Origin of the sequence: Sporosarcina gallistercoris (assembly GCF_014836415.1) — a bacterium.
Classification (GTDB): Bacteria; Bacillota; Bacilli; order Bacillales_A; family Planococcaceae; genus Sporosarcina; species Sporosarcina gallistercoris.
This window is the reverse complement of the sequence record NZ_JACSQY010000008.1, coordinates 1-115,343: the sequence shown is the minus strand read 5'-3', so window position 1 is coordinate 115,343 and position 115,343 is coordinate 1. Positions and strand designations below refer to the sequence as shown.

Genomic DNA, 115,343 nt, shown 5'->3' with positions numbered 1-115,343 from the left:
ACCCGTTTTGCAAGTAAAGTTACAATCATCCACCGTCGTGATGAGTTACGTGCACAGAAAATTCTTCAGCAACGCGCATTTGCGAATGATAAGATCGACTTCATCTGGAATACGACTGTTAAAGAAGTGCACGGAAAAGATGGGAAAATCGATTCAGTCACATTGGTGTCTACTGAAGATGGTTCTGAAAAAGAGTTCAAAGCCGAGGGTATGTTCATTTACATCGGACTTGATCCCATCACGGCACCGTTCAAGGATCTCGGTATTTTAGATGAGAATGGGTATATTAAAACGAACGAAGTGATGGAAACGGAAATTCCGGGGATTTTCGCAGCAGGGGATGTGCGTGAAAAACTATTGCGCCAAGTCGTTACAGCGACAGGCGACGGAAGTATCGCAGCGCAATCTTGTCAAAAGTATGTGGAAGAATTGACAGAATCACTTGAAACACAAGTGTGAGATGCAATTTTTTCTTAACCTATCTTTAACAATTTTGTAACGCTACTGAAATAGTGTTCGGTTATACTAAGAGTGTTGATTGACCCCCTATTTTAAAATAAACTTTTAAGCTGCCGGAGTGAACCATGCCGGCAGCTTCTTTTTGTGTCGTTTTTCAAAGAAATCGATTATACTTATTACATATGTGTACAAAGAGAAGTGAGGAACGCTTATGCAAAGAATTGTAAACCTGCTCGTCGTGAAAGACGGGAAAACCTTATTATTGAAGAAACCGCGCAGAGGCTGGTATGTAGCTCCTGGTGGAAAGATGGATGCAGGCGAGTCGATCATGGAAACCGCAGTTCGTGAATTCACGGAAGAAACGGGTGCTAAACCTGTGGATCCTCATCTTAAAGGTGTGTTCACCATGGTCATACGTAATGGTGAAGACGTTGTGGATGAATGGATGTTGTATACGTTTATCGCCCATGACCTCATAGGGACACCTCTCACTGAGACCATTGAAGGAGAACTTGGATGGCATCCGATTGAAGATTTGAATACACTTCCAATGGCTGAAGGCGATCGGACCAACTTGTTATTTGCGAGTTCACGCTCTGGTATTCAATACGGGACATTCACGTATACAGAGGAGTTTGAGCTTCTGGAAGAAAAAATTCAAATGTCTACGGAAGGTGATTGAACCGATGGAAATTGAAGCACATTCTGAGGAACTCGAACTGGTTATTATTACCGGCATGTCGGGTGCGGGTAAGTCCGTAGCGATGCAAAGTTTTGAGGACATGGGCTACTACTGTATTGATAATTTACCACCGGAACTGCTCGTGACTTTCCTCGATTTGATGATGAAATCTGCGGATAAAAAATCGAAAATCGCGGCTGTCATCGATACGCGCGGCGGCGGGCTATTTGACGCTCTGCTCGATGCGATTGATAATCTGACCCGTATGGACAATGTGACGACTCGTATCCTATTTCTTGAAGCGGATGATGAAACATTAGTGAGCCGTTATAAAGAAACACGGAGGTCCCACCCGCTCGCGAATGGACGACAACCATTAACGGGCATTCAAAAAGAACGAGGTCTGTTAAGTGATGTGAAAGGCCGTGCACGTTCGATTTTTAACACCTCTCGCATGAAACCGAAACAACTTAGGGACAAAATCATTGCAGAGTTCTCAGTAGGCGAAGGCGAAAATTTCACATTGAATTTCATATCATTCGGATTTAAACATGGAATGCCAATCGATGCAGATGTCGTATTTGACGTCCGTTTCCTGCCGAATCCTTATTATATAGAATCAATGCGTCCTCAGACGGGGCTGGATAAAGACGTATATGACTATGTGTTGAAGTGGGAAGATACGCAGACTTTGATTACAAAGCTATCCGATCTATTCCAGTTCCTGATTCCCCAATATAAAAACGAAGGTAAATCACAAGTGGTGATTGCGTTTGGCTGCACAGGTGGTCAGCACCGTTCAGTCACCCTTGCGGAATACTTCGGGAATCAGTTTAAAGATGACTACACAACGTACGTAACACATCAGCATATCGAAAAAAGAAAGGGTTGACGCTATGACACCATCCAATAGCCGCAAGAAGATTGTGGTGTTTGGAGGCGGTACAGGGTTGTCGACATTACTTCGTGGGTTGAAGAAGTACCCAGTCGATTTAACTGCAGTGGTTACAGTTGCGGATGATGGTGGGAGTTCAGGGAGGTTGTTGGATCAGTATGATATCCCGCCTCCCGGTGATGTCCGAAAGGTGATGGCAGCGCTTTCAGATGTTGAACCTCTCATCGAGCAGCTTTTCCAGTATCGTTTCACAACGCAAGACGATCTACACGGACATTCACTTGGGAATCTGATGCTTGCCGCCATGACAGATATTACAGGTGATTTTGCCAGCGCTGTCAAGAAAACAGGACAGGTACTGAATATTAAAGGGAAAGTACTTCCGGCAGCCAACCAACGCATCAAACTGCATGCGGAATTGGATGACGGAACGATTGTGACAGGGGAATCTAAAATTCCCATGTATGCACGTAAAATACGTCAAGTGTACTTATCGCCCCAAGATGCGAAACCTTTACCGGAGACATTAAATGCGATACGGCAGGCGGATTTGATCATCATCGGACCTGGAAGCTTGTATACGAGCATTTTACCGTCCTTGCTTGTTCAAGATATTCGGGAGGCCGTTCTTAAAAGTGAAGCAAGTAAAGTGTATGTAGGGAATTTAACAACACAAAAAGGGGAAACGTACCGTTATACGGCGTCCGAGCATGTCGCTGCGCTATATGATCATGTCGGAAAACCGTTTTTAGATGCCGTACTGCTGAATAAGACGGACATCATGCCGCTTTTAACGGAAGCAGGGCAGACGGTCACTTCATGGCCTGTAGAACGGGATCTTGAAGAATTGCAGAAGCTAGTACCCGAAATATGGCAAGAAGACATTGCACTCGCAGAAAATGAACGAGTATTGCACGATGCAGAGAAAGTAGCAGAATGGTTCGTGACGTACATAACAGACGAATCCAAAACAAAACAGACGTGATCGTCACCGAGAAAGGGGAGAGTTCATGTCTTTCGCATCAGAAACGAAAAAGGAATTGACACAAATCGAAGCGGATGATTGCTGTACAAAAGCGGAAGTTGCTGCTTTCATTCGAATGAATGGTGTCCTCTCATTTTCCAATAAGACCATTAGCTTGGACGTTCAAACAGAAAATGCAGCGATTGCAAGAAGACTCTATTCAAATTTGAAAAGACTTTACACGCACAAGGTCGAATTGCTCGTACGACGCAAAATGCGTTTGAAAAAGAATAACGTCTATATTTGCAGGATCCGGGAAGGGGCTCGCCAATTATTGGACGACCTCGATATTTTGACGAACACATTCCAATCCAACCAATCCATTTCGGAAGCGATCATACCTAATGAATGCTGCAAGCGAGCGTATTTGCGCGGAGCGTTCCTTGCAGGTGGTTCGGTGAATAATCCGGAGACCTCCTCTTATCACTTGGAAGTCTTCTCGATGTATGCCGAGCATTCGGATGCGCTTGTCGAGCTCATGAACGATTATCAGTTGAATGCCAAATCGATCGAACGTAAAAAAGGGTTCGTTGCCTATTTGAAAGAGGCCGAAAAGATTGCGGATTTCTTAAGCATTATCGGTGCACATGTTGCGCTCATGCGTTTTGAAGACATAAGGATTGTACGGGATATGCGAAATAGTGTAAATCGGCTGGTGAACTGTGAAACTGCGAATCTGAACAAGACCATCAGTGCAGCCCAGCGCCAAGTCGAAAATATTAAACTGATCCAATCGACCATCGGTTTGGAACAATTACCTGACAGGCTGCAAGAAATTGCACATTTACGTGTGGAATATCAAGATATCACATTGAAAGAGTTAGGTGAGATGGTGTCTGGGGGACCTGTAAGTAAATCGGGCGTGAATCACAGGTTGCGTAAAATCGATGAGATTGCCGAAAAAGTCAGAGTCGGCGGAATCACTTAAAAGGAAGGGACTGAAAGCAATGATAGAGAAAACCGCTGAAGTGAAGATTAAGCCTGGCTTGCAAGCAAGACAGGCGGCATTATTTGTGCAAGAGGCCAATCGCTATACTTCGGACTTATATGTTAAACGGGATGAGCGCCAAGTGAATGCAAAGAGTATAATGGGCGTCATGAGTTTAGCGATCGCACAAGGCAGCACAGTTACCTTGATCGCAGATGGCGGCGACGAAGAACAAGCTGCTGAAGCACTTGTCGCATTTGTGCAGGGGTTGAACTAACAAAAAAGACGCCCCGCAAATAACGGGACGCCACTGGTGATACTTGAAATTATTTACCTTCGGATTCTCTCATATCGCTGCGTGTAATGATATGGTCGATTAATCCATATTCTTTTGCACGTTCTGCGGTCATGAAGTTATCGCGATCCGTATCTTTTTCAATCACTTCGATCGGTTGACCTGTGCGCTCAGCAAGGATCTGGTTCAGTTTCTCGCGGATGAAGAGAATGTGCTTCGCTGCGATTTCAATTTCAGTCGCTTGACCTTGAGCGCCGCCAAGTGGCTGGTGAATCATAACTTCAGCGTTAGGAAGCGCATAGCGTTTTCCTTTTGTACCAGCTGCAAGTAGGAATGATCCCATTGAAGCGGCCATACCGATACAAATGGTTTGGATGTTCGGCTTGATGTATTGCATTGTATCGTAGATCGCCATACCTGCTGTGATGCTGCCGCCCGGGCTGTTGATATAGATGGAAATATCTTTGTCTGGATCTTCAGATTCAAGGAATAGTAATTGAGCGACGATCGAGTTTGCTACGTTGTCGTCAATTGCACTTCCAAGCATGATAATGCGGTCTTTTAGTAAGCGGGAGTAAATATCATACGCACGCTCCCCGCGATTCGTCTGTTCGATAACTGTAGGAATTAAGTTCATTTCAGTTCCTCCCTTTGATTGTTGAATATGTCGTATGTTAAAGCGGATGTCCGCCTAACCATGACTTTATCATACATAGTATGGTCAACTAAGGTCAAATATAACGCTTTACAAATATTTGTTGCTTTTGGATCGGCCAGCAAGTATACTATTACTTGTCCGCTGCAATGCAGACAAAAGCTGCCCTCGTGGTGCAATGGATAGCACGCAAGCCTCCGAAGCTTGAAATGTGGGTTCGACTCCCGCCGAGGGCATATAAGCACTTCTAAAATAATCACCGGATTGTATGAAAATCATGCAATCCGGTGATTTTTTGTTTGTAATGGGGAGTTTTAACAGGCGTTGGAGTTACAGTTTATCCATATAATCTGTTGTTAAGTGATCGTGTTCCAAAAAACTTTTCAGGAAATCGGATTGGTGATTAAGGATATTTGACAAGTGGAAAGAGCGGCCACTTCTAATCCAGGAGCATCGACTTTCACGATTCCTTCTCCGACTTCAAGGATAGTCGCGTTCTGAATGTTATTGAATGCTGGTCCAATAACGTCGATATCCGCCTCGGAAATGGAGGATAAATAACTTCCTATCGGATCCTCACAGCAAGCACACTCTCCAGTTCCTTCCTTTCGAGGTTCTAACGTGATGTCATTGATGATGTCAGCAGCATCATTTCTTCCTGAAACCCCTGTTACTTTGCATATAGGAACTACTACAACGTTACTACCTTGCGTGACGGTAACCAAATAGTTCGCTACTGATTGTAAGGTTACGTTACTTAAATTACCGGATGTCGAGTCGGTTGTTCCCAATGTCACAACTGTACCGCTTGGTATTTGCATTAATACGTTTTGCATAGGTGTTGTACAGCAATCACATAATGTGTCTTGCGTCGGTCCCGGAGGTCCAGGAGGTCCCTGTTCACCATCAGCGCCCGGAGGTCCTGGAGGTCCTGGAGGTCCTGGAGGTCCCGGTGGCCCCGGTGGCCCAGGTCGGCCAGGGACACAAATGCAACACGTACACGTATTACATTTACCATCATGCTGTTTGCAACCGTTACAGCTAGTGCAGCAACTGGTACTTCGACAATTTTTACAACAACATTTTTTCTGATTCATAAAAAATCCCTCCTTCTCATTTTTATTGTTGCACTACTATCTAATGCGAAGAATCAGTGCCCGCACATAGCAGTTGTCCGATTAAGAAGTATAGATTTTAAATGATAGGATCTTTAAATGAAAGATGCTGAGAATGCTCTTGGAAGTAGACGCTAAGATCGTGACTGAATTTATGTAGAAAATGCAGATGCCTACCGACAGTTAGTGAAGTCCTAAGGAATCGACTTCCTCCATATTGTAAAAAGCATCAACAAATAATTTAAATAGAGAATCCTTTTTTGTTTTCATACGTATACAAATAGACAAGTAACGTTTTGAGTTTCTGGGTTTCAGGGTAAACTTCTGAAAGTGTAGAAACACAGATATTTGAGGAGGCGGGGAATTTTGAAGAAGTTATTGGGACCGATAGCGGTCATAGTAGGTATTATTGTAGTGTTGGCATTGATTTTAGTACCAAGCTACAACAAATTCGTAACATCAGAAGAAAACGTAGACCAGGCGTATTCACAAATTGAAACGCAACTGCAGCGAAGAGTGGATTTAATCCCTAACTTAGTGAACACGGTAAAAGGGTTCGCGAAACAGGAGAAAGAAGTCATAGGTCAAGTTACAGAAGCCCGTTCAAAATTAGCAGGGGCAAACGGACCTGAAGAACAAGCTGCAGCGGACTCTGAACTTTCTGGTGCGCTTAGCCGATTGCTAGTCGTTGTAGAGAATTATCCAGAATTAAAAAGTAATGAAAACTTCAGACAGCTGATGGACGAATTAGCCGGAACTGAAAACAGACTGGCTGTAGCACGGAAGGATTACAATGGCGAGGTCGCTTCGTATAACAAACAAGTGAAGCGTTTCCCGGGCAAACTCGTTGCATCGATTTTCGGATTTGACGAAAAAGAATACTTCAAAGCGGAAGCCGGTGCGGATAAAGCGCCGGAAGTCGATTTTGAGGCTGATGAGTAATGAGAAAGACAGCTGCCCGAGTATTTGCCCTGCTTGGTATGCTTCTAGTAATGTTCGTGAGTGTTCAACCTGTAGTTCATGCTAATGTGGCTGTGGTACAAGATGAATCCGGTATTCTTTCCGAAAGTCAGATAGCCGAACTGAGTGACTATGGCGAGCGGCTGAAAAGTGCGACTGGTGCTGAATTTGCCGTATTGGTTGTGCCGTCCACGGAAGGAAGACCCATTGAAGAGTTTTCATTGAATAAGTTGCGTGAGTTCCAACTCGGCGATAAGAAAGAAAATAACGGAGCTCTTTTAGTGGTAACAACTGAAAAAGATGAATCGGAGAAAAGACACTTTCGTTTGGAAGTGGGATACGGTTTAGAAGGTGCTTTGCCTGATGGCAAGGTTGGCAGAATTATAGATGAAGTTGCTGGACCTTATCTGGAGGCCCAACAACCAGACCTAGCCATCATGGAAGCTTATAAAGCCTTCTACAACGAAATCGCAAAGGAGTACGGACTAGAAGGCTCTGAATTACCCGTTGCAACCTATGAAGGAGACAACGGTGATGGAGGTGGGCTCCCGATCGTCCCGATCATCGTCATCGGTTTCATTCTCATCCAGATTTTCTTTAACTCCGGAAGAGGCGGCGGTTCCGGCGGTTCTGGAGGTTCAGGTGGATCTCGAGGCAGACGAGGGGGCGGTATGGTCTTCTTCCCGGGATCGTTCGGAGGCAGTGGAGGCGGATTCGGCTCAGGCTCAGGCGGTTCTGGTGGTGGATTCGGAGGCTTTGGCGGCGGCGGTTCCGGCGGTGGCGGAGGCGCAGGACGTAGCTGGTAAGCGGAAAAAAACGATTTACGCGACGCTAGTTGTTGCGTAGATCGTTTTTTCCTTTTACACTGTTTTTAATGGAGGGATTCTCATGCATGTGAAATTTTATACGAAGCCAGGCTGTTCTCTATGTGACGAGGCTGAACAGATGATGCATCTCATTCAAGAAGATTATCCATTGACGTGGACGACAGTCAACATTGAAGAGGATGATGCGAAACATGAGCAATACGTATTTATGATTCCTGTTATCGAGAAGGATCATGAAGTCCTTTGCTCTGGAAGAATCGGTTATGCAGATCTTGCCTTACTTTTTGACTCAGAGGTTTAACATTTGAAATGTTCGGGAATAGTGTGTATAGTTGCATTATAAGTTAATCTGTTTTTTTGACTACAGTGGGACAAAATTTATCCAACGTGGTCAAAAACTGTCCTAACTCGAAAGGAGGAGTCTTTCTGAAACCGGCTATTGTTGAAGCACAGGAAAAGTTGGTCCCTGAAATGATGGCAACCTTGCAACAACGCTATCTCGTGCTGAAGCTCATCCAGACATCCGGACCAATCGGAAGACGACCTCTTGCTGACACTGCAGGATTGTCTGAACGTGAAACACGGTCAGTCGTGGAAGCCCTTCGAGATCAGCAACTGATACGTGTTGCGAAAGAGGGAGCGACCATCACTACTGACGGAGAAAGTGTATTGGAGAATCTTGGGCCATTAGTTGAGCTGCAATATGGCAAAAATGTGCTTGCAAAGCGTATTAAAAGTTATTTTTCCATTCAAGATGTGCACATTGTAAAAGGGGACAGTTCTGAACCAGGTGGCTCCAACGAATTACTTGGAACTGAAGCTGCATCTGTTTTTGCAAACCGCATTGGAAATGGACGTATCGTGGCCGTGACAGGTGGAAGTACAATGGCAGCTATTCCGAAACACTTGAGTTGTTACCCAGGTGCGGAGGATACAGTATTCATCCCTGCTAGAGGTGGAGTTGGAGATAATATAGGACAGCAAGCGAACGTGATTGCGGCTACCTTTGCACATGCGTGTAATGCTTCTTATAAATCGTTATATTATCCTGAATCTCTTAGTGAAGAAGCACATGCCATATTCCTAAGAGAACCGACTGCACGGAAAATGCTTGAGTTATATGAAACAGCGGATTGCTTGCTGCATGGTATTGGCGATGCGAAAAAAATGGCGGCAATGCGAGATTCTGATGAAGAAGAACAACAGTTACTCGATTCCAGAAGTGCAAAAGGTGAAGCTTTTGGGTATTACTTTAATGGAGCCGGTGAGACCGTTCACCATCTTCGAACGGTCGGGATTCAAACCGAACATCTGAAACGCATCCCGTTGGTATTAGCAGTAGCGGGGGGCTCTGAAAAAGCAGAAGCGATTCTTTCTTATTTGCGTGGAGCTACAAAGCAAACTGTTCTTATTACGGATGAAGGCGCTGCAAGGGAAATTGTGAACTTGCTCGCGAACGACTGACACAACCTGTTTACAATAGGTCTGCTTTGGAAAATCACCAAAGTATGCCATCTATATACAACAACTAAAACTTGGAGGGATTTTACATGACTGTAAAAATGGCGATTAATGGATTTGGACGAATTGGACGCATCGTAATGCGAGACACACTGGCGCACGAAGAACTTGAAGTGGTTGCAGTCAATGACTTGACGGATGCACCGATGCTCGCGCACTTATTGAAGTATGATTCAGTTCACGGAATTCTGGATGCGGAAATCACCTCTGATGAAAACCATATCATCGTGAACGGTAAGAAAATTCGTGTCTATGCTGAAAAAGATCCAGCTAACCTTCCATGGAAAGACCTTGGAGTCGACATCGTTGTTGAAAGTACTGGAGTATTCCGCGATGCTAAAGGCTTACAGAAACACATTGATGCCGGCGCGAAAAAAGTCATCTTGTCAGCTCCTGCTAAAGGCGATGTGAAAACACTCGTAATGGGTGTGAACGAACAAGAATACGATGCAGCAACTGATCACTACGTATCCAATGCATCATGTACGACAAACTGTTTAGCACCTGTCGTAAAAGTATTGAACGAAAAGTTCGGCGTTGAGCGTGGTATGATGACAACAATTCACTCGTATACAAACGATCAGCGAATTCTTGACCTTCCGCACGAAGACTATCGTCGTGCACGTGCTGCAGCGGAGTCAATGATTCCGACAACTACAGGTGCAGCATCTGCTGTAACTAAAGTAATCCCTGAATTGAAAGGGAAACTGGATGGAATGGCTGTACGTGTTCCAACACCTAACGTTTCACTCGTTGACTTCGTGGCTGAGTTGAAAAAAGATGTTACGGTTGAAGACGTGAACAGTGCGTTGAAAGAAGCATCAGAAAACGAACTCAAAGGCTACTTGTTCTACAGCGACCTTCCACTCGTTTCAAAAGACTATAATGGCAACCATGCTTCTTCTACAGTAGATGGTCTGTCAACGATGGTACTTGGAGACAACATGGTGAAAGTCATCAGCTGGTATGACAACGAACAAGGATATGCTGCTCGTTGTATCGATCTTGCGCTGTACATGAACGAAAAAGGACTATAAGAACAACATCCCTAAACACATAACGGGCACATAAAATCTGGCTTATCAGATTGTGACCGATTATACTTAATAGATGGGCAGGAGGAACGGCTTTGCCCGGTTCCTCCTTTTTTTTATCATAAACTTTTGTTGTGAAGGAGTGCTTGTTCGCATGAATGCCAAAATGACGATGAAAGACTTGGATCTAAAAGGGAAACGGGTTTTCTGCAGAGTGGATTTCAACGTACCTATGGAAGACGGGAAAGTTTCAGATGATACTAGAATCCGTGCTGCTATCCCTACAATCGAATACCTTTCCAAACAGGGAGCAAGAGTGATTCTTGCAAGTCACTTGGGGCGTCCTAAAGGTGAAGTGAAAGAAGATTCACGTTTAACGGAAGCTGGAAAACGCTTGGCGGAACTACTTGGCAAGCCCGTTCTGATATTGGACGAGTCTACAGGACCTGCAGTCGAGAAATCGGTTTCCGAATTAGCGGACGGAGACATTCTTTTGCTTGAAAACGTACGATTCCACGCAGGGGAAGAAAAGAACGATCCTGAACTTGCGAAACAATTTGCTGCACTTGCAGACGTTTTCGTCAATGACGCATTCGGAGCAGCACACCGCGCGCATGCAACAACGGCTGGAATTGCAGCGTATCTCCCAAGTGTCCAAGGGCTTCTTCTTGAGAAGGAACTCGATGTCCTCGGAAAAGCATTATCCGATCCGGACCGTCCTTTCACTGCAATCATTGGCGGTGCGAAAGTGAAAGACAAAATCGGTGTCATCGATCATTTGCTGGACAAAGTGGATAACCTATTGATCGGTGGGGGGTTATCGTATACATTCACTCGCGCTCAAGGTCATGAAACTGGCGATTCCCTCGTTGAAGAGGACAAAATCGAGCTGGCTCAGTCGTTCATCCAGAAAGCGAAAGAAAAAGGCGTCAACTTATACGTACCGATTGACGCTGTCGTTGCTGACTCGTTCTCGGAATCAGCAGCAACAAAAGTTGTAGATGTAAGTAATATTGAAAAAGGTTGGATGGGCCTCGATATCGGTCCTAAAACCGCTGAACTGTACGACAGTGTGATCCGGGCTTCAAAACTTGTGATTTGGAATGGACCGATGGGTGTGTTCGAAATGGCGCCATTTGCTGAAGGTACGAAGCGTGTCGCACAAGCGATGGCTGAAACCGAAGCATTTACAATCATTGGTGGCGGCGATTCTGCTGCTGCTGTAGAAAAGTTTGAAGTAGCTGAACAAATGGACCACATCTCAACAGGTGGCGGCGCGTCACTTGAGTTCATGGAAGGCAAAGAACTGCCGGGCGTTGCTGCATTGAAAGATCGTTCATAAGGAGGACTACTCATGAGAAAACCGATTATCGCAGGAAACTGGAAGATGTACAAAACAATGGATGAAGCTGTTGCCTTTGTGGAGGCGCTTGCTGGGAAGTTGAAGGAAAGTGACAAGACTGAAACTGTCATCTGTCCACCGGCACCGTATTTGGCTGCACTCGTAGAAAAGTCAAAAGGACTGCCGATCCGAATTGCTGCGCAAACGATGCATGAGGAAACTGAAGGCGCATTCACGGGTGAAATCAGCCCTGCAATGCTGAAAAGTATAGGTGTCGAATTGGTTGTGCTGGGGCACTCTGAACGTAGACAATACTATAACGAAACAGACGACTCCGTGAATCGTAAAGTGAAGTCAGCTTTCGAACATCAGCTCACACCGATCGTATGCGTCGGTGAGACTCTGGAACAACGTGAAAACAACGCGACATCTGCAATTGTCTCGGAACAAGTGAAGAAAGCGTTTGCGGGAGTGAGTGAAACAGACGCTGCTTCAGCAATCGTTGCCTATGAACCGGTGTGGGCGATTGGTACTGGACGTACAGCAACTGCTGAGGATGCGAACAAAGTGTGCGGGCAGATCCGCGAAGTCCTTGCAGAGCTGTATTCAGATTCTGTGGCACAAGCGATTCGTATACAGTACGGCGGCAGTGTAAAACCAGGTAACATTGAAGAACTCCTATCGATGAGCGATATCGATGGAGCATTAGTCGGTGGAGCAAGCCTCGATCCGGAATCGTTCGCCGCACTCGCGGAGGCCGGAGCGAATGCCTAAAGGTCCTGTTGGTTTAATCATTATGGACGGTTTTGGCCTGCGCTCAGAAACTTCCGGAAATGCTGTGGCGCATGCAAAGAAACCGAATTATGAGCGATTATGGAACGCTTATCCCCACTCCACGTTAACGGCGTGCGGGGAAGCGGTCGGATTGCCTGAAGGTCAAATGGGGAATTCCGAGGTCGGTCACTTGAACATCGGAGCAGGCCGTATTGTTTACCAAAGCCTTACACGGGTCAATAAGTCGATCCGGGAAAACGACTTTTTCCAAAACGAAGCGCTGCTCGCGGCTGTCCAACATGCAAAAGCGAATGACGGCGCACTGCATCTGATGGGGCTGCTATCTGATGGCGGTGTCCACAGTCACTATGAGCATTTGTTTGCATTGCTCAGACTCGCTGAAATGAATGGGCTCCGCAAGGTATATGTCCATGCGTTTCTGGACGGAAGAGATGTCGGACCTAAAACTGCGTTAACGTACATCGAACGGACAGAAGAAGTCATGAAATCGGTTGGGGTAGGACAGCTTGCCTCGATTTCCGGCCGCTATTATGCGATGGATCGCGATAATCGCTGGGAACGCATCCAGTTGGCGTACGATGTCATGGTCAATGGCATAGGTCCTGTCTATGCATCAGCCGAAGAGGGTGTCCAAGCTTCCTACGATGCGGGCGTGACTGACGAATTCGTTGTGCCGTTCATCGTTCAACAAGAGGGCCAGGCTCCTGTTCGGATTTCCGAGGGAGACTCCGCTATATTTTTCAATTTCCGACCTGACCGCGCGATTCAATTATCACGTGCGTTCACTCAAAATGGTTTTGACGGCTTTTCAGCGAAGCAATACACGGATTTGAAATTCGTTACATTTACGGATTACAGTGCTGAAGTCGCTTCTCAAGTTGTATTTGCAAGTCAAGATTTGAAAAACACGATTGGAGAAGTTCTTGCTCAGAACAATATCCGTCAGCTGCGAATCGCGGAAACCGAAAAATATCCTCACGTGACGTTCTTCATGAGCGGGGGACGAGAGGAAGAATTCGAAGGCGAGAAGAGAATTCTCATCCCTTCACCTAAAGTTGCGACGTATGATTTGAAACCTGAAATGAGTGCGTACGAAGTAACGGATGCGCTCATCAAAGAACTACAAGAGGACCAAATCGATGCGTTCATCCTCAACCTTGCCAATCCCGACATGGTCGGCCATAGCGGGCTGCTGGAACCGACTGTGAAAGCAGTCGAGACGACAGATGAATGTGTCGGTCGCATCCTGGATGTGCTGCTTGCTAAAGGTGGTGCCGCGATCATAACAGCGGACCACGGAAATGCAGACGAAGTGATGACAATCGAAGGTGCACCTATGACTGCGCATACGACGAATCCAGTGCCAGTGATCGTGACGAAAGACGGCGTGACACTAAGAGAAGGCGGTATTCTCGCTGATCTGGCGCCAACCATGTTAAAATTGCTAGGTATTGACCAGCCAGAAGAAATGACAGGAACGCCATTATTTTAACTAAAGGGAGAGATTTGCATGCCAATCATTACACTTGTCCAAGCTAGAGAAGTACTCGACTCACGAGGGAATCCAACAGTTGAAGTCGAAGTGTTCACAGAAAGCGGAGCATTTGGTCGGGCGATTGTACCATCAGGAGCGTCAACGGGAGAATACGAAGCCGTTGAACTGCGCGATGGCGACAAAGACCGCTACCTTGGAAAAGGCGTGCTAAAAGCTGTAGATCACGTCAACGAAGTCATTGCAGATGCGCTGGAAGAAAACTATTCAGTCCTCGACCAAGTCGTGATTGACAAAGCGCTGATCGAACTGGATGGTACAGATAACAAAGGCAAACTTGGAGCGAACGCGATTCTAGGTGTATCGATGGCAGTCGCTCATGCAGCAGCTGACTATTTGGATATTCCGTTGTATCAATACCTTGGCGGCGTCAACGCGAAGCAACTTCCTGTTCCGATGATGAACATTGTCAACGGCGGAGAGCACGCAGATAACAACGTCGATATCCAAGAATTCATGATCATGCCGGTTGGCGCTGAATCATTCCGCCATGCACTTCGTATGGGAGCGGAAATCTTCCACGGATTGAAAGCGGTTCTTCACGAAAAAGGATTGAACACTGCAGTAGGTGATGAAGGCGGATTCGCACCAAACCTATCATCGAACGAAGAAGCACTCTCTACGATTGTCGAAGCGATCGAAAAAGCAGGTTACAAAGCTGGCGAAGATATTATGCTGGCAATGGACGTTGCGGCTTCGGAAATCTTCAACAAAGAAGATGGCAAGTATCATCTATCTGGCGAAGGGATCGTAAAAACTTCTGAAGAGATGGTCGACTGGTACGAAGAGTTAGTCAACAAGTATCCAATCATTTCAATCGAAGATGGTTTGGACGAAAACGACTGGGCAGGCCACAAGCTCTTAACAGACCGCCTTGGCAAACGTGTACAACTTGTAGGCGATGACCTTTTCGTAACGAACACAGAAAAATTGTCACGCGGTATTCAAGAAGGCGTCGGGAACTCGATTCTTATTAAAGTGAACCAGATCGGTACACTCACTGAGACATTCGATGCAATCGAAATGGCGAAGCGTGCGGGCTACACAGCAGTCATCTCTCACCGTTCAGGCGAAACAGAAGATACAACAATTGCTGATCTTGCAGTCGCAACAAACGCTGGTCAAATCAAGACAGGTGCTCCTTCACGTACAGATCGCGTAGCGAAGTATAACCAATTGCTGCGCATCGATGACCAACTCGACGAAACAGCACAGTACCTTGGCAAACAAACATTTTATAACTTGAAGCAACAATAAGCAGAACTTAGAGACAACTGCTGCAATCAGCGGTTGTCTCGATTGCTAGAGTTTGGTAAACTGGTAAGGTACTTGAGTTCTGTTTCAGGAGGTGGAACATTATGCACGCGTTATTAATGACATTGCTCGTGATTGTCTCACTTTCACTAATTGTCGTTGTCTTACTGCAATCAGGGAAAAGTGCAGGCCTATCAGGAGCCATCTCCGGTGGTGCTGAACAGTTATTTGGTAAACAAAAGGCACGCGGTCTAGACCTAGTCTTGCAGCGCGTTACAATTGTACTTTCCGTGCTGTTCTTCGTACTGGCGATTGCGATCGTGAAAATATAAAAAGAAGCAATTTCCGCCTGGCCATCTGTACGGCCAGGCTTTTTTATTCAAAACTGGTTTGGTAATGATTGGAGGTAAGGTCGCGTGAAAGTTTCTCATGCAAAGCCTTTCTTTTTTGAACATGGAAAGCGGGCAGTGCTTTTGCTGCATGGATTTACAGGGACCTCTGCCGATGTACGAATGATCGGCCGATTCTTGGAGAAGAAAGGGTATACATCCCTCGCTCCGCATTATGAAGGGCATGGCGGTCCTGCAGAAGACCTGATTCAAACAGGTCCGGCTGACTGGTGGCCGGATGTCGTGGAAGCTTATGACCAACTAAAAGAAAAAGGCTATGAACAGATTGCTGTAGCCGGATTATCATTGGGTGGCGTATTTTCACTGAAATTAGGAGCAGAGCGGCCAGTGGTAGGCATTGTAACAATGAATGCCCCGATGTCGATGCGTTCTTTGGACCAGATGTATGAAGGGGTTCTCCACTACGCCCGTGAATATAAAAAGCTTGAAGGAAAAGACGAGGAAACCATCGAAGAAGAAGTAACCGCATTGCGTGGCAAGTCGATGCCATCGCTCGTCGATCTTCAAAAGCTGATCGAAAACGTGAGAGCTGAAGTGGATACGATCTACGCACCGCTGCTAGTGGTCCAGTCCACTCACGATGAAGTGATCGACACGAATTCAGGACAAATCATCTATGACAACGCAGAGTCGACAGACAAAAAGATTTCACACTACGAGAAATCGAAACATGTCATCACATTAGGGCCTGAGAAAAATGAACTTCACGAAGAGATATTCGAGTTTCTCGAATCGCTTGATTGGGAGGATTAATGAACCCCGAATCAGGCAATACTAACTAGACAAGGAGGGATGAGAGTTGGAAAACTTTGAAAAAGAATTGGAACAAAAAATTCTTTCAACGATGAAAGATGATTCTTATAAGCCCCTTACCGTACAAGAAATCCAGGAATTACTCGGTATGGAACAGGCAGCAGAATTTAAAGAGTTAGTGAAAATGCTCGTTCATTTAGAACAAAAAGGTCTCATCATCCGCTCGCGGACGAATCGTTATGGCGTTCCTGAACGGATGAATTTAGTACGCGGAAAATTCATCGGACATGCAAAAGGATTTGGTTTTGTAACACCGGAAACTGAAGGGATGGATGATATTTTCATCCCGCCGACTGAAGTCAATGGTGCAATGAATGGCGATATCGTTCTCGTACGTGTATCGAGCAGCTCTTTCGGAGATCGTCGTGAAGGGGCCATCATCCGGATTGCTGAACGTAAAACGACGAAAGTGGTCGGGACGTATCAAGACAACCGAGGGTTCGGATTTGTCATTCCAGACGACAAAAAGCTGCCGATGGATATCTTCATTGCAAAAGGGAATAACCTAGGAGCGATCGAAGGCCATAAAGTGGTAGCGGAAATCACGGAATTCCCTAGTGACATGAAATCTGCGACAGGAATGGTTGTCCAAATCCTCGGTCACAAAAACGATCCGGGTGTCGACATCCTGTCCATCATCCACAAACATGGAATCGAAATCGAGTTCCAGCCTGAAGTTCTTCAGCAGACGGACAAAATCCCTGCAGAAATCCAGGAAGCGGATCTTTTCAAACGCAGAGACTTGAGAGATGTATTGACGATTACAATCGATGGTGCAGATGCGAAAGACTTGGATGATGCAATTTCACTCGTGAAAAACACAGATGGCACACATACGCTATCCGTCCATATATCGGACGTGAGTTACTATGTCACAGAGAACACTCCACTGGATGCAGAAGCATACGATCGCGGAACAAGTGTCTACTTAACAGACCGCGTCATCCCGATGCTTCCACATAAGCTGTCGAACGGGATCTGTTCGTTACACCCTGATGTGGATCGCCTGACCCTGACATGTGAAATGACAATCGACGGGAACGGAAAAGTGACGCACCACGAAATCTACCCAAGTGTCATCAATTCCGATTACCGCATGACGTATCAGGACGTTTACCAAATTGTTGACCAATTGGATGAAGAGTTGCGTACGAAGTACTCGGAAATCGTTCCGATGTTAACGGATATGGCTGAGCTTGCGGCGACACTCCGTCAAAAGCGTGCAGACCGTGGTGCCATCGACTTCGACTTCAAAGAATCGAAAGTATTGGTGGATGAAGAAGGCTGGCCGAAAGAGATTAAAATCTTGGAACGCACTGTTGCTGAACGAATGATTGAAGAATTCATGCTGGCTGCGAACGAAACGGTCGCGGAACATTTCCATTGGATGCAAGTTCCGTTCATGTACCGGATTCACGAAGACCCGAAACCGGAGAAACTCCAACGATTATTCGAATTCCTTACAAACTTCGGTATCGTTGTAAAAGGTGCGGGCAACAAAGTGCATCCACGGGCATTGCAAGAAATCACAGAGTCCATTTCAGGTCTTCCTGAAGAGACGGTCATTTCAACGATGCTCTTACGCTCCATGCAACAGGCGAAGTATTATCAGGAAAGTCTCGGCCACTTCGGGTTATCCGCAGACTTCTATACACACTTCACATCACCGATCCGTCGTTACCCGGACTTGATTGTCCATCGTCTCATTCGGACGTATCTGTTTGAAAAAGACGTGTCCGGTAAAACAATTGCACATTGGGATGCGGAATTACCGGAAATCGCCCAGCATACATCTGATATGGAACGCCGTGCAGTCGATGCTGAACGGGACACGGATGCATTGAAGAAAGCGCAATTCATGTTGGACAAAATCGGCGAAGAATTCGAAGGCGTCATTTCTTCCGTCACGAATTTCGGTTTGTTCGTTGAGCTTGAGAACACGATCGAAGGACTCGTTCACGTCAGCTACATGACAGACGATTACTATCGTTTCGACGACCGTCAAATGATGATGATCGGGGAGCATACCGGCAAGCAATTCCGAATTGGGGATGAAGTCACAGTAAGAGTGACAGCTGTGAAACCGGAAGAATCTTCTATTGACTTTGAAATTGCGGATATGAAGAAGACGTTCCATAGATCCCGCAGAGAAACGCCGAAAGTCATCCATGCGAAAGGCAGGAATTCCGGAGATTCAAAGGGGAAAGGCTTTAAGAAACCTGATTCAGGTAAACCGAATCATTCTGGAAAGCCGGCTGCCAAAAAGTCTGGCGGAAGTGAAAAGAAGCGGTTTTACGAAGGTGTAGCAAAGAAAAAGAAACAAAAACCTAGAAAAAGAAAGTGAACCGGATTGCCAACTGGCCATTCGGTTTCACGGGAGGGTGAATGACGATGGCAAAAGGCAAAGGAAAAGTGTTAGCAGTCAATAAGAAAGCCAATTACGACTTTGCAATCGAAGAAACGATCGAAGCAGGGATTGTCCTGCAAGGAACGGAAATCAAGTCGATCCGTAACGGGAAAGTGCAGCTGAGAGACGCGTTCGTACTCATCCGGAACAACGAAGCCTGGATCTCCAATATGCACATCAGTCCTTATGAGCAAGGCAATCAGTTCAACCATGACCCGGTCCGCTCTCGTAAACTACTGATGCATCGAAAGCAGATCAGTTCGTTGATCGGACAGACGAAAGAAAAAGGGACTGCAATCGTTCCTTTGAAAATGTATATCAAAGACGGATTCGCGAAAGTCTTGATCGGTGTCGGTAAAGGGAAGAAGTTATACGACAAACGTCATGACTTGAAAGAAAAAGAAGCGAAACGGGATATGCAGCGCGCATTCAAAGACAAACAGCAATATTGATAAATGACAGTCGATGCGGTATACTGGTTACAGCAAGACAGTTCCGATAGTCTTAGCATCAGCAGGAGGCTGCTGATGACTCCAGACGACTCCCGGACATCCCTTTAACGGGGACGTTACGGATTCGACAGGGGTGGTCTAAGCGTGAGCTGCGCGTCGGAGGCTCGTCTCCGTCAGAAACGGACCTTAATAATAACAGGCAAAACAAACAACAACCTAGCATTCGCAGCGTAAGCTGTTGAATCTGCCTTGCAATACCATCGCCCATGTGGCATTGTAAGGCTCAACCTATAGTGGGATACGCTGGATGCTGCTTTTCGAGGCTCCCCAGAAGAGACTTCCGAAATAGCGCGCACGACGCCCTGTCTTCCGGCATACTGCAGCGCGAAACCAAATAGGAAAACTACACGCGTAGACGTTTACGTATTAGAGCCTCTGGACGTGGGTTCGACTCCCACCGTCTCCATAGAAATATGGTGAAACACCATCCCTTGGATGGTGTTTTTGTTTTGGGTTGAAAGATGCTCAGCCTCTCATAAATTGCGGAAAGTGATCATAAACCCTGGGAAGTGCTCATAAATCGCATAAGGCGCTCATAAGCTCTCTGCGAATATCTAGTACCGCCCGCGGAAGGATTAATACTCCCGAAATGACAAATTAGTAGCGACCAATTCATTGCTGCACCACTTCAAAACCAAGATTAATTGGTAGGCTGCGCTTTCGCTCCGCTTTTTTGTTAGAAAAGAAGAGAATTTAATACTGGTGCTAGGGACTGCCGTCTAACGGCGCTATCGTATTTTTTACAGTAACCTATAGCGCTGCCTGTGTAAGTCTTAAATCTATAACAAATATTTTTAGTGTTCGATTTGTTTTATGCACAATTCTTATTAAAGTATCTGTATATAGAACTTTCATTTTGTATGGTTATTACATACTGGGATAAATCTCAGAAGAATTTATTGGTAGAAAATATCTAGCTATACACTGCACGTTTAATGAAGTTGTTTAGAAGTTTGGAAGTGAAATGGATTATTCTGTTAGACGAAAAAATGATTACTACACAATGCAAAACCTTGAAGTGTGGAGACGGTGGGAGTCGAACCTATGTTTACAGGCTCTAAGCAATAACCATCTGTAATCTTTGGGCATCAAACTATCGTGAATGTTTAATCCATCATGTCTGCTGAAACAAACTTGATCGTGTACTACATGGGCATCATTTTCTCAAGACATTGCCAACTTCAGGAAAAGTATTGAGTTAACAACGAGGTAATAGTAAAGTAAGGGATAAGTAAAAAATGCGATGCAATGAGGTGATGTCCATGGGAGTAAAGCTCTTTTACCGTACGCTACGATATTTGGCGAGTGCCTTAAATCTATTAGTTGATGCGTATTGGGAAGAAAAAATCAAAGAAGAAGAATTAATAGTGGTGTGAATAGTATGTATGAACACAATGCGGACAAACTAATAAAAAATGATACCTTCACAAAAGTGGTTCAACAGCAGAGTGGCAAAAGACGTTTAGCTGTCGTTGAGCGGATTTTAAATATGAAATAAGCCAATAGCCTTGTGCAAAAGATTGTGTTGGATGACAATGAAAGAAAAGAGTGTGTCTTACACAGGCAGCTATCACTAATATAGAATTTTATGAGGAAAGGTTATGAATTTAATGATTAAGCAAAATAACGTCCTTTTTCCATCGAATATTAAACAGACCTATTTTCATAAGCTTGTACACTACTGTTTAACAAGGGAGGATTTTTAATGACAATTAAAGGTCTTACTCTTAAAGAAAGCATGAACAAAAATGTTCAAGCCATAATGCCACAAGAAGATGAGAAAGAGGAGTTTGAGAAAAAACTTATTTCTTATCTTGAAACCCTTCAAAATAAACAAAACGAATCTGAGGAACATCAAAAAAATCTTATTTCTGATTTTTTGAAGTCACTTCTTCCGAAGAATTTCATCAACACAAGCAATAGAATTGATCTCGCTATTTATAACGGCCAAGATAGTACAAGCTCACTTGGTGTCATCATAGAAACAAAACGTTTGAATAATGTTAATGAAATGATGAGAACTGATAATATCAATACTAAAGCGTTTCAAGAAGCTGTTTCATATTATCTTTATGAACGGATTGTTTCAAATAATTTAGAAATTAAAAAAATTATTATAACGAATGGTCTTTCTTGGTTTGTGATAGAAGCAAAAGAATTTGAAAAATATTTCTATAAGAATAAACAACTTCATGATATGTATAATAAATGGCGGAAAAATCAACTTTCAAGTCCTACAACGGATTTTCTTTATACAGAAGTTATTTATCCTGAAATTAACAAAGCTATTGAAAAAGGTATTGCGATAGCTCATTTTAATCTAAGAGATGCGCTCGCTTCAAGAAAACCATTTAAGCTTAAAAAAAGTAATCTCACTCAACTTTACCGTTTTTTCTCAGCTGAAAATCTTTTGAACAAAGAGATTTTTACTGATTCTAATAAACTGAATAAATCATTTTACGATGAGCTACTTTATATTATGGGTCTGGAAGAAGTAAAGGAAGGTACTTCAAAAGTAATCAAACGTTTGAAGCCTGAAAAACGGCAATATGCTTCGCTAGTAGAATCAATTATCAGCCGTTTGAATCAAAATGATGTGCATGTGGAAAAGCAACACGACAATGCTGTTCAACTAGCTGTAGTGTGGATCAACCGAATTTTATTCTTAAAACTTCTTGAATCCCAGCTTGTTACATTTAACGATGATGAAAAATTTAAGTTTTTGACCTACGATAAAATCAAAAATTATGGCGACTTAAGTGATCTCTTTTTTGGTATATTAGCAAAACGACACGAGCAACGTGATAAACGATTAGAAGAAAAATTTGGCTATATTCCATATTTGAATAGTTCACTTTTTGAAGAAACTGAACTAGAGCGTGGACGTGATGGAATTACGATTGACCGTTTGCGTGAAGAAGATATTCAGGTTTATAGTAAAACAGTTCTTAAAGGTGCTGGAGGTAAAAGAAAATCTGGCAGAATGGATTTTCATCAATATCTATTTGAATTTTTAAATTCCTTTGATTTTTCGACAACTATCACCCGTAAAGTAAATTCTCAAAATCAGCTAATTAATGCTTCTGTACTTGGGCTGATCTTTGAAAAAATTAACGGTTATGCTGACGGTTCATTTTTTACACCCGGCAAAATCACAATGTATATGTCACGTCGTGCACTTCGGTCTGCAGTTGTGGATAAAGTTAATCAAGAATTGGACTGGACTACTCAAACAATTGAAGATATTAAGTTCCAAATCACAAACATTGAAATAGCAAGAAAAGTAGGTCAGGCGATTGATAAACTTAAAATCTGTGACCCCGCGGTTGGTTCAGGTCATTTTCTTGTTTCAATGCTTAACGAAATTGTGGCATTAAAAAATGAACTTCGTTGTTTGTTTGATTATGATGGAAATATTCTCAATGACATTCATTGCTATGTTACTAATGATGAGCTTATTATTCAAGACTTCTCAGGGGATAACTTTTCTTACCGATTGGGAAATATTCCATCAACAAGGATTCAAAAAGCTTTATTCATTCAAAAGAAAAATATTATAGAAAACTGTTTGTTCGGTGTGGATATAAACCCTAACTCAGCGAATATCTGCCGTTTGCGTCTTTGGATTGAGTTGCTTAAAAATTCTTATTATGATGAATCCGGTGAGCTTGTGACCTTGCCAAATATTGATATTAATATTAAAGTCGGTGACAGTTTACTACATAAGTTTGACCTTGATTTTAGCTTTGATATGCGAAAGAAGGATTTCAAAGACTATTTGCAATTGGTTAAGGAGTATAAAAGCACCAATAATAAACACACAAAATCAGATATTTTTGGAAAAATCAACAAAATTAAAGCTTCATTTGATGATACTGCTACAAGTCCTGAACTTAAACGGTTGAATAAGCTTCAAAAAGAGCTTTTTAGTGTTGAACAAATAGAGCTTTTTGGCGATGAAGAAGTAGAAAAAAGATATGAGGAAGTCAGTAAGCAACTTTTAAAGGCAGAAAAAGACTTCAAAAAAGCTATGCAAAACCCTATGTACAAAAAGGGATTAGAGTGGCGTATGGAATTTCCAGAAATTCTTGACGAAGATGGTGATTTTGTAGGGTTTGATCTTGTTATCGGCAACCCACCATATATTTTTGCACGTAATCAATCTTTTAGCGAAGATATGAAGAAGTACTATTCTAAAACTTACAAAGTAAGTGAGTATCAGGCTAACACTTATACAATTTTTATTGAATTAGCCTATAAATTGATGAGAAAAGGCGGATCATTTAGTTATATTATCCCTAATAATTTCTTGACGATTCAGACTAACTCTAAAATTCGTGAGTTTATCACAAAGAAAACAAGTGATGTCGTATTGATTAACTCTTTAGATAAAATTTTTGCAGACGCTTCGGTTGATAATTGTATTATTTTCTTCAAAAAGAATGAACCAAACTGGATTGAAGTTTCAGAATTAAAAGCTGGTGAATTTAATACAATTGGAAAAGTGGGAGCTTCATTCTTTGGAGATAAACCTACATTTAGCTTTTCGATGGTTAAATATAACGATGCAATTAATGCTTATCGAAAAGTCGATGCTTGTTTGAAATTAGATAGGCAGGGAATAGCGACTGTTAAATCAGGTATAAAAGCTTATGAAACTGGAAAAGGATCTCCTAAAATGACAGGTCAAGATAAGAATAACCGTATTTATCATTCTACTGTTCAAATTGATAATTCATATAGGAAATATCTAGATGGAGAAAATGTAAGTCGATATAAATTAACTTGGAATGGCGAATGGATAAAGTATGGTGAAAATTTAGCTGCTCCAAGAGAATTAACAATATTTGACAAACCAAGAATTCTTGTTCGTCAAATTCCTACTAATAAGGTTTATGCAATAGAAGGAACTTTTATTGATGATAATTCAATTAATGATTTAAACTCAATCATTATCACTGATATAAAAGTAAATCCACTTTATCTTCTCGGTGTGATTAATTCAAAAATAATTACACTTTGGTTCATGATGAAGTTTGACAAGTTTCAACGACGTGTTTTTCCGCAGTTCAAAGTTAATGAACTTGGAGAATTTCCAATTCCTGATGGAACTGACAGTCAGCAAAATTCTATTGCTGAAACCGTCCAACAACTTATGGACGAAATGAAAAAAAATCCGAGAAATGAAGCCTTGTTTACAACTTTGAACACAAAAATTGATGAAGCGGTTATGGAACTTTTCGGACTTACAGAAGATGAAAAGAAAAGTGTTAGAGAGTTTGAGGTGTGATATGATGAAAAATAAAGCTTACACTTAAAGAACCTAACTTTGATTAAATCTGTGAGCTGATATATTCTTTAGCAGCCAAGAGAATTCCCTATAAATATAAACAATGGGTAGAAAAGAGAAATAATATAAAAACTACATACGAAAATTTTTATGCTGATAACCGCATTTTTTTTGGAATGTTTTGAATAATAATAAGATAGACGATAATCCTTATCTAATTACACCAAAAATATAACCTGTTTTATTGAATGAGCTTGAAATCAAGGTACCTGTGCATCAAACTTTCGTGTTTGTTTAAACATTCATGATTATTTCTCACGCAGGTACCTTTCACCAAGGATGCTTTTTGTTTCTCCAAAAAGAAGGACATTATTACTTTCTTGACGAACTAAATCCTGGGGAGGCATGATAACATGTGGTATATGGAAAAGAGTGATATCCATTGCTTGGTTTGTAATCACCAATTTAGACAGTCGGACGTTGAAGTAATAGAAGAATGGGAACTACCTATCTGCGATCCGTGCATTGAAGACATGTGCAGTTTCAAAGTTAAGTATGACGGGGACATTGATTTACTTGAATTCTTAACCCAAGAAATTAAAGGAGTTAAATGTCCAGGTTGCTTGGGATCAGCGATTGAATTAGACGGAATCACATATGGCAATCCGGTTTTGGGGCATGGGCGATGCATTGAGTGCAAAAAAGGTTGGAGCTTGGAAATACATATTAGTTTTGTTTAAGAATGCAAACAGCGCCCTATCCATTGTGGATATGGGCGCATTTATATTACATTTAAGGCAATCCTCCTCTAAGAATTAATGAATCAATAACACAGGACGTAAGAAGAATTTTAAAACTACATGTGTGTATACTCTATCTCAAGTTGTAGGATAATTCTACCTATTATAGTACAATAGACCATAGAAGAAGATAAAGAGAGATTCTAGGGGATGATTTAAATGTCGATGATGCAGCCATTACAAGTAAATGAAATTATAAACAATAAGCAAATTTGTGAAGTTTTTTTATGTGCACCACAGGGAGGAATGCGTAAATCTAAACGCACAAACACTTTAACACTGATTTCAGATAAGACAAAGCTATATGACGATCGAATTATAGATAATATATATCATTATACGGGAATGGGACAAGTTGGAGATCAGAAAATGCAAAGCCAGAATTTAACGTTAGCTGAATCAGAACGAAATGGAATTGAAATTCATTTCTTTGAAGTGCTGAAACCAAAAGAATATACATATCGAGGACAAGTAGAACTTGCAGGAGTACCATACCAAGAACATCAAATAGATCTAGAGGGGAATCAGCGTCTTGTATGGATATTTCCACTACGTTTAAAGGATAACCGTGCAAAGTTTACAAGTTTATCACAACCATCGAATGACATATATGCACTACAAAAAGAAATTAAGCAAGTAGAGAATCTACCGATAACCATTACTGAAAAAGAACGAATAATTAAAGGGCGAATCGGCCAAGGGAAATTTAAAGAGCGATTATTTGATCGAGAATGCAAATGTGCACTATGCGGAGCAATAGATCCGCGTCTGTTAATTGCGAGCCATATTAAGCCTTGGAGTGATTCTACAAATGAAGAAAGACTCGATGTTGATAATGGGTTATTACTGTGTCCGAATCATGATGCCCTGTTTGACAAGAAGTTAATTTCATTTGATAACCAAGGAAGCATTATGATTTCACAAACAGTAGATGAAACCGCAAAAATATTTTTAAATGTGAATGAGGACATGTCGATTAATCTAAGTGAAAAGCAGCTAAGATATATGGGGTTTCACTACAGACACAGGATTCAATAACATAAAGATTTAATAACTAGAGAAGACTGCGAGAACCATATCAATAGAGCGGCTTGATGAACGAGTTGTAAATAAAATCATAATACTTTTTTCAATTTAAGGAGTATGTAAAATTTGAACAGGAGTTGAATTGGCAAAATGAATTTAAAAGTCTTGGAAGCAGTATGGCTAGGTGCAGCAGTTAAAGCTTATGAAACATATCATAGTAAAACCAAGCCTGTTAAAAATGATATGTATTTTAGACAAGTAGATATTCAAAAAAAAGCACAAAAATTTACGGAAAGTGCAGTCCAACATGCACGAGTCAATCAATGGGCAAATGGGGATCATTCAGGAAGTCAGGCAAATTATTTACGTGAAGGGAAAGATAAAACTCGCCGACTCACGTTTAATGGTGAGTTTAAAGGTATTAAAGAACGTCCTCAATTGAATGAGAACGATGACATAGAAACTACGGTGGGGAAAGTGACAGTAAGTGATATTTATCGGTTTGTAGAAAATGAATACACGCAGTTATTCACAATCGATTTCTTTGCAATTTTTAACTACCTTGAACAGTACGCTAGTTTACCATATAAAAACCCTAACACTGCTTCAGGTGAAGAGAAAGAACAATTAGAATTGATGCGAGAACTAGGGGGAGTTGCGGTTACAGAGTTAAATAAGGTAGCTCTTCTATGTGGACAGAAATATGGACTGAAAAATAAAATTAAATCAAAATGGCTTACAGGTGGAAATGATCGTATACGCAGGTACTTCTGGGAACAGTTAAAACTTGAGCAATTCATGGACTTGCCTACAAGTCTATCGTTATTCGTAGAGGCGGCAAAAGATAACGATCATAAAGCACGTATACGGCTTGCAGTTGAACTGGATGAGAAAGTTGCTACACAAGAAGACTATGAAAGACATCATCAATTTTTAAATGAAACAACTATTTCCCCTGAGCTTTCCTATTACGTGAAAGAAAGTTCAACAAATCACAACTATCATGTATACAACGAAGAATCTTCAATAATAAAAGCGAAGTTAGAAAATAACACATATAAAAAAGTACAATTAACTTACGTCTTGAGCTACGAAGAAATTATTGAAAAACTAATGACAAATGAACAAATTTTACAAAAAGTGTTTGAAGGTGTAGAAAAGCTATTGCCATATTACCGATTAGCTGTTAGTGGAGCCACTGAAAAAGAAAATGATACAGAAATACATGATAGTGGAGAGGACGAGCATAAAGTGGATTATTCGAAAAATATGATTCTATATGGGCCTCCTGGTACAGGGAAAACATATAATACTGTGAATTATGCTGTGGCCATCATTGAAAATCGTTCTGTAGATTCAATATGTGAAGAAGATTACGAAAGGGTTTTAGAGCGCTATAATAATTATCGGAAATCAGGTCAAATTAATTTTACTACATTCCATCAATCGTACGGTTACGAAGAATTTATTGAAGGGATCAAGCCTACTTTAGATGAAGATCAAGAAGAACATCTTCAGTATAAGATAGAATCGGGTATTTTTAAGGTTTTTTGTGAGAATGCACAACAGCTCAAAGTTACGAATAATAACGAAGCATTAGAAATTGATTCACGTGTGTGGAAAGTATCACTTGGTGGAAGTGGTATGAATGAAGTGAAAGACGACTGCTTTAGAAATAATCGAGTTAGAATTGGATGGGATGAATTTGGTAAAGATCGAACCTGTGGCAAAGAAAGACCATCTAGTACAGTAGAAGATATTATGTATAGTTTTTATGATGATATGAGTATCGGAGACATCGTATTTTCTTTGGGTGACGAAAAACATATTGATGCAATTGGGATAATTACTGGTGAGCCTGAATGGCTAAGTGATAAAAGCCGCTACAAGCGTAGTCGTCCAGTAAAATGGATCGCTAAAAATGTTAAAGAGTATGTGTATGATTTAAACGGTAAGAAAAAATTAACGCAACGAACGGTTTATGAATTAAAAAGGATGTCTAATGCTAGTGTAAATGAGATCATTTTAAAGTATGCTCAACATGACCAAATCACTGTGGAAGAAAACCATAAGAACTTTGTCTTTATCATTGACGAAATCAACCGAGGTAATATATCGAAGATTTTGGGTGAGCTCATTACGTTAATTGAACCGACGAAACGGCTTGGGGCTCCAGAGCAAATGAAAGTTCATTTACCGTATTCAAAAATAGAATTCGGAGTACCACAAAATGTATATATATTAGGGACAATGAACACCGCTGACCGTTCGATTGCAATGATGGATACGGCACTCAGAAGACGTTTTCGTTTTATCGAGATGATGCCTAATGCGGATCTTCTAGATGGAATAAAAGTTGAAAATATCGATATTCAACATATGGTCCAAACGATAAACGAACGAATCGAAGTTCTATACGATCGGGAACACACTATAGGACATGCTTATTTCATGGGATTAAGGAATGATCCAACGATCGAAAACCTAGAGAGTATTTTTAAGAATGCGATTATTCCACTTCTGCAAGAATATTTCTTTGAGGACTATAGCAAAACACAACTTATTCTTGGAGATAATGCAAAAGCAGACGATTTGAAGTTTATTCTAGACACACACGTACATGCGAATACAGTCTTTAAGGCAAACCCTGACATTGATATCCCAGAAAAAAAATACTCAATTCAATTGGCGGCATTTAAGAAGCCTGCTAGTTATATTGAAATATACGAACAAATAAAATGAAGAAAAAATTGGTAGAGTTAAGGGAATATGAGGTTATCACAACCAATAAAGAAATGTGTAAACAGATAGGGGCAGTCCATTTAGACAAAGCTTCGTTTAGTCAATTAGAAAACCTAATCATAACTTACAATGAATCGAACGATGCTGATGCGATTGATTTTTTCTCTATATCATCACAGAGAAATGTAGGTAAAGTCATACGGGCAAAAAACTATGTCGGAGTGTTGCAATTGAATAATGGCGTACAACTGCAAATTCTTCCGAAAATTCATGGTGGAACACAAGATAATTCGAAAAAGACCTTTTTAAAAATGTTAAAGACATTAAGGGACTTTCCAAGCAAGACGTTCAATGAATCAAACGTAGATACCGAAAAAATGACCATCTTTGAGATATTCATTCGTTTGTATATTCAAGAAGTGCAGCGACTTGTCAAACGAGGATTAAAGTCATCTTATTATGGTACAGAAGACAATCTCAAAGTATATAAAGGAAAAATGGATTTTGCAAAACAAATTAAATATAATGCGGTTCATAAAGAACAATTCTATGTCCAATACGATGAATTCGGTTTGAACCGACCAGAAAATCGCTTGATTAAAACTACACTAGTAAAGTTGTCTAAAGAAACTGAACATCTTGAAAATATGAAGGAATTACGAAAGTTATTAGCAAACTTTGAACAAGTTGAGTCTAGCTCTACTATTGAAAAGGATTTCGCTCAAGTAAAAAGTGACCGAAGTTCCAAAGACTATGAGACTACAATAAATTGGTCTAAGTTTTTCTTGCGAAATCAAAGCTTCACAACCTTTGCAGGTACTTCAGTTGCACAAGCACTGTTATTTCCAATGGATCGAGTGTTTGAAGATTACGTGGGGCGGAATTTAAGAAGAATAATTCAACAGAATGATTGGACAATTTCTTTGCAAGATCGACAATACTATTTATTTGAGAAACAATTCTCTTTAAGGCCAGATATTGTATTACGAAATGAAATTGAACAGCGATCGATCATTATTGATACAAAGTGGAAGGTGTTGAAAAATTCACCGAGAAGTAACTACGGGATATCTCAGGCGGATATGTATCAAATGTATGCTTATGCGAAGAAATATGGAACTAACGAGATTTGGCTTCTTTATCCGACTAATGATGAGTTTAAGGGTAATGAGGAGATTTGTTTTACTAGTGATGATGGTGTGCAAGTGAAGGTGTTTTTTGTGGATTGTCACCGGATTAAGGAAAGTTTAGTGGAACTTATGGATAGATGGGGACTTGAAATCTAGTGGTTGCCAGTTACCTCTTACATCTTATCTCTAAGAAATTATATTAATGGATGTGGGACAATCTCAAAATAGCTTTTGGCTATAAGGTCTGCATTCTGCTGTGGGAAATCAAATAGTCAATTTACACGAGTAGACGTGTACATAATAGAGCCTCTAGACGTAGGGGTGAATCCCATCGTCTCCATACTTATTCATTATCACAGCAACTAAATTAAGGTACCTGTGCAGCAAACTTTCGTGTTTGTTTAAACATTCATGATTGTTGCTCACACAGGTACCTTTCACCATTAATTTGATTTAGCTATATTCGAAAGTTTAGCGGTTATGAAAGAGGTTTTAAAGAAACATAGAGAATTTTACAATGAATATTTCTGGTGAATTAATTTACAGATTCATTGAAATTGATGGGAAATAATTAGTTAAAGGAGAGAATGTGAATGCAAATATATTTTGAATCATGGATTAAAGAACAAGATATATCCGAAGATGCCGAGCTATTATTTGAAGAAGCTATAAAATGCTATAGAGTAGGGGCATATAGAGCATCTTTTTTAATGTCGTATTTAGGTTTTATGAAATCATTAAGGGATAGGTTGCTTAGGAGCGACAAGCCAGATTTAGTACATGAAGAAGATTGGAGAAAAACAAGAAACGATCTAAAGGATGACAAGATTTGGGAAGATACTGTATATAAAACTACCCAAGAAAAACAAGTACGACTATGTAAAGTCTATTTAATTAATAACGATTTAATTGAAGAAATTCCATATTGGAGAAAAAAAAGAAATGAATCCGCTCATGCGAAAGATACTATACTAGGGTACAGTCATGTGGAAACTTTCTGGCTATTCCTTCAGTCTAACCTTTCAAAGTTTGTTGTGAATGGTGGAGAAAAGGCTTTATTAGCTAAGATTGAAAAGCACTTTGATAAGAAATATACAGAGCCAGGCACAGATTTTTCATATCTTATTAATGAAATTCCGCTTGTCGTCAAGAAAGATGGAGTCTCCAATTTATTGAAAGTAATAAATGATGATTATGTAGAATTACAATTTTATGGAGATCGGCAAGGATATTTGTTTTGGAAATCTATAGCATACTCTTCAAATGATGATTTAAACAAATCATTTATAGAGTACATCACGTCAGATTCTGAAGTGTTTGTAGAATTTATGGAAGCATTCCCAGATAGACTTCTTTTGTGTACGCATAATTCAGAGTTAATTAGACTTTTTTGGAAAGAATTGATCTTTAAAAAAATTAGTTCTTACAGTGATTCTTTCTGGGAACTTAGTTTGATCCTATTAAGAAATGCATTAATACCAGATCCAGAAGTGGTTCAATTTGTTAGGAGACTTTCTGCAAGTATTAACTCTGGAAGACTCCCAAGTGAAGAACAAACAGTCTTGTTAAAAAGATATGGTATTTTCGAAGAAATAAAGGAGTCAATCTTTGTTAGCGGTATCTTAAATAAATTACATGTGGGTTATCAGAATGCAAATAACAGTGCAACAAAAATTATCTATTATTTGAGAAACATGTCTCTTGATATCGAAGTAGTGAGGGAATTAAATATACTGTTTAAGACTTATACTTTTGGAAGCCTTTTCGATTCTATTGAAAAATTTATGGGGGGAAATTCAGAATTCAAATATAGGTTCATTGAAATTGCGGAAAGCAATGGATTGGAGTTAGCCGAGTTCTTTAGTTTAGCAGTTACCGAGGATATTGATAAAGAATGATATCCAGGCATAGATGAACATAAATAAAGGAAGAAACAAATGTCCGAAATTATTTATAAACCAATTATGGAATCTGGAGTAAATGTTTCCGAAACATACTCTATTTGCATTGATAAGTGCATAAAGCTTGAAAACGGTGAAGAGCAAGGTGAACAGTTTGTTATGCGTTACAAAAAAGAATTGAAGGTAAATAAGAAAGATTTATGATGTAAAGAAACAGCTTGATTACAAAGTGGCTATTTAGCTTCACAATTCTCCTACCTACAAATTTTTCGTGATAACATCCATAGGGGGGATATCCTGTATCTAGGTCGCTTCATGTACGGATGTTTTCCTGAAACGGACTTAACTTTTGTGTCCAAGATATTGACATTGATCCAATTTTAGTTGAATGTATAATAAAAAACGCATGTCTCCGTAAGTAATTTATTCACTCCATAGTTAAAAAATGGTCAAACATTTTTAGATTACATTAAAAACCTTGTAAACACTGGTATTACAGCGTTTTATAAGTTTGTAGGTTCGACTCCCATCGTCTCCATAGTCATAGTTTTCACAGCAAAGTTTAAACAGTATGAGGTAACAAAACATAAAAAATTTTCCTTAAACAAAAGAAAGTAGATCTAAGCCCTAGGCTAGGAGATACTTTCTTTTCTTTTGGAGAAGAATTTCAGGACCGCTAGTTTAAAATATCATGAATTTTTCGTAATTATCTGTGTTCCATTTTATAGGCGATAAAAATTGACATCAACGTCAATGAGGAGTAAAATTCTTTAGCAGCCTTAAATAAGGCTACTGAAAAGCAACATTCTCCTTACTGTCAACGTCCTACTCTAAGTGAATATAAATCATGACTTCAAGTTAAAATAAGTATAAGGTTGGTGAAAACATGAAAAATCTGATCAATATAAAGGGTAATCCTCTAAACAAGTTTTTAGGAATCTTTTTAGTAGCTGTTCTGATGTTATGGGTTAAAACCTACATCACTCAACTCTCACAGTTCGAACTAGGTGTGGAAGGAGCGCTTCAGCATTTCCTTCTGTTTCTGAATCCACTAGGTTCGGCATTGCTGTTTCTAGGAATTTCGTTTTTATTTAAAGGAACAAGAAAATATACAGCACTCCTCATCGTGTACACGCTCATGTCGATTCTTCTATATGCCAATGTCGTGTATTACCGATTCTTTAGTGACTTCATTACATTACCTACGATTTACCAAACTCAGAACTTCGGAGACTTAGGCGGAAGTATTCTTACGCTGCTAAAACCTTTTGATATTCTGTTCTTTGTGGATGTAATGGTCATGTTTTACTTGCGATTTTCACGCAAAGTACAAAAGGACACCACTCGTTTCGGCTATAAGAAAGCAATATCGATCATAGCTGTCGCATTGGTGATTTCCATCGTCAACTTAGGTCTAGCGGAAGCGAGCCGTCCGCAACTTTTGACTCGCGGTTTTGATAGAAACTATATTGTAAAGTATCTAGGAATGTACAACTATTCGATTTATGACTCCGTGGAAACGATGAAAGCATCATCCCAGAGAGCGTTGGCGGATAGCAGTGATCTTACAGAAGTGATTAACTACACGCAATCCAACTACGCTGAGCCGAACCCACAGTACTTTGGTGCGGCAAAAGGAATGAACGTCATCTATTTGCATTTGGAATCGTTCCAGAACTTCCTGATCGACTACAAATTGAATGGTGAAGAAGTAACACCATTCCTGAATTCATTGTCAAAAGATCAGAACACCCTGTACTTCGATAATTTCTTCCATCAGACAGGACAAGGGAAAACTTCTGATGCGGAATTCATGCTGGAAAACTCACTATACGGGTTACCACAAGGATCTGCGTTCATCACAAAATCACAAAATACGTACCAAGCAGCTCCTGGTATCTTGAAGGATTATGGGTATACGTCCGCTGTATTCCACGGGAATAAGGGAAGTTTCTGGAACCGGAGTGAAGTGTATAAGTCATTCGGATTCGATCACTTCTATGATGCGAGTTATTATGACACCAGTTCTCCAGAAGACATGGCGGAATATGGGTTGCTGGATAAACCATTCTATGAGCAATCCAAGAGCTATTTAAGTTCACTGCCACAACCGTTCTATGCAAAATTCATCACAGTCGCAAACCACTTCCCGTATACGATGAATCAAGATTTAGTGACAATCGATAAAGCGGATACTGGAGATTCAAGTGTAGACGACTATTTCCAAACAGCGCGATATACAGATGAATCCATTGAGCAAGCCTTCAATCAGTTGAAAGAACAAGGCTTGTATGAGAACTCGATGATTGTTCTTTATGGCGACCATTATGGAATTTCGCATAATCATAACAAAGCGATGGCACAAGTCATGGGAGAAGAAATTACACCAGTTGCGGGTGCTAATTTACAACGTGTCCCATTGTTCATACATGTACCAGGGATGGAAGGGGAAGCCAAGCACACGTATGGCGGCCAAACAGACCTCCTTCCAACGTTGTTACATTTGCTGGGGATTGACACGAAAGACTATGTCCAATTCGGATCAGACTTATTATCTGAAGAGCATAACGAAATTGTGCCATTCAGAAATGGCGATTTCATCAGCCCGTCTGTCGATTCCATTAATGAGAAGTTTTATGACAACAAAACTGGTTTACCACTAGACGAGAGTCAAATGGAGCTTGCAAATAGTATCAAACAAGAAGTGAATCGTAAATTGGAGCTTTCTGATAAAGTCGTGAACGGGGACTTACTGAGATTCTATACACCAAAAGGATTCACTCCAGTCGATCGTACGCAGTTCAATTACACGAAAGAAGACGCTGTAGAAGCTGAGTAATGTATGCAAGTGTTGTTGGAATTCCTTTACAAAAAACATCATCCTCGGATGGTGTTTTTTTAGTGCAATGATTTCTCCAACTTTACCGAAAGCAATTGAGTTCATTTATGGTAACAATGCCGAATGGAAATAATAAAGTGTATGTCAGACATGGATCTAGGGGACTTAAGTACTGAGATGCCTTACATAAAAATTCGATTGCAGTCCACACTGTTTGGGAGGAGGCGAAATCGATTGCAAACCGATAAAAAGTACACAGTGGCGGGTACCGATATTGAGGAAGTAAAAAGACTGAATGCCAATTCCGGACTAACGTTCAATGAGTTGAATGCGTTAATTGCTAAAACGGGTGGTAAGGGATCCGCTCCGTATAGTGACACAGACCCTTCACAAGTCAAAAGTGAGATGAGAGGAGAGTAAAGAAAAATTGTGAAGTACCATCTATAAAAAATTCCAAATTACTGAGACAGGTGCATAAAAAATGGATCGGGCACTTAGCCTGATCCATTTTTTTACATATTATCTTATAAAATCTGTAAAATTATTGTTGCATTTTACCAGCAGTAAAGCCGCCATCAACTGCAAGTGTTACACCGCTAATTGAGCTTGCAAGGTCTGAACATAGGAATACGACAGCATTTGCTTGATCTTCTGCTGTAGACATTTTACCAGCTGGAAGTGACTTGAGTACACCTTCGTATTGTTCTGGTGATGTTTTTGCCCAATATTCAATTGCCGGTGTAATCGTTGCACCTGGTGCAATCGAGTTAATCGTAATGCCTTTTTGACCATATTCCAATGCAACGGATTTAGTTAAACCAGCGATTGCATGTTTAGAAGCTGTGTATGGAGCCATGTTTGGTGAACCTTCAATACCAGCACCTGATGCCGTATTGACGATTGCACCGCCGCCGTTTTTCATCATTGCATTGACTTGGTGCTTGATGCAGTAAAACGTACCGTACAGATTTACTTTCAACGTAATATCCCAGTCCTTGGAATCCATTTCTCCGATTGGTACAAGACCTTTGTTAATACCTGCATTGTTATGTGCAAAGTCCAGCTTACCAAAAGTTTCAACTGTTTTTTTGACAAGTGCGATCACTTGCTCCTCGTCACTTACATCACATTTGAAAAATGCTGCTTCGCCGCCGTTATCTTTGATGATTTGTACGGTTTCTAGGCCTGATTCTTCGCTGACGTCAGAAATCATTACTTTTGCGCCTGCTTTTGCTAATGCAACGGCAGATGCTCTGCCGATTCCTGAACCCGATGCTGTGACTAATCCTGCTTTACCTTCCATAATTCCTGTCATAAAAAACACTCCTTTTTTTAGATGCACCTATTAGTTTACACATAAATTTGCATTTCACAATCAATCGGTACTCACAAATGAAATAAAAAAATCATCAGTATTGTTTGTATTTTGATGTTAAATTACATACAGAGTAATCACTTAGAATCCTTTTGTTCAAATAGAAACTAGAGGTAAGTTTACATACAAAATGTCCCCGTTGCATGATGCTATTCGAACGCAAATGAAAAAGAGTCCGATTGTCGTAATACACACGCAAGACTTTTCAGTGGTTCACAACAAAAGACAAACTTTCAATGGAGGAGATCACATCTGCGTAATCTCTTTTTTTGTGTGGATAAATGGTTTTAAGGTTTGTTTAAGGTTCGTCTTTTAGTATGGAACTCATAGGGTGACAGTAAAAAGGAGCAGATACAAATGGCAATTGAAATCTTCAGTCGGAAAGAGCAAAAGTATTTAATCACTCACCGGCAATACGAAGAAATTCTGAAACGGATCGGACCCGAGATGCGAAACGATAAGAATGGGATCGATGGGAAATACTCGGTCACTAGCCTGTACTTTGATAATGCGGAGAAAAGCATTTATTTTGAAACGAAGAACAAGCTGAAGTACCGACAGAAATTGAGGTTGCGTGTATACGATGATGCGGATCTCAATAGCACCGCTTTCTTTGAAGTAAAGCAAAAACATAAGAAAGTCGTCAATAAAAGACGCATGCTTTTGCCGCTTAAGGAAGCGTACCGCTATTTACAGGAAGATGGGCAAGCAGGCTTGGATCACTATGAAACGTCCAATTCACAGGTCATGAAGGAAATTGATTATTTCCGTAAGTTCTATCGATTATGTCCTGAAATGGTTGTCTCCTATAGCCGTCATGCCTTGCACGGTATCCACGATTCAGAACTGCGCATTACATTCGATTTTGACTTACGATGCCGCAAAGAAGACCTTCATATCGAGAACGGTCCATACGGCGAGCATTTCATTGACCCGGATCTCGTTGTGCTGGAAGTGAAAGTGGATCATAGTGTTCCCCTTTGGCTAGCACGCATTTTACAGGAACTGCAATGTGAGCAGCGCAGTGCCTCAAAGTTTTGTACGAGTATGGAACTGCTGAGTGGAGATGTGTTACCGCGGGCAGGATATTTTGAACCGAGAGAATTGGAAAAACTACATACAGGAGGAATAGAAAATGGATCAGATCACGAATTTGTTTACATCTAATGGATTGGACGGTGTCGTGCCAAGCATGTGGATGAGTATTGCTGCGATGGCCCTTGCCGCGATTTTAAGTTTAGTTATCACGAAAGTGTACCAAATTACATTTACAGGTGAGCGTTATTCCCAAGCGTTCGTCCATACGATCATTATGATGAGTGTGGTCGTATCAGTCGTTATGAACGTGGTGAGCGGAAATGCCGGCGTCGCTTTTGGCTTGTTTGCCGTATTCTCCCTCATCCGTTTCAGGAGTGCAGTCACCAATGCTAAGGACATTGCCTACATCTTTTTCGGTCTATGTGTCGGGATGACGGCTGGACTGTTTCAGTTCTCTCTTGCTATCGCCTTGACGTTATTTGCCAGTCTCATTTTCTACATCCTGTACAAAGTGGACTATGGGAAAGGAAAGGATACACAAATTCTGAAAGTCACAGTACCCGAAAACTTGAATCACGAAAATTTGTTTGACGATATCTTGACTGAGAAGACCGAATCCTACCATCTCCGACAAGTCGAAACGACCAACTTAGGGACGATGATTCTCTATACATTTGCGATCCGAAGCAAACCGGAAACAAAAGATCAGGACTTGTTGAATGAAATCCGTGTGCGCAATGCGAACTTGAAGGTATCCCTATCCTATCTTGAGATGCGGGATTGAACTTGGCTGCCTCATTCGGAGAATGCACCTTTCGTCTAAAAATCTAGGCAGCAATCGCTTAGCTTTTAGGAAATACGTCAATTAAAAAACTAGGATGAAAAATGTGGCCTGTGATAGGGAAATTCATCACTGATACAACATAAAAAGATTACTGACACTCCGAAAAACATCATCTTCAGGTGGTGTTTTTTGTGATTTAGAAAAACGAGAGTTCAGCTCTATTAATTAAATAAGAGCATATCCACAAATATATTTTTCTCAATTAAAGTAAGCCCACTCCATTAAATAATCTAATATATCCACCAAAAATATAAATTCAAATAGTATTTGTGATTAATTGAAAAACATTGAGTATATCGATTTACCTAATTTTTTTAAAGTTAAGTCTTGACTAAAGTCATGGGTAGTAGTAATTTAATCTAGAGTTATGACCTGGATATATGGAGAGGACGATTGTGATGGTTGAGTATCATATTGAGAGGATTGAAGTGCATCACGGGCGTGACGGAATTTCGCTTGCTGAAGATTATAGGCAGCTCATTGCCAAATATGCCAAAGAAGGATGGCGATTTGTACAGCTGGTGAATCTTTCAGAGTTATCTCTGAGTGAGCGACGGGTCGATCTCATATTTGAAAGGGAACAAAGAAAAGGGAGTGGCATTATATGAATACGATTGCATTGAGATTATTGAAGACGGTTACTTTACTACTCGCAGGACTTTTTGGCTTATTTGTATTTGCAGGAAACTTGATGGACTATAATTCGAATTATGAGTTTGTCCATCATGTACTATCGATGGACACAACGTTCGAAGGGAATTCCTTGATGTGGCGTGCGTTTGAAAGTACGACTGTCCACACAATTGCTTACTGGGGACTAATCATCGCAGAAGGGATTTTTAGTACACTTGCGTTCATCGGCGTGTATCATATGTTGAAAAATATCAAGGCACCTGGACGGAAATTCAATCAGTCGAAGTCATTTGGCTACTATGCATTCATTCTTGGCTTTGCTATTTGGTTCTTCGGCTTCGTTGTTATTGGCAGCGAATGGTTTGCTATGTGGCAATCGCAAATCTGGAACGGTAAAGAGACTGCGATGGATATTACCTCCGTCTGGATCGGCTTCGCTATTCTACTCGCACTTAAAGATGAAGATTTAGATGCGTAATTAGGTGGAACCAGTCACTCACGAAGCTTTGAACGATGAGGTGTAGAACAAAGGAGAGAACCTTCGATCGAGAAATCTGTCGAAGGTTTTTATATGAAAAGTGATCACTTCAGACCTTGAAAACCATTTGAAAGTGACAAGAGTAAGATAATTAAACATCTAAATAAAAAAGCCGATAATACATTTGAACTAATACATGAAGAGGTGAAAAGGACTATGAAAAAAATGGGAGTTTTTCAAAGAAATTTAATATTGACCTTGGTCATCTCAATCTCTGTTCTTGTCATTGCCATTGTTTCTTTTAACTATATTCGAACGCAAGAGAGTTTAGAGGATGAGAAAGAGCAATCCGAAAAGCTGATTGAAGAAAATCTGCTAAGTGTGCTAGATGGATCGGATGTCTCGTATTCGATTATCGAACAATCGCTTTCAGGAAAAATGGAAGCCTTCACGCAGATTCTTCAAGAAGAATATAAAAAGAACCCGAAAATTGAAACGTGGGATCTGGAATCATTCAAGGAACGATTTGATGGATTTGATATTTTTATGATCAATGACCAATTCGTTGTAGAATATGCAACTAGAGAAGCGGATTTAGGTTTGGATTTGAAAGAGTTTGGCCTAAAAGATCTTTTGCAACAGCGAATGGATGCAGGAGTTTTTGTAGCGGATCGTCTGGAAATCAGCGAAGCAACAAAAGAGACGAATAAATTCAGCTACACACCGACTCCAGATAAGAAATATATGATTCAGATTGCCGCAACTGCGGATCAGTTTTCGGATTTGATCCAATCGATGGATTTAGAAAAAGTGACGTCTGATTTAAAAGAGAAGCATAAGTACGTGAAAGATATTGGTATCTATACGATCAACATCGAGGGCATACCTGCCTATTCGATGAATAAGAAAGACGATAAGGGAGAAGCGGCCCTTCTACCGGATTCTTTGTTAGATAAAGGTACAAAAGCAATTGCGTCTAATAAAGTGAGTGAAGTGAAAGACTTGAATGGGGAGTCGGGAACGGTATATAAAATGATTCCTCAAATCGATTTAGATTCCAATGATGAGAATACATATCGACAATCCCGATTGCTTGTGATAGCGTATGATGAAAACTATTACGGTAAGAGATTACAAACCAATAACATAACTGCAATCGCGATGGTGATTGTTTCAATCATTGTTTCTGTCTTATTATCCATCATAATTGGGCGCAGAGTATCCAGACCGATCCATGAGTTCAGTCAAGTGATCGATCAGACAGCTCAATTGAATTTCAAGAAGAATGAGCATGTCGATAAGTTGCTTACTCGAAAAGATGACTTTGGCGTATTGGCTGAACAGTATGAAGCGATGCTTGTATCGGTACGGGGGGCTTTTGAAAAAGTCATTGACTCTTCTGACCAACTCCTTGCGATGTCAAGTGAATTCACTGCCAGTGCGGATGAGACAAAAATCGCCTCCGTTCAAATTTCTGAATCTGTTCAAGAAATGGCTTATGAAACTGAAAACCAAACACAATCTGTCCAACATGCAGTTTCAGATATTGGAACTATCACAAAAGAAGTAGATCGCCTTTCTGAGAAAATCAGTAATGTGGATGAGCTTGTACAGCACACCGTTTCAGTCTCTACGAACGGCAATGCTCGTGTACAAGAGACAGAAAAGAATATGGAGCAAATTAATAACTATACAAGACAGTCAAAAGAAACTGTCATCGAACTGCACGAAAAGTCTTCTAAGATCGAAAACTTCTCAGACTTCATCACTTCTATTGCGGATCAGACGAATTTGTTGGCACTGAACGCGGCAATTGAATCTGCACGTGCGGGTGAGGCGGGAAAAGGGTTTGCAGTCGTTGCGGATGAAGTCCGGAAACTTGCGGTTGAATCGAGTAGCGCGGCAAATCATATACGACAGCTAATCAGTGAAATCAAACAAGATATTTCACAAACAGTCGACAGCATGACAGATGGTTATGAAGCCGTCAAAAATGGTTCTGCTCTCGTGAATGAAGCAGGAGAAGCATTCAGAAGTATTTTACAAGCGGTCCAGTCTGTCTCGGAGCAGACAACTGAAGCGACAACAATTTCTGCAGAAGTGGAAAATGTAATGAGAAATCTGTTGAAATCGATTGAGCAGATCTCTTCGTTGTACGAAAAGCTGTCATCCCACTCTGGAGAAATTGCAGCAACGACAGAAGAGCAAACTGCGACAGTTGAAGAAGTCGCTGCCGCTGCGAAGAACCTGTCCGACATCGCCGAAGATCTAAAAGGTGAAATCGGGAAGTTCACGGTGTGACTCGTAGTTGACCTCTGAGTCACGTTAGAAACAATCAATTGAAAACAGTAAGAAGGCAGCCAAGGATTCACTTGGCTGCCTTCTTTTTATACATTTTCCATAAGTAATATGTTGAGTCCTCATCACTCTGAAGGATGAAGAAATACTAGGATTTTACCTTCTTGAACGCCTTCAGAATAGCGTTCAGCTTCATCGTCAGGGAGTCCGATTTCCATGAGAGCATGCTTTAAGCCTCCAGCTCCCGTCCTGGCTCCTACGACTGCTCCGCCAATAGTTGAAATGATTGGTCCTGCAGCCAACAAGGCGCCCAGTCCGGGAACCACTACTGCGGAGATCCCTGCAATCACGCCCGCTATACCAATTGTTCCGCCAGTTAGAGCTCCAGCAATGGCTCCATCTTTAGTGGAAGGTTTTACTTCTTGTGTGATCTCAGGAAGTTTTTTTGTGTTTTTAGCAATCACTGAAATTTCATCAGTTGTGTAGCTTTGCTCTTTTAAGCGATCTACAACTTCAACCACTTGTTGTTCGTTTTCATATATGCCAATAACATGATTCTTCATTTCAAATTACCTCCTGTTTGCTTGAACCATGCAATCTATACCCGCTCTTTAGTTTTTCTAGACATATTTCAAGGCGAGTTGGATGTAAGAAAGTTCAATCTAGTGCTATATGTTCATGGTGTGGAAACAAAGGTATGATAGTATTTAAACTATAAAATAACTGAATAGGCAAACCTAAAGAAATTTAGGGACGCAAAGCTATAGGGACTAAGGTGCATCACTAAGTCAGCCAGTTGCCGAAGAGTACACACTACTTTTTGTTTAGTAAAGTTGACAAACTGCTACTAGTTTTTTTGACTTTATTTAATCCGAAGCTACTCTTTTTGAGTAGCTTTTTTGTGCGCTCAGTAGGAAAAATATTCATGAGGAGGAAAAGCATATGAAGATGATTGCGTTCGCCACAGCAGCAGCATTGGCTCTTAACGTAGTCTGTAGCCCGATTTCCGTTTTGGCAAATGAAGACCAGAAAGAAGGAGTTGCCACACCTGCTGCAACAGAAAGTAATCAAAGTTCAGGTGTTGCATCGGTACGTAAGTTCAACTTGTACGGAACTGCGAGTTTACCTATCTACGATGAAGTATTCAAAATGCCGGTCACGAATATAAAATCGATCACAAACAATGGAGGGAACTACTCAGGATCGCCCATAAAGCAGGCGATCGACGGTGATTTTAGTACACATTGGGAAACAGGGAAGCCGAATAGCAGTTCATTTACCAATGAGGTCGTCGTGAACTTTAACGAAACGACTGTTTTAAATCGAATTGTCTATGCTGCGCGCCAATCCACCGTAAAAGGGAAAGGGTTTGCACAAGGGTTTGAAATCTATGGTTCTCAGGCATCGGAAGGCGATGATTTCTCACTTGTTTCTACAGGGTCCTATAAAGGTTCAACTGGGGACATTGTTGAAATTCAGTTTGCCCCGACAGAATTGAAGAGAGTCAAATTTGTATTCACAAAAGCTGACCAAGACTGGGCGAGCGCATCAGAGTTTCAATTTTATAAGGAAGATTGGATATCTGAAGCAATGGATACCCTCTTTACAGATGCTTCGCTAAGTTCGGTTAACGAACAGTTTAATACGCTGGATGCATTACTTGAATTGGATGCCGAAGCAAAGGGACATCCGCTTTACACTCAATTTAAGGAAGATATCGAGAATGCAAAAGTTCTCATAAACAACGCTCAAATTGAAGCGACTCCAGCGATAACTAAGCAATTTGCTCATTATTCGAATGAAGCCTACTCCAGGTTGTTTAGAATGGACCGTCAAAACGTCAAAAGTATTCGTAACAACGGTGGTCACTATGCGAACTCTGTTTTAGAAAATGCATTTGACGGCAATCTCAATACATATTGGGAAACGAATAGAAGTAACACAAGTGACTTTTCAAACGAAGTCGAAGTCGAGTTTCATGATCGCGTCACGTTGAATCGACTGATGTATGGGGCGAGACCTTCTGACCGAAAGGGGTTCGCGGAAGAAGTTGAAATCTATGCTTCCAATACTTCTAAAGGGGACACGTATCAGCTAGTAGCAACAGGACAGCACAACATGGTAGCTGGATTAGTCGAAGTTAAATTTGCGCCAACCGAGTTTAAACGAGTTAAATTCAAATTCAAGAAATCGAACCAAAACTGGGCTACGTTATCGGAACTCGCTTTCTACCGGGAAGATCCGATAGAAGAGCAAGTCATCAATCTATTCACAGACGGTCTTATGAATGAATTGAAGCCGGAATTCACGTCGATGTATGCAATCCAGCAATTGGAGAATCAAGTTGAGAAGCATCCATTGAAAGAAGAGTTCCAACACTATGTAACGATGGCGAAAGACGTGCTCAACAACGCGAATGTCTCCAACGAGTCGATTGTAATTGCATCGCAGCGGGGGAACTCAAGCACAGAAGCAAGTAAGCATCAAATTGCCAGAACCTCGTTTTCACTAGACACGTTTGGCAGATATGTAGTGCCAGGTGAAACGGTCCAAGTCACAGTCGAAGCGGATGAAAAAGGCGTCATGCCAAATCTAGTACTTGGTCAGATAGCCGATGATAAAAATGGATGGGTGCGAAGATATGTGCTCAAACAAGGATTGAATCGAATAACGGTCCCTGCATTCGATAACATGAAACCTGCTGTTGCGTATGTGGAAAACAACGCGCTGCCAACTGAGCAAGCATTTGCTCCTAAAGTGAGGCTAGTGGGAGGTACAGCTTTTCCTGTGTACGTTCATGGAAAAACGGATCCTGCACAGTATGAAAAAGAACTAGAAAAATATGTAACTAAAATCAGTGTGAACGATAACGACTTTGCAAACGGAAAACCGGAAAATGTAGTGTACAACGTTTCCGAATTAGTATCCGAAAACAATACGATCTCTACAAGTGCAGCTGGCGCATTAAAGGGAATCCAAGAATTGAAAGGTACTGGGAAAACCGTATCAGACACGATGAAAGAATGGGAACTGATGTGGATGGAGTTTCAAAGAATCAGCGGAGCTGTAGAAGATGACCCAGATCCAAGGAATCAGTTCTTCAACGCAAAGTTTACCTCTCGCGTCTTCACAAAAGGGCCTTATGCCTGGTCAGATTGGGGATATACTGGTTATAACGGAGGGAATTCTCCAAGAAGAGACGATGGATTCTTCAAACAAATTGTGAAGCCATTTAGTGTGCCTGGAAATGACGGATGGGCTTATTTCCATGAATGGGGTCATAACATCAATAACTCCACGATGGAGCACACAGAGGTAACGAACAACATCTACTCAGTAATTATGAGGAAGAAATTCAATAACAGTACCGATGACCGTGTAGATTGGAATTCAATGTACAAAAGATTTTCAGGTGAAACCGTTCAGCATGGTTTTTGGACGTACTTAGGGGTGCTTGAGCAAGTCCAATATTATTACGGCGAAGATAGTTATGGAAAGGCTTCCCGAATTGCCCGGACAAACCCCGACGGTGTCATGAATGGTTTAGGAAGTAATTTGCAACGATTGGTTGTAGGACTATCATTAGCAACTGAGACCGACCTAACAGGATTTTTCGAAGACTGGGGATATGTGACAGCAACTCCAAAGATGAAAGAGAAAGTCGCTCATTTGTCAAAGCCTGATGTTAAGTTGGAGTACATGCATAGTTTAGGACGCAATTATGAAGGTGCGGGATTCTCGAAAGATGCAAAAGTCGTTGTTCAATCGATAAAAGCGAATCCAGATAAAAAAGAAATCAACTTGTCCTATGAGGTTGATACGGCAAATAAGGAAGCTGCTATGGGTTACGAAGTCCTTCGGAACGGCAAGGTAGTAGGCTACACGACAGGAACTTCATTCATTGATAAAAACGTGGATACAAGTATTCCTTATAGTTATGAAATCGTCGCTTATGACAGGAAGTTGACTCCTTTAAAGCCTGTGGAAATTCACTCTCAACAGCCAAACTTATCTGTTGAAGAACAAGTGACGTTAAAACTGCACCAAGTGTATGATCCAATGGATTACGTAAAAGCATCCTCGTTTTCAGGTCAAAACATTACACAAGACGTAGTGATCAAATCGAATACGGTTGATGTCACTGCAAAAGGATCTTATGAAATTGTTTACGAAGTGAAGAATGCAAATTTAACGGAAACAAAGACAACCAAGGTTGCTGTAACAAGTGACTATACGTATATTTCTGATATGAATGCTACATCCGTAAAAACGGATTGGAGTTCATTGCAAAAAGATAAGGCAATTTCCGGAGGACTCATCACATTAAGCAGACAAGGCAGCGATGCAGCGTATCCAAAAGGGATTGCGATTCATGCCAATTCCGAAGTCGTGTACGATATTGCTGGAAAAGGGTTGAACTTCTTTGAAAGTTATATCGGTATCGATCAATCTGTCAGAGGGCAGGCATCTTCCGCAACATTTGAGGTGTGGGTAGATGGTGAAAAGAAATTGGCTAGTCGTGTATTCAAATCGAGCACCGAGCATGAATTTGTGAAAGTTCCCGTCACAGGAGCTAAGGAAGTAAAGCTCATTACAACGGATGCGAAAGATAATGGGATTTCCTCGGACCATACCGTTTGGGCGGACGCAAAGTTTACAAAAAATTCTAGTGCGCCGACATTAAAGGTGGTTGAAGACCTCACATTCGTGAAATTGAACAGTGACTTTACGATTCTTGATGGTGTCGAGGCATATGATAAAGAAGATGGCAATTTAACCGATTCAGTCAAAGTAACGTCCAACAACTTCACTGTCAGTAAAACGGGCACATATCATGTAGTCTTCTCAGTTACGGATAGTGATGGGAATACCGTAACGAAGACGAAAGAAATCTACGTATATAGCGATGTTGCATACGCAAGTGATACAAATTGGAAATCCGCCCAAACTGCTTGGAGCACAGTGAAGAAGAATCAGGCTTCATCTGGAGGTCCGATTAAGGTGCTAGTCGATGGGGCGACGAAGGAATTTACTAAAGGAATCGGTACACATGCAAATTCGTCAGTTGTGTATGACCTTGCAGATAAAAACTATGATTACTTTGAGACTCTCGTTGGCATTGATCGAAACATTGCTGAAAATAACAATTCAAGTGTTACGTTCAAAGTGTTGGCGGATGGTCAAGAAGTCTATAGCAGCGGAGTCATGAAATACAATACGGAAGCAAAATTGGTAAGGGTTCCTTTGGCAGGGGTTAAGGAGTTAACGCTCATTGCAAATGACGCCAGTAATGGAAATGCATCAGACCATGCAAATTTTGCTATTGCTAAGTTCTATATTTCGAATGGGCTGCCCGAACTTACTATCCCTAATTCCGTAGCAACTAAAGTTGGTACTTCTATCGACTTGAGTGAACGCTATTCCGCAGTCGATGCTGAGGATGGTGATTTAACAGCTCAAGTAAAAGTGACCGGTAAAAATCAGGTGAATTTTGATCGTGCTGGTAAGTATGAAATGACGTACACGGTGACAGATCGTGATGGCAACGAAGTATCCAAGAAGCGTTCCGTATCCGTTGTGAATATGGAGGACTACAACTATCTATCTGATTTCGACTGGAAGTCTACACAAAACAGCTATAAAACACCTGTAAAGGATAGAGCGATCAGTGACCAACCATTGCGATTAACCGGGAAAGATGGAAGTGTGCAAGCTTATGAGAAAGGGATCGGTGCACATTCAAACTCAACCATCATTTATGATTTAACGGACAAAGCAGCTGATTACTTCACTTCATATGTTGGGGTTGATCGACAGATGGCTGGTTCAATCGGATCTGTGGCATTCCAAGTTTTTGTGGATGGCGTGAAACAATTTGATAGTGGGTTAATGCATTCTACAGATCCTCAGAAGTTCATTGAAGTAAAGACAGTGGGTGCAAAAGAACTGAAATTAGTCGTGACGGATGGCGGGAACGGAAATGGTTCAGACCATGCGACATGGGGAGGTGCGAAACTCCATTTTGCGAATGCTGAAAGAATCTTCACCCGAGATTTGGTGACTGCAGTTGAAGACGCGAAAGCCATCGATGCGGAGAAGTATACAATTGAAAGTATGGATGAACTCCAAAAACGTATTGCAAATGCAGAAGAACTTCTTGCAAATGCGCAACAGACACAAACGGAAATCGATCAGGCTCTTGATATGTTGTTACAGGCGAAGACCAATTTAGTGGAACTTGACTTCACTCAAGTCATCGCAGTGCCTGATAAATATCTCAGAACCCATATTCAGCAAAAACTAGGGATCACGGGTAACCTCACAATACGAGATCTGCATAAACTGACGAGTCTAGATGCTTCGAATGCGAGAATAAACAGTCTGGAAGGCTTGCAATACGCAAGAAACTTAGTTTCGCTAGATGTCTCAGGAAATGAAATCACGGATTTCTCGCCGCTGAAAAATCTGGGGAAATTAAAGACGATTCAAGCGCATCCTCAACTGGTTTCGGTAAACAGTTTGAAAGGTCCGGTATTTACCGTAGAGAATCTTGTTAAAGGATTAGATGGGCAATATATAAATCCTTATCAAGTAAGACTTAGAAACACTAGAACCAATCAAGTGCTACCTGTAGATGTAGATCAGTTCGAGCCGAATTTGAAGCAGTTTACAATAGATCTTTCACAAGAAGAGAAAGGCACGTATATGTTGGTGTTAGCTTATCAACTAAAAGAAGATGCGCTCATTCAATTGACATATTATGTGATTCACAACTAATTATTATTTTGAATTTTTAAGGGCTGTCCAGAAAGTCATAATGATGACTTTCTAGGATAGCCCTTTAAGTTTGGTGGGAAAGCGCTCATAAATCGAAGAAAGTGATCATAACCCAGGGAAAGCGCTCATAAATCGAAGAAAGTGATCATAACCCAGGGAAAGCGCTCATAAATCGCAAAAAGTGATCATAAGCCAGGGAAAGCGCTCATAAATCGCAAAAAGTGATCATAACCCAGGGAAAGCGCTCATAAATCGAAGAAAGTGATCATAAGCCAAGGAAAACGCTCATAAATCGAAGAAAGTGATCATAAGCCATGGAAAGCGCTCATAAATCGCAAAAAGTGATCATAACCCAGGGAAAGCGCTCATAAATCGCAAAAAGTGATCATAACGCCAGAGAACAAGCTCATAAATCTCGATTAATATCTTCCAAATTCACTCCCAAAACAAAAGAAAGATCAGCCGCAGCTGATCTTCCCCAAAACACCACGAGTTAAATACAAGTAAAGGCATCGATCCGATCTAAGTCTATCCCCGTATACACCCAGCGTCGCCACTGATTATTCCATTGGAAGCCTGCGACCGATGTCCTGCCCACAAAGGTTGGGAAGAACCAGAATCCTCTATTCCGGGACGTCCAGATGTACGTATAACGGAACATACATCCTCGGATTCCACCTGGATCCACCCGCATCAATTGCTGATCGGGATACGCCGGAGTTTGTGAAGGAGGTGGTGATGTGGGCGCACTTTGCTGGTTTCCACCGCCGCCGGGTCCTGGTGGCGGAGTTGGCTGATTTCCTCCACCTTGCCATGGCCAGTTAGGCTGTTGTGGGAAACCTGGCCAGCCTGGGTGCTGCGGAGAGTTCGGCCACCCCGGCCATCCTTGCTGCTGGTGATGATGGGATGGATTTTGCCAATCATTCCATCCTGGTGAAGTCTGTTGGTTCCAGCCGTTAACAGCTGTTTGTTGAGGATTCACATGCATTGCGGTCGCATTCCAATCATCTTGGCTGCCGGGTTGCTGAACGTATCCTTCTGGAAGTTGAGGGAACCATTGTTCCTCGCCATATTCGTTTGAGTTCATCATTTTTCCCCTTTCAGAATTTCACTCTGCTCCCCATCCTATGTCAAACGCTCAGGTTGCTCTAGACGAGCGCCTACTTGAAGGGGATTGTGTACGAAAGGAACGTGCTAAACATAAAAGACGTGGTATGATAAGGGTAGAACTATACATAGAAGTATAAGAATGACTAAAAGGGGTGTCTAAGTGAGTACTGAACGTCCACACATACTGATTGTTGATGGAATGGCGCTGTTATTCCGTTCGTTTTTTGCCACAGCTGTACGAAAACAGTTCCAATACAATGAAGACGGAATCCCTACGAACGGGGTTCAAGGATTCCTAAGACATACACTTACTGCCGCTACTCTTTTTCAACCGACGCATCTTGCCGTTTGCTGGGACATGGGAGCTGTCACTTTCCGAAACGACCTATACGAAGGCTATAAAGCCAATCGTCCTGCACCCGCTCCGGAGCTGGTTCCTCAATTCGATATGGCTCGGCAGGCATCAGAAGCCATGGGGTGGAAAAACTATGGAATTGAAGGGATGGAAGCGGACGACCTGATCGGTTCACTCGTCAAAACGTGGAAAGAGGATGCCGATCTAACGATTGTGTCCGGTGACAAGGATTTACTACAATTGCTGGCACCTTCCGTCCAAATCGCCCTGACGAAAAAAGGTCATTCAATATACGACGTCTACACAGAGACGCGTTTTATAGAAGAGTACGGGATGACACCTGCTCAATTTATCGACTATAAAGCATTTATAGGTGACACGAGCGATGGGTATCCTGGAGTCAAAGGGATTGGACCGAAGACAGCGTTAAAACTCATTCAAACGTATGGGACTGCTGAAAAAGTCGTCGAATCATTGGACAAGCTGACGAGCTCGGAGAAAAACAAAATAGAAGAAAACTTGCCGATGCTGCATATATCAAAAGAACTGGCGACCATCCATTGTGAAGTGGATCTAGGGAACACGCTAGAGCCCCTTGAAATTCCGGATTATAATGAGCACACACTCAATCACTTAAGGGCACACGGTTTGAACGCAGTCGTAAAACAATTAGCAACAGTAGAACTAAATGCTAAGATAAGGGGGGATTTATATGAAAGAATTGCTGATCCGTTTAAGTGATAAAGTTATTGAAAATGCTGAACAACTTGCGATGCTGATTACAAGACAACAGAACGAACGATATCCGCTCATGAAGCGTTTAGAAGAGGAACTCTATCCAGCTCGCGTCGAATTAGTAAAGTTATATGCGAATGCATTGAAGTTAGAGGAGACTGAACGAGTTGAGCAATTACGTCAATGGGGGTTGGAATCCGGAACTCATTTTGCAAAGGAAGAAAGCATCTCATTGGACATGATGCTGCGGGAAGTTCCCGAGTATCGCGCGTATATCGGTACTGTTTTAAAACACGAGGGGATCAACAGTCATATCAGTGCAGAGGACATGTATGATTTGACAACTGCGCTCGATACAATCGTCAATGAAGTCGTCTACTATTTCAGCCTTCCTTTCGTGCATCATGAAAAGGAGATGCTGAAGATTTCCCAGGCTGCAATTGCTGAACTATCCGTTCCGATCGCATCCATTAATGATACGACTGCAATCCTGCCGTTAATCGGTGTGATGGATTTCAATAGGGGCTCCGTGCTGCAGGAAAAAGTATTGAAGGAAGCAGTACGTCTCAATCTTGAGTATCTGATTGTCGATCTGTCAGGACTTCAAACGACGGATACGTATGTTTCCCAGCAATTATTCATCCTTTTCGAATCCCTATCGTTAGTAGGAACCACTCCAGTAGTGAGCGGGATTACACCGGAAATTGCACAAACTCTGGTCGGACTCGGCCTTAACTTCGGCGCCATCAAGAGTTTTGCTACGTTGAAACAAGCAATCCGATATGTGGCATAACAAAAAGGACACTGAGCTGATCAGTGTCCTTTAAATTTGGAAACAGGAGCGATTTTAACAAATGATAACACCTCTTGGTTCTTTCGATAGGAGACAAATCGCACGGTGCTGGGATTCGTTGGACTTCCGTTGTCATGAATTGTGAGGATCACATCATCCGCATTTTTTGCGTATCCTATAACGGGTACCCAGTGATAGTCGAACTCATACTGTCCACTCCACTTGAAAGAGAGCCATTTGTCGAATTTCGCTGCTACAGGCCGTCCGCTCTCCAGTTCCTGCAACGCTTCGGATACGGAACACTTCCGAACGTCCCAATCAGTCCCTAACAACTTCTGAAGCCTGTGAACTAATCGCCAAGAGAATAATCCGATTTGGGTCGTTCCTAAGAATTTGTACAGCTTATTGACAGGGACTCTGGAAAGCGGGACGTTCAAAAAGTTCAAGATTACAGAGACTGTAACGGGACCGCATGCAGACGATCGTAGCCTTCTATCTATGGAAGATTCGTATTGTGATCTGCCTTGAAACTGTTTTAAAATCTGCACGTCTCAGCTCTCCTTTGTTTACTCTCTTGAAAAGGAAAGCCCTTTTTCGTCCATGAGCACTTGAAGCGCTGCTTTGAAGTTCGCGTATGATTCCACTTCTGAAGCCACTCCAGCACTTACCATTTGACGGACAAATGGAGGGGTGAAGCCGACCATGATCGGACGAATGCCCATCAGTTGCAGTTCAGAGCGCATGAGCTGCAATTCAAGTGTCAGCATTTCCAGTCCTTCCTCTTCTGAAAGACGGATACTAGAAAAGTCGAACACAGCTGCTTCTGTATTTCGATGGTCTCCCGCATATTCAAGAACTTTCGCTCGAATCCGTTCCATGCGCTCCTTGTCTGTATACCCGACTACAGGAAGCAGGATGGTGTTGTCGATAATGGATGTAATTATTGGAACAGATGTCTCATTGATGATTTCTTCATACTTGGCAATAGTAGCTTTCAATTGTGCCACTTCTTCTATCTGATTCATGCTACACCTCTTAGTTTTTCTCTAATCTAACCTAAGTATAACTGATTTTCAAAAATATACATAAAGAAAACCGACTGCATAGGCAGCCGGCGGAATAGTAGTGCTCATTTAAATAGAGAGACCTTCAAGGAAACTCGTCACTTGCTCTGGTGATTTTGCATTCGCACTGTGAAGGTGGGCTTTTTTCTCACCGTTTTCAAAAATCAGCAAACTTGGAATCCCCATGACATCGTATTTTTCAGCGATTTCGGGAAGGACATCGCGATCCACATCATACCACTCATATTGGTCGTAGTCTTCTGTAATCGGTCCGATGAACATGTCCATCACTCGGCAGTCCGGACACCATCCTGCTTGGAATTTAATGATCGAACGGGAAGTTTCATTAATGACCTCATTAAATTGTTTTGCGGTTGTAATCGATTGCATGTGTATTCGACTCCTTTCATATCTTAAGTGTACAATGAAAAGCGATTCCAGACTATCAACTTGTTTCTTCAATGGATAACAGATGTTTTTTAGATTTAAATATTGCGAAAACGCAGGAAATAGTCTACAATTAGATTCATAGAAAAGGTTTCTATTTTTTTTACTTATAAAATGAATGAGCATTCATTCAAAAGCAAAGGGAGGATTTTCACGTGGCTTATCAAATCAAGAAAGCAGCTGTAATCGGATCTGGTGTGATGGGGTCCGGCATCGCTGCACACCTCGCCAATATTGGGATTCCTGTTCTCCTTCTGGACATTGTTCCGAGCAACCTGACAGAAGACGAAGAGAAAAAAGGACTTTCTTTGGAGCACAAGGCAGTTCGTAACCGGATCGTATCCGGATCGATTCAAAAACTATTGAAACAAAAACCGGCACCGCTCACTTCTAAGAAAAACTTGGCACTTATTGAAGCAGGGAACTTGGAAGATGACTTGGAAAAGTTGAAAGACGTGGACTGGATCATCGAAGTAGTTGTTGAAAATCTGGATGTGAAAAAAAACTTATATGAAAAAATCGACGCTGTTCGGAAACCTGGGACAATCGTCACTTCAAATACATCAGGAATTAGTATCGATGCGATGGCTGAAGGCCGTTCTGAAGACTTCCAAAAACATTTCCTAGGTACTCATTTCTTTAATCCGCCTCGTTACTTGAAACTGCTTGAAGTGATTCCTGCAAAAACGACTTCACAAGAAGTGATCGAGTACATGACTACATTTGGTGAAGATCGTCTTGGTAAAGGTGTCGTTATCGCGAAAGACACACCGAACTTCATCGCCAATCGGATCGGTACTTACGGTCTTCTTGTGACACTTCGTGAAATGGAAAAACGCGACTATACAGTCGGTGAAGTGGATTCTGTTACAGGAACACTGATCGGACGTCCAAAATCCGCTACGTTCCGCACGTTGGATGTAGTCGGACTGGATACGTTCATGCACGTTGCGAAAAACGTCTACGATCAGACGGATGGGGAAGAACAGGCAGTCTTCGAACTCCCGGAATTCATGAAAAAAATGATCGACAATGGCTGGATCGGGGCAAAAGCGAAGCAAGGGTTCTTCGTTAAAAAAGGAAAAGACATTTACGAGATCGATTCATCGACGCTTGAATACGGACCAGTCAAGAAAATGAAAACGCCTTCAATTGAAATAGCGAAACAGCAAAAAGGACTTGGCAATCGTGTAAAGTCGTTAGTATATGCGGAGGATCGCACGGGAGAGCTTCTCTGGAGCATCCTAGCGCCAACTCTCCTCTATTCGGCAGAGATGCATGGCAAAATAGCTGACACAATCGTATCACTCGATAACGCGATGAAATGGGGCTTCGGATGGCAACAGGGGCCATTTGAAGTATGGGATGCAATCGGTGTCAGCAAATCAGTCGAGCGCATGAAAGAACAGGGAGATACGATTCCTGCTTTCGCACAATCCTTGCTCGATAAAGGATTCGAAACGTTCTATAAAGAGGAAGACAACGAGCTCTTCTACTTCGATGGAGAAGGATACTCACCCGTTCCGGTCAATGAAAAAGTGATCGATTTAAAGCGTTATAAGAAGAAACACGGCGTTATCAAGAAAAACTCCGGAGCTAGCTTGATCGACATGGGTGACGGAATTGCACTACTTGAGTTCCACTCGCAGTCGAATGCGATCGGTCTTGACATCATGCAGATGATCAACTTTGCGGTGGATGAAGTCGAGAAGAATTACAAAGGTCTCGTTATCGGTAACCAAGGGAAGAACTTCTGCGTCGGTGCGAACCTCGGGATGATTCTGATGGAAGCGCAAGACGATAACATTTTCGAGCTCGATTTCGTGGTGCGTACGTTCCAGAACGCCATGATGAAACTCAAGTATTCGTCCAAACCGGTCGTTGCAGCACCGTTCCAGATGACACTAGGCGGCGGAGCGGAAGTTTGTTTGCCGGCAGCTCATATCCAAGCTTCCATGGAAACATATATCGGCCTCGTGGAAGCAGGAGTTGGACTGATTCCTGGCGGAGGCGGTAATGTCGGTCTGTACTTGAAACACTTAAAAGGATTGCCGAATGGTGTGCAAGTAGACTACCAGAACATTGCGAACAAAGTGTTCGAATCGATTGCAATGGCAAAGGTATCAACTTCCGCTGATGAAGCACGTGAAAACAACTTCCTCGATTTCGCAGATGGCATTAGTGTCAATGCGGATCACCTATTATATGATGCAAAACAAGCAGCACTATCTTTGTATGACAATGGCTATCAGGCGCCGAAACGTGAGAAATTCCCGGTGGTTGGTGAAACCGGCTATGCAACGTTACTACTTGGTGCAGAAGGTATGCGTTTGTCAGGATTCATCAGCGATCATGATATGAAGATTGCGAAAAAGCTCGCTTACGTATTAGCTGGCGGCAAATTGCCATACGGCACACTTGTAGATGAGCAGTATCTGCTGGATCTTGAGCGGGAAGCGTTCTTGAGCCTTGTTGCAGAGCCGAAGTCACAGGCACGCATGCAACACATGCTTGTCAAAGGCAAACCTTTGCGTAACTGATGAACCAGAACTTTTAGAGGAGGAAATACAATGCGTGAAGCAGTAATCGTAGCGGGTTCCCGCACACCGGTCGGTAAAGCGGGTCGAGGATCGCTTGCGACAGTCCGACCAGATGATCTAGGAGCCCTTACTATAAAAGAAACTTTGAAACGCGCAGGTGGTTACGACGGTCCGATTGAAGATCTGATCATCGGCTGCGCAATGCCGGAAGCTGAACAAGGGATGAACATGGCACGTAATATCGGAGCACTGGCAGGTTTGCCTGACACAACACCAGCGATTACCATCAACCGCTTCTGTTCATCAGGACTCCAGTCCATTGCCTATGCAGCTGAACGCATTATGCTCGGGCACTCGGAAGCCATTCTAGCAGGCGGAGTTGAGTCGATGAGTATGGTACCGATGATGGGCAACACCGTTCGTCCAAATGCGAAACTAGCAGAAGAAGCTCCTGAGTACTATATGGGAATGGGTCATACTGCGGAGCAAGTTGCCGTTAAATATGGAATCAGCCGTGAAGATCAGGATGCGTTTGCAGTCGAGTCCCATCGCCGTGCAGCAGCAGCGATTGACGCTGGGAAGTTCGATGAAGAAATCGTCCCAGTCGAATTCACAAAAGGCTATGTAGACAGCAATGGTAAATTTGCAGAGAAAAAAGAAACGTTTTCGATGGACGAAGGCGTACGGCGTGGTACAACTACAGAAATCTTAGCGAAACTGCGTCCTGCATTTTCCGTTACAGGCTCTGTAACAGCTGGGAACGCTTCACAAACGTCTGACGGGGCAGCATCTGTCCTTGTCATGGATCGTGAAAAAGCAGTGGCGGAAGGGCTTACTCCAATCGCGAAGTTCCGCTCGTTTGCGGTAGCAGGGGTTCCACCCGAAATCATGGGAATCGGACCAATCGCCGCAATCCCGAAAGCGTTGAAGATCGCTGGACTGTCCATTGAAGATATCGATGTGTGGGAATTGAACGAAGCATTTGCATCTCAATCTCTTCAAGTCATTCGTGAACTCAAATTGGACACAAGCAAAGTGAACGTGAACGGGGGCGCAATTGCACTCGGGCACCCACTTGGTGCAACCGGTACGATTTTGACGGTACGGATGATGAGTGAATTGAAGCGTCAAGGCAAGCAATTCGGCGTCGTTACGATGTGTATCGGTGGCGGAATGGGCGCAGCAGGCGTGTTTGAATTACTGTAAAAAAACTATGAACGTAAAATAGAGGAGGAACTGGAAATGACTGAAACTACGACAAATGAGCTAATTAAAGGCGGAGCGTTTCTAACGGAAGACATTACACCGGATCGTGTGTTCACGCCGGAAGATTTTTCCGACGAGCAGAAGATGATCGCGAAAACAGCAGAAGATTACGTGAAAAACGAAGTGCTGCCAGTTGTTGATAAATTGGAGAACCACGAGTTCGAGCACTCTGTACGTCTTTTGAAGTCTGCTGGAGATCTTGGTCTTCTAGGTGCGGATGTACCTGAAGAATACGATGGGCTTGGATTGGATAAGATTTCCTCGGCATTGATATCTGAGAAACTTGCTATTGCAGGTGGATTTTCCATCACCCACGGTGCGCATGTAGGAATCGGTACACTTCCGATTGTCTTGTTCGGAAACGAGGAACAAAAGAAAAAGTACTTACCGAACTCGGTAGCAGGGGACAAAATCTCTGCTTATGCGTTGACGGAGCCAGGTTCAGGATCGGATGCACTTGGAGCAAAAACGACAGCGAAATTGAACGAAGCGGGCACACATTACGTCCTGAACGGTGAAAAGCAGTGGATTACGAACGCTGGATTTGCTGACGTATTCGTCGTCTATGCGAAAATCGATGGTGACAAGTTCTCGGCATTCATCGTGGAACGTGAATTCCCTGGTGTTTCTGTCGGAGCGGAAGAGAAAAAGATGGGCATCAAGTCGTCATCCACCAGGACACTGATTTTATCTGACGCTGAAGTTCCAGTAGAAAACTTGCTCGGAGAAGTGGGGCGTGGACATATTATTGCATTCAACATCTTGAATATCGGCCGTTATAAGCTTGGGGTAGGCACAGTAGGTGGATCGAAACGTGCGCTTGAACTTGCAATTTCGTATTCGAACGAGCGTAAACAGTTCAATACTCCGATTTCATCATTCAACTTGACGAAAGAAAAGATTGCTACGATGGCATCACAGCTCTATGCGACGGAGAGCCTGATTTACCGGACAGTCGGTTACTTCGAGCAGCGTCAAAGCCAGATGACTGCTGAACAGCAGAAAGATGGAAAAGCGATTGCAGCAGCGATTGCTGAATACGCAATTGAATGTTCCATTAACAAAGTTGTTGGATCGGAAACGCTCGACTATATCGTGGACGAAGCCGTTCAATTGCACGGTGGATATGGCTTCATGGCTGAATATGAAGTGGAACGCGCATACCGCGATTCTCGTATCAACCGGATCTTCGAAGGAACAAACGAAATTAACCGCATGATCGTACCAGGTACATTCATGAAGAAGGCACTAAAAGGCGAGTTGCCTTTGTTGCAGCAAGCGCAAGCACTTCAAGAAGAATTGCTCATGATGATGCCGGAAGAAATTGGCGATGCACCACTGGAACAAGAAAAAGTCCTAGTGAAAAATGCCAAGAAAATCGGTTTGCTAGCTGCAGGATTAGCTGCACAACGCTTCGGAACAAAACTTGAAGAAGAGCAAGAAGTACTTGTCAACATTGCAGACATTGCCAATAACATTTTTGCAATGGAATCTGCACTTCTTCGTACTGAAAAAGCGGTTGCGAAAAACGGTGCTGAAAAAGAGCAACAGAAAATCTTGTACACTGAGATTTTCTGTCAAGAAGCGTTCGCAGCAATCGAACGCGATGCAAAAGAAACGCTATACGCAGCAGTGGACGGAGACAACCAGCGCATGATGATTTCTGCATTGCGTAAATTGACTCGCTCAAATCCTTATAACGTGATTGCGAAGAAGCGTGAAGCATCCGTGAAACTCATTGATGCTGCGAAATATGTTGTTTGATCAATAATTTTCGTATACTTCCATCCAGACTGCGAGTTAAGTAGTCTGGATGTTTTTGTGGTAAAATGGTACTAATGGGGGTGACTGAATTGGGACTGCACTATTATGGCTATCCGAAATGTACAACTTGTAAAAAGGCTGAAAAATGGATGAAAGAAAATGATATTCCATATGAAGCATCGAACATTGCTGAACAGCCGCCGAGCGAGCAAGCACTGAAAGAGATGGTCGCAAGCTCTGGTTTGCCGCTTAAGAAGTTTTTTAACACAAGTGGCATGAAATATCGTGAACTTGGATTGAAAGACAAACTCGCTTCTATGAGTGACGACGAACAAATCAAATTACTGGCATCAGACGGTATGCTCATTAAGCGACCTCTTGTGACAGATGGAAACACAACCACAGTTGGATTCAATGAGAAGACTTTCGGCGAAACATGGAAGGCGTAAGTTCAATTCTTGTCTTTCAATGGTAGCTGTGGCAAAATGGAATCAGATATATAATATAACTGTTGGAGGGGTAAAGAATGAGCACACCACAAGGTTTGAAGTATTCTGAAGAGCACGAATGGGTTAAAGAAGAAGACGGTAAATACCGAATCGGAATCACTCACTTTGCACAATCTGAGCTTGGCGATATCGTATTCGTTGAATTGCCATCAGTTGGCGACGAATTGAAATCGGACGAGCCATTCGGCAGTGTTGAATCTGTAAAAACGGTTTCAGAATTATATGCGCCGATCAGCGGTAAAGTCGTTGAAGTGAACGAAGAATTAGAGGACAGCCCTGAGCTTGTCAACGAATCTCCTTACGAGGGTGCATGGATGGTTGTTGTGGAAGCAACGAACCCAGCTGAACTTGATGAGCTGATGTCTCCTGAAGACTACGACAAAATGACTGTCGGAGAATAATACAAAAAGGCGCCGTCTATCCGGCGTCTTTTATATTTCCTTTGAAAAAGAGTGTAGGTGATCGTGATGAATGAGTGGACATATAATGATTGGAAAGTTCTCACTGAACAAGAAGAACTTGCGGCTTTTTATTTATACACACCGCTATGCGGAACGTGTGCTGTTGCGAGCAAAATTTTGAGTGTCGTTACAGAGTTAAAGCCAGCTGTTCTGATTGGAAAAGCCAATTTGAACTTTGTCGAAGAACTCGCAGCAGAATACCAGATTGAAAGCGTTCCGTGCCTGCTCATAAAGCGAAAAGGGGAGCCTGCTGAGAAAGTCTACGCCTTTCAATCGGTTCAAAATATCCTGCAAAAGCTTAGTTGACAGTCAAGAACCGCTATGGTATAACTAATAGCAACCAATTGAATAACTGACTCTTATACAGAGAGGTGGAGGGGAGTACCCTGCGAAGCCCGGCAACCGTCAAATTACTTGAAATGGTGCCAAGTCACACAAAGCGTATGCTTTGAAAGATGAGAGATCGGATGAACGCCATGAATTTTTATGCGTACGCCTTTCTGTGAATCTGCAGGAAGGCGTTTTTGTTTTTTATGTTGAAGTGAAAATCACCATCAGTTCAAACATATTAGTTGTTTGTATCGGAAGGCGGCGACTCCTGAGGGATCAGTGAAAGCCGTAACGAAGAACGGCTTTTGCGAGTAAAAGCGAAGCGTTAGGAGCAGAGTGCCGGATGCCTTAATTTCTTTAAGAGCTCAGAAATACGGCAAATCGAACTCTTCGTGGTTCGATTGGCTGAAATCGAGCCCCTCGGAAAGCGTCCGCCTGGAGAGGAAAACAACGGCAAGTGGAAGGATTGTTCACTTATATAGCGATTAGTATTGAACAGAATGAAAAGCAGTGAGGTGGGTGTCGAATGATTCAATTAGCAAATGTCAACAAACGATTTGGGACCTCAAGCACTGCGATTACTGCAGTTGACGGAGTAAACCTGACAATTGAAGAAGGAAAGATATATGGCATTATCGGGTATAGTGGTGCCGGGAAAAGTACACTGATCCGGTTGCTGAACGGATTGGAACAACCAACTGAAGGAACCGTCGAAGTGAACGGACGTAAGATTTCATCCATCGGGGGGAAAGAACTGCGCCATGCCCGCCAAAAAATCAGTATGATCTTCCAACATTTCAACTTGCTTTGGTCTCGTACGGTAAAAGAGAACATCACGTTCCCATTAGAAATAGCCGGAGTTAAAAAAGCGGAGCGGGAGCGGAAAGCATCGGAATTGATAGAACTTGTGGGGTTAGCAGGTCGTGAAAATGCGTACCCATCCCAATTATCAGGTGGACAGAAACAGCGTGTCGGAATTGCCCGAGCACTTGCAAACGATCCTGAAGTGCTCTTATGTGACGAAGCGACGTCAGCACTCGATCCAGAAACGACAGATGCGATTCTTGACTTGCTGACAAGTATTAACGAACGTCTTGGACTGACAATTGTCCTGATCACGCACGAAATGCACGTTATCCGGAAAATCTGTCATGAGGTTGCAGTGATGGAAGCAGGACGCGTTGTAGAAACAGGAGACGTACTGCAACTGTTCCAGTCACCGAAAGAACCGATTACAAAACGTTTCGTATCACAAGTGACCGAACCTGAAGATGCGAAGAAAGTGATGTCGCTCATGCGTCAGGATTATCCGGATGGCATACTCGTCAAGCTAGCGTTTGTTGGTGAACGTACAGAGCAGCCTGTACTCGCTAAGCTCATAAGAGAGTTTCCGGTGGACGTCAGTATTCTTCAAGGTAATATCTCACAAACGCGTGGCGGCGCATACGGGACGATGATTTTACAAATAACAGGTGAGACAGAGTCAACCGCAAATGCCATTCAATATTTGCATGAACAAGGTGTCCAGACGGAGGTGTTTGAGAAATGATAGAAACGTATTTCCCGAACGTGGACTGGGCAAAAATGTGGGACGCAACAGTAGAAACACTTTATATGACCGCGGTCTCTACCGTTTTCACTTTCATCATCGGGTTAGCACTTGGAATTCTTCTTTTCCTAACCGGGCCAGGTCATATATGGGCGAATAAGCTTGTCAATTTGCTTACAGGATCGATTGTTAACATTTTCAGATCGATTCCTTTCATTATATTGATCATCCTCCTTATTCCGTTTACTAAGTTTTTGATCGGAACAATCAGGGGGCCGGAAGCTGCCTTGCCGGCACTGATTATTGGGGCTGCTCCGTTTTATGCAAGAATGGTGCTGATCGCACTGCAGGAAATTGACAAAGGTGTTCTGGAAGCGGCTCGCTCGATGGGTGCGAAAACGTCAACAATCATCTTCAAAGTATTATTACCTGAGTCGATGCCTGCTTTAATCTCCGGGATTACAGTGACCGCAATCGCACTAGTTGGCTATACGGCGATGGCAGGGATTATCGGCGCCGGAGGATTAGGTACACTTGCCTTCCTAGATGGATTTCAACGAAGCAGAGAAGACGTCACACTCGTTGCAACCATTTTTATCCTCATCGTCGTCTTCATCCTGCAATTTGCAGGAGACTTCGCTGTTAAAAAGCTCGACAAACGGTAACCCAGGGAAAAACAGGCATGCCTGTCTACTATATTTGGTTTTGATGAAAACAGACTGATGCTTGACGACTCCGTTGATTATCAGATCAAAAAAGAAGAGGGAAGTGGATTGGATGAGAAAGTTTTTAACAGGAATTTTACTAGCCGTACTTGTATTAGCACTTGCAGCATGCGGATCGAAAGACGACAAAAATGGAAGTGCAGGCAGTTCTGATGAAGAACAAAAAGTTATTAAAGTCGGTGCTTCCAACGTTCCACACGCAGAAATCCTAGAAAAAGCGAAGCCATTGCTGAAAGAAAAAGGCTATGACTTGGAGATTGAAACGTATCAGGATTACGTATTGCCGAACCAAGATCTTGATTCTGGCGACCTGGATGCTAACTACTTTCAAACTATTCCATACATGGATGTCCAAATTGCTGATCATGGATACGACTTCACAAATGCAGGAAGCATTCATATTGAACCCATCGGAGTCTATTCAAAAAAGTACAAATCATTGGATGAACTACCTGAAGGTGCTACCATTCTCATCAGTAACTCTGTTTCCGATCACGGACGGGTTCTAGGAATTCTTGAAGCGCAAGGTCTCATCAAGCTGAAAGACGGTGTGGACAAAACGAAAGCGGAAGTGAAAGATATCGAAGAGAACCCTAAAAACCTTCAGTTCGATGCGAACTACGAAGCAGCACTTCTTCCTCAAATGTTTGAAAGTGAAGAAGGAGATGCGGTTCTTATCAACTCCAACTACGCAATTGATGCAGGTATCAACCCGATGGAAGATTCCATTGCACTGGAAGAATCTGATTCTCCATACGTCAACGTCATCGCTGTGAATACTGGTGACGAAGACAAACCTGGTATTAAGGCACTTGTCGACGTTCTGACTTCTAAAGAGATCCAAGATTTCATACTCGATGAATGGAAAGGTTCCGTCGTACCAGTTACTAAATAATAATAGAAGCAACCCCTCATCTTTGACTCCAAAAGATGAGGGGTTTTTTGGATAATAAATAGGACTGAAATTTAAAGCGTTTTCATGTATGATAGAGAGAGTTTTACTAATTCAACGTACGAAAGGAGTTTGAAACGTGAAATTTAAAATAGGACTTATTTGGAGAATCGTCATTGCAATCGGTCTCGCAGTTGGCCTTGGCTATGTGACGCCCTTGATTGGTGAAGGATTCGCAAGAGGCTTCACACGCTTTTTTGCCACATTCAACATGATCTTTGGAGGATTCCTCAACTTTGTGGTTCCCCTCATTATTTTAGCATTCATCGCACCGGGAATTGCCAAACTTGGTAAAGGTTCTGGAAAGCTGCTTGGTCTTGCAACGCTATTTGCGTATGCTTCAACAATCATCGCAGGAATTCTTGCTTATTTTGCAGCTACCAACTTACTGCCAGGATACATAAGCGGGTTGGGGAGTAAATCGATTGATACAGCGAAGGAGGCAGCAAGTTCATTCTTCGAATTGGAGATGACACCTCTTATGGGGGTTATGACGGCATTGCTTCTCGCGTTCGTATTAGGAATCGGAATGGCTGCAATCGGCAGCAAAACGATGCTTCATATGTTTGAAGAATTGAATGTAATTATTGAAAAGGTAATCTCAGTCATTATTATTCCGCTTTTACCGATACATATTTTCGGGATTTTCTTGAATATGACGTATACTGGCGAAGTTGCGAAAGTACTTTCAATATTCATTTTCGTGTTTGTTATGATCATCATTCTGCATCTGATCATGCTTACACTGCAATATACGGTTGCTGGAGCGGTATCCCAACGGAATCCATTCCGTCTGATGAAAATCATGGCACCTGCTTATTTCACAGCAATTGGTACACAATCCTCGGCAGCAACGATTCCAGTCACATTGCGTCAGGCGAAACAAACTGGGGCGTCTGCACGTGTGACAGACTTTACGGTTCCGTTGTTTGCAACAATCCATTTGTCAGGAAGTACGATAACACTTGTTTCTTGCTCAATCGGGGTGATGCTCATGAACGATATGCCGATCAACTTTGTGGCCTATCTAGGCTTCATCTTCATGTTGGGGATCACAATGATCGCTGCACCAGGGGTACCTGGCGGAGCAGTAGTCGCGGCGACAGGACTTCTGTCTTCCATGTTAGGTTTCGACGAATCCATGGTAGCACTCATGATTGCGCTATACATGGCACAAGATAGCTTCGGAACTGCAACGAACGTTACAGGTGATGGAGCTCTTGCAATTGTCGTCGACAGCTTTTCAAAAGACGGCACATCTGCCAAACTATCGAAATGATTGACCTACAATAAGCAGCGCGTCTATCTTCTGATCTATAAGAGGATGGCGCGCTTTTTTCTATACAAGGGATAAAGAACTAGTTGAGAATACCTTTGTTAATGAAGGTTAACCATAAAAATAGTTTGTGAACAGTTCGTGATAAATTCTCATTCACAAAACAGCAATTGAAAATGGAAATAAGGTATGGAATTCGATGAAATAGGAGATTTCTTTTGTGATTTATAATCATTCTTAATGATTTGCATGTACTACGTATATAGGATAAGATTAGAATGATGATAAATAGAAGATGATAGGAATTCATCTTAAGCATACTGGAGGTATTGGAATGGCTACTTTGGAAATCAAAGATCTTCATGTTTCAATCGAAGACAAAGAAATACTTAAAGGTGTCAATTTAACGATCAACACAAATGAAATCCATGCAATCATGGGACCGAACGGAACAGGTAAATCCACGCTCGCGTCTGCAATCATGGGTCATCCAAAATACGAAGTAACATCAGGATCTGTACTTCTTGATGGAGAAGAAGTTCTTGAAATGGAAGTCGATGAACGTGCAAAAGCGGGTCTGTTCTTAGGAATGCAATATCCAAGTGAAATTACAGGCGTAACAAACGCAGACTTCCTTCGTTCAGGTGTTAACGCACGCCGCGAAGAAGGGGATGAAATTTCGCTAATGAAGTTCATCCGTGAACTCGATAGCAAAATGGAACTCCTTGAAATGGACGAAGACATGGCGACTCGCTACTTGAACGAAGGATTCTCAGGTGGAGAGAAAAAACGTAATGAAATTCTTCAACTTATGATGTTGAAGCCTAAATTCGCAATTCTGGACGAAATCGACTCCGGTCTTGACATCGATGCTTTACGTATCGTTTCTACAGGTATCAACGAAATGCGCGGAGAAGACTTCGGTTGCCTAATCATTACTCACTATCAGCGTCTATTGAACTACATCACACCTGACCACGTTCACGTAATGATGCAAGGTCGTGTTGTGAAATCCGGTGGGGAAGAGCTTGCTCGCAAACTGGAAGAACAGGGCTACGACTGGATTAAAGAAGAGTTAGGAATCGAAGACGAGACGGTTGAACAAGAAGCGTAAGAGGGAGGACGATTGAACATGACGGTTGAAACTAAATTGGCATTGACCGGAGAAGACGTCCGCTCTTATTCCGCAACTACGGGAGAAGCGAGCTGGTTAACCGATCTCCGCTTGGATGCGCTGAGCAAAGTAGACTCACTTCCAATGCCGAAACCAGATAAAACTAAGATTGATAAATGGAACTTCACGGAGTTTCCTGTACATGCTGTTGAAAGCAGTGTATATGAGAACCTTGGCCAGCTTCCAGATGATGCGAAATCACTTGTAGACGCAGAAAACCAAAAAAACATCTACGTGCAACATAACAACACACCTGCTTATTTATCGTTATCAGATGAATTGAAAGAGCAAGGCGTTATTTTGACAGATATTTTTACGGCTTCTCGTGAACATAGTGAACTCGTAAAGAAATACTTCATGACAGATGGCGTTAAAGTGGACGAGCATCGACTCACTGCTTTTCACGCTGCACTCATGAACGGTGGCGTTTTTGTATACGTGCCGAAAAACGTAGAAGTGAAACAACCGATTCAAGTGTTGTTTTTGCACGACGATGCACAAGCATCTCTTTTCAACCACGTTATTGTAGTTGCTGAAGCGAATAGTGCTGTCACATACGTTGAGAACTATCTATCCACAGTTCCTCACGCTGAAGGACTCGCGAATATCATTTCTGAAGTATTCACAGGGGATAACGCTGTTGTCACTTATGGCGCAGTGGATGTACTTGCTGAAGGATTTACAACGTATGTAAACCGTCGCGGTATTGCTGGACGCGACAGCCGCATCGATTGGGCTCTTGGTTTGATGAACGACAGCAACACGATTTCAGACAACTTAACACACTTAGTTGGTAATGGCTCACGCTGTGATATGAAATCGGTTGTTGTTGGACGCGGGGCACAAAAACAAAACTTCACTTCTGAAATTGTCCACTGGGGACTTGATACAGAAGGTCATATTTTGAAGCACGGCGTTATGAAAGACTCCGCTTCATCCATCTTCAACGGTATTGGCAAAATTGAAAAAGGTGCAACTCGTTCGAATGCGGTGCAAGAGTCGCGAGTCCTCATGCTCAGCGAAAAAGCTCGTGGAGATGCCAATCCGATTTTGCTAATCGACGAAGACGATGTAACTGCGGGTCATGCCGCTTCTGTCGGACGCGTGGATCCGCTTCAGTTGTTCTACTTAATGAGCCGCGGAATTTCGAAGCAGGAAGCAGAACGACTCGTCATCCATGGTTTCCTTGAGCCGGTTGTCAGCAAATTGCCGATCGAAGGCGTCAAGAAACAATTGACGGAGGTCATTGAAAGGAAAGTGCGCTAATGCTGAACAAAGACATTCGCAACGATTTTCCGATACTCGACCAAGAAGTGAACGGTTATCCTCTCGTATACCTTGACAGTGCGGCAACTTCCCAGAAGCCGCGTCAAGTGATCGAGGCGCTTGCCAACTACTACGAAAATGATAATGCAAACGTTCACCGTGGTGTCCATACGCTTGGCAACAGAGCAACAGAAGGCTATGAAGGCGCACGGGAGACGGTTCGCAAGTTCTTAAATGCTTCATCAACAGAAGAAATCGTCTTTACGCGCGGAACGACCACCGCTTTGAATCTGGTTGCTCAAAGCTACGGTCGTGCAAACGTAGGCGAAGGCGATGAAATTCTGATCACTTATATGGAGCATCACTCGAACATCATACCTTGGCAGCAACTTGCGAAAGCGACTGGTGCTGTCTTGAAATACATCGATCTTGAAGAAGATGGAACGCTGTCACTTGAAAAAGTGAGTGATGCCATGACGGATCGGACGAAAATTGTTTCGATGATGTATGTATCAAACGTTTTAGGAACGATGAATCCAATCAAAGAAATCACGGAAATTGCTCATGTGCACAATGCGATCATGGTGGTGGATGCAGCTCAAGCAGCTCCTCACTTAAAGCTGGATGTCCAAGACCTGGACTGTGATTTCCTCGCATTTTCCGGACATAAACTATGTGGTCCGACCGGAATCGGTGCTCTCTACGGGAAGAAAGCATTGCTGAATGAAATGGAGCCTGTCGAATTCGGTGGTGAGATGATCGACTTCGTAGGACTTTATGATTCAACATGGAAAGAGCTGCCGTGGAAGTTTGAAGGCGGCACCCCGATCATTGCAGGTGCAATCGGGATGGCAGCAGCTATCGATTACATCGAATCCATTGGACTGGATGCTATCGAGAAGCACGAGCACGAACTCGTCGCATATGCAATGGAACAAATGAAGACTGTTGAAGGTCTTGAAATCTATGGCCCTCGGGATTCAAGCAAGCGTGCTGGAATTGTCACCTTCAATTTGGAAGGTGTGCATCCTCACGATTTAGCGACTGTGTTAGATATGAATGGGATCGCTGTCCGTGCAGGACACCATTGTTGCCAGCCACTCATGAAATGGCTGGATGTATCTGCTACAGCACGTGCCAGCTTCTATCTCTATAACACGAAAGAAGATGTGGACCGTCTTGTTGAAGGCCTTCGCATGGCAAAGGAGTATTTTCAATAATGGGAAACGAAAAACTGGATCAGCTGTATCGCTCAGTCATTATGGATCACTATAAAACTCCCCGTAACAAAGGGGTGCTTGAAAGCAGCAATGTCACGATCGACATGAATAATCCTACGTGCGGAGATGTTATCCATTTAACGCTGCAAGTTGAGAACGATATCGTCAAAGATGCGAAGTTTGAAGGAGAAGGATGTTCGATTTCCATGGCATCCGCTTCCATGATGACGCAGTTAATCAAAGGCAAGAACACCGAGGATGCCGTCAATGCAGCTCATGCCTTTTCAGATATGATGTTAGGTAAAGAGCTCGATGATTCTATGGATTTGGGAGATATTGAAGCGTTGACTGGCGTCGCAAAATTCCCTGCGCGCATCAAATGTGCAACTCTTCCATGGAAAGCCATGGAAAAAGGGATTACAAGCGATTCCGAATAATCGGATGAAGGAGGAATAGCAAATGGCTAAAAAGATGCCTGAAATCGGCGATTACAAATACGGTTTCCACGACAAAGATGTATCCGTATTCCGATCTGCACGTGGCTTGACGAAAGAGATTGTTGAAGAAATCTCACGTATGAAAGAAGAGCCTCAATGGATGTTGGACTACCGTCTGAAGTCATTGGAATTGTTCTACAGCAAACCGATGCCTCAATGGGGCGGAGACTTGAATTCATTGAACTTCGATGAAATTACGTACTACGTAAAACCATCGGAAGCAACAGAAACATCATGGGATGAAGTACCAGAAGAAATCAAGCGTACGTTTGACAAACTGGGGATTCCTGAAGCAGAACAAAAATACCTTGCAGGAGTTTCTGCACAGTATGAATCCGAAGTGGTTTACCACAACATGAAACAAGAACTGACAGACCTAGGGATTGTCTTTAAAGATACTGATTCAGCACTTCGTGAAAACGAAGAACTGTTCAAAAAACATTTCGGCACAGTGATTCCGAACTCTGACAATAAATTCGCTGCACTGAATTCAGCGGTTTGGTCAGGTGGATCGTTCATCTATGTACCGCCGGGCGTTAAAGTGGAAACACCGCTACAAGCGTATTTCCGCATCAACTCGGAAAACATGGGACAATTCGAGCGTACACTCATCATCGTGGACGAAGGTGCAAGCGTTCACTACGTAGAAGGCTGTACAGCTCCTGTTTATACAACGAACTCCCTTCACAGTGCGGTTGTAGAAATCATCATCAAAAAAGATGCTTACTGCCGTTACACAACGATTCAAAACTGGGCGAACAACGTATACAACCTAGTGACGAAGCGTGCTGTCTGTGATGCAAATGCAACGATGGAATGGATTGATGGTAACATCGGTTCGAAGCTGACGATGAAATATCCTGCAGTCATCCTTAAAGGTGAAGGCGCTCGCGGTATGACATTGTCGATTGCCATCGCAGGTAAAGGGCAACACCAAGATGCGGGTGCGAAAATGATGCACTTGGCTCCGAATACGTCTTCAACTATCGTTTCGAAGTCCATTTCACAGCACGGCGGAAAAGTGACATACCGCGGAATCGTCCACTTCGGACGTAAAGCGGATGGTGCTCGTTCTAACATTGAATGTGATACGCTCATCATGGATGACAAATCGACATCCGATACGATTCCATATAACGAAATCCTGAATGATAACATTTCGCTTGAACACGAAGCAAAAGTTTCCAAAGTCTCTGAAGAGCAGCTCTTCTACTTGATGAGCCGTGGTATTTCAGAACAGGAAGCGACTGAAATGATCGTCATGGGCTTCATCGAGCCATTCACAAAAGAACTTCCAATGGAATATGCAGTTGAGATGAATCGACTGATCAAGTTCGAAATGGAAGGTTCTATCGGTTAATCAATACACAATACTCAGTCCCGTGCACTTGTTCACTCAAGTGCCCGGGGCTTTTTTTCGTTTACTCTATCTCTTAAGTTATCAGAAGCCTATATAGAAGGTGATCAGTACCAGCATTTGAAAGGAGCATGGGAAATAGTGAAAATTGTACTCGATGCGGGACACGGTTTACCAACAGCAGGGAAACAAACTCCTGACGGTGAGAAAGAGTGGACCTTTAACAACGCCGTACTTCTAGCGGCTCAGTCGAAACTGGAAATGTATGAAAAAGTTGAAGTGCTGCGAGTGGATGATCCAACAGGGAGGACGGACATTCCGCTGAAAACACGCACGGAACAAGCGAACGCTTGGAAAGCAGATGTCTATGTATCCTTTCATCACAACGCCAATACAGGAGTTTGGGGTGACTGGGGCGGTGTGGAGACGTACATCTACGAGGGGATAGTTTCGAACTCGAAGGGGAACGATCTTGCATTTCTCATTCAACCGGGGCTTGTACGTGCAATGGGGCTGCGGGATCGAGGTGTTAGAAAGAAAAACTTGCATGTACTCCGTGAAACCAAAATGCCTGCCGTCCTCATTGAAGGGGGCTTCATGGATTCCCGGACTGATATCCAATCACTTAAAAATCCTCAGCGGTTGAAGGCTCAAGGCGAAGCAATAGCGGACGCGATAATCGACTATTACCAGCTACGACAGAAGTCCAGCCCAGCATCAGATTTGAACTCAGGTAAGAAATTCCGATTAGTAACAGGGACATTTCAATCCAAAGAAGATGCACAAGTCTCAGCTAATCGTCTGAGAAAGCAACATGGATGGACCGTCTATGTAAAAGAAGAATCCTAACAGCTGACCTTTGCTAACATGCAAAGGTCATTTTTTCATCCACAGACAGTTTCGAAGTCCAGAAAAACGGATTAGGTATGATATGATGAGGGTAACTGATTGGTACACGATTGGAGGGCTGTATATGATTGAAATCGGCTTAACTGGATGGGGGGACCACCCTGACGTGTATGCGCCCTCATCCACTGCAAAAGAGAAATTGATGGACTACAGTTCACATTTTCCGATAGTAGAACTTGATGCAACATTCTATGCTATCCAGCCGGAGAGGAATATCCGGAAATGGATTCGCGAAACGCCTGATCATTTCGGGTTCGTCGTCAAAGCATACCAGGGGATGACGGGACATTTGCGCGGGGAACTGCCATATGAATCGAAAGAGGAAATGTTCGAGCTTTTTCGGCTTTCAATGGAACCTCTTCAAGAAGCGGGAAAGCTATCGCTCGTCCTAGTACAGTTCCCGCCTTGGTTCGATTGTGTCAAAGAGAACGTGGATGAAATACGATACATAAGTAAGCAATTAGAAGGATTCGATATCGGGATAGAGTTCCGTCATCAGTCTTGGTACGACGAACAATTCCGTGAACGAACATTGGAATTCTTAAAAGTCAACAATCTGATTCATGTCATTGCAGATGAGCCACAAGCAGGTTCGGGAAGTGTTCCTTTCGTTCCTAGTGTCACTCGCAGTGATAAAGCGGTCATCCGTCTTCATGGGCGTAATGTAGGAGGCTGGCATAATCCAGGTGGAAGCAGGGAAGCATGGCGGAAAGTGCGTTATTTGTATGATTATACGGACAGTGAGTTAAAAGGGATACAAGCAGCCGTCGAACAGGTGGAAAAACAATGCGATTATGTGGCGGTTATTTTTAATAATAATTCAGGCGGGCATGCTGCAGAGAATGCCAAACGTTTTCAGAAATTGCTCCATCTCTCTTTCGATGACCTGGCTCCTAAACAGCTCGACATCTTTGAGGGGGAATAACGATGGAATATGTTTTGCTGATAGTCATTGGGATGCTTTCAGGAGTGGTCGGTTCACTTGTCGGACTCGGCGGAGGTACGATTTTTGTTCCGGTTACGATATTAGTCGGGATCGACTTAGGCTGGATTCCGAATGTGACGCCTCAGACGGTCGTCGGAATGTCTGTGATCATGATGGTATTCAACGGGCTTTCATCGACCCTTTTTCATATGAAAGCGAAAACGGTGGACTATAAAAGTGGATTCATCTTTTTTGCTGGAAGTGTCCCTGGCACCATCTTAGGGGCGTTTTTTAACAAGAGTCTCGATTTAGGCTCTTTTAACTTATACTTTGGCATGTTACTGATCTTTTTAGCGGGTCTATTGCTCGTCAAAAAGTATTTGAAACCGATTAATTGGTTTGTAGATCACGGAAAAGAAATCACATTCACAGATTCGCAAGGTGAAACCCATGTGTATGGGTATCCGATCTGGTTTGCCCTTCTGTTGACATTCGTTATCGGCTTAATGTCGGGCTTATTTGGAATCGGCGGCGGGGCAATGATCGTACCTGCGATGCTGTTACTGTTCCTATTCCCTCCGCACGTAGCAGTGGGGACCTCGATGCTCATGGTGTTTTTGTCTGCGCTCATCAACTCAGGATCGCACATCGTTCTCGGTCACGTTCCTTGGCTCTATTCACTCGCAGTCATTCCAGGTGCCTATATCGGAGGGACTCTCGGATCGATGTTGAACAAGAGGATGAGTTCTGAAACGCTGGTTGTCGTGTTACGCGTGCTACTGCTATTATTCGGGATTAACTCAATAATTGATGGGATTTGGGGATGACAATGATCGCTGGAAAAACAGAAACCATTCATATTTATCATACAAACGACATCCATAGCCATTTTGACAATTGGCCGGGAATCAGTGAATTCCTATTGGCTCAGCGTATGGAACACGATCAGGCGGGAGAGGCCTGTTATGTTTTCGATCTCGGGGATTTCGTCGATCGATCACATCCGTTTACGGAAGCGACTACTGGTAAAGGGAATATTGAATTACTGAATCGTGCCAAATACGATGCAGTGACAATCGGGAATAATGAAGGGATTACATTATCCCACGAAGCGCTCGAAGAATTGTATACAGATGCCCAGTTTCGGGTGGTCGTTTCCAATCTGAAAAATAGAGATGGGCGAGAGTTGGAGTGGGCTGTTCCATATACGTGTTTTACGTCGCACACCGGGGTGAAACTGGGTGTGATCGGAGCTACTGCTGTTTATGAGCTATTCTACAGTAAGCTCGACTGGTTGATCCAAGAACCACGCCAGTTGTTAGCGGATCTTGCTTCTGAACTGAAGAATACAGTGGATTGCGTAATATGTCTCTCTCATCTTGGCGTCAATGAGGACCGTTTGTTAGCGACGGAGACTTCTGACATCGAGGTTATTTTAGGCGCACATACGCATCATTTGTTTGTCTGCGGTGAAATGGTTGAAGACACGCTGTTAGCTGCGACAGGGAAGTTCGGGCAGTATGTAGGGCATGTGACCCTAAGTCTCGAGGATGGTCAAGTGGTGGAGAAGAAGGCAGCTGTAATCCCTGCCGATGACCTGAAAGCAGGAGCCCAAGAAGTGGAAGGCATTCAGCAGATGATCACCGAGGGGACGGACCAATTGGATGAAGAAGTTTTTACTGCTCCTCTGCCTCTTAGGCAAAATCTGTTCGGGGATAGCCCGTTATCGGACTTTTTCGGACGGGCATTACTCGCCTATACGAAAGCCGATTGTGGATTGTTTAACGCAGGAATCTTCCTTGGAAGTCTACGGCAAGGCATCGTGACTAAACGGGACTTGCATCGTATACTGCCTCACCCGATTAATGCGTGTGTTGTCACTGTAAAAGGCCGAGCGCTGAGAGATTATTACGAGATATCCTGTCATCCCGATTGGCCTAGAACGGAAGTGAGAGGGCTTGGATTCAGAGGGACTGTGATGGGTGCCATGATTCATGTGAATCTGAAAATGATCGATGACGTCCTATACATTGACGGAAAAATCGTGGATCCCGAAGCCGAATACAAGCTTGCAACTCTGGATATGTTTACGTTCGGATTCTTTTATCCGAATATGAAATTCGAAAAGATCGACTACCTTGTGCCGGAACTGATCCGTGATATTGTGGGTTGGTCTGGGCACGAAAACTTCGGAACAACTTCATAACAAGGCATAAGCGGCTTCTCCCCTTCATATTGTGGAATAGGGAGGCGTCGCTTTTTGAAATTCCATATGCAAGTCCCTAAAAAACGAAAACCTAAAAGAAGATGGCTTAAGTTCATCATCCCGGCCCTTCTTTTGTCGATAATCGGAAGTTTCTATTATTTGAATATGAAGTTGAAGCCGGTTTACATGAACTATGCGGAAGTCCAAACCCACAAAATCGCGGCGCATGTCATCAGTCAAGCTATCCAATCGAGGTCGGAAAGTGTGTTGGATGCGAATGATGTGCTCTTGAATCTTCCTAATGATTCTTCTGAGACGGTGACATTAAAGGTCGATACGGAAACCATAAATCAGGTCATGGCGGAGATGCATGAATTGGTTGAAGAACACTTGGATCGCGCAGAATCGGGAGACCTTGAGATGTTACCGCAAAGCGATGGCATCCAATTCGATACTGAAGAAATGGAGAAACATGGAGGCGTCGTTTTTTTCGTACCTATCGGCCAAGTAGCGGACATCCCGCTGCTCGGGAATTTAGGACCTAAGATTCCAATCCGATTCCATATCATAGGGAACGTGCATGCGGACGTAGATACAGAACTAAAAGAGTTCGGTATCAATAATGTCTATATGGAAGTGAATATGGAATTGACGGTGAATGTCCAAATCATTATTCCAATCGCAACAAAACAAAGCACCGTTGTGCAGCAATTTCCGATTGCAATTGGAATCATCCAAGGAGTGGTTCCTCAGATTTATACGAAAGGAGGGCAGAGTCCAGCCAATATCGAAATCCCTATGGAAGATGTAAAGAAGCCGTAAGTCATCTTGCATGTTCATTCGATTATTGTTATGATAAAAGAGTAATAACGTAATCGATAGGGTAGAGGCTGCATTGTTTAAGAGTACCGCATGCGAGAGTGACATCGTAGACCATGTGTGAAAGGAAACATTGCCGAAGTCTGGTGGAACGTCAATTCCATGAGGCTGGGGTCATTTCGAAAAGGGATGGCACTGTCACGGACAGCTATATTGTCCATGATGAGCTACAATCGTCAGTGAGATAACGAACGTGATTATCAAACAAACGACATGTAGACAGCCGGTACCCGGTCCACTTGAACAAAGTGAAACGGGTGCCGGCTTTTTTGTTTCCCCGGTTACACGAACAATTTGAAGGAGGAGATTGGAATGATTGGAACTTGGTTATCGATCCTACCACCAGTAATCGCCATTGTGATGGTGCTTACGACAAAGAGGGTGTTGCTATCACTCGGGGCAGGGATTCTTTCCGCTGCATTACTCGTCGCTTCCTTTGCACCTGTGGAAACATTGACACAGTTAGGGAAAGCGCTCATCGTCTCATTTTGGGCAGATGGAGAATTGAATACGTATAATATTTTCATCATGCTATTCATATTAATGCTAGGTGTCATTACAGCACTTGTCAGTCTTTCAGGTGGAAGCCGCGCCTTTGCAGAGTGGGCGGTAACGAGAATCAGAACTCGCCGAAGTGCAAAACTTCTTACGATGGTATTAGGAATTGCAATCTTTGTAGATGATTATTTCAACGCACTTGCGGTAGGTCAAATCGCGCGTCCGATTACAGATCGTCATAAAATCTCTCGCGCCAAACTTGCGTATTTCATAGACTCGACGTCCGCTCCGGTATGTGTGATTTCTCCTGTATCGAGTTGGGGAGCGTTCCTCATCGGTCAACTTGCGATCATTCTCGCAACGACCGCAACTGTGAACTACTCTCCGTTATCAGCGTTTCTCATGATGGCGCCGATGAATTTCTATGTAATCGCGACATTAGCGATGGTGTTCTTCTTCGCTTGGACGAATATCGACTTTTTTGCTATGAAAGATCATGAACAACGTGCACAAGAAACAGGAGAACTCTTCGATCCTGAAAAGGAGATTCCCGGACAACTGAAAGATGAATTCCCAGAGCACTCCCATGGACGTGTAAGAGATCTGGTTGCCCCAATTGTAACACTTGTGGCTGTAACATTAGCGGCCATGGTCGTAACCGGAATCAGAAATGGCGGAGAAATGAATATATGGGCAATTTTCGAGAACACGGACGTTCCGCTGTCATTAGTCATTGGCGGTCTTGCAGGCACTGCAATTGCCATCATTCTATATTCCACTCAATTCAAAGTGAATCAGACAGCATCTGCTAGTTTGATCGGTAAGGCGTTTATCAGTGGTGTGAAAGCGATGATGCCGGCAGTACTCATTCTTATTCTAGCTTGGTCACTGACTCACTTGATCGATATTTTAGAGACTGGACTTTTCTTATCTGAAGTAGTTGGGAAGTCGAATATCCCTGTTGCTTTCTTACCAGTTGTATTGTTTGTGTTAGCGGGTTTGATGGCATTCTCCACAGGAACGTCTTGGGGATCATTCGGGATTTTGCTTCCCATTGCAGGGACGATCATGGTCAACGCAGCTCCCGAATTGCTATTACCGGCTTTATCGGCGGTACTTGCGGGGGCGGTGTTCGGTGACCACTGTTCACCGATTTCAGATACGACCATTCTGTCCTCTACAGGAGCAGGAAGCAATCACATGGATCACGTTTCGACGCAGTTGCCGTATGCACTCATGGCAGCTGGAATCGCCACTGCTGGGTACGTTGTCCTTGGGTTGACAGGATCGATATGGATCGGGCTGGTTGCAGTAATTATTATTCTAGCTGCGCTGTTTACTTTCTGGAATGTAAGAAATTCACAGAAAGCAGTGGGCATAGCAACAAAATAATTCAAGAAAGGTATTCCTGCATAGTTGTGGGGAATACCTTTTTTGTCTTTTATGAAACTGTATTCTCTAGGAAATTAGCAATAGTTCCCCCTATCTAGAAGGCAGAAGTGACGGGAACCGAAACAATTTAACAATCTAGTAATAAGATTTTGAAAATTTGTATAGACTGAATTAGAAGTTTGTTTTAGAATAGGGATACAGAAAGAAAAGAAAGGGTGCGGATGTCGACACTCGGACTAATGTTGTCCTTTCTGTTCTAATTTCAGAATAGTTAAATAAGGGGGAAGAAAAATGAAGTTTCAAAGAGCATGGAGTCTACTTGCAGCAATGACGCTTGGCGTTGGCCTCCTAGCAGGCTGCGGTCAAGAAGAGAAGGACGGAGTATCAGGATCGAAGGATGGCGGCGGTGAGATTAAAATCGGGGTGAACCTCGAACTCTCAGGAGCAGTTGCTTCATACGGTACATCCGAAGCGGACGGAATTCAACTTGCGGTCGATGAAATCAACGACGATGGCGGAATTGACGGTAAGAAAATCAAACTTGTAAAGATTGATAATAAATCGGATGCTGCTGAAGCGACAAACGCAGCAATCAAATTGATAACACAAGAACAAGTGGTTGCGATCATTGGTGCGGCAACAAGTGGAGCTACAGTTGCACAAGCCCAAATTGCAAACGACAATAAGACGCCACTCATTAGTCCGTCTGGAACAAGCCCAACCGTGACGGTAAACGAAAAAGGGGAAGTTAATGAGTTCGTATTCCGTACGTCATTCATCGATCCTTTCCAAGGGACTGTAGCAGCGAACTTCGCGGCGAATGACCTTGGCGTTAAAAACGTCGCCATCTTCTCGGATAACGCAAGTGACTATTCAAAAGGTCTCGCTTCATCGTTCAAAGAAGACTTTGAAAAAGCGGGCGGAAAAATTGTTGCAGAAGAATCATATGTTGCTAAAGACTCCGATTTCCGTTCAACACTGACGCGCATCAAGTCAGCGAATCCGGAATTCATCTTCATCCCTGGTTACTATGAAGAAGTCGGCTTGATTGTTAAGCAAGCACGCGAAATGGGCATCGACGTTCCATTGATGGGTGCTGATGGATGGGATTCTCCAACCTTGCTGGACCTTGCAGGAGCAGATGCTCTAAACAATACGTATACGACAAACCACTACTCTTCTGACGACCCGGATGGAGCGGTGAAAGCATTCAACGATAAGTTCAACGAAGAGTATGGGAAGTCTCCAGATGCGTTCAATGCACTTGGATACGACACTGTGTACTTGTTGAAAGACGCGATTGAACGTGCTGGCAGTGCGGACTCTACAAAGATTAAAGATGCTCTTGCTGACACGGATGGACTGGATCTTGTAACAGGTAAATATTCAGTGGACGAAAACCACCACCCGATTAAATCTGCTACGATCCTGGAATACAAGGACGGCGAGCAAGTGTTCAATACGAAGGTGAATCCTTAATTTCATGAGGGGTGGGGAGCTCTCTCCCTACCTTCTTTTTTTGGAAGAAAGTCAGATGAGGAAAAAGGAGTGAGACTTCATGGAATGGCTACAGCAACTCATCAACGGTATTTCATTAGGCAGTATTTATGCGCTCATTGCGCTTGGGTATACGATGGTTTACGGCATTATTAAGTTAATCAACTTTGCGCATGGTGAAGTATTCATGATCGGTGCATTCATTGGATATATCTCCATTGCAGGATGGGGATTGGGCTTTTTCCCGGCACTCTTACTCTCCATGGCGATTTGTGCAGTGATCGGAGTCGTCATAGAGCGTATCGCTTACAAGCGGTTGCGGAATGCCACACGGATTGCTGCACTCATTACAGCGATTGGTGTATCCCTTCTTATTCAGAATGGAGTCATCTACTTCAGAGGGGCACAACCCGCAGCTTATCCTGAAGTGTTTGCGAACAAATCATTCAATCTATTCGGTGCTCAAATCAGTACACAGGCGATTCTTATTTTGTCTGTATCCGTTGCACTCATGCTTGTCCTGCAGTTCATTGTACATAAGACAAAGATCGGGAAAGCGATGCGAGCAGTATCGTATGATGCCGATGCCGCAAAACTAATGGGTATCAACGTGGATAATACGATTTCAGCAACGTTTGCAATCGGGTCTGCCCTCGCTGGAGCAGCCGGTGTCATTTTCGGACTCTATTATACGAAAATTGATCCGTTAATGGGTGTTATTCCAGGTTTGAAAGCGTTTGTTGCGGCTGTACTCGGGGGAATCGGGATTATTCCAGGGGCGGTTGCAGGCGGACTTGTACTTGGTGTAGTCGAAACGGTTGTAAGCGCCCTCGGATTCTCATTGTGGCGGGATGCGGCTGCGTTCATCATTTTGATATTGATCTTAATCTTTAAACCTTCCGGCATCTTCGGTAAAAACACAAGAGAGAAAGTGTAGGTGAATTGAAATGATGAAAAAATCTAAGCAGTTTTGGGTCTTTGCCGTTTTAGCTATTGCCATCTATGCTGCGATCCAGTTCATGATTAGTGGGGGATTCCTAAATAATTTCTATTCCAATACACTCATCTTCATGGGGATTAATATCATGCTTGCTGTCAGTTTGCACTTAGTCATCGGGATAACAGGGCAATTTTCGCTTGGGCATGCCGGTTTTCTAGCAGTAGGTGCCTATGTATCCGCCATTATGACGATGAAACTCGATTTGCCATTCTTCGCGGCCATTCTCATCGCAGGGATTGCAGCAGCGCTTGCGGGTCTAGTAGTTGGAATTCCAAGTTTGCGGTTACGCGGGGATTATCTAGCCATTGCAACACTTGGTTTTGCTGAAATTATCCGGATCATTTTCTTGAACATCGATTATGTAGGCGGAGCAGCTGGAATGCAAGTCACGCATTTGACGACATGGACGTATACATTCATTTGTCTCTTCGTAACCATTCTAGTCATTGTGAACTTCACCAATTCCAGACATGGGAGAGCTTGTATCGCTGTACGGGAAAATGAAATTGCAGCAGATGCAATGGGCATCAATACTACGTATTATAAAGTGCTCGCATTTGCAATCGGATCGTTTTTTGCAGGAGTTGCAGGTGCGTTATATGCACACAACTTTTACATTATCCAGCCTGCTAACTTCGGATTTTTAAAATCGATTGATATTTTGATTTATGTCGTGCTCGGAGGGCTCGGCAGTCTATCAGGAGCGATTGTTGCAACAATCCTACTTACGGTCGTTTCGACATTCCTCCAGGATTTCCCAGAGACTCGAATGATTATTTACAGTCTTGTCTTAATCATTGTCATGTTATACCGTCCAAAAGGATTGATGGGCAAAATGGAGTTTACAGATTACTTGAAGATGTGGATGCGTCCGAAAGGGGGAAGCCAGCATGAGCAGTGAGGTATTGTTAGATGTGCAAAGCGCAGGCATCCAATTCGGAGGGCTGAAAGCAGTTTCAGGATTCAACATGAAAATCAATAAAGGGGAATTGGTTGGACTGATTGGACCTAATGGTGCAGGAAAAACAACCAGTTTCAACTTGTTGACGGGTGTCTACGTACCGACTGAGGGGGAAATCTTCTTCGATGGAAAGAAAATCAATGGACTGCCACCCTTTAAAGTGACTCGTTTAGGAATGAGTCGTACATTTCAAAACATCCGTTTATTCAACGAACTTTCCGTTTTGGATAATGTGAAAGTCGCGTACCATTCACTTGCTAATGACTCTGTATTGAGTTCAGTGATGCGACTGCCTTCTTATTTTAAAAACGAACATGAGATGGAAAACAAAGCGATGGAATTCTTGAAAATCTTCGAACTCGATAAGTATAAGGATGAAACTGCAAAAAATCTGCCGTACGGAAAACAGCGGCGACTGGAAATTGCCCGTGCACTCGCAGCGAATCCGCATCTATTATTGTTGGATGAACCGGCAGCAGGGATGAACCCTTTTGAAACGAAGGAACTGATGGATCTCATCGCTTTTATAAGAAAAAAGTTCGGATTAACGATTTTACTGATCGAGCATGATATGAATCTTGTCATGGGAATTTGTGAACGGATTTACGTTCTTGACCATGGTGTCCTGCTTGCAGAAGGATCACCTGAAGAAATCCGGAACAATCCGAAGGTAATTGAAGCGTATTTAGGGGAGGAAATTGTATGAGCATGCTGAGCATCCAAGATTTGAACGTCTACTACGGCAGCATCCATGCATTGAAAGGGATTTCTCTCGAAGTGAACGAAGGGGAAATCGTTACACTCATTGGCGCAAACGGTGCAGGGAAGAGTACGTTGCTGAAAACGTTATCGGGCTTACTGAAGCCGAAAGAAGGTACCATCCATTATCAAGATAACTTAATAAGCGGTAAACCCGCCCAAACTATCGTAAAGATGGGAGTCTCCCAAGTACCTGAAGGAAGACGTGTTTTCGCAGATATGTCGGTGGAAGAGAATATTGAATTAGGGGCTTATTTGAGGAAAGACAAGAGTGAAATCGAAAAGGATTTCAAGAAGGTCTATAACATCTTCCCTAGATTGTATGAACGCCGTAAGCAAACTGCAGGTACACTATCTGGTGGAGAACAGCAAATGCTTGCGATGGGAAGAGCGATTATGGCAAGACCTAAGCTGCTTCTATTGGATGAACCATCTATGGGCCTCGCTCCACTTATGGTCAAAACCATTTTTGAAACCGTTAAAGATATTAGTAAGGCAGGAACGACGATTCTGTTAGTGGAGCAAAATGCTCATATTGCTCTTTCCATCGCGGATCGTGGATACGTGATTGAAACAGGACGTGTCATTCTATCAGGCACTGCCGCGGAATTACAAGCAAGTGAAGAAGTGAAGAATGCCTATCTGGGCGGTCATTGAACAACTGAATCATCTCAAGAGAAAGCGTCCAATCAGCGGACGCTTTTCTTATTGAAGCCCTTTAGGCATCAAGTTGTTCGCTTTCTGAATATATGTTACATTATTGAAAGCAGGGGAAACAATAAATGTTTAACTAAATTCAGCAGGAATCTTCCACTTCGATTCGGGGCAGATGAATGCGTATTTTTTCTTTCAGTTGGGTTTTTTTTCGGCTGATTGAAGCTAAGCCTCTGGCGGACGTCACAGATTTTTAAGGGAGCTCACCGAGCGCGCTCGAAAAAATCCGGACGCAATTACGCCAAGGCGCATTAGATATGGAATGGAGATGAAAACTGTGTCTTGCAAACCAGGGGTGGACAATAAAAAAGAGCACATCCGGAAACCGGATTGGCTAAAAATCAAGTTGAATACGAATGAAAACTATACCGATTTAAAAAAATTGATGCGGGAGAAGAATCTTCATACAGTTTGTGAAGAAGCCCGTTGCCCGAATATCCATGAGTGCTGGGGGGAACGCCGTACAGCTACATTCATGATTCTTGGAGATACGTGTACTCGCGCTTGCCGTTTTTGCGCGGTAAAAACGGGTTTGCCAACTGAGCTCGATTTAGCAGAGCCTGAACGTGTGGCAGATTCAGTGGCGCTCATGAATTTAAAACATGTCGTGGTAACTGCGGTTGCACGGGATGACCAAAAAGATGGCGGATCTGGCGTGTTCGCAGAAACCATCCGTGCAATCCGTAGAAAAAACCCATTTGCCACAATCGAAGTACTTCCTTCTGATATGGGAGGAGAGTATGATAATATTAAACGGTTAATGGATGCAAAACCGGATATTTTGAATCACAATATTGAAACGGTCAGACGGATGACGCCTCGGGTCCGTGCACGTGCTAAGTATGATCGCTCATTAGAGTTACTTCGTCGGGCAAAGGAATTGTATCCTGAAATTCCTACAAAGTCGTCGATTATGCTAGGTGTGGGCGAGACGTGGGACGAGATCTTGGAAACAATGGATGATTTACGTGCGAACCAAGTGGATATTATGTCAATTGGCCAATATTTACAACCGAGTAAAAAGCATTTAACTGTACAAAAATATTACACGCCAAAGGAATTCAAGGAACTCTTTGAAATTGCGATGAGTAAAGGCTTTTCGCATTGCCAATCGGGTCCGCTCGTTCGTTCAAGTTATCATGCCGATGAGCAAGTGAATGCTGCGGCGAAAGAGCGTCAACGCAGAGGCGAAGAGATGCTTGAATCCTTGACTGTGAAAGGCTGAGTCGACATGACAGAACGACTAATTACGTTGGATCAGTACGAATTCGAGATTATTGAAAACTACCGTGAAGGTTTCGACAGCGAAGCACTGATGAGTCGTTACAGTGAAATTCTGTTGAAATACGACTATATTCTCGGGGACTGGGGTTATGGGCAACTCCGTCTTAAAGGTTTTTTTGAGGATCGTAACGCGAAAGCGACTTACGAAACGAAAATCAGCACGTTGCAGGATTATCTTTATGAATACTGCAACTTTGGCTGTGCCCATTTCATATTGAAAAAAGTTGGTAAAGTGAAGAAGGAGCAAGTGGAGACGGAAGCGCAAGTGGAGACACCTGTTGCTGAAGAACAACCACAAATGTCATAATCCCGTTCCATTCGGGCGTCTTAGAGCATTCTCTCTGACGTCCGTTTCTGCATGTTCGTTATGTGAAGACAATTGAGGAGGAGCTCGTATGTATTTTATCGACCGGAAAAAAATTAGTGAGACACTCGCCTATATGGAAGAACTGCTTGCGCAATTTACAAATGAATCCAACTGGCAAGATAGTATGTTGAAGACACTCGCACTTGAGAGGATCGCTCAAAACATCATCGAGTCCATTATTGATGTAGGGAACTCCATGATTGATGGATTTATCATGCGGGATCCTGGCAGTTACGAAGACATTATCGATATTATGGAAGATGAAAAAGTAATTAATAGTGAGATGGAACGCCCCCTCAAAGAGATGATTGAGTTACGAAAAATGCTCGTGCGTGACTTTATGAAAGTCGATTTAGCGCAAGTGGAAAAAACCATGACGACGAGCTACTCTTCACTCGAAAAGTTTCCAAGCTGTGTACTGACCTATTTGGAAAACGAATTAGGACCGGTATCTGCATTTCTTCCGGAGGATTCGCCACATGGAACATTATAAGACGATCTGCTTGGATCTGGATGGGACTGTATATAAAGGTGAACAAGCTATTCCGGAGTCGGTTGACTTTATCCGAACATTACAACAATCTGGAATCGAGCCTTATTTCATTACAAATAACTCCTCTCGTACAGTGTTGGAACAACAGCAAAAACTGAAACGGCTCGGAGTGGAAACCTCTGAGCACCAGATCATGACATCTGCGATCGCCAGTGCCAGGTATTGTGCGCAGAACTATACAGGTATGACGGTGCAAATGATTGGGGAATCGGGATTACGGGAAGCATTACTAAACGAGGGAATTACGCTTGTCGAATCGGACGGAGACATAGTCGTCATGGGGATCGATCATGAAATTACATATGAAAAATTAGCTTCAGCTTGTTTGTCGATCCGTAAAGGTGCATGTTTTCTTGCAACAAATGGAGATCTCTCCTTGCCGAATGAAATTGGGTTGGTACCTGGTAACGGCGCATTCATAGAACTCGTCAAAGCTTCTACAGGGGTTGCACCGACTATATTAGGCAAACCTCAATCCTACATGCTGGAATTCGTTCAGCAACAAACGGGTGCGCACAAAGAAGAGATGCTCATGATCGGCGACAACTACGACACGGACATCCTTTCCGGCATCCGCTATGGCATCGATACGATCCACCTCCAATGCGGCGTCACTTCACTTGAGGAAGTACTAGGGAAATTGGAAGCACCGACCTATATGTTTAAAACGCTTGCGGAATGGAACACAACAAAAGGACTCGTCTAACACCTAAGACAAGTCCTTTCTTGTTTTCCTATTATTAAAAGAGAGGATTCTCTTCGATGAACTCGTAAATCTTCTCTGTCAGCTCAGCTGGTGTATCCGCCTCAACAATTTCTCCGTTCACTAATGCATACAGTGAATCCATACACTTCGTGCAATAACTCAGACAACCGTATTCCAGAACGTCAAGATTCGGATCCTTCTCAAGTGCTTCAAGTGTCTCTTGAGAACCATTGGCTAAATTACTAATGCAAAACTCAACTATCGGGTTCACACCCATCACCTCACCTTGTACGATCGTACTCTTTTTTTCTTTACTCGTCAAAGCCCGTGCCTTATTGTGAAGAACGTCACATACTGGTATACTCATACGTGAGGAAAAGACGGAAATCTCTAAGATAAAGGAGACTATCATGAAAAAATTGCTATTATTAGGTGCCGGATACGGTAATATGCGAATCTTACTGCGGGTTTTGAATAACTTACCTGCAGATGTAGAAGTGACACTTGTAGATCGCACATCATTCCACAGTTTAAAAACAGAATTCTATGCATTAGCTTCAGGTACAGTATCGGATAGTGAAGTGCGCGTTGCTCTACCGACACATGAACGTTTGAAAGTAGTGGAAGGTGAGATTGCGGCAATTGAAGTAGGAGAAAAATGTGTCTTACTGACAGACGGCAGACAACTTGACTACGATCAGCTTGTCATCGGCCTAGGATGTGAAGATAATTATCACGACGTACCAGGAGCTGACGAATTTACGTACAGCATTCAAACCATTGGTCAATCCCGGGAAACGTACAAAAAGCTCTTGAATTTAAATGGGGGAGCGACTGTCGGAATTGTCGGTGCGGGGCTGAGCGGTATCGAACTGGCAAGTGAATTGCGGGAAAGCCGCTCAGACTTGAATATCAAATTATTCGATAGAGGGCCGCGTATTTTACGGGACTTCCCGGAACGTTTGAGTAATTACATCCAGAGCTGGTTTGAAAAGAATGATGTGGATGTGATTGCAAATTCAAATATTACCAAGGTTGAAATGAATCTGCTGCATAACCACGAGGAGCAAATTGCTGTGGATGCAGTCGTATGGACTGCAGGGATCCAGCCGACAAAAGTGGTTCGGGAATTGGATGTAGAAAAAGACAAATCAAACCGTATTGTGCTGAATCAGTACCATCAGATTCCTGGCTACGAGGACGTATATGTCGTGGGTGACATTGCTGCACTTCCTCATGCACCAAGTGCACAGCTGGCAGAAGGACAAGGGGAACAAATCGTCACTGTCCTCAAACATACTTGGAATGGAGAACCGTTACCGGAGAAGATGCCCGAGATTAAGCTCAAAGGATTTATGGGATCTCTCGGTAAAAAACAAGGATTTGCATACTTGGCGGATCGCACAGTAACCGGACGAATTGCACGACTTCTGAAATCCGGAGTGCTCTGGATGTACAAATGGCATAATGGTTGATTGCAGAACACTAAAAAGCGCAGAAGACAGGGTGTCCTTGTCTTCTGCGCTTCAATTTGTTTAGAGAAAGTAGTAAAGTTCTCAATTACATTTTAACTATTATCACTCAGAGCGCTGGAACAAAACCGTGCTTTTCAAGTTCATTGAAAATCGGTTTTAATTGAATATACCCTTCGCCGATCACTTCTTCGTTCACGAGGACAAGCGGGTAGAAATATTCGTCTTCTTTTACTTGATCAGCAAGGTGTCGCTGGCGTTCATCGTCAATCGCTGACTCAATATCAATATAAACAATATCAAATGGATGATCGGGATATTTCCGTTGGATGGCAGCGTTCAGCCATTCATATGTATCTTTAGACGTGGGAGCGTTCACGCAACTTGCACAAACGACCTCTGCCCCGTATACTTCAACTGTAACGTGTTTAGCTTCCATAGCTAACGCCTCCTGATTCTCTATTGGATTTTTTTTGCGATCCAGTTTATAATAACTATAAGGAAAGGGGAGTTTAAAACTTATGACAGAAGCAACGATGAACGAATCTGTTCAAGAAGTGTTGAATAAATTACGTCCGTTCCTCTTACGTGACGGCGGCGACTGCGAACTCATCGATGTGGAGGACGGAATTGTTAAGTTACGTCTTCTAGGTGCATGCGGTACGTGCCCAAGCTCGACAATTACATTGAAAGCCGGTATTGAACGTGCTCTTCTTGAGGAAGTACCTGGCGTTGTAGAAGTAGAACAAGTTTTCTAAGAGCCATCTGGCTTCGCAGGAACGGGCCACTCGCGTCCGTTCCTGTTTTATTTTTCCACCCGAATTTCTTGCCATCGTTCTTTCGCCATTTCAATCAGTTGAGGTTCAGTAGAAGTTCTCTGGGTTTCAATGATTTTCGAGAAGTATTGAACCGCTTTTTCTCGATCACCGACACGCCATGACAATTCCGCCAGCATATAGAGGACACGGGATTCAGACATTTGAGTTCCCACGTGATCATCTGCAAAATACGCTTTTTCATATAAATTTCTAGCAAGTGTTAAAAAACGCTGCTCTTCTTCATCATTATTCAAAATTCGATAGAGCCATGCTGTCCTCAAGGTTATTCCTGCTGTCGTGAGCGATTTTTCTTTTTTCATCATCGCACTTAAATAGCCCAGCTTGTAAGCGGCGATGGCGTCTTCAATTGTGCGTTCTCCACCAAGTGAATGAGGTTTCCAGCCGGCTGTGATGCCGGATGCAATCTGTTCTTTTGTTCCCGGAGCAAAATAGGGGGCAAAGTCATCTGTGAAGGAGAAGCCGCAAGACGGACATACAGCTATATTATAAAACAGCGGATTTACGCCGTTGTCCACATAATTCGGTTTAAAATCACTATCGGTTGAAGCAACCCTAGCAAAACGGGAACGGACTCGGGTCGTTGTGAACGATTCCTTACAGTTCAGGCAACCCATTTTCTTATCGTAAAATGGTGTAACTTCCATGGTGCACCACCTTTCATACTTTCTACCCCATTATAGCAAAGCTTACTAGAACAAGGGCGTTTGATTGCACTGCAATTTATAACATTGTTATGATTGATATTACTTAGGAGGGATTTTAATGACACAACTACTTAACTTATCGGAAGCAGCTGCCTACCGCGTTAAAGAAATGATGGAACACAATGGGGAGCAGGGCTCTTTTCTACGTGTCTCTGTCAACGGCGGGGGTTGCAGCGGACTTACGTACGGTATGGGGTTTGATGCAGAACAGAATGCGTCGGATCAGCTATTGGAACTGCATGGAGTGAAAATTGTCGTGTCCTCTGAGGATACCGATATATTAGCAGGTACAGAAATCGACTATAAAGAATCATTGATGGGTGGAGGGTTCACCATCGAAAATCCGAATGCCATTGCTTCTTGTGGCTGTGGGACCTCATTCAGAACAGCGAAGAAAGCGGGAAATCCTGCAAGTTGTGATTAATGAATATAACTAACAAAAGTCTCTTCGACAGGTCTGTTCACTCAGATTCTAGTAGAAGAGGCTTTTTATTGCTTACGAAATCTAGTCATCCATTGTATAGAGACTGATCGGTTGTGACTCGCCATTCACTCGGAAATCGATCGAGTCATGTTTGGAATCAGATGTTAATTTGTAAATATGCGGTTTCCGTTCTCCTCCATTTTCGTTCGTAACATCCAGCTTAACGAGAAGTACATTGTCTTGGATTTCTGTGTCCGCCTCTACGTCACCCGCCGAATGGTAAATAAGATAGGAAACTGTCTTATCCATTGAAATATATTGAATGGGAACAGAACTATCCATGACCGCTTCCACATTCTTCGGAGCAATTTTCATCTCTTTCAAACTGGAAGCAGATGCAGAACAGCCAGCTAAAACTAATACCAACAGTAATCCAACGACTAATCTCTTCATCCAGCACCTCTTTGTGTGTTGTTTAAACACTGATTTATCTGACACCTGTGAGCTGATTTAACTATAGCATTGCAAATGGACGCACTCAAGATGGAACAAAGCCCTAACATTGATACCAAATTTGGTGAAACTAAACGTATTTATGTTGATTCAGTGACTTTTAGATAGGTGTAATATACAGATTAAGTCAGTTAAATGGCTGAATTCCACATTTCTCGTCCATTTATGAAGACTATGAGAAGTTATTTCGGAATGTCCGAGTATATTCCTAATAAGCTATTGAAATGGCAGGTCAAAAAGGCTACTATGGATGAGGAATATAAATAATAAGCGCTGGATTGTAGGAATCACGTGATTTTTACAAACCGGCACATCATACATGAAAAGGTGGAACCGATTCCCGTGAAAAAAAGACCTACAATCCTAGTTCTTGGTGCAGGATATGGCGGATTAGCAACTGTTGTGAATCTGCAAAAATCTCTTGGCGTAGACGATGTTGAAATCATCCTGATCAATAAAAATGACTACCACTACGAATCTACTTGGCTGCATGAAGCTGCAGCAGGTACATTGAAACCTGAACAAGTGCGCTATCCGATCAGCCGAGTAATTCAACAAGACAAAGTGAAGTTTGTGAAAGCTGAAGTTCAAGCGATCGATGTTAAAGCGAAAATGGTAACGTCATCAGCTGGACAGCACACGTATGACTACTTAGTGATCGGTCTTGGTTTCGAAGGAGAAACATTCGGAATCCCAGGTCTTGATAAGTATGCACTTTCGATTGCAAACGTTAAGGCAGCGCGTCAAATTCGTGAGCATATCGAATACCAGTTTGCGACATGGTCCCTTGAAGAAGTGAAAGCGGATAGCCGTCTGACAATCATAGTTGGAGGCGCTGGGTTCACAGGAATCGAATTCCTTGGTGAACTTGGAGACCGCATTCCTGAACTTTGTGAGGAATTTGATGTACCTGCTGACAAAGTGAAAGTACTTTGTGTAGAAGCAGCACCTATGGTTCTTCCAGGATTTGACCCAGAATTGGTTGAATATGCTGTCCGTCAGTTGAAATCCAAAGGAATTGAATTCTCAATTGGCACGCCAGTTGTCGAAGCAACTCCTGAAGGCGTAAAACTGAAAAAAGGCGACGACGAATTTGAATTCATCGAAGCAGGTACAGTAGTATGGGCAGCGGGTGTCCGCGGTAACCGCTTGATCGAAGAGACGGGTATCGAAAATATGCGTGCTCGTGTTAAAGTCGAAAAGGATCTTCGTGCTCCAGGATACGACGATGTATTCATCGTTGGTGACTGTGCATTGATGATCAACGAAGAGATCAATCGTCCATACCCACCAACTGCTCAAATCGCGATGCAGCAAGGGGATATGTGTGCCAATAACTTGATCGCTCTTATGAAAGGCCAGCCGACTCAAACATTCGTTCCAGACTTGAAAGGAAGCATTGCTTCACTCGGATCTAACGATGCAATCGGTGTGGCTTTCGGTAAGAAGATGACAGGTAAGAAAGCATCATTCATGAAAAAGATGGTCGACAACCGTGCACTTTACTTAATCGGTGGTGCCGGTCTAACATTGAAAAAAGGAAAGTTTGACCTCCTTTAATACATTTCGGGAAACACTCGTCTACTAATTTAGTGGCGAGTGTTTTTTACTACTTTCCGACAACTTCATGACACTTGCGTCAGCTGTTGAAAGAAGTGCCACAATCCGGTAAAATGAACTAAGGAAAATGGAGGTCATCATTTTGGGAACAATTTCACTTACAGAGATTATTCTGTCTGTCCTCATCTTTATCGTTATGTTTTTCGGAATCGGATTTTTGCTTAATATGTTACTGCGCATGTCGTGGGTCATGGCGATTGTCTATCCGATTGTCGTAATATTGATTATTGATGAAGTGAAGGCATATGAATATATTACAAAGCCGGGCCATGCGTTCAGCATGCTCGGAGATAAGCTGATGGCATTACATACAGTCGATATTGTGATTCTCTCAAGCGGTTTGGTGGGAGCAATCATTTCAGGGATTGTGAGTAAGCTTTTACGTAAACAGGGATATCAGATGTTTTAAAAAAAACGCTCAGGCAAAAGCTGCCAGAGCGTTTTTTCATATGATAAATGTATAGGTAATAACGGAAATGAGAATGCCGGTGACTGCGCCTGCGAAAACTTCACTGGGCTTGTGCCCGAGCAACGTCTTCAACTCAATAATTTTTTGTTCTTCATCTTTCTTGATCCAATCTTTCGTACCGCTGACGAACGTCTGGAAATCCGCACGAATCTGGTTGATGATCAAGGCTTGCTGACCTGCTTGGTAACGAACACCGCTTGCGTCGAACATGACAATCACTGCAAAAATTGCTGAGATGGCGAACATGGAAGAATCCAGCCCGTGTTCGAAAGCAATAGCAGTCGTCAGTGCGGTAACTGCAGCCGAATGAGAACTTGGCATGCCTCCTGTAGAGGTCATTAGCTTCCAATCGAGCTCACGAGTGAGTAAAAAATGAATCGGAATCTTTACGAACTGTGCGAAAAAAATTCCGAATAGTGCAACCAACAGTGGCACGTTGCTCAAAATTGTCATATAGGCACTCCTCGTTTTAAATAATCCGGTAACCGAAGAATTTTTTTCGTTTCTTCTTCAACTGGTATATAATTAGAATGTATGAAAATGAGGAGGTAGTCAAATGAAAACTATCATTACAAACAAAGAGGTCACACAGAGCAACCATGACGTGGTTGTGGTGGGTATCCCTGAACATCCAGAAAACCAAACGAATTGGAATGTCATAAATGACGCATTCAATGGGAAGTTAACAGATTGGGTTAAAACGGGTGATGTGAAGACGGATCTTAACGCAGTGACTAAACTGCCGTCTATAGGTGACAGTGCATTCAAACGTGTGGTTTTCATTGGTCTTGGAGCATCTAAAAAGTTAACAGATCAAGGACTGCTTGAAGTATTCTCCAAGATCGGTAAAGAGCTTAAGTCGATGAAAGCAGAAAGCGTTTCCATTTGGGTGGATTCCTTTACCACAGAAGAACTGGAATCGGAAGATGTAGCGTTCGCATCTTTGCAAGGTCTCGTATTAGGCAGCTACAAATTTGCCGATTACAAAACGACTTCAAACGAAAAAGACTTCGAATTCAATACAGTTGAATTGCTTAGTTCAACTGATGAGAATGAACTTAAAGCCGCAGCAGAAGTAGGACTTGTACATGCGGATGCTGTCAATACAGCACGTACACTTGTCAATACACCTCCGAATATTTTAACTGCTGTTAAAATGGCGGAGCATGGTGAGATGCTAGCTGAAAAATACGGATTTGAAATCGAGATACTTGGTAAACAAGAAATGGAAGAGCTCGGAATGGGTGCAATTCTTGCGGTCAACAAAGGTTCCGTCGAAGAGCCCCGTCTGATTGTCCTTAAATATGCTGGTGGAAACGAAGACTGGACTGACGTAGTCGGACTCGTCGGCAAGGGAATTACGTATGATACAGGCGGATATTCTTTGAAGCCTCGTGAAGGCATGGTCGGCATGAAAGGGGACATGGGTGGTGCTGCAGCAGTATTTGGCGCGATGCAAATCATCGGTGAACTCCGTCCCGCCAAAAACGTAATCGCTGTCATTGCTTCAACTGACAACATGGTTTCCGGGGATGCATTCAAGCCGGACGATGTGATCACCTCTTTGTCAGGAAAAACAATTGAAGTCTTGAATACAGATGCAGAAGGCCGCCTCGTATTAGCGGATGCTGTGACATATGCAAAACAATCAGGTGCGGATTATCTGATCGATATTGCAACATTGACTGGCGGAGTGATTGTGGCACTTGGTAAAGATAAAACAGGTGCATTGACGAACGACGAAGCCTTCTTCGAGGAATTTATGGAAGCATCCCTCGAAACAGGTGAATTCGTTTGGCGCTTGCCATTAACAGAAAGCGATAAAAAACGAATTCGTAAAAGTGAAGTAGCAGATCTCAACAATTCACCAGGTCGGGATGGTCACATGATCTTTGGCGGCGGCTTCGTCGGAGAGTTTGCAGGAGATACTCCTTGGATCCACTTGGATATCGCAGGAACGTCTGAAGCGGATGCGCCCCATGCACTCGGTCCTAAAGGCGCTACAGGAGCCATGACAAGGACGTTGGCTACGTTCATCGAACGGTTAGCCGAAGACACTACGGAGGCGTAATAGGTGTCAGCCTACCCCTTCCACTGCCCAATGAATAGGATAAGTGGGAAAGGGGGAGGGAAATGTCAAGATATAGAGGAAACAACTTCGGCGGTGGAAGAGGTTTCGACGGAGGAAGAGGGTTCGGTGGAAGTGGATTTGGTGTCGGCTTCGGAGGCCCATTCCTTGGAGGGCTTTTTGGGAGCTTTCTCGGAAATGCGATTCAACCTTACGGATATGGCGGAGGCTACGGTGGAGGATACTCACCATATGGCGGATATCCCCCGTATGGCTACTATCCATACTCGTACCCGCCTTATTACAGCCCCTATGGATATTGGTAAACAAAAAAGACGCAGCGGCCTGAAACGGCCGCTGCGTCTTTCGTTCATTCTTCGTGGGATTTTTGTTCCCCAATTGCTTCTCCAAGATCGTCTCCAACGGTCAATTCTGTCGGCTTCACACCAGACATGTAAGCAGCGCGGCTCATTAAGTGTCCACCTACAGGGGACGTGATGAATAAGAAGACGCTGCCGAGCAGCAGCTGTATGCTGAAATGTCCTTTTATCCACCAAAAGTGAAGGAACACCCCAATGAGGATTCCGAGAACACCGAGAGTCGCACTTTTTGAAGCGGCATGCGCCCGAGTGTAGACATCAGGCAATCGAAGTATCCCGACTACTGTAACAACTGTAAAGAATACACCTACGAATATGAACAGAGCGATAATAATATTAGCGATGAGTATCACGGTCTATAATCGCTCCTTTTTCGATGAATTTTGAGAACGATACGGTTCCGATGAAGGACATAATCGCAATGAGCAAAATCACATCTATGAAAAATATCGTGTCAAAAACGATTGACAGCAATGCGATGATTGAAATCAGCATCACTCCGATGCCATCCAAAGCGATCAGGCGATCTGGAGTGGAAGGTCCTTTGAATACTCGGACGAGCGTACCAAGCATGGACAGGAAGATGATGATTAAACTGATCCATATGAAAATCTTCATGTCCGGCTCACCTCCATGATTGCTTTTTCAAAAGATTGTTTGATGGAACTGATGGCTTCCTCAACATCATTCACATCGATTGCGTGGATGTACAATGTTCGCTGATCATCCGATACATGAACGACTATTGTTCCTGGCGTCAATGTAATTAAACTGGATAGTAATGTAATCTCCCAGTCCTTCTCAAGAACTGTCGGCATCGCAAAAATCATCGGCTGTAATTCTAATTTCGGCTTTAAGACTAATAGTGCGACGGAAATATTGGAAAGGATCAATTCCTTAAAGAAGATGGACGTCAACTTGACGCACGCCCATAATCGCCCCAAGTACAAGCGACCGTTGTAAAACCGTCTAGTCAATATGAGAAGCAGCAAACCAATGATATAACCAATAACAAAAGTGGAGGGGGTAAAGGACGCCGTGATAAGCACCCACGTAATTGCGATGAAAAAGTTAAGCAATATTTGAAATGCCAACGTGATCTACTCCTTTAACACGGCGTTAATATAACTCGACGGATCGAGCAGCACATGGGCTGCATCTGATACGTACGGGAAAATCCACTCAGTTCCGACTCCGTATAAAACGGACAGAGCTACTAGAATCACAGCAGGGAACATCATCTGTTGATACGTTTTACGATTCGTCGGCTGTAACGTGACCGGCTCTCCCCAAAACGCATAGATGAATATCCGGATGACTGATAGTAAAACAACTAGACTGGAAGCGAGAATCACAATCGTTCCGAATAGTTGACCGTGTTCAAATCCGCCTTGGACAATCAGCAATTTCCCGACGAACCCACTTAATGGAGGGATACCGGCAAGTCCGAAAGCGGCAATAAGAAATAGCCAACCTAGTGATGGATGGGTTTTGATAAGTCCTCCCATTTCTCGCAAATTGGAAGTACCGGTGACAACAATCATAATCCCGATAATCAGGAACAATGCGCCTTTAATGAGCATGTCGTGAATCAGGTAGAAGACGGCACCTTGCATTCCAGCTTCGTTCATTTGAGATACTCCGAAGAGAATAACACCTATTGCGATCAGGATGTTGTAGATAATAATCTGTTTCAAATCGAAATAAGCGAGTGCACCGATACAACCTGCAACGATGGTAAGCAGAGCAAGTACCATCAGGATGGTGTGCGTAAACGCAAGATCATGGACAAAGAACAGTGTGTAAGTCCGTGTGATGGCGTACACACCGACTTTTGTCAACAACGCACCGAACAGTGCAAGTATCGGAACAGGGGGAGCAGCATACGATCCCGGCATCCAGAAATAGAGAGGGAAGATCCCGGCTTTTATCCCGAAGACAAGAAGCATCAGGACCCCGATGACCGAGACGATTCCCGGCTGTCCGATGTCCGCAATTTTCTGTCCGATATCCGCCATGTTGAGCGTTCCGACGATTGAGTACAGATACGCAACCGTGATGACAAAGAATGCAGATGAAATGACATTCACAAGTATGTACTTAATGGACTCACGTAACTGTCTCTTCTCTCCGCCAAGAACGATGAGCATGTAAGAAGCGATCAGCAACACTTCAAAAAATACAAACATGTTGAAAATATCACCAGTTGTGAATGCCCCATTCACTCCTGTAATCATGAAGAGGATGGCAGGATAGTAGAAAAAACGCTCCCGTTCTGCACCGATTGAGCTGAAGCTATAAATGGACACGAATAGCGTAATGACTAATGTAGACGTTACGAGTAACGCAGAGAACATATCCGAAACCATAGTGATCCCGAATGGTGCTGGCCAGCTGCCGAGTGTCAGTGTTTGGATCCCATCCTGTTTCACTTTCATCATTAGCATTACTGCTGAAGCAATACTGACACTTAGTCCAATGACAGTGAGGATTCGCTGGATGCGTACTTGCTCTTTGAAAAACAGAAGTACAATCGCAAAGAAAAACGGGATGATGATCGGAAACAATAGAAGGTTAATCATGCTCATCATTTCCTTTCATCGAATTCAAATCATCAGTTTTGTGTACGGCATACGTACGGTAGGCAAGGACGAGTATGAACGCCGTCACTCCAAAGCTGATAACAATTGCGGTTAAAATCAAAGCTTGTGGAAGGGGATCCGCAAAATCAGATGCGCTATCCGTGAGTACCGGAGGCGAACTGCCGCCGAGACCACCCATCGTCAGGATGAACAAATGTGCTCCGTGACTTAACAAACCGGTACCCAGGATTACTTTAATCAAGCTTCTTGAGAGAATTAAGTAAATCGCAGCTGTAAATAAAATCCCAGCTACAATAGCCATGAGTAACTCCATTACTCATCCCCCCCGATCGATTGAATAATTGTAATTGCTGCACCCACGACTACGAGGTAAACGCCTAAGTCGAAAATCATGGCTGTGTGCAGCTCAGTGTCACCGAAAAGCGGTAAATTGAAATGTCCAAATGCATGTGTAAAAAATGGAACATTGAACAAAATGGAGCCTGCTGCTGTTCCAAGCGACAACAGTAAACCGACAGCTATCACTACAGTGAAGTTAAAAGGCAATGTCGCTCTAACGGTCTCCAAATCAAATGCAAGTAACAGCAGCACAATGGCACCTGTCGTTAACAGTCCGCCGACAAATCCGCCACCCGGGGAGAAATGACCGGCAAAGAAAATATGGATCGAGAAAAGGAAAATGATGAAGAACGTCACTTTCGTAGTAGTTTGTAATATGACATTATTATTTTTCATCATCGGACCCCTTTCTCGACAAGCGAAGACGGATCATGCCGAGAACAGCAATTCCAGCAATCGATAGGACGGCGATTTCAAACAATGTATCAAAACCGCGGTAGTCGACGAGAATGACGTTCACGATATTTCCGCCACCTGCTTCTGTATAGACGGTATCTTTATAGTACTGTGAAATACTTGAGACAAGCTTATTGGAATGGGCGGACAACGCAACGAGAGTGACTGAAAGTCCAACTGCTACTGCAACAATTCCGTTCACCAGCTTGTTCTGTTTTGTTTCCCCGTGCGTCTTTAGCGCAGGGAGGTGACGGAATGCGAGCAAGAAGAGAGCGACTGAAATCGTCTCAATCACGAGCTGCGTCAACGCCAAGTCAGGAGCTTTGAACAATACGAAGAACAAAGCAACCGAGTAGCCGACCGCACCTAATGCAATAATGGCGGAAATCCTGTTTTTCGACATGATGACCATACCAGTTCCCAAAATTGCTACAATCGCATTCAAAACGGCAAATAGCGTAATCGGTGAAAGGCTGCTCATATCCAGCTCAAAAGCACCTTTAGCAAACAGTACAACGATTGTCATAACGGAGAAGAACGCGAACATATACAGTAAATACGTACGGATCAGCCCATTCATATAGAACCGGGATAGTTTATTCATCCCTTTTTCTGAGAACGTCATTACGCCCTCGTATAGTGCGTTCAATGAGTACTTATCCGGTTGCAATGCATACACCGGTTGCCATTTTTTAATAGAAGTATAGAGTAATACCCCCACTGTAATGACAGCAACTGTCAGCAACATTGGTACATACGTGAACCCATGCCAGGCTTGTACATGGACAGCAGCTTCTGAAGGCAGGCTATAAAGTTGAGGCTGCGCTGCCATGACGGCAGGTGCAACCAGCCATTTACCAACAATGTTCGGAACGAAGAACAGTGCAATCACGCTGACTGCTAAAATGATAGGTGAAATCAGCATGCCAATGGGTGCTTCGTGCGGTTTAAGCGGTAGTCTGTCAAATTTCTTCTCGCCTGTGAATGTCTTGAAGACGAAGTAGAAACTGTAGACAAATGTGAATACGCTTGCAACCCATGCGATAATAGGGAATAGAATACCCCACGTATCAAAGTTGAACAGTTCAAAGTGTTTCAGAGCGAGCATGGATTCCAAGAACAACTCTTTACTCAAGAACCCTCCGAATGGCGGAATACCAGCCATCGAGAGACCGCCTATGAAAGCGACTGTGAAACTGATCGGCATGACACTCATCAGGCCGCCGAGTTTACGGATATCACGGGTGCCGGTTTCGTGATCGACAATACCCGCAATCATGAACAAGCTGCCTTTAAAGACTGCGTGGTTCACTAAGTGGAAAATTGCTGCAAACATCGCCAATCGGAAAAGATCATCGTCCGAATGGTACGCAATTGCTCCTGCACCGAGTAAAGACATGATCAAACCTAATTGGCTAACTGTCGAGAATGCGAGAATGCCTTTTAGATCGGTTTGCTTCACAGCAAAGAACGACCCCCACATCAGCGTGAGCAACCCAACGCCCGATACGAGCCAGATCCACACGGGAGACTCTGCAAAAATCGGCGTAAAGCGAGCGACAAGATATAATCCTGCTTTGACCATAGTCGCTGAGTGCAAGTAGGCACTGACAGGAGTAGGCGCTTCCATGGCATCCGGAAGCCAAATGTAAAACGGAAATTGAGCAGACTTCGTAAACGCCCCGAATAACAGAAGAACAGCTGCTAGTGTAAACAACGGATCTCCCGAGTAATCAGCTAATCTGGAAATCAATTCACGGATTGAGTATGTATCTCCTAAAATGCCGAGAATCACAAAGCCCCCGAGCATCATTAATCCTCCACCGACAGTTATCATCATGGATTTTAAGGCCCCGAATCGGGAACCGTCCCGTGTATACCAATAACCGATCAATAGGAAAGAAGAGATGGACGTCAATTCCCAGAATAGATAGAGTGAAATGACGTTATCCGACTGTACAACGCCTAGCATTGCCGTCATGAAAAGCAGTAAGTAAACATAAAAGTTACCAAGTTTTTCTTTGTGCTTATCCAGATAGAAAATCGAATACAGAACAACCAACGCACCAATCCCAGTGATGAGCAGTGTGAATAGAAGGCTGAGACCATCCAGATAGGAGACAAAAGAGATTCCTAGTGAGGGGATCCAATCGAACGATGAGACTGCGTGTTCTCCACTTGCAGTCAGTGGTAAGTATGTACTGTAGTAGGCAAACAGGACTACTGGGATAATCAGAACAAACCAACCTGTATGTATGCCAGCGACTCGACGGAACAACGTCGGAATGAAAAGAGCTGCTAAAGCCGGCAAGAAAATCAACCAAACAAATTCCACTAAAAATCCTCCTTCCTTGTACTAACATGATGTCGACATTGGTTTAAAGTATAACGTAAACAAGCGCATTTTGCACTGCGGGCACTTGAAAGGGATTGCGGTATATCAATCTCTTCCTATATTATAGAGTCATGGAAAAACCATATAAAATAACCAGTCAGTCTGAGGTGCAGTATGAAAAATCCGTATTTGTTCAGTTATTTGCCGTTTTTTACAATTATGTTGTTCAGTTTAACATTTGGAGTGTATACAGTCGGTTTTTCATTGAGTGTGTTTCGTGAAATCGGTCTTTATGATGGTCTGTTGGAATTCCTGACAGATACCCAGCTGCGATTGTTCTTGCTAACCGTCTATGCGCTCTTTTACTTCATGGTTTTCAGTGCACTCAAACTGATTGCAGCGACAATTCATGAAACAGCACTGTTATTCTTTTACAAAGCGGCCCCTGCGACAGAAGCCCCTGTTTTGCATGTGACAGACGAAAGAGGAGGCAAACTCATTTACTTCATCGGTGCGCTTGCGTCAGCTTTTGCCATCCAATCGCTTTACTGGCTGCTGCTCGTGTTTTTGACGGTCACGTTCATTTACTTTGTCTACAGCACGTATATGTTGCACCATCAGCTTCCATTTTCAGCGATCATCGGGATTATCTTCTTTGAATTCATCGTGTGGGCAGTACTGCTTTCAGCTGTGGTTTACATTTTACTAAGATTGTATAACGGGATTGCCGCCAGTATCCCTGGAGTCGAAAAAGACCAGCTGCCAATTGGCAGCTAGTCAGAAAGAGCAGCTGAAAACACCTTCAGATGCAATTTTTGTTCACTCTGTTGCTGGAGCGATTGAGGTCGATCATACCCGATCCAAACCGCGGCGGTATACTTGTCGTCCAACCCAGCAACCCATAAGTCTTTGTAATGACTTGTTGTTCCTGTTTTTGCTCCTGTGTACCCCGTCGCAGAACGAAGACCCCGAGCTGTTCCGGTCCGTGCCGTCTCTTCGAGCATAGATCGGATATTTTTCGTCGTCTTTTGTGACCACACCTCTTTACGTTCATCCTCCCATTGGTATAACACATTCCCTTGCCGATCTTTTACAGAACGAATCGCTCTGGCAGGTTTAAATGTCCCATCTATGAAGCTCGTATACGCATTTGCCATTTCGAAAGGCGTCATCCCATTTTCAAATCCGCCAAGAGCTGCAGTATATTGATGATCTTTTTCGGTGACATGCTTGAAACCGAAAGGAGCTAGGTGAGCAAACGACTCCTCAATTCCGACACGTTGGAAAATCCGGACTGCTGTCGTATTGTAACTTTGACTGAACGCTTTTTTCACAGTTGAAACTCCGTATGAATAACGTCCGAAATTCTCAGGACAAAAACTCCCGATGCATATTCCACTGCCATCGATAAGAGAGTTTTCCGTATACGTCCCGCTTTCTAAATAGGGTGCATATACGAGTAGAGGTTTTATGATCGATCCGGGCTGACGCACAGCTTGAAAGGAGCGATTGAAGTCCGTTTTCCGATACCCGAATCCTCCATAAACACTAATAAGTTCTCGAGATTGGTTATCCACAACAGCTGCACCGGATTGTATTCCGCTCCCGGAAAGCACATTTGAAATCCCATTTTCAAGACGATGTTGTTTAACAGGATCCAGTGATGTGTCAATCCGCACTCCGGTGTTGATCACTTCAGTGATACGACGCGACAATGAATGTTGAATCGCTTTTTTTGCCTCTTCATCTTTTGCAGTCTGTAACTGAGCAGTAAAGCCTTCTTTTTCACTGATCAATTGTTTAAGCTCGTCAACTACATACGTATGGTAGGCAGGGAATTGACTGTTCTTCTGTTTTAACTTGAGCTTGACTGGAGCGCTCTGCACAATTTTTCCCTCTTCTGCGGAAAGGACTTCATTGTTCACCAGCACTTGAAGAAGTCGCTCTTGCCGTTTTTTGGTACGGTCAAAATGCTTCAATGGATCATACAAAGAAGGGTTGTTCGGAATCGCTGCTAGAAAAGCGGTTTCCGCTTCACTTAACTCCGCTAATGGCTTGCTGAAGTAATAGGTGGCCGCTGCACCAATTCCATATACCTGATTTCCGAAATACATCTCGTTCATATACATTTCCAAGATTTCATCTTTTGTCGATTGCTTTTCCAGTTCAGCAGCATATAAGATTTCTTTGAATTTACGTTCATAGGTTTTTTCCGGGGAAAGAAAACGCATACGGACCACTTGTTGGGTAATGGTGGATGCCCCTTGACTCAGACCATTCGAATTCACATTGACTGCAAATGCTCGAGCGATAGCAGCGACATCATATCCTCTATGTGCGTAAAATCCTTTGTCCTCGCTCTCGAGAAACAATTGTTTAGCGAACAACGGAATTTCGGATAAAGGAAGCGGATCTCGCCACTGGGCATATTCTTCTGCAAATAACTGTCCATTGCGATCGAAGAGTGCCATTGGGTTAGTAACAACAGGATCAGATAATTCGATGGTTTTTTCTACTTGTTCTTTATACGCATTCGCCTCATGCCATTCCGCTGCGACTTCCTGTTGTAGCCAGAAAAGCAGTGGGAGACTTAACAAAGCGACAGCAAAACCTGCAAGCTGTCTCACAACTGGTCCCTCCGTTCTTACATGTACCTATACAAAATATAGCACACTCCAGTATTTGGAGTGTGCTATATTTTCAGGTGTTTTTCTGTTGTGAATCTGCAAGGAAATCTTCGAAATCTTGTGTCGGTTTGCGTTTGGCATAGTAGAGGAATGCAAAACCGAGCAAGAACAATACTCCAGTGAAGAGGAAGACCGATGAAATACCGACGAAGCCACTAATAATTCCGCCAAACATAGGTCCGATGATATTCCCTAGGAAACGGAAGCTTGTATTGTAGCCCATCACTTCACCTTGTACATCAAGCGGTGCCTCTCTTCGAACGAGTGCAGTCGTAATCGGAATCATCCCGCCCATAGCAATCCCGAAGAGCAATCGCCAGATAACGAGCTGCCACAAGCTACTGACAAATGCTTGAGGAACGATGAAGATGAACGATAGCAACAATAGAAATCCGAGGACTTTCTCATACCCGATATCATCACCAAGCTTGCCCCACTTACGGGCAAACAATAAGTTTCCGACACCTGCAGCACTGAATGTGATCCCTGCTAGAAAAGCGACGTCCTTTGAGTCGGTCAAATGCGAGACGTACAGAGAAAGCAAAGGCTGTATACTGAAATTCCCGATTTGAATGAGTGCAGTTACGACCATTACATTCAACATCAATCGATGGTGGAGGAGACCACTTAAAATTGTCTTACGTGAGTAGACAATTTCCCGGCCCGTTTTCACTTTCCGTTGTTCTTTAATACCGAATACGATAATGAGGGCAGCGACGATGACAGAAATCGAAGTGATGACAAATGTGTACTTGAATCCGAAAGCATCGGCAAGAAGTCCGCCCAACACAGGTCCGAACAACGTACCGGTCACACTCCCCATCTGAAGTGTACCTAACCGTTTACCGGCTTCTTCACGTTTTGTGTTCGCGGAGATGAATGCAAGGGAAGTGGGGATGAAACCCGTAACAACACCATTCAGGAGACGGAGTAAGAAAAAAGCTTCAACGGAATGGACAAACCCCATTAGGAATACTGAAATCGCGATTCCGAAACCGTTTATAATAAGTATGGGTTTAAATCCGTATTTATCCGCAATACGTCCCCAGATCGGTGACATGATAAGGGCGGAGATGAATGTCGCACCAAAAACGAGACCTGACCATTTCTGCACGTAAGCATCCGAGTAATCGCCAAAGGTTTCAATATATAATGACAAGAACGGCATAATCATTGTCATTGTCCCTGCAACTAGAAAGTTTGACACCCAGATAATGATGAAATTTCTTTTTTGAATATCCATAGGTGACCTTCCTTCTATAAAAATTGTATTTGAATAGTATAAAACAATTCGCCTCCCGAAGGAAGTCAAGTGCTCGTAGTTCGATTTCATCCAATCATGTGGTAAACTGATTTAGGGTGAGACAATTGCATAAAAAACTTACTATGCTCATGCTCTCTTTAGCATTGATCCTAATTGTATCCGCGTGCGGAAAACAAGAGTCTAAAGAGAAGGAGCCGTCACCTGAAAAAGGTGAAACGTCTCAAGCAGACGAACCAGAAAAAACGATTCCTAAGGAGGACTCCCAGATGTATCCACAATTATCTAATGAAGTAGCAGCAGGAGAAAAACTTATTACTATGAATACCACGCTTGGTCCGATTAAAATCAAGCTATTTGAAGAAAAAGCACCAAAAACGGTGAAAAACTTCTTAACCCATGCAAAAGACGGGTATTATGACGGTATTATTTTCCACCGTGTCATTAAAGACTTCATGATCCAAGGTGGAGACCCAACTGGTACAGGTATGGGTGGAGAAAGTATTTATGGCGATTCGTTCGAAGACGAATTTACGATGGATCTTTTCAACTTGAATGGCGCATTGTCCATGGCGAATGCTGGACCGAACACAAACGGCAGCCAGTTCTTCATCGTTCAAGCTTCTAATTTAGCTGGCGCTAATGCGGATCAATTGAAAAAAGGCGGATGGCCTGAAGAAATCGCTGACGCGTATGCAGAGCGTGGCGGTACTCCTCACTTGGACCAAAAGCATACTGTGTTTGGACAAGTTATCGAGGGAATGGACGTCGTCAACAAGATTGCCACAGTGAAAACTGGCGCTCAAGATAAGCCGGTTGAAGAAGTGAAAATCGAGTCTATCGATATTCAAGGCGAGTAATCGCCACTAAATCTATCGGTTAGGAAGTGTTATCCATGGTGACCGTTCTTATGCCCTTCCTGTATTTTCCGGAAGACAAATCAGAATATATACCAGCGGCCATTTCCTTTGCTTTTTTCATGGTTCTTCTTGTGCTGACTTTCATATGGATTCAGCGCAACTCTAAAAAGCAAGAATTGGAAACGAAAGAATTGGAAGAGCGCATTCTGCGGGAACGCAGAGAGGCGCGTGAACAACAAAACGAGCATCCTCATTCCTCATGAGGATGCTCGTTTTTCAGTTTTTCATGCCATTTATAAAACGCTCGACACCATCCTGGACCGTAGAAAGACAAGTGGCAACATTCATCCGTAAGAATCCGCGGCCTGCTTCTCCGTACTTTGTACCAGGTTCAAGTGCCAATTTACCGTTATTCAATAACTTGTCCATCATTTCTTCCTCTGAAAGTCCTGTCCCGCGGTAATCTATCCAAAGTAAATACGTTCCTTGAGGTTTCATGATTGTAACTCCAGGGACTTGGGCAGGCAAAGTTTCAATTACATAATCCATATTATCGGACACAGTTTGAAGTAAGTTTTCAAGCCAGGGCTCACCGTGACGATAGGCAGCTTTCAATGCCACGTTTGCAAAAGCATTCAATTCCATTTGTCCGTGTGCCATGCCGTTATCGCGCAACCGCTCACGTATCTCTTCATCCGGAATGATCATCATAGCAGCTTGAATTCCTGCTAGGTTGAACGTTTTGGTTGGTGCGACACAAGTGATGATTCGGTTTCCCTCTTCTCCCGCTACTGTATGTAAAGGAGTATGTTTGTAAGGAGCAAACACTAGATCGGCATGGATTTCGTCAGACAGAATAACGACATCATATTTAGCGCAGAGTCGAACGATTTCTTGTAATACAGGTACCGGCCAAACAATTCCGCCAGGGTTGTGAGGGTTGCAAAAAATGAAAAATCTGACACCTTTTTTCAAAGATTCTTCGAATTGGACGAAGTCAATTTCATACGTTCCGTTTCTTTCGACGAGCGTACATTCTTCAAGCGTACGGTTTTGTAAACTAGGTATTCCGGAGAATGGTGGGTAGACAGGAGGAGTGATGAGAATCTTTTCTCCTTCTTTTGTCAGTGTTTCCACAACGGATGCAATCGCTGGTACCACTCCGTGATGGGATAGCATCCATTCGTTTTTAGTTTGCCATCCATGCTTATTGGACATCCATTCCCGTATCGCGTCTTTACAGCCTTCGCATACGTACGAATATCCGAACACCCCATGGTCCAAACGTTCTTTCAAAGCATCGATGACAGGTTGAGGTGCAGCAAAGTCCATATCTGCAATCCACATTGGAAGGATCTCTTCCGGATTTTCTATCCCATAAATGCGATCCATCCGATCCCACTTCATTGACGACGTATTCCGACGGTTTTTAGTGGCAGTGAATTCTTTCATACATAATCCCCCTAAGTCTGTTTTCTTTTCCTTTCCTATGCTATCATAAATAAAAAGAAAAAATCAGGTGACTTGACGTGCAAACTGTAGAAATGAATAAAAAAGCAGTTCATTTACTAGAAGAATGGGATCCTTTCCTTGCGGGGCCAGATGCCTACCAATTAGAAATAGCAGATGTCGTGGCCGATCTCCATCTATTGGATCATCCAACAGATCTAGCGAAACGGATTCGCGAAATCTATGAACACTCTTATGCCATGTGGATTCCTTTAGAAGAGTGCATGCAAATATCGTATAAGTTATTGGCTGTGAAATTCGAAGCTAAATGTATCATTTCGTAAATCTCGTTTTTAAAAGTACAAATACGGTCTATGTGACTATCTTTTGCTCCAATAGTGTACAAATGGTATACTGAGAATGGCCGCAATGGCAATTTCAGATAGTCAAAACACAATTGGGAGCTGTTCGCATGACAGGTAAATACGAAGCAGGTGAAGAACTGTCAGGTACAGTTACAGGCATTCAGCCTTATGGTGCATTTGTCGCTCTTGATGAATCCACTCAAGGACTTGTGCACATTTCTGAGATCACTTACGGATTTGTGAAGGACATCCACGAGCATTTATCGGTTGGCCAGCAAGTAACTGTAAAGGTGTTGGAAGTGGACGAGACGGATAACAAAATCAGTTTGTCCATCCGTGCGTTACAAGAACCGCCAGCACCTACTAAGAAAATCAGTCGTCCACGTAAATCCTTGCAAGAACGGGTGGACGAACAAGACGAGAAAGGATTCAACTCTCTTAAAGATAAGCTGAGAGACTGGATCGGCAAATCAGGATATTAAAAAGGAGAAGAGGCTTTATTATGCCTCTCCTCCTTTTTTGTTTTTCCGAAGTCTATATTGGAGATTTTGCCTACTCATCGAAAGGGCGTTCGCCGTTCTAGTAATATTGCCGTCATGAATCGCCAGCGCCTTTTGCAAATAATAAGATTCCGCTTCTCTTAAAAACTTATCAAGAGGAAGCAAATCCTTTTCACTAGGCATGATGAAAGAAGGTAATGGAACTGAACCTTCATCCATCACAGCACTTTTAGTTCTGAAGTACTGAGGGAGCATCTCATAAGTAATCGTAGTTTCCGCTGAAGAGAGGGACGCCACTTCGTTCAATAACATTTCCAGTTCGCGGATATTTCCCGGCCAAGTATAGGAGAGGAAGAGCTCCTGAACGTCATCTGTAATGTCATTTAATGCGGTGCCTAAACTTTCTTTGCGTCTAGCTAAATACCTTTTGACGAAAGGGAGAATATCTTCCTTCCTCTCCCGAAGAGGCGGGAAACGGATCGTAAAGGAAGCGAAAAAGTAATACAGCTCTTTTAACAGACTGCCTGCAGCGATGAGTTCCACAGGATCCTCACCGATACTAGCGATGAATTGCCGTTTATGGAAATCCGAACTTTCTAAAATTCTGAGAAGCTTACGCTGAAGCTCGATGGATAAAAAGTCGATTCGTTCGCAAAATAGAGTGAACGAAGCATCCGTCTTCAACTCAGTCGCAAGACGATCGATCGATTGGTTATCCGATCGATTGCAGTAGAGTGTATAAAAAGATGAATCGGCTACAGGAACTTCATGATGGATTCCTTGGGCAACAAGATCTTTTCCGGTGCCCGCTTCACCGACAAGAAGGACAGGGAGTTTTGCGCGGACTGCTTTTTTTGCTGTAGCGATAATTTTTTTCATGGAATCGGATTCTGCAACAATGTTGTTCAGTAAAACAGGTTCCCGGTCCTTCGTCAACGGTTGCAGAACGAACTTTTCAAGTGCCGTCACGTCATGAGAGAGTTCAACTGCACCAATAAGTAATCCGTCATTAACAATAGGATAAGTGTTGTTAATCGTCGTGATTTCAGTTTCGTTTTGGTTCCAATAAGTCTGTTTAATGTTCAATTGCTCTTTTCCGCTTTGCAGCACTTCCATCAAAGTACTCGGGTGCTGACGGAAACTGAATAACTCCAATATGGATAAATCACGGATATCCTCGAGATCCAGTCCTTCGATTTCTTTCATTTTATCGTTATAAATAATAGTTCGGCCTTCACTGTTTACAGCATGGATACCAACTCCAGCATGCTGTACAGCAAATTCATAAAAAGGAAATAGTGATTCGTCGAAAACACTCACAGATCGTCACCGCCCAACTTTTTTTCTTCGCTTAAACAATAACACTTGCAATGTGCAACATTATCTTGCATTATTATAAGTGTAATTAACATTGAAGTGCAAATATTATTTGCATGACCTATTTAAAGGAGGACTATCATGATACCGTACAAACACGAACCATTCACAGATTTCACTATCGAAGAAAATAAAAAAGCATTCCAGGAAGGTCTTAAGACCGTGGAAGCATATTTGGGTAAAGATTATCCCCTCATCGTAGGCGGGGAGCGTATCATGACTGATGATAAGCTCGTATCCTTCAATCCAGCTGACAAAGAAGAAATTATCGGACGTGTATCTAAGGCAAGTAGAGATATTGCAGAAAAAGCGATGAAAGTTGCAGACGAAACATTCAATACTTGGAGAAAGACTGAACCAGCAATGCGCGCAGATATCCTTTTCAAAGCTGCAGCAATCGTTCGTCGCCGCAAGCACGAATTCTCAGCACTCTTGACAAAAGAAGCTGGTAAGCCATGGAACGAAGCGGATGCAGATACTGCTGAAGCAATCGACTTCCTGGAATACTACGCTCGTCAAATGTTGAAATTGAAAGACGGTATGCCGGTAGAAAGCCGTCCAGGCGAATTCAACCGTTTTGACTACATTCCTTTAGGTGTTGGCGTTGTCATCTCTCCATGGAACTTTGCGTTCGCGATCATGGCGGGTACAACAGTAGCTGCACTTGTAACAGGAAATACAGTCCTACTCAAGCCGGCTTCGACAACACCAGTAGTCGCTTACAAATTCATGGAAGTACTTGAAGAAGCGGGAATGCCTGCAGGCGTCGTAAACTATGTGCCAGGTTCAGGTTCTGAAATCGGTGACTACCTAGTGGATCACCCACGTACGCGTTTCGTATCGTTCACAGGTTCACGTGAAGTCGGTACTCGCATTTTCGAACGTGCTTCAAAAGTGAACGAAGGCCAAATCTGGTTGAAGCGTGTCATCGCTGAAATGGGCGGTAAAGATACGATCGTTGTCGATAGCGAAGCAGATCTGGAACTAGCTGCTCAATCCATCGTAAAATCCGCATTCGGCTTCAGTGGACAGAAATGTTCAGCATGTTCACGTGCAATTATTCACGAAGATGTCTATGACACAGTAGTCGCTCGCGTTGAAGAACTGACAAAAGAATTGACTTACGGCAACCCAGTTGAACAGTCGAACTTCGCTGGCCCGGTAATTGACCAGGCTGCATTCGACAAAATCATGGGCTACATTGAAATCGGGAAAGAAGAAGGCCGTCTGATTGCTGGAGGAGAAGGCGACAGCTCAACAGGATTCTTCATCGCACCGACTGTATTTGCAGACGTGGCGGCTGATGCACGCATCATGAAAGAAGAAATCTTCGGACCAGTCGTAGCGATCGGAAAAGCGAAAGACTTTACAGAAGCAATTCAGATTGCAAACGATACGGATTATGGTTTGACAGGTGCAGTTATCACAAATAACCGTGAGCACATCGAGCAAGCTCGCGAAGATTTCCACTGTGGTAACTTGTACTTCAACCGTGGTTGCACAGGCGCAATCGTTGGATACCAGCCGTTTGGCGGATTCAACATGTCGGGTACTGATTCAAAAGCAGGCGGCCCGGACTACTTGCAACTTCACATGCAAGGTAAAACAACTTCGGAAATGCTATAAGTCCAGCTTCAAGCAGTCGCCTGTCAAAAGACAGGCGCTGTACCTACATACCTAACCGAGGAGGGAATTCGAATGACAGTATCTCAACAAGTGATTGAACAAACTAATAAGTATGGTGCACCAAACTATCACCCGCTACCAATTGTTATCTCAGAAGCAGAAGGTGTATGGGTAAAAGATCCAGAAGGCAACAAATATATGGATATGCTCTCAGCATATTCTGCAGTGAACCAAGGACACCGTCATCCTAAAATCATTCAAGCACTTAAAGATCAGGCAGACAAAGTTACTCTAACTTCACGTGCATTCCATAGCGATCAGTTGGGTCCTTGGTATCAAAAAATTACTGAACTATCTGGTAAAGAAATGGCGTTACCGATGAACACAGGTGCTGAAGCCGTAGAAACAGCAATCAAAGCTGCACGTCGCTGGGCATACGATGTTAAAGGCGTTGAAGACAATAAAGCTGAAATCATCGGCTGTGAAGGAAACTTCCACGGACGTACGATGGGCGCAGTATCCCTATCTTCAGACCCTGAATATAAGCGCGGATTCGGTCCATTGCTTCCAGGTATCAAACTTGTTCCTTATGGTGACATTGATGCGTTGGAGAAAGCAATCACACCAAATACAGCTGCATTCATCATCGAGCCGATTCAAGGCGAAGCTGGAATTATCATCCCGCCGGCAGGCTACTTGAAAAAAGCACGTGAATTGTGTAAAGAAAATAACGTCCTTTTCATTGCAGACGAAATCCAAGCGGGTCTTTGCCGTACTGGTAAAATGTTCGCATGTGAGTGGGAAGACATTAACCCGGATATGTATATTCTCGGTAAAGCACTTGGTGGCGGGGTATTCCCGATCTCATGTGTCGTAGCTGACAAAGAAGTGCTTGAAGTATTTAACCCAGGTTCACATGGATCCACTTTTGGCGGAAACCCAATGGCTTGTGCTGTCTCAATTGCATCTTTGGAAGTACTTGAAAACGAAAAACTTGCAGACAAATCTCTTGAACTCGGTAACTACTTCAAAGAAGAGCTTCAAAAGATTGAAAATGACGTCATTACCGAAGTACGCGGACGCGGTTTGTTCATCGGAATGGAGTTGACTGTAGAGGCTCGTCCTTATTGTGAAAAGCTTAAGGAGCTTGGACTTCTTTGTAAAGAAACACATGATACGGTAATCCGTTTTGCACCACCATTGGTTATTACTAAAGAAGAACTTGATTGGGCACTTGAAAAAATCAAAAGCGTATTCACTAACTAAAAATTCTTTCCAATTACGATGGTCAATATGATACTATGAGTAAGGAAAAACATTATGAAACAAAGAGGCGAGCCATTACAATGACTGAAAACCTGAATCTGTTCACATCGACACAAGTTGTTATTAAAGAAGCACTTGACAAGCTGGGCTACGATGAAGGAATGTATGAACTTCTGAAAGAACCAATGCGCATGACGGAAGTACGTATCCCGATTAAGATGGACGATGGAAAAGTGAAAGTCTTCACTGGATTCCGCGGCCAGCACAACGACGCTGTTGGACCAACAAAAGGTGGAGTACGCTTCCACCCGGATGTTACTTTGGATGAAGTGCGTGCACTTTCTATGTGGATGACACTTAAAGCTGGTATTGTAGACCTACCATACGGCGGCGGTAAAGGCGGCATCATTTGTGATCCCCGTGAAATGTCTATGGATGAATTAGAACGTCTTAGCCGTGGTTATGTCCGCGCGTTGTCCCAAGTTATGGGACCAACTAAAGACATTCCAGCACCGGATGTTTTCACAAACTCACAGATTATGGCGTGGATGATGGACGAATACAGCAGAATTGATGAGTTCAACTCACCAGGATTCATAACAGGAAAACCTATTGTTCTCGGTGGTTCACAAGGTCGTGACCGTGCGACTGCTGAAGGTGTAACGATTATTATTAACGAAGCAGCTAAACGTCGTGGTATCGATATGAAAGGTGCTCGTATTGTTATCCAAGGTTTTGGTAACGCGGGTAGCTTCCTTTCTAAATTCTTACATGACGCAGGCGCTAAAGTAATCGGAATTTCTGATGCTTATGGTGCTTTGCATGATCCGGACGGCTTGGACATCGATTACTTGCTCGATCGTCGTGATAGTTTCGGAACTGTAACTACATTGTTCGAAAATACATTGACGAACGAAGAGCTGCTGGAATTGGATTGTGATATCCTCGTACCTGCAGCAATCGAGAACCAAATCACGGAACACAATGCACATAACATCAAAGCGTCCATTGTTGTCGAAGCAGCAAACGGCCCGACAACAAGTGAAGCTACGAAAATTCTTTCAGAACGTGGAGTCTTACTTGTTCCTGACGTGCTTGCTAGTGCAGGCGGCGTCACCGTTTCTTACTTTGAATGGGTTCAGAACAACATGGGTTACTACTGGACTGAAGAAGAAGTTCGTGAAAAAATGACTCTTAAAATGGTTACTGCGTTTGAGAATGTTTATTCGCAGGCAACTACACGAGGTATTGACATGCGCCTTGCAGCGTATATGATCGGTATTCGTAAAACAGCGGAAGCATCACGTTTCCGTGGATGGGCTTAACATCTATCAAGAGCACTCCTATTCAAGGGGTGCTCTTTTTCATTTCCAGCTTTCGGGCAGAACAGTTGCATCGCAAAGATTCGTAAAACATAATAGAAATAGTCTGAGGAGGCGATAATCGTGGATAAATTCGTATTTCAAAATCCAGTAAAATTGTTATTTGGTAAAGGGCAAGTTTCGAATTTAGCCGAGGAACTTAAAAAGTATGGAAATAATGTCCTTGTCGTTTACGGTGGAGGAAGTATAAAAAAGAACGGTGTATATGACGATGTGATGAGCGTATTGAAAGAAGGGGAACTCGACGTACATGAATTTGGTGGAGTTGAGCCTAACCCTAGACTCTCGACTGCCATTGCGGCGGCAGAACTATGTAAACGTGAAAACATTGACGTAATTGTAGCTGTCGGCGGAGGGTCTGTCATTGACTGTACGAAGTTAATCGCTTGTGCTGCTAAATATGATGGCAACCCATGGGACTTTGTTGTCCGTAAAGCGGTTCCCCAGGATGCCCTTCCATTCGGCACAGTATTGACGTTGTCTGCGACTAGTTCTGAAATGAACGCAGGTTCCGTCATTACTAATGAAGAAACACAAGAAAAGTATGGATGGGGAACGCCGTTTAATTATCCTAAATTCTCGATTTTAGATCCTGCTTATACGATGTCGGTACCTCGTGACCAGACGGTGAACGGAATTGTAGATACGATGTCCCACATATTTGAGGAATACTTCAACGAGTCTTCCAATACACCTTTCCAGGACGAAATGTGTGAGAGTGCTCTCCGTACATTGATTGCTACGGGGGCCCAAGTCGTTGACCATCCAAATGATTATGACTTAAGGGCGACAATGATGCTTGCAGGTGTTTGGGGACTGAATGGCTTCCTGCGCATGGGTTACAATGGTGACTGGGGTACTCATGAGATCGAGCACGCAGTATCGGCTGTGTATGATATCCCTCATGCAGGCGGCCTCTCTATCCTATTCCCAGAGTGGATGCGGTATACCATGCATTTGAACCCACAACGGTATGCTCAATTAGCTGTGAAAGCATTTGGCGTTGACCCGACTGGTAAGTCAGATGAAGAGACTGCTTTAGAAGGAATCAGTAAACTGGAGGAATTCTGGTCTTCAATCGGTGCGCCACGGAAACTTACACATTACGATATTGATGCATCGAAAATCGAATTGATGGCAGAGAAAGCTGCTTCGAGAGGGCCTGTAGGGAACTTCGCGAAGCTGGATAAGAATGATGTCGTCCAAATTTTGACCAATTCATTGTAATCATAAAAACGCGAGTCAACTGTTATTAAAGTTGACTCGCGTTTTTGTTATTCAGGGAGCTTATTTCGGTTTTCGATGAGTTTTGAGCTATTTGTTCCAGTCCAGGACTCAACTCCATCATCACCCACTAACGAAATGATGACATCTTGAATGCCTTTCTGATTCAGAATAGTCATTAGTAGACGATCTTTAACTTTCAGTACATATTCAACCGTATTCGAAGTGGCGACTTCGGCAACGATTTCCACATGTAGATATTCGCCTTCTTTCACAACCTCGACTCGCTGGATATCGACAATGTCAGGGTCTTCTGCAAGTAAGTGTGAAATATGTGCAAGCATTTCTTCATCGGTTTCACCGATTGCTCCCCGGGCATTTTCGAGGAAGACTTTACCTACTACATAAAACATCATCACCCCGATAATGATGGAAGCGACTCCTTCTGCAGCGAACCATCCGAAGAAATGAGCAAGTAAGACAGCAACAAACGCGATTATTCCGCCGCTAGTAGCAACCAAGTCTTCCATGAACACTAATTTTGTCGGAGGTTTTGCCTTTTTGAGATGGGCGAAGCTTTTAGGGAATGATGATAATCCCATATGTTCTATACCTGCATCGTGAAAGACTTCTTTGGATGCTTTATAGAGAACGAAAGACTCTAATGCAATCCCGATTCCAAGAACTCCGAGGTTAATCCACAAGCCTCCACTTTCTGAAGGATGAAGGATGTGATGAATTCCTCCAACTATGGTTTCATAAGAAAGGATGGCTACGATTAAAACTGCTCCAAGGCAGACAAGATTAACAATTCTACCAAATCCATTTGGATATTTAGGTGTCGGGGCCTTTTTGGAAAGGGCAGAACCAACATAAACAAACAGTTGGTTAGCGGCATCCCCGATTGAGTGCATCATTTCAGCGAACATGGCAACGTTACCTGTTAGAAAGAAAGCTCCTGCTTTTAGACCGGCAATAATGACGTTGACGATAGCAGCTAAAAGTGCCGGTTTGTTACCGTTTTTTAGAAGTTGAACCCAATTGGTCATGAATGTGTGCTCCTTTTAAAATGAGAATGGGTGAGTCGTTTGATTTTACCTTAATTTGTTATCGATTAGCTACAAATTTATCAGTAAGATTAAAATGCATAATTTTTAGAACGAAAATGTCTGATATACTATATGCTATATCCAAAAACATACTATTGTAATCATCAATAGAAGGAAAGTGATGTGTATTCATGAACAAACCAGCTATACATCCAGCCATTCCTATCATTATAGGGGTTATATCGGTTGCTTTATCGGCCATTTTTGTGAAACTAGTATCGGCCGAAGCAGGGGTTACTGCTTTTTACAGAATGTTTTTCTCGGTTCTCCTCATGCTGCCGATATTCTTATTGAAATACAGAAAAGAAATAACTGTGCTGAAAAAGAGGGATTGGATATTTTCAACTCTTGCAGGGGTGTTTTTAGCGTTCCACTTCATCTTTTGGTTTGAATCGCTTAATTATACATCTGTGGCAAGTTCTACAGTTTTAGTCACACTTCAACCAATTTTCGCGTTCGCGGGAACTTACTTTTTCTTTAAAGAAAAATTGTCTTTCAAAACAATCATGTCTGCAGTTATTGCGATAACCGGCAGCGTGATTATTAGTTTTGGTGATTTTCAACTCGGAGGAACTGCGTTTTTCGGTGATATCCTTGCACTGATCGGTTGTGCGTTAATTACAGCTTATCTCTTATTCGGCCAGGACGTCCGGCAAAGGTTGTCTCTTATCACGTATACGTTTGTAGTTTACTCAATCAGTACAATTACTCTTTTCTTCTATGTATTAATAAAAGGGGAATCCTTCGGTCCTCATTCGCAATCCGATTGGATGTGGTTTGTACTTTTAGCGCTCATCCCGAACCTACTGGGACATACTTTATTTAACTGGGCGATTCGATGGGTGAGTACAAATGCGATTTCTATTGCGATTCTTTTTGAACCTGTAGGCGCGTCGATCTTAGCGTATTACATCTTCAATGAAAGTTTATCAATAGCACAAATCATTGGGGGAATCGTTGTATTACTGGGGATTTTGCTGTTTGTCATCGATGGCCGAAAAAAAAATCCGGTTTAATTTTAAAAAAGGCTTGCAAACTAGATGCTATATGATGTATATTATTACTTGTCCTTCGGAACACGTTTAATCGGTTTCAAAGGCAAGTAATACTTTTTCAAAATAGTTGTTGACACGATGATTACACCATGTTATGATGTAAAAGTTGCTGAAACAACAGCGCAGTGAATAACATTAACACTATGAACCTTGAAAACTGAACAGCAAAATGTCAACGAAATATCGTTTGGGAAACCGGTTCTGCCGGCGGAACAAACACAACAGATCTTAACGGATCTGATAGACATCTTAAATGATGCCAGTACGAA

The 115,343-nt window shown here is 43.0% G+C and carries 107 protein-coding genes, 1 tRNA gene, 1 other RNA gene, 1 pseudogene and 3 riboswitches (1 of these 113 running past the window's edge); of the genes and pseudogenes, 85 read left to right on the top strand and 25 right to left on the bottom strand.

Annotated elements, in window-relative coordinates; genetic code table 11:
- The 6 genes from trxB to H9659_RS11310 form a co-directional block, all read left to right on the top strand.
- On the top strand, positions 1–459 hold the 3' end of the coding sequence (gene trxB, locus H9659_RS11335; RefSeq protein ID WP_191690552.1) for a thioredoxin-disulfide reductase. 492 nt of this gene lie to the left of the window's left edge; 459 of the gene's 951 nt are visible here — the last part of the coding sequence; its start codon lies beyond the left edge, outside the window; the stop codon is at positions 457–459.
- Between the two features lie 211 nt (positions 460–670).
- Complete coding sequence (locus tag H9659_RS11330; protein WP_191690550.1) at positions 671–1,141, top strand: NUDIX domain-containing protein; 471 nt, start codon at positions 671–673, stop codon at positions 1,139–1,141.
- A gap of 4 nt (positions 1,142–1,145) precedes the next feature.
- Complete coding sequence (gene rapZ / locus H9659_RS11325) at positions 1,146–2,033, top strand: RNase adapter RapZ (RefSeq protein ID WP_191690548.1); 888 nt, start codon at positions 1,146–1,148, stop codon at positions 2,031–2,033.
- Between the two features lie 4 nt (positions 2,034–2,037).
- Positions 2,038–3,021: a gluconeogenesis factor YvcK family protein gene (locus tag H9659_RS11320; RefSeq protein ID WP_191690546.1), complete on the top strand. Its 984-nt coding sequence runs from the start codon at positions 2,038–2,040 to the stop codon at positions 3,019–3,021.
- Between the two features lie 25 nt (positions 3,022–3,046).
- Positions 3,047–3,988, top strand: a complete 942-nt coding sequence (gene whiA, locus H9659_RS11315) for a DNA-binding protein WhiA (protein WP_191690544.1) — start codon at positions 3,047–3,049, stop codon at positions 3,986–3,988.
- A 19-nt stretch (positions 3,989–4,007) separates the two neighbouring features.
- On the top strand, positions 4,008–4,265 hold the full coding sequence (locus H9659_RS11310) for an HPr family phosphocarrier protein (RefSeq protein ID WP_191690542.1): 258 nt from the start codon (positions 4,008–4,010) through the stop codon (positions 4,263–4,265).
- 49 nt (positions 4,266–4,314) lie between these two features.
- Here the strand turns inward: H9659_RS11310 and clpP are convergent, their stop codons facing one another.
- The gene (clpP, locus tag H9659_RS11305; RefSeq protein WP_025783081.1) at positions 4,315–4,920 is read right to left on the bottom strand and encodes an ATP-dependent Clp endopeptidase proteolytic subunit ClpP; all 606 of its coding nucleotides are present in this window, start codon (positions 4,918–4,920) and stop codon (positions 4,315–4,317) included.
- Positions 4,921–5,102: 182 nt separating this feature from the next.
- Here clpP and H9659_RS11300 point away from each other — a divergent pair.
- Positions 5,103–5,174, top strand: a tRNA-Arg gene (locus H9659_RS11300).
- 147 nt (positions 5,175–5,321) lie between these two features.
- Here the strand turns inward: H9659_RS11300 and H9659_RS11295 are convergent.
- Positions 5,322–5,774, bottom strand: a complete 453-nt coding sequence (locus H9659_RS11295) for a hypothetical protein (protein ID WP_191690540.1) — start codon at positions 5,772–5,774, stop codon at positions 5,322–5,324.
- A gap of 645 nt (positions 5,775–6,419) precedes the next feature.
- On the opposite strand from H9659_RS11295, the gene H9659_RS11290 reads away from it, so the two are divergent.
- The 23 genes from H9659_RS11290 to H9659_RS11180 all read left to right on the top strand — a co-directional run bounded on the left by H9659_RS11290 (position 6,420) and on the right by H9659_RS11180 (position 35,628).
- Positions 6,420–6,995 (top strand): LemA family protein, encoded by a 576-nt coding sequence (locus H9659_RS11290; RefSeq protein ID WP_191690538.1) that lies wholly within the window; start codon positions 6,420–6,422, stop codon positions 6,993–6,995.
- On the top strand, positions 6,995–7,819 hold the full coding sequence (locus H9659_RS15580) for a TPM domain-containing protein (RefSeq protein ID WP_191690536.1): 825 nt from the start codon (positions 6,995–6,997) through the stop codon (positions 7,817–7,819). Before H9659_RS11290 ends, H9659_RS15580 begins: the two co-directional genes overlap by 1 nt.
- A gap of 82 nt (positions 7,820–7,901) precedes the next feature.
- The gene (locus tag H9659_RS11280; RefSeq protein WP_191690534.1) at positions 7,902–8,141 is read left to right on the top strand and encodes a glutaredoxin family protein; all 240 of its coding nucleotides are present in this window, start codon (positions 7,902–7,904) and stop codon (positions 8,139–8,141) included.
- A gap of 170 nt (positions 8,142–8,311) precedes the next feature.
- A complete protein-coding gene (locus H9659_RS11275; RefSeq protein ID WP_191690533.1) occupies positions 8,312–9,304 on the top strand; it encodes a sugar-binding transcriptional regulator in 993 nt (330 codons plus the stop codon).
- 86 nt (positions 9,305–9,390) lie between these two features.
- Positions 9,391–10,398, top strand: a complete 1,008-nt coding sequence (gene gap, locus H9659_RS11270; RefSeq protein ID WP_191690531.1) for a type I glyceraldehyde-3-phosphate dehydrogenase — start codon at positions 9,391–9,393, stop codon at positions 10,396–10,398.
- 151 nt (positions 10,399–10,549) lie between these two features.
- Positions 10,550–11,737: a phosphoglycerate kinase gene (locus H9659_RS11265; protein WP_191690529.1), complete on the top strand. Its 1,188-nt coding sequence runs from the start codon at positions 10,550–10,552 to the stop codon at positions 11,735–11,737.
- Positions 11,738–11,749: 12 nt separating this feature from the next.
- A complete protein-coding gene (gene tpiA / locus H9659_RS11260; RefSeq protein WP_191690527.1) occupies positions 11,750–12,511 on the top strand; it encodes a triose-phosphate isomerase in 762 nt (253 codons plus the stop codon).
- Positions 12,504–14,024, top strand: coding sequence for a 2,3-bisphosphoglycerate-independent phosphoglycerate mutase (gpmI, locus tag H9659_RS11255; protein WP_191690525.1), 1,521 nt, complete (start codon positions 12,504–12,506; stop codon positions 14,022–14,024). Before tpiA ends, gpmI begins: the two co-directional genes overlap by 8 nt.
- Positions 14,025–14,042: 18 nt before the next feature.
- Positions 14,043–15,341 carry a phosphopyruvate hydratase gene (eno, locus tag H9659_RS11250; RefSeq protein WP_191690523.1) on the top strand — a complete coding sequence of 433 codons (1,299 nt, stop codon included), beginning with the start codon at positions 14,043–14,045 and terminating at the stop codon, positions 15,339–15,341.
- A 101-nt stretch (positions 15,342–15,442) separates the two neighbouring features.
- Entirely contained in the window at positions 15,443–15,670 is a 228-nt protein-coding gene (gene secG, locus H9659_RS11245) for a preprotein translocase subunit SecG (RefSeq protein WP_191690521.1), read from the top strand.
- Between the two features lie 84 nt (positions 15,671–15,754).
- Positions 15,755–16,501 carry an alpha/beta hydrolase gene (locus H9659_RS11240; RefSeq protein WP_191690519.1) on the top strand — a complete coding sequence of 249 codons (747 nt, stop codon included), beginning with the start codon at positions 15,755–15,757 and terminating at the stop codon, positions 16,499–16,501.
- A gap of 46 nt (positions 16,502–16,547) precedes the next feature.
- Positions 16,548–18,905, top strand: coding sequence for a ribonuclease R (rnr, locus tag H9659_RS11235; protein WP_191690517.1), 2,358 nt, complete (start codon positions 16,548–16,550; stop codon positions 18,903–18,905).
- A 47-nt stretch (positions 18,906–18,952) separates the two neighbouring features.
- On the top strand, positions 18,953–19,420 hold the full coding sequence (smpB, locus tag H9659_RS11230; RefSeq protein ID WP_191690515.1) for an SsrA-binding protein SmpB: 468 nt from the start codon (positions 18,953–18,955) through the stop codon (positions 19,418–19,420).
- Between the two features lie 109 nt (positions 19,421–19,529).
- Positions 19,530–19,889, top strand: a transfer-messenger RNA (tmRNA) gene (gene ssrA, locus H9659_RS11225).
- A gap of 1,296 nt (positions 19,890–21,185) precedes the next feature.
- The gene (locus tag H9659_RS11220) at positions 21,186–24,770 is read left to right on the top strand and encodes a DUF7149 domain-containing protein (RefSeq protein ID WP_191690513.1); all 3,585 of its coding nucleotides are present in this window, start codon (positions 21,186–21,188) and stop codon (positions 24,768–24,770) included.
- A gap of 413 nt (positions 24,771–25,183) precedes the next feature.
- On the top strand, positions 25,184–25,510 hold the full coding sequence (locus H9659_RS11215) for a hypothetical protein (protein WP_191690511.1): 327 nt from the start codon (positions 25,184–25,186) through the stop codon (positions 25,508–25,510).
- A gap of 219 nt (positions 25,511–25,729) precedes the next feature.
- Positions 25,730–26,608 carry an HNH endonuclease gene (locus H9659_RS15465; RefSeq protein ID WP_225217793.1) on the top strand — a complete coding sequence of 293 codons (879 nt, stop codon included), beginning with the start codon at positions 25,730–25,732 and terminating at the stop codon, positions 26,606–26,608.
- A gap of 138 nt (positions 26,609–26,746) precedes the next feature.
- Entirely contained in the window at positions 26,747–29,338 is a 2,592-nt protein-coding gene (locus H9659_RS15460) for an AAA family ATPase (protein WP_225217792.1), read from the top strand.
- Complete coding sequence (locus H9659_RS11200) at positions 29,335–30,624, top strand: McrC family protein (protein ID WP_191690509.1); 1,290 nt, start codon at positions 29,335–29,337, stop codon at positions 30,622–30,624. Before H9659_RS15460 ends, H9659_RS11200 begins: the two co-directional genes overlap by 4 nt.
- Positions 30,625–31,061: 437 nt before the next feature.
- The gene (locus H9659_RS11195; RefSeq protein WP_191690507.1) at positions 31,062–32,366 is read left to right on the top strand and encodes a hypothetical protein; all 1,305 of its coding nucleotides are present in this window, start codon (positions 31,062–31,064) and stop codon (positions 32,364–32,366) included.
- 39 nt (positions 32,367–32,405) lie between these two features.
- Positions 32,406–32,573, top strand: a complete 168-nt coding sequence (locus H9659_RS11190; protein WP_191690505.1) for a hypothetical protein — start codon at positions 32,406–32,408, stop codon at positions 32,571–32,573.
- Positions 32,574–33,255: 682 nt separating this feature from the next.
- Positions 33,256–35,208 (top strand): LTA synthase family protein, encoded by a 1,953-nt coding sequence (locus tag H9659_RS11185; RefSeq protein ID WP_191690503.1) that lies wholly within the window; start codon positions 33,256–33,258, stop codon positions 35,206–35,208.
- A 234-nt stretch (positions 35,209–35,442) separates the two neighbouring features.
- Positions 35,443–35,628 (top strand): gamma-type small acid-soluble spore protein, encoded by a 186-nt coding sequence (locus H9659_RS11180; protein WP_191690501.1) that lies wholly within the window; start codon positions 35,443–35,445, stop codon positions 35,626–35,628.
- Between the two features lie 121 nt (positions 35,629–35,749).
- On the opposite strand, the gene H9659_RS11175 is transcribed toward H9659_RS11180, so the two are convergent.
- Positions 35,750–36,523, bottom strand: coding sequence for an SDR family NAD(P)-dependent oxidoreductase (locus tag H9659_RS11175; protein ID WP_191690499.1), 774 nt, complete (start codon positions 36,521–36,523; stop codon positions 35,750–35,752).
- 417 nt (positions 36,524–36,940) lie between these two features.
- Here H9659_RS11175 and H9659_RS11170 point away from each other — a divergent pair, with 417 nt between their 5' ends.
- From H9659_RS11170 to H9659_RS11150, 5 genes are all read left to right on the top strand, one after another.
- Positions 36,941–37,750: a polyphosphate polymerase domain-containing protein gene (locus H9659_RS11170; protein ID WP_191690497.1), complete on the top strand. Its 810-nt coding sequence runs from the start codon at positions 36,941–36,943 to the stop codon at positions 37,748–37,750.
- The gene (locus H9659_RS11165) at positions 37,719–38,405 is read left to right on the top strand and encodes a DUF4956 domain-containing protein (RefSeq protein ID WP_225217791.1); all 687 of its coding nucleotides are present in this window, start codon (positions 37,719–37,721) and stop codon (positions 38,403–38,405) included. Before H9659_RS11170 ends, H9659_RS11165 begins: the two co-directional genes overlap by 32 nt.
- Positions 38,406–38,863: 458 nt before the next feature.
- Entirely contained in the window at positions 38,864–39,073 is a 210-nt protein-coding gene (locus H9659_RS11160) for a DUF4177 domain-containing protein (RefSeq protein ID WP_225217809.1), read from the top strand.
- A complete protein-coding gene (locus tag H9659_RS11155; protein WP_191690493.1) occupies positions 39,070–39,576 on the top strand; it encodes a DUF2165 family protein in 507 nt (168 codons plus the stop codon). Before H9659_RS11160 ends, H9659_RS11155 begins: the two co-directional genes overlap by 4 nt.
- A gap of 216 nt (positions 39,577–39,792) precedes the next feature.
- Entirely contained in the window at positions 39,793–41,877 is a 2,085-nt protein-coding gene (locus H9659_RS11150) for a methyl-accepting chemotaxis protein (protein ID WP_191690491.1), read from the top strand.
- Positions 41,878–41,999: 122 nt separating this feature from the next.
- Here the strand turns inward: H9659_RS11150 and H9659_RS11145 are convergent, their stop codons facing one another.
- Positions 42,000–42,437 carry a general stress protein gene (locus H9659_RS11145; protein WP_191690489.1) on the bottom strand — a complete coding sequence of 146 codons (438 nt, stop codon included), beginning with the start codon at positions 42,435–42,437 and terminating at the stop codon, positions 42,000–42,002.
- Positions 42,438–42,594: 157 nt separating this feature from the next.
- Positions 42,595–42,678: riboswitch (cyclic di-GMP riboswitch) on the top strand.
- A gap of 138 nt (positions 42,679–42,816) precedes the next feature.
- Here H9659_RS11145 and H9659_RS11140 point away from each other — a divergent pair.
- Positions 42,817–48,651 carry an NPCBM/NEW2 domain-containing protein gene (locus tag H9659_RS11140; protein ID WP_191690487.1) on the top strand — a complete coding sequence of 1,945 codons (5,835 nt, stop codon included), beginning with the start codon at positions 42,817–42,819 and terminating at the stop codon, positions 48,649–48,651.
- A 493-nt stretch (positions 48,652–49,144) separates the two neighbouring features.
- On the opposite strand, the gene H9659_RS11135 is transcribed toward H9659_RS11140, so the two are convergent.
- Complete coding sequence (locus tag H9659_RS11135; RefSeq protein WP_191690485.1) at positions 49,145–49,741, bottom strand: hypothetical protein; 597 nt, start codon at positions 49,739–49,741, stop codon at positions 49,145–49,147.
- Positions 49,742–49,921: 180 nt separating this feature from the next.
- On the opposite strand from H9659_RS11135, the gene H9659_RS11130 reads away from it, so the two are divergent.
- Positions 49,922–50,857 carry a 5'-3' exonuclease gene (locus tag H9659_RS11130; RefSeq protein WP_191690483.1) on the top strand — a complete coding sequence of 312 codons (936 nt, stop codon included), beginning with the start codon at positions 49,922–49,924 and terminating at the stop codon, positions 50,855–50,857.
- The gene (locus tag H9659_RS11125; RefSeq protein WP_191690481.1) at positions 50,829–51,644 is read left to right on the top strand and encodes an STAS domain-containing protein; all 816 of its coding nucleotides are present in this window, start codon (positions 50,829–50,831) and stop codon (positions 51,642–51,644) included. Before H9659_RS11130 ends, H9659_RS11125 begins: the two co-directional genes overlap by 29 nt.
- A 20-nt stretch (positions 51,645–51,664) precedes the next feature.
- On the opposite strand, the gene H9659_RS11120 is transcribed toward H9659_RS11125, so the two are convergent.
- From H9659_RS11120 to H9659_RS11110, 3 genes are all read right to left on the bottom strand, one after another.
- Entirely contained in the window at positions 51,665–52,192 is a 528-nt protein-coding gene (locus tag H9659_RS11120; RefSeq protein WP_191690479.1) for a C39 family peptidase, read from the bottom strand.
- An 18-nt stretch (positions 52,193–52,210) separates the two neighbouring features.
- Complete coding sequence (locus tag H9659_RS11115; protein WP_191690477.1) at positions 52,211–52,669, bottom strand: STAS domain-containing protein; 459 nt, start codon at positions 52,667–52,669, stop codon at positions 52,211–52,213.
- 108 nt (positions 52,670–52,777) lie between these two features.
- Positions 52,778–53,098: a thioredoxin family protein gene (locus H9659_RS11110; RefSeq protein WP_191690475.1), complete on the bottom strand. Its 321-nt coding sequence runs from the start codon at positions 53,096–53,098 to the stop codon at positions 52,778–52,780.
- 212 nt (positions 53,099–53,310) lie between these two features.
- Between H9659_RS11110 and H9659_RS11105 the strand changes: the two genes are divergently transcribed.
- The 30 genes from H9659_RS11105 (at position 53,311) to H9659_RS10960 (ending at position 84,691) form a co-directional block, all read left to right on the top strand.
- Positions 53,311–55,695 (top strand): 3-hydroxyacyl-CoA dehydrogenase/enoyl-CoA hydratase family protein, encoded by a 2,385-nt coding sequence (locus H9659_RS11105; RefSeq protein ID WP_191690473.1) that lies wholly within the window; start codon positions 53,311–53,313, stop codon positions 55,693–55,695.
- 30 nt (positions 55,696–55,725) lie between these two features.
- Positions 55,726–56,901: an acetyl-CoA C-acetyltransferase gene (locus tag H9659_RS11100; RefSeq protein ID WP_191690471.1), complete on the top strand. Its 1,176-nt coding sequence runs from the start codon at positions 55,726–55,728 to the stop codon at positions 56,899–56,901.
- A 36-nt stretch (positions 56,902–56,937) separates the two neighbouring features.
- A complete protein-coding gene (locus H9659_RS11095; RefSeq protein WP_191690469.1) occupies positions 56,938–58,725 on the top strand; it encodes an acyl-CoA dehydrogenase family protein in 1,788 nt (595 codons plus the stop codon).
- Between the two features lie 89 nt (positions 58,726–58,814).
- Entirely contained in the window at positions 58,815–59,174 is a 360-nt protein-coding gene (locus H9659_RS11090) for an arsenate reductase family protein (RefSeq protein WP_191690467.1), read from the top strand.
- 77 nt (positions 59,175–59,251) lie between these two features.
- Complete coding sequence (gcvH, locus tag H9659_RS11085) at positions 59,252–59,635, top strand: glycine cleavage system protein GcvH (RefSeq protein WP_191690465.1); 384 nt, start codon at positions 59,252–59,254, stop codon at positions 59,633–59,635.
- Positions 59,636–59,701: 66 nt separating this feature from the next.
- Positions 59,702–60,001, top strand: a complete 300-nt coding sequence (locus H9659_RS11080; RefSeq protein ID WP_191690463.1) for a thioredoxin family protein — start codon at positions 59,702–59,704, stop codon at positions 59,999–60,001.
- A 50-nt stretch (positions 60,002–60,051) separates the two neighbouring features.
- Positions 60,052–60,157: riboswitch (SAM riboswitch) on the top strand.
- Positions 60,158–60,551: 394 nt separating this feature from the next.
- Positions 60,552–61,574, top strand: coding sequence for a methionine ABC transporter ATP-binding protein (locus tag H9659_RS11075; RefSeq protein ID WP_191690462.1), 1,023 nt, complete (start codon positions 60,552–60,554; stop codon positions 61,572–61,574).
- A complete protein-coding gene (locus H9659_RS11070; RefSeq protein WP_191690460.1) occupies positions 61,571–62,239 on the top strand; it encodes a methionine ABC transporter permease in 669 nt (222 codons plus the stop codon). The genes H9659_RS11075 and H9659_RS11070 overlap by 4 nt, the downstream gene beginning before the upstream one ends.
- 112 nt (positions 62,240–62,351) lie before the next feature.
- Positions 62,352–63,194: a MetQ/NlpA family ABC transporter substrate-binding protein gene (locus H9659_RS11065; RefSeq protein ID WP_191690458.1), complete on the top strand. Its 843-nt coding sequence runs from the start codon at positions 62,352–62,354 to the stop codon at positions 63,192–63,194.
- A gap of 136 nt (positions 63,195–63,330) precedes the next feature.
- Positions 63,331–64,530: a dicarboxylate/amino acid:cation symporter gene (locus H9659_RS11060; RefSeq protein WP_191690456.1), complete on the top strand. Its 1,200-nt coding sequence runs from the start codon at positions 63,331–63,333 to the stop codon at positions 64,528–64,530.
- A gap of 331 nt (positions 64,531–64,861) precedes the next feature.
- On the top strand, positions 64,862–65,641 hold the full coding sequence (gene sufC / locus H9659_RS11055; protein WP_191690454.1) for a Fe-S cluster assembly ATPase SufC: 780 nt from the start codon (positions 64,862–64,864) through the stop codon (positions 65,639–65,641).
- A gap of 18 nt (positions 65,642–65,659) precedes the next feature.
- Positions 65,660–66,967 carry a Fe-S cluster assembly protein SufD gene (gene sufD, locus H9659_RS11050; RefSeq protein ID WP_191690453.1) on the top strand — a complete coding sequence of 436 codons (1,308 nt, stop codon included), beginning with the start codon at positions 65,660–65,662 and terminating at the stop codon, positions 66,965–66,967.
- Positions 66,967–68,187, top strand: a complete 1,221-nt coding sequence (locus tag H9659_RS11045; RefSeq protein WP_191690452.1) for a cysteine desulfurase — start codon at positions 66,967–66,969, stop codon at positions 68,185–68,187. Before sufD ends, H9659_RS11045 begins: the two co-directional genes overlap by 1 nt.
- Positions 68,187–68,624: a Fe-S cluster assembly sulfur transfer protein SufU gene (gene sufU / locus H9659_RS11040; RefSeq protein WP_191690450.1), complete on the top strand. Its 438-nt coding sequence runs from the start codon at positions 68,187–68,189 to the stop codon at positions 68,622–68,624. Before H9659_RS11045 ends, sufU begins: the two co-directional genes overlap by 1 nt.
- 22 nt (positions 68,625–68,646) lie before the next feature.
- Positions 68,647–70,044 carry a Fe-S cluster assembly protein SufB gene (gene sufB, locus H9659_RS11035; protein WP_191690448.1) on the top strand — a complete coding sequence of 466 codons (1,398 nt, stop codon included), beginning with the start codon at positions 68,647–68,649 and terminating at the stop codon, positions 70,042–70,044.
- A 138-nt stretch (positions 70,045–70,182) separates the two neighbouring features.
- Positions 70,183–70,890 carry an N-acetylmuramoyl-L-alanine amidase gene (locus tag H9659_RS11030; protein WP_191690446.1) on the top strand — a complete coding sequence of 236 codons (708 nt, stop codon included), beginning with the start codon at positions 70,183–70,185 and terminating at the stop codon, positions 70,888–70,890.
- A 124-nt stretch (positions 70,891–71,014) separates the two neighbouring features.
- A complete protein-coding gene (locus tag H9659_RS11025) occupies positions 71,015–71,875 on the top strand; it encodes a DUF72 domain-containing protein (RefSeq protein ID WP_191690444.1) in 861 nt (286 codons plus the stop codon).
- A 2-nt stretch (positions 71,876–71,877) separates the two neighbouring features.
- Positions 71,878–72,702: a sulfite exporter TauE/SafE family protein gene (locus tag H9659_RS11020; protein ID WP_191690442.1), complete on the top strand. Its 825-nt coding sequence runs from the start codon at positions 71,878–71,880 to the stop codon at positions 72,700–72,702.
- Positions 72,699–74,081: a bifunctional metallophosphatase/5'-nucleotidase gene (locus tag H9659_RS11015; protein WP_191690440.1), complete on the top strand. Its 1,383-nt coding sequence runs from the start codon at positions 72,699–72,701 to the stop codon at positions 74,079–74,081. The genes H9659_RS11020 and H9659_RS11015 overlap by 4 nt, the downstream gene beginning before the upstream one ends.
- 54 nt (positions 74,082–74,135) lie before the next feature.
- Positions 74,136–74,903, top strand: coding sequence for a sporulation protein YunB (gene yunB / locus H9659_RS11010; protein ID WP_225217789.1), 768 nt, complete (start codon positions 74,136–74,138; stop codon positions 74,901–74,903).
- 54 nt (positions 74,904–74,957) lie between these two features.
- Positions 74,958–75,138: riboswitch (Lysine riboswitch) on the top strand.
- 134 nt (positions 75,139–75,272) lie between these two features.
- Positions 75,273–76,850, top strand: a complete 1,578-nt coding sequence (locus tag H9659_RS11005) for a Na+/H+ antiporter NhaC family protein (RefSeq protein ID WP_191690438.1) — start codon at positions 75,273–75,275, stop codon at positions 76,848–76,850.
- Between the two features lie 291 nt (positions 76,851–77,141).
- The gene (locus H9659_RS11000) at positions 77,142–78,329 is read left to right on the top strand and encodes an ABC transporter substrate-binding protein (protein WP_191690435.1); all 1,188 of its coding nucleotides are present in this window, start codon (positions 77,142–77,144) and stop codon (positions 78,327–78,329) included.
- Positions 78,330–78,408: 79 nt separating this feature from the next.
- Entirely contained in the window at positions 78,409–79,284 is an 876-nt protein-coding gene (locus tag H9659_RS10995) for a branched-chain amino acid ABC transporter permease (RefSeq protein WP_191690432.1), read from the top strand.
- Between the two features lie 13 nt (positions 79,285–79,297).
- A complete protein-coding gene (locus tag H9659_RS10990; protein WP_191690659.1) occupies positions 79,298–80,248 on the top strand; it encodes a branched-chain amino acid ABC transporter permease in 951 nt (316 codons plus the stop codon).
- Positions 80,238–81,014: an ABC transporter ATP-binding protein gene (locus H9659_RS10985; protein WP_191690430.1), complete on the top strand. Its 777-nt coding sequence runs from the start codon at positions 80,238–80,240 to the stop codon at positions 81,012–81,014. The genes H9659_RS10990 and H9659_RS10985 overlap by 11 nt, the downstream gene beginning before the upstream one ends.
- A gap of 2 nt (positions 81,015–81,016) precedes the next feature.
- A complete protein-coding gene (locus H9659_RS10980; protein ID WP_191690657.1) occupies positions 81,017–81,724 on the top strand; it encodes an ABC transporter ATP-binding protein in 708 nt (235 codons plus the stop codon).
- A 352-nt stretch (positions 81,725–82,076) separates the two neighbouring features.
- Positions 82,077–83,006 (top strand): lipoyl synthase, encoded by a 930-nt coding sequence (lipA, locus tag H9659_RS10975; RefSeq protein WP_191690655.1) that lies wholly within the window; start codon positions 82,077–82,079, stop codon positions 83,004–83,006.
- Between the two features lie 6 nt (positions 83,007–83,012).
- Complete coding sequence (locus H9659_RS10970; protein ID WP_191690428.1) at positions 83,013–83,372, top strand: YutD family protein; 360 nt, start codon at positions 83,013–83,015, stop codon at positions 83,370–83,372.
- Between the two features lie 88 nt (positions 83,373–83,460).
- The gene (gene hepT, locus H9659_RS10965) at positions 83,461–83,925 is read left to right on the top strand and encodes a type VII toxin-antitoxin system HepT family RNase toxin (protein ID WP_191690426.1); all 465 of its coding nucleotides are present in this window, start codon (positions 83,461–83,463) and stop codon (positions 83,923–83,925) included.
- Positions 83,912–84,691 carry a TIGR01457 family HAD-type hydrolase gene (locus H9659_RS10960; RefSeq protein ID WP_191690424.1) on the top strand — a complete coding sequence of 260 codons (780 nt, stop codon included), beginning with the start codon at positions 83,912–83,914 and terminating at the stop codon, positions 84,689–84,691. The genes hepT and H9659_RS10960 overlap by 14 nt, the downstream gene beginning before the upstream one ends.
- A 34-nt stretch (positions 84,692–84,725) precedes the next feature.
- On the opposite strand, the gene H9659_RS10955 is transcribed toward H9659_RS10960, so the two are convergent.
- The gene (locus H9659_RS10955; RefSeq protein WP_191690653.1) at positions 84,726–84,962 is read right to left on the bottom strand and encodes a YuzB family protein; all 237 of its coding nucleotides are present in this window, start codon (positions 84,960–84,962) and stop codon (positions 84,726–84,728) included.
- 139 nt (positions 84,963–85,101) lie between these two features.
- Between H9659_RS10955 and H9659_RS10950 the strand changes: the two genes are divergently transcribed.
- The gene (locus H9659_RS10950) at positions 85,102–86,166 is read left to right on the top strand and encodes an NAD(P)/FAD-dependent oxidoreductase (protein WP_191690423.1); all 1,065 of its coding nucleotides are present in this window, start codon (positions 85,102–85,104) and stop codon (positions 86,164–86,166) included.
- 106 nt (positions 86,167–86,272) lie between these two features.
- On the opposite strand, the gene H9659_RS10945 is transcribed toward H9659_RS10950, so the two are convergent.
- The gene (locus H9659_RS10945; protein ID WP_191690421.1) at positions 86,273–86,602 is read right to left on the bottom strand and encodes a YuzD family protein; all 330 of its coding nucleotides are present in this window, start codon (positions 86,600–86,602) and stop codon (positions 86,273–86,275) included.
- Positions 86,603–86,625: 23 nt separating this feature from the next.
- Here H9659_RS10945 and H9659_RS10940 point away from each other — a divergent pair.
- Positions 86,626–86,921, top strand: a pseudogene (locus H9659_RS10940) (NifU family protein).
- A 47-nt stretch (positions 86,922–86,968) separates the two neighbouring features.
- Here H9659_RS10940 and H9659_RS10935 read toward each other — a convergent pair.
- Complete coding sequence (locus tag H9659_RS10935) at positions 86,969–87,646, bottom strand: DUF2225 domain-containing protein (protein ID WP_191690416.1); 678 nt, start codon at positions 87,644–87,646, stop codon at positions 86,969–86,971.
- A gap of 118 nt (positions 87,647–87,764) precedes the next feature.
- On the opposite strand from H9659_RS10935, the gene H9659_RS10930 reads away from it, so the two are divergent.
- Positions 87,765–88,130 (top strand): HesB/IscA family protein, encoded by a 366-nt coding sequence (locus H9659_RS10930; protein WP_191690414.1) that lies wholly within the window; start codon positions 87,765–87,767, stop codon positions 88,128–88,130.
- An 81-nt stretch (positions 88,131–88,211) separates the two neighbouring features.
- Here H9659_RS10930 and H9659_RS10925 read toward each other — a convergent pair whose 3' ends face one another.
- Positions 88,212–88,583 (bottom strand): lipoprotein, encoded by a 372-nt coding sequence (locus H9659_RS10925; protein WP_191690412.1) that lies wholly within the window; start codon positions 88,581–88,583, stop codon positions 88,212–88,214.
- A 402-nt stretch (positions 88,584–88,985) separates the two neighbouring features.
- Between H9659_RS10925 and H9659_RS10920 the strand changes: the two genes are divergently transcribed.
- A complete protein-coding gene (locus H9659_RS10920; RefSeq protein WP_191690410.1) occupies positions 88,986–90,203 on the top strand; it encodes an NAD(P)/FAD-dependent oxidoreductase in 1,218 nt (405 codons plus the stop codon).
- A 127-nt stretch (positions 90,204–90,330) separates the two neighbouring features.
- Positions 90,331–90,672, top strand: a complete 342-nt coding sequence (locus H9659_RS10915) for a YuiB family protein (protein ID WP_116020343.1) — start codon at positions 90,331–90,333, stop codon at positions 90,670–90,672.
- Between the two features lie 36 nt (positions 90,673–90,708).
- On the opposite strand, the gene H9659_RS10910 is transcribed toward H9659_RS10915, so the two are convergent.
- Positions 90,709–91,185, bottom strand: coding sequence for a divergent PAP2 family protein (locus tag H9659_RS10910; protein WP_191690406.1), 477 nt, complete (start codon positions 91,183–91,185; stop codon positions 90,709–90,711).
- A gap of 103 nt (positions 91,186–91,288) precedes the next feature.
- Between H9659_RS10910 and H9659_RS10905 the strand changes: the two genes are divergently transcribed.
- Positions 91,289–92,803, top strand: coding sequence for a leucyl aminopeptidase (locus H9659_RS10905; RefSeq protein WP_191690404.1), 1,515 nt, complete (start codon positions 91,289–91,291; stop codon positions 92,801–92,803).
- A gap of 62 nt (positions 92,804–92,865) precedes the next feature.
- Entirely contained in the window at positions 92,866–93,126 is a 261-nt protein-coding gene (locus H9659_RS10900; protein ID WP_191690401.1) for a hypothetical protein, read from the top strand.
- A gap of 44 nt (positions 93,127–93,170) precedes the next feature.
- Here the strand turns inward: H9659_RS10900 and mnhG are convergent, their stop codons facing one another.
- Genes mnhG through H9659_RS10865 form a run of 7 tightly spaced genes read right to left on the bottom strand, consistent with a single transcriptional unit; the run spans position 93,171 to position 98,913 of the window.
- Positions 93,171–93,533 carry a monovalent cation/H(+) antiporter subunit G gene (gene mnhG / locus H9659_RS10895; protein WP_191690399.1) on the bottom strand — a complete coding sequence of 121 codons (363 nt, stop codon included), beginning with the start codon at positions 93,531–93,533 and terminating at the stop codon, positions 93,171–93,173.
- A complete protein-coding gene (locus H9659_RS10890; protein WP_025782963.1) occupies positions 93,517–93,798 on the bottom strand; it encodes a Na(+)/H(+) antiporter subunit F1 in 282 nt (93 codons plus the stop codon). The genes mnhG and H9659_RS10890 overlap by 17 nt, the downstream gene beginning before the upstream one ends.
- Positions 93,795–94,274, bottom strand: a complete 480-nt coding sequence (locus H9659_RS10885) for a Na+/H+ antiporter subunit E (protein ID WP_191690397.1) — start codon at positions 94,272–94,274, stop codon at positions 93,795–93,797. The genes H9659_RS10890 and H9659_RS10885 overlap by 4 nt, the downstream gene beginning before the upstream one ends.
- Before the next feature lie 6 nt (positions 94,275–94,280).
- The gene (locus H9659_RS10880; RefSeq protein ID WP_318240723.1) at positions 94,281–95,762 is read right to left on the bottom strand and encodes a Na+/H+ antiporter subunit D; all 1,482 of its coding nucleotides are present in this window, start codon (positions 95,760–95,762) and stop codon (positions 94,281–94,283) included.
- Positions 95,755–96,096: a Na(+)/H(+) antiporter subunit C gene (locus tag H9659_RS10875; RefSeq protein WP_191690395.1), complete on the bottom strand. Its 342-nt coding sequence runs from the start codon at positions 96,094–96,096 to the stop codon at positions 95,755–95,757. The genes H9659_RS10880 and H9659_RS10875 overlap by 8 nt, the downstream gene beginning before the upstream one ends.
- The gene (locus tag H9659_RS10870) at positions 96,096–96,518 is read right to left on the bottom strand and encodes a Na(+)/H(+) antiporter subunit B (RefSeq protein ID WP_191690392.1); all 423 of its coding nucleotides are present in this window, start codon (positions 96,516–96,518) and stop codon (positions 96,096–96,098) included. The genes H9659_RS10875 and H9659_RS10870 overlap by 1 nt, the downstream gene beginning before the upstream one ends.
- On the bottom strand, positions 96,508–98,913 hold the full coding sequence (locus H9659_RS10865; protein WP_191690390.1) for a Na+/H+ antiporter subunit A: 2,406 nt from the start codon (positions 98,911–98,913) through the stop codon (positions 96,508–96,510). The genes H9659_RS10870 and H9659_RS10865 overlap by 11 nt, the downstream gene beginning before the upstream one ends.
- A gap of 174 nt (positions 98,914–99,087) precedes the next feature.
- Between H9659_RS10865 and H9659_RS10860 the strand changes: the two genes are divergently transcribed.
- Positions 99,088–99,690: a DUF5366 family protein gene (locus H9659_RS10860; RefSeq protein WP_191690388.1), complete on the top strand. Its 603-nt coding sequence runs from the start codon at positions 99,088–99,090 to the stop codon at positions 99,688–99,690.
- Here H9659_RS10860 and H9659_RS10855 read toward each other — a convergent pair.
- Together H9659_RS10855 and H9659_RS10850 are read right to left on the bottom strand one after the other, a co-directional pair.
- Complete coding sequence (locus H9659_RS10855) at positions 99,687–101,540, bottom strand: transglycosylase domain-containing protein (RefSeq protein WP_191690386.1); 1,854 nt, start codon at positions 101,538–101,540, stop codon at positions 99,687–99,689. The two genes, H9659_RS10860 and H9659_RS10855, sit on opposite strands and share 4 nt — an antisense overlap.
- Positions 101,541–101,613: 73 nt before the next feature.
- Entirely contained in the window at positions 101,614–102,843 is a 1,230-nt protein-coding gene (locus H9659_RS10850; RefSeq protein WP_191690384.1) for an MFS transporter, read from the bottom strand.
- 125 nt (positions 102,844–102,968) lie between these two features.
- Here H9659_RS10850 and H9659_RS10845 point away from each other — a divergent pair, with 125 nt between their 5' ends.
- Together H9659_RS10845 and H9659_RS10840 are read left to right on the top strand one after the other, a co-directional pair.
- Positions 102,969–103,721 carry a peptidylprolyl isomerase gene (locus H9659_RS10845; RefSeq protein ID WP_225217788.1) on the top strand — a complete coding sequence of 251 codons (753 nt, stop codon included), beginning with the start codon at positions 102,969–102,971 and terminating at the stop codon, positions 103,719–103,721.
- Between the two features lie 35 nt (positions 103,722–103,756).
- Entirely contained in the window at positions 103,757–103,984 is a 228-nt protein-coding gene (locus H9659_RS10840; protein ID WP_191690382.1) for a hypothetical protein, read from the top strand.
- Between the two features lie 13 nt (positions 103,985–103,997).
- Here H9659_RS10840 and H9659_RS10835 read toward each other — a convergent pair whose 3' ends face one another.
- A complete protein-coding gene (locus H9659_RS10835) occupies positions 103,998–105,173 on the bottom strand; it encodes a MalY/PatB family protein (RefSeq protein ID WP_191690380.1) in 1,176 nt (391 codons plus the stop codon).
- Between the two features lie 77 nt (positions 105,174–105,250).
- Here H9659_RS10835 and H9659_RS10830 point away from each other — a divergent pair, with 77 nt between their 5' ends.
- Both H9659_RS10830 and yugI read left to right on the top strand, forming a co-directional pair.
- Positions 105,251–105,514: a DUF1871 family protein gene (locus H9659_RS10830; RefSeq protein ID WP_191690378.1), complete on the top strand. Its 264-nt coding sequence runs from the start codon at positions 105,251–105,253 to the stop codon at positions 105,512–105,514.
- A gap of 128 nt (positions 105,515–105,642) precedes the next feature.
- Positions 105,643–106,017: a S1 domain-containing post-transcriptional regulator GSP13 gene (yugI, locus tag H9659_RS10825; protein WP_191690376.1), complete on the top strand. Its 375-nt coding sequence runs from the start codon at positions 105,643–105,645 to the stop codon at positions 106,015–106,017.
- Between the two features lie 18 nt (positions 106,018–106,035).
- On the opposite strand, the gene H9659_RS10820 is transcribed toward yugI, so the two are convergent.
- The gene (locus H9659_RS10820; RefSeq protein ID WP_191690374.1) at positions 106,036–107,355 is read right to left on the bottom strand and encodes a sigma 54-interacting transcriptional regulator; all 1,320 of its coding nucleotides are present in this window, start codon (positions 107,353–107,355) and stop codon (positions 106,036–106,038) included.
- A 135-nt stretch (positions 107,356–107,490) separates the two neighbouring features.
- Between H9659_RS10820 and pruA the strand changes: the two genes are divergently transcribed.
- The 4 genes from pruA to H9659_RS10800 all read left to right on the top strand — a co-directional run bounded on the left by pruA (position 107,491) and on the right by H9659_RS10800 (position 112,913).
- Entirely contained in the window at positions 107,491–109,038 is a 1,548-nt protein-coding gene (gene pruA, locus H9659_RS10815; protein WP_191690647.1) for an L-glutamate gamma-semialdehyde dehydrogenase, read from the top strand.
- A 72-nt stretch (positions 109,039–109,110) separates the two neighbouring features.
- Positions 109,111–110,304, top strand: a complete 1,194-nt coding sequence (locus H9659_RS10810) for an ornithine--oxo-acid transaminase (protein WP_191690371.1) — start codon at positions 109,111–109,113, stop codon at positions 110,302–110,304.
- 80 nt (positions 110,305–110,384) lie between these two features.
- Positions 110,385–111,629: a Glu/Leu/Phe/Val family dehydrogenase gene (locus H9659_RS10805; protein WP_318240722.1), complete on the top strand. Its 1,245-nt coding sequence runs from the start codon at positions 110,385–110,387 to the stop codon at positions 111,627–111,629.
- A gap of 120 nt (positions 111,630–111,749) precedes the next feature.
- Complete coding sequence (locus H9659_RS10800) at positions 111,750–112,913, top strand: iron-containing alcohol dehydrogenase (protein ID WP_191690367.1); 1,164 nt, start codon at positions 111,750–111,752, stop codon at positions 112,911–112,913.
- A gap of 47 nt (positions 112,914–112,960) precedes the next feature.
- Here H9659_RS10800 and H9659_RS10795 read toward each other — a convergent pair whose 3' ends face one another.
- The gene (locus tag H9659_RS10795) at positions 112,961–113,959 is read right to left on the bottom strand and encodes a cation diffusion facilitator family transporter (RefSeq protein ID WP_191690366.1); all 999 of its coding nucleotides are present in this window, start codon (positions 113,957–113,959) and stop codon (positions 112,961–112,963) included.
- A gap of 191 nt (positions 113,960–114,150) precedes the next feature.
- Here H9659_RS10795 and H9659_RS10790 point away from each other — a divergent pair, with 191 nt between their 5' ends.
- Positions 114,151–115,035, top strand: coding sequence for a DMT family transporter (locus H9659_RS10790; protein WP_191690364.1), 885 nt, complete (start codon positions 114,151–114,153; stop codon positions 115,033–115,035).
- Positions 115,036–115,343: the final 308 nt, after the last annotated feature.

What these genes read in the sequence shown, in the direction of transcription:
- H9659_RS10930 (WP_191690414.1), top strand. Translation starts at nt 87,765, where the DNA reads ATGACACAACTACTTAACTTATCGGAAGCAGCTGCCTACCGCGTTAAA.
- sufC (WP_191690454.1), top strand. Translation starts at nt 64,862, where the DNA reads ATGGCTACTTTGGAAATCAAAGATCTTCATGTTTCAATCGAAGACAAA.
- H9659_RS11045 (WP_191690452.1), top strand. Translation starts at nt 66,967, where the DNA reads ATGCTGAACAAAGACATTCGCAACGATTTTCCGATACTCGACCAAGAA.
- H9659_RS11005 (WP_191690438.1), top strand. Translation starts at nt 75,273, where the DNA reads ATGATTGGAACTTGGTTATCGATCCTACCACCAGTAATCGCCATTGTG.
- H9659_RS10900 (WP_191690401.1), top strand. Translation starts at nt 92,866, where the DNA reads ATGTCAAGATATAGAGGAAACAACTTCGGCGGTGGAAGAGGTTTCGAC.
- gap (WP_191690531.1), top strand. Translation starts at nt 9,391, where the DNA reads ATGACTGTAAAAATGGCGATTAATGGATTTGGACGAATTGGACGCATC.
- H9659_RS11110 (WP_191690475.1), bottom strand. Translation starts at nt 53,098, where the DNA reads ATGCAATCGATTACAACCGCAAAACAATTTAATGAGGTCATTAATGAA.
- H9659_RS11075 (WP_191690462.1), top strand. Translation starts at nt 60,552, where the DNA reads ATGATTCAATTAGCAAATGTCAACAAACGATTTGGGACCTCAAGCACT.
- H9659_RS11065 (WP_191690458.1), top strand. Translation starts at nt 62,352, where the DNA reads ATGAGAAAGTTTTTAACAGGAATTTTACTAGCCGTACTTGTATTAGCA.
- H9659_RS10910 (WP_191690406.1), bottom strand. Translation starts at nt 91,185, where the DNA reads ATGACAATTTTGAGCAACGTGCCACTGTTGGTTGCACTATTCGGAATT.
- H9659_RS10985 (WP_191690430.1), top strand. Translation starts at nt 80,238, where the DNA reads ATGAGCAGTGAGGTATTGTTAGATGTGCAAAGCGCAGGCATCCAATTC.
- smpB (WP_191690515.1), top strand. Translation starts at nt 18,953, where the DNA reads ATGGCAAAAGGCAAAGGAAAAGTGTTAGCAGTCAATAAGAAAGCCAAT.
- sufD (WP_191690453.1), top strand. Translation starts at nt 65,660, where the DNA reads ATGACGGTTGAAACTAAATTGGCATTGACCGGAGAAGACGTCCGCTCT.
- yugI (WP_191690376.1), top strand. Translation starts at nt 105,643, where the DNA reads ATGACAGGTAAATACGAAGCAGGTGAAGAACTGTCAGGTACAGTTACA.
- H9659_RS11015 (WP_191690440.1), top strand. Translation starts at nt 72,699, where the DNA reads ATGACAATGATCGCTGGAAAAACAGAAACCATTCATATTTATCATACA.
- H9659_RS10880 (WP_318240723.1), bottom strand. Translation starts at nt 95,762, where the DNA reads ATGATTAACCTTCTATTGTTTCCGATCATCATCCCGTTTTTCTTTGCG.
- H9659_RS11160 (WP_225217809.1), top strand. Translation starts at nt 38,864, where the DNA reads ATGGTTGAGTATCATATTGAGAGGATTGAAGTGCATCACGGGCGTGAC.
- eno (WP_191690523.1), top strand. Translation starts at nt 14,043, where the DNA reads ATGCCAATCATTACACTTGTCCAAGCTAGAGAAGTACTCGACTCACGA.
- H9659_RS10960 (WP_191690424.1), top strand. Translation starts at nt 83,912, where the DNA reads ATGGAACATTATAAGACGATCTGCTTGGATCTGGATGGGACTGTATAT.
- H9659_RS10905 (WP_191690404.1), top strand. Translation starts at nt 91,289, where the DNA reads ATGAAAACTATCATTACAAACAAAGAGGTCACACAGAGCAACCATGAC.
- H9659_RS10970 (WP_191690428.1), top strand. Translation starts at nt 83,013, where the DNA reads ATGACAGAACGACTAATTACGTTGGATCAGTACGAATTCGAGATTATT.
- H9659_RS11000 (WP_191690435.1), top strand. Translation starts at nt 77,142, where the DNA reads ATGAAGTTTCAAAGAGCATGGAGTCTACTTGCAGCAATGACGCTTGGC.
- H9659_RS10980 (WP_191690657.1), top strand. Translation starts at nt 81,017, where the DNA reads ATGCTGAGCATCCAAGATTTGAACGTCTACTACGGCAGCATCCATGCA.
- H9659_RS11020 (WP_191690442.1), top strand. Translation starts at nt 71,878, where the DNA reads ATGGAATATGTTTTGCTGATAGTCATTGGGATGCTTTCAGGAGTGGTC.
- H9659_RS11320 (WP_191690546.1), top strand. Translation starts at nt 2,038, where the DNA reads ATGACACCATCCAATAGCCGCAAGAAGATTGTGGTGTTTGGAGGCGGT.
- H9659_RS11190 (WP_191690505.1), top strand. Translation starts at nt 32,406, where the DNA reads ATGTCCGAAATTATTTATAAACCAATTATGGAATCTGGAGTAAATGTT.
- rapZ (WP_191690548.1), top strand. Translation starts at nt 1,146, where the DNA reads ATGGAAATTGAAGCACATTCTGAGGAACTCGAACTGGTTATTATTACC.
- tpiA (WP_191690527.1), top strand. Translation starts at nt 11,750, where the DNA reads ATGAGAAAACCGATTATCGCAGGAAACTGGAAGATGTACAAAACAATG.
- H9659_RS11145 (WP_191690489.1), bottom strand. Translation starts at nt 42,437, where the DNA reads ATGAAGAATCATGTTATTGGCATATATGAAAACGAACAACAAGTGGTT.
- H9659_RS11310 (WP_191690542.1), top strand. Translation starts at nt 4,008, where the DNA reads ATGATAGAGAAAACCGCTGAAGTGAAGATTAAGCCTGGCTTGCAAGCA.
- gcvH (WP_191690465.1), top strand. Translation starts at nt 59,252, where the DNA reads ATGAGCACACCACAAGGTTTGAAGTATTCTGAAGAGCACGAATGGGTT.
- H9659_RS10795 (WP_191690366.1), bottom strand. Translation starts at nt 113,959, where the DNA reads ATGACCAATTGGGTTCAACTTCTAAAAAACGGTAACAAACCGGCACTT.
- H9659_RS11080 (WP_191690463.1), top strand. Translation starts at nt 59,702, where the DNA reads ATGAATGAGTGGACATATAATGATTGGAAAGTTCTCACTGAACAAGAA.
- H9659_RS11215 (WP_191690511.1), top strand. Translation starts at nt 25,184, where the DNA reads ATGTGGTATATGGAAAAGAGTGATATCCATTGCTTGGTTTGTAATCAC.
- H9659_RS10870 (WP_191690392.1), bottom strand. Translation starts at nt 96,518, where the DNA reads ATGAAAAATAATAATGTCATATTACAAACTACTACGAAAGTGACGTTC.
- H9659_RS11175 (WP_191690499.1), bottom strand. Translation starts at nt 36,523, where the DNA reads ATGACAGGAATTATGGAAGGTAAAGCAGGATTAGTCACAGCATCGGGT.
- H9659_RS11135 (WP_191690485.1), bottom strand. Translation starts at nt 49,741, where the DNA reads ATGATGAACTCAAACGAATATGGCGAGGAACAATGGTTCCCTCAACTT.
- H9659_RS11280 (WP_191690534.1), top strand. Translation starts at nt 7,902, where the DNA reads ATGCATGTGAAATTTTATACGAAGCCAGGCTGTTCTCTATGTGACGAG.
- H9659_RS10945 (WP_191690421.1), bottom strand. Translation starts at nt 86,602, where the DNA reads ATGGAAGCTAAACACGTTACAGTTGAAGTATACGGGGCAGAGGTCGTT.
- H9659_RS11125 (WP_191690481.1), top strand. Translation starts at nt 50,829, where the DNA reads ATGAAAGAATTGCTGATCCGTTTAAGTGATAAAGTTATTGAAAATGCT.
- H9659_RS10810 (WP_191690371.1), top strand. Translation starts at nt 109,111, where the DNA reads ATGACAGTATCTCAACAAGTGATTGAACAAACTAATAAGTATGGTGCA.
- H9659_RS10950 (WP_191690423.1), top strand. Translation starts at nt 85,102, where the DNA reads ATGAAAAAATTGCTATTATTAGGTGCCGGATACGGTAATATGCGAATC.
- H9659_RS10805 (WP_318240722.1), top strand. Translation starts at nt 110,385, where the DNA reads ATGACTGAAAACCTGAATCTGTTCACATCGACACAAGTTGTTATTAAA.
- H9659_RS10835 (WP_191690380.1), bottom strand. Translation starts at nt 105,173, where the DNA reads ATGAAAGAATTCACTGCCACTAAAAACCGTCGGAATACGTCGTCAATG.
- H9659_RS10935 (WP_191690416.1), bottom strand. Translation starts at nt 87,646, where the DNA reads ATGGAAGTTACACCATTTTACGATAAGAAAATGGGTTGCCTGAACTGT.
- H9659_RS15580 (WP_191690536.1), top strand. Translation starts at nt 6,995, where the DNA reads ATGAGAAAGACAGCTGCCCGAGTATTTGCCCTGCTTGGTATGCTTCTA.
- hepT (WP_191690426.1), top strand. Translation starts at nt 83,461, where the DNA reads ATGTATTTTATCGACCGGAAAAAAATTAGTGAGACACTCGCCTATATG.
- H9659_RS11165 (WP_225217791.1), top strand. Translation starts at nt 37,719, where the DNA reads ATGGATCAGATCACGAATTTGTTTACATCTAATGGATTGGACGGTGTC.
- H9659_RS11115 (WP_191690477.1), bottom strand. Translation starts at nt 52,669, where the DNA reads ATGAATCAGATAGAAGAAGTGGCACAATTGAAAGCTACTATTGCCAAG.
- H9659_RS10875 (WP_191690395.1), bottom strand. Translation starts at nt 96,096, where the DNA reads ATGGAGTTACTCATGGCTATTGTAGCTGGGATTTTATTTACAGCTGCG.
- H9659_RS11070 (WP_191690460.1), top strand. Translation starts at nt 61,571, where the DNA reads ATGATAGAAACGTATTTCCCGAACGTGGACTGGGCAAAAATGTGGGAC.
- whiA (WP_191690544.1), top strand. Translation starts at nt 3,047, where the DNA reads ATGTCTTTCGCATCAGAAACGAAAAAGGAATTGACACAAATCGAAGCG.
- H9659_RS10995 (WP_191690432.1), top strand. Translation starts at nt 78,409, where the DNA reads ATGGAATGGCTACAGCAACTCATCAACGGTATTTCATTAGGCAGTATT.
- sufB (WP_191690448.1), top strand. Translation starts at nt 68,647, where the DNA reads ATGGCTAAAAAGATGCCTGAAATCGGCGATTACAAATACGGTTTCCAC.
- H9659_RS11200 (WP_191690509.1), top strand. Translation starts at nt 29,335, where the DNA reads ATGAAGAAAAAATTGGTAGAGTTAAGGGAATATGAGGTTATCACAACC.
- gpmI (WP_191690525.1), top strand. Translation starts at nt 12,504, where the DNA reads ATGCCTAAAGGTCCTGTTGGTTTAATCATTATGGACGGTTTTGGCCTG.
- H9659_RS11295 (WP_191690540.1), bottom strand. Translation starts at nt 5,774, where the DNA reads ATGCAAAACGTATTAATGCAAATACCAAGCGGTACAGTTGTGACATTG.
- H9659_RS10860 (WP_191690388.1), top strand. Translation starts at nt 99,088, where the DNA reads ATGAAAAATCCGTATTTGTTCAGTTATTTGCCGTTTTTTACAATTATG.
- H9659_RS10840 (WP_191690382.1), top strand. Translation starts at nt 103,757, where the DNA reads ATGGTGACCGTTCTTATGCCCTTCCTGTATTTTCCGGAAGACAAATCA.
- H9659_RS10850 (WP_191690384.1), bottom strand. Translation starts at nt 102,843, where the DNA reads ATGGATATTCAAAAAAGAAATTTCATCATTATCTGGGTGTCAAACTTT.
- H9659_RS11170 (WP_191690497.1), top strand. Translation starts at nt 36,941, where the DNA reads ATGGCAATTGAAATCTTCAGTCGGAAAGAGCAAAAGTATTTAATCACT.
- H9659_RS11150 (WP_191690491.1), top strand. Translation starts at nt 39,793, where the DNA reads ATGAAAAAAATGGGAGTTTTTCAAAGAAATTTAATATTGACCTTGGTC.
- H9659_RS15460 (WP_225217792.1), top strand. Translation starts at nt 26,747, where the DNA reads ATGAATTTAAAAGTCTTGGAAGCAGTATGGCTAGGTGCAGCAGTTAAA.
- H9659_RS11095 (WP_191690469.1), top strand. Translation starts at nt 56,938, where the DNA reads ATGACTGAAACTACGACAAATGAGCTAATTAAAGGCGGAGCGTTTCTA.
- H9659_RS11140 (WP_191690487.1), top strand. Translation starts at nt 42,817, where the DNA reads ATGAAGATGATTGCGTTCGCCACAGCAGCAGCATTGGCTCTTAACGTA.
- H9659_RS11330 (WP_191690550.1), top strand. Translation starts at nt 671, where the DNA reads ATGCAAAGAATTGTAAACCTGCTCGTCGTGAAAGACGGGAAAACCTTA.
- H9659_RS11265 (WP_191690529.1), top strand. Translation starts at nt 10,550, where the DNA reads ATGAATGCCAAAATGACGATGAAAGACTTGGATCTAAAAGGGAAACGG.
- H9659_RS11185 (WP_191690503.1), top strand. Translation starts at nt 33,256, where the DNA reads ATGAAAAATCTGATCAATATAAAGGGTAATCCTCTAAACAAGTTTTTA.
- H9659_RS15465 (WP_225217793.1), top strand. Translation starts at nt 25,730, where the DNA reads ATGTCGATGATGCAGCCATTACAAGTAAATGAAATTATAAACAATAAG.
- H9659_RS10990 (WP_191690659.1), top strand. Translation starts at nt 79,298, where the DNA reads ATGAAAAAATCTAAGCAGTTTTGGGTCTTTGCCGTTTTAGCTATTGCC.
- H9659_RS11025 (WP_191690444.1), top strand. Translation starts at nt 71,015, where the DNA reads ATGATTGAAATCGGCTTAACTGGATGGGGGGACCACCCTGACGTGTAT.
- secG (WP_191690521.1), top strand. Translation starts at nt 15,443, where the DNA reads ATGCACGCGTTATTAATGACATTGCTCGTGATTGTCTCACTTTCACTA.
- H9659_RS11195 (WP_191690507.1), top strand. Translation starts at nt 31,062, where the DNA reads ATGCAAATATATTTTGAATCATGGATTAAAGAACAAGATATATCCGAA.
- H9659_RS11275 (WP_191690533.1), top strand. Translation starts at nt 8,312, where the DNA reads ATGATGGCAACCTTGCAACAACGCTATCTCGTGCTGAAGCTCATCCAG.
- H9659_RS10890 (WP_025782963.1), bottom strand. Translation starts at nt 93,798, where the DNA reads ATGAAGATTTTCATATGGATCAGTTTAATCATCATCTTCCTGTCCATG.
- clpP (WP_025783081.1), bottom strand. Translation starts at nt 4,920, where the DNA reads ATGAACTTAATTCCTACAGTTATCGAACAGACGAATCGCGGGGAGCGT.
- H9659_RS10915 (WP_116020343.1), top strand. Translation starts at nt 90,331, where the DNA reads ATGGAGGTCATCATTTTGGGAACAATTTCACTTACAGAGATTATTCTG.
- H9659_RS11155 (WP_191690493.1), top strand. Translation starts at nt 39,070, where the DNA reads ATGAATACGATTGCATTGAGATTATTGAAGACGGTTACTTTACTACTC.
- H9659_RS10925 (WP_191690412.1), bottom strand. Translation starts at nt 88,583, where the DNA reads ATGAAGAGATTAGTCGTTGGATTACTGTTGGTATTAGTTTTAGCTGGC.
- H9659_RS10790 (WP_191690364.1), top strand. Translation starts at nt 114,151, where the DNA reads ATGAACAAACCAGCTATACATCCAGCCATTCCTATCATTATAGGGGTT.
- sufU (WP_191690450.1), top strand. Translation starts at nt 68,187, where the DNA reads ATGGGAAACGAAAAACTGGATCAGCTGTATCGCTCAGTCATTATGGAT.
- H9659_RS11220 (WP_191690513.1), top strand. Translation starts at nt 21,186, where the DNA reads ATGACAATTAAAGGTCTTACTCTTAAAGAAAGCATGAACAAAAATGTT.
- H9659_RS11100 (WP_191690471.1), top strand. Translation starts at nt 55,726, where the DNA reads ATGCGTGAAGCAGTAATCGTAGCGGGTTCCCGCACACCGGTCGGTAAA.